Source organism: Zavarzinella sp., assembly GCA_041399155.1.
Lineage (GTDB): Bacteria > Planctomycetota > Planctomycetia > Gemmatales > Gemmataceae > JAWKTI01.
On the sequence record JAWKTI010000007.1, the window covers coordinates 1 to 115343 of the forward strand.

The following is a 115343-nucleotide window of genomic DNA, read 5'->3' on the forward strand; positions in this document are numbered from 1 at the left end:
AAATTGGGTTTAAGAATTTCTGACAGTACTATCACGCAAGCCACGAAGGAAAAAATGGGACACAACAAGCCTGTAGCGTTAGCGAAGGAATTTTCCTGTTAAACGCGGTTTGTGTTTCTGTACTTTGTGAGCCAATGGTGCAAGTTAGGCTACTTTGTCCATTGCGCTCCCGAACGAACAAACGGAGGTTACGAATAATTTTGCATGGCCAAGTCAGTCCAGAATGGAATGACCTTATAACTATCATCGAAGACTGGATAGCGATCTTCAATGGTCGGATCAGTTTGGTCGTGGTGTGACCACAAAAGATACTCAGCAAGATTCCGGCCTCGATGAATCACATCCGCCTGATGGATGGAAAAAACAGGGTTCTCTTCCGCATTTGGCTCGCTCGGTATATAGGAATGACCATAAATCGGGATCAGAGGGGGGAGTTGGCTGAGACGTGAAGATGCAAGTTCAACTGCCTCCTGAACGTTTTGTGGCCTATCCCCCCACTCTGACCACCAGAAAACTTGGTTTCTGATGTCAATATAAATTCCTTCCGCAGGCCAACGAAGTCTGTCGAAAACAAATTCGTCTGGATCTCGCCAATCGGGAAAGCGAGTCCCTATCGGAAGCCCCCACTGTAAGAAAACTCTTAAGTCTGGTGGAAATCTAAACGAGAACCGTGCCTCAACCGACTGCAATTCATTCTCCAGCATGCCAGACGCAAATACCACTCCCCGAGCCAACAGATGTGTTTTGGCCGCATGCAATTGATCCAGATAAAAACTTGTCATGTTTATTGCCATGCATTCGTTGATGCCGGTGAACTGCGTAAAACACCTATCATTGAGCAGGTCAGGCATCGACCCCTGGCGATCAGTGATGTACCAGTTCACATCATCGTTCATGCCCTTCAACTCTGCTCAGTTGGTGCGGCTGGTAACATGCACCCAAACTTTCCTTTTATTTCGCTTTTTTCTCAAATGTAACGATGTGCTGCCATGGCAGGACTTTTGATGTGCCTGCGTGCTTCATTTCCGGAAAAGCGGACATTTCCTTAATTACCTGACGTTCACTCATTTTGTGCACCAGTTTAATCGGAACTTTCTGGTCTTCGAGGCGATATTCCACAAAAACCAGCTTCCCACCTGGTTTGAGGCAGGAAACCAGTTTCGCTGCCATTTCATACGGAAACTCAAACTCGTGGTAAACATCTACCATCAGGCAGAGGTCGACCGCATTTTCCGGTAATTTGGGATCCGCGATTTCACCCATGACCGGTTCAATCTGGGTAACACCGGTTTCTTTCATCCGTTTGCGGATGATATCCAGCATCTCTTTCTGGATATCCACCGCATAGACTTTTCCTTTGGCTCCCACCGCTTCGGCCATGCGAAACGAGTGGTAACCACTGCCCGCACCAATGTCGGCGACCACCATGCCGGGCTTTAACTTCAATTCTGCGTGCAGTTTTTTAGGATTTTCTTCCTCTTCCCGCTCTGGCCGTTCCAGCCAACTGGCGGCAGCATGCCCCATCACGTGGGCAATTTCACGGTCCATATAGAACTTGCCAATACCATTGGGATCGTGAATTCGCTTAAAACTGTACCGCTTTTCGGTATCTTTGGGGCCGGGCTTAGCCTCCTGTGCGTGGGCCCTACTGGTAATACCAAGTATTACAATTGCCAGAAATTGTAGCCGCTTCATGTTAATCCTCCACAATGGTTACGGGTAATATCATTGTAGTTTTGTGAAATCCACAAACTTTGCTAAAACCAGGGCTGGGGCAAACTTTATTTATGGCCGATTCTGAGTTTGCTTCCCTAAGATACTCTTAGTTAAGCCTTTTCCGCAATTTATTCACGGGATCAAACGAAGAAATGTCTTCCGCGTCACCCACGAAACGATTAACACCAGCTAACTTCTCCCCCAGTGGCAAGGGGATCTGGGATTGGCTTCGACCATTTTTCACCAGTTCCATTGGTGCGAAAGCGACGACTGCCGTTACCGGGATGGCTTTGACTGGCTTCGTCATTGCCCACCTGGTGGGGAATCTGAAGATTTTTGCCGGTCGCGATGCACTTAATGAGTATGCCGCTTTCCTGCAAAGTTTTGGCCCACTGCTCTGGGTGGCCCGAATCGGCCTGCTGGTCGTGTTTGTGCTTCACCTGTACCTGGCACTCAGCCTGAAACGCCGATCGGTGCTGGCCCGCCCAGTCAAATATCAGTTTGAACGTACGATTCAGGCACCAGTCAGCAGCAAAATTATGCCCTGGACCGGCGCAGTGATCCTGCTGTTCGTGCTGTTCCATCTGGCCCACTTTACCTTCGGCTGGGTGTCGACCACGATGGCCACGGAAAAAACCAGCCTGAAACTGGTGGAAGCCAATTACCTGGAAATTACCGACCAGTCGGGTCTGCGTGATGTATATACGATGGTGATTCACGGTTTCAGTAATCCAGTGATCGCGATTCTCTATCTGGTGGCACAGGTTTTCCTGTTTCTGCACCTGCAGCACGGAATTGCCAGTGTATTCCAGACTCTCGGCCTGAATACCCCGCGTATTCAGCCCACCATCCGCAAAATTGCCCTCGGAATTGCTGGGTTGATTCTGTTAGGCAACTCTGCCATTGTGGTGGCTGTCTGGACAGGGCAGATGGAAGAATACGGTAAAGGCGTGTATGTGCACAAACCTGAAACCGTTCAGATGATTAGCGTGCCGTCCAAAAACTAGTGCCGCTGGTTTACCATGCTGGCGAATGATACTTTGCTTTAACTTTCGAAATAACGGGTAACGTGATGATTCAGCTCGACTCTAAGGTTCCTTCTGGTCCGATCGAGCAAAAATGGACCAATTACAAGTTTCAGTCCAAACTGGTCAACCCAGCCAATAAACGAAAGTTTTCGGTGATTGTTGTGGGTACCGGTTTGGCAGGTGCCTCCGCTGCAGCCACGCTGTCGGAATTAGGCTATCAGGTGCATGCGTTCTGCTTTCAGGATTCTGCACGCCGAGCCCACTCCATCGCCGCCCAGGGTGGGATCAACGCCGCAAAAAATTACCAGAATGACGGCGATAGTATCAAACGGTTGTTTTATGATACGATTAAAGGTGGCGATTTCCGTGCCCGCGAAGCAAACGTGTATCGCCTCGCGGAAGTATCGGTCAATATCATCGATCAGTGCGTCGCCCAGGGTGTCCCATTTGCCCGCGATTATGGTGGCCTGCTGACCAATCGCTCCTTCGGTGGGGCTCAGGTCTCCCGAACGTTCTATTGCCGTGGGCAGACTGGCCAACAGCTCTTGCTGGGTGCATACCAGGCCCTGTCCCGTCAGGTCGGTTATGGCAAAGTGAAAATGCACCCACGCACCGAAATGCTGGATCTGGTGGTGGTCGACGGCCGGGCACGCGGGATCGTCGTACGAGACCTAACTACTGGCCAGATAAGCAGTTACAGTGCAGATGCCGTAGTGTTGGCCACGGGAGGCTACAGCAACGCCTACTACCTGTCCACCAACGCAGCGGGCTGCAACGTTACCGCCACCTTCCGTGCGTACAAACGGGGTGCCACGTTTGCCAACCCCTGTTACACGCAGATTCACCCCACCTGTATTCCGGTGGCGGGCGACCATCAGTCGAAATTGACCCTGATGAGCGAATCGTTGCGGAACGATGGCCGCGTCTGGGTGCCAAAATCTCCTGGTGATGTCGGCAAGCACCCGAACGACATTCCGGAAGGCGACCGCGACTACTATCTGGAACGAATCTACCCCAGCTTCGGCAATCTTGCCCCACGCGACGTCTCCAGTCGTGCTGCAAAACGCGTCTGCGACGAGCAGCGGGGCGTTGGTCCCGGTGGACGGGGTGTTTACCTCGATTTCCGCGACGCCATCAAGCGAGATGGTGCCACCAAAGTCAAAGAGCGGTACGACAATCTGTTCGAAATGTACGAGCGGATTACTGGCGAAAATGCCTACACCCAGCCAATGCGGATTTACCCCGCACTCCACTACACAATGGGCGGGCTATGGGTCGATTATAACCTGATGTCCAATATCGAAGGACTGTTCGTGATTGGGGAAGCCAACTTCTCCGACCATGGTGCCAACCGCCTGGGGGCTTCCGCACTGATGCAGGGGCTGGCCGATGGTTACTTCATCCTTCCCTACACGATTGGCAACTACTTTGCTGGCGCGAAGAAAGAAGTGTTGCCCACCGACCATGCTGAATTCCTCAAATGTGAACAGGAACAGGCAGAACAGATCAAGAAACTGCTATCCATTGGTGGGAAGAAAACCGCCATTGAGTTCCACCGCGAAGCGGGCAAAGTTCTCTGGGACAACGTGGGCATGTCCCGCACACGGCAATCGTGTGAGTCTGCGGTCAAACGCCTGCAGGATCTGCGCGAAGAATACTGGCATTCGGTGAACGTCCCTGGCACCGATGCCAATTTGAACCAGGCACTGGAACGGGCAGGTCGGGTGGCAGATTTTCTGGAGTTTGGCGAACTGCTGGCATTGGATGCTCTGACCCGCGAAGAATCGTGTGGGGGGCACTTCCGCGAAGAATATCAGCAGGGTGATGGCGAAGCCGCCCGCGATGATGAACATTACAGCCATGTGGCTGCCTGGGAATATTCAGGCTTCAAGAAAGACCCTGTCCGCAATACAGAACCACTGAATTGGGAAGTTGTCCAGCCATCGTTGAGATCTTACAAGTAATTCACTTAACCTTTCGATAAAGAGAAGTGCATCGTCATGAACCTAACTCTACATGTCTGGCGACAACAGGATGCCAAATCTCCTGGTGCAATGGAAACCTACAAGGCGACCAACGTCAGCGAGGACATGTCATTTCTGGAAATGCTGGATGAAGTGAACGAAGAGTTGATTCGTCAGGGGAAAGAACCAATCGCCTTCGACCACGATTGTCGCGAAGGAATTTGTGGTTCTTGTGCCATGATGATCAATGGCATGGCCCACGGGCCAGAAAAAGGCACCACCGCCTGCCAGCTTCACATGCGAAAGTTTTCCGACGGTGAAGAAATCTGGATTGAACCATGGCGTGCTGCGGCATTTCCCGTGGTGCGGGATCTGGTGACCGATCGCTCATCATTCGACCGTATCATCCAGGCTGGTGGTTACGTTTCCGTAAACACCGGTGGGGCCCGAGATGCCAACAACCTGCCGATTCCCAAGGAATCTGCGGAAACCGCCATGGACGCTGCCGCCTGCATTGGTTGTGGTGCCTGTGCGGCAAGCTGCAAGAATGCTTCCGCCATGTTGTTTGTGGCTGCCAAAGTGGTGCACCTTGGCAGTGTGCCACAAGGTCAGGCAGAACGCCGCGACCGTGCATTGAAAATGCTGGCCGTACACGATGAAGAAGGCTTTGGCCACTGCACCAATCAGTATGAATGTGAAGCAGCCTGCCCGAAAGGAATTGGCGTGAAGTTTATTGCCCAACTCAACCGCGATTTCCTGAAAGCAAGTCTTTGCGTGGTGGGTCAGCGGGAAGAATCGGGCGATGGGGCCAGCTAAACAGTTTTTTCTTCTTACAACCCTTCCACTTCCCAGCCTTTACGATAATCCCGTTTTACCATGGCAGTCGCTTTTGCGTTGTTCTTGATCTGCAGTTTATCCGATACCCATTCCAGTGTTTCGCCTTTGAAGCGGGTGGACAGGCAACCCAGCAGCACCGCTTCTGTCAGTGGGCCGGAATATTCAAACGGTGCAGACGTTTTTCCATTCCCACGAACCGCTTCCACAAACTGCAGGTAATGGTTCTGGCCATCCTGGTTAGGGATCTTGTATTCTGCAAACTTCTCCGTGGGCAATAAAATCGGTGCACCGATATAAGGTGAATAAAGCACCCCTTCGGTACCAATATAGATCGAACCCTGATCGTTCAGCGTCCGTTTGCCCAGAAGCTGCACCACTTCCGCGGGTGGGCGGTTTTTGCCGTTGTACCAGTTGATCACCACGGTATCGGTGGTGTATTGGCTGCCTGCGAATGTGTATTTCACCTGCACATTCAAACCCCAGTTATATTCATTGGGGGCATCACCCGTGGAAACCACACTGGTGGGGTTGGTCACTGCCGTTGAAGCGAACACCGGATCGAGAATGTGGCAGCCCATGTCGCCAAACGTGCCCGTACCGAAGTCGAGGCGTTTCCGCCAGTTGCCTGGGTGGTAATAACTGCCACCAATGAAGGGGCGTTCTGCAGCAACACCCAGCCACAAATCCCAATTCAAGTTTGCTGGAACAGGATCTTTCTTATCTGGCTTTGGTGCGGCGTCGCCCCATTGCTTACCACTCCAACTGTGCACTTCCTTCACTTTGCCAATCGCACCCGCCTGAATGGTTGCAACCACGGTGCGGTGTACAGCGTGGGAGTGAATCTGAATCCCCATCTGGGTAACCAGTTTCTTCTCCGTTGCCACTTCCCGCAGGCGGCGTGCTTCGTAAATCGTTTGCGTCAAAGGCTTTTGGGTGTAAACATGCAGTCCCTGGTGCATGGCCCGCATCGTGATCGGTGCGTGCATATGGTCGGGCGTGGAAATGTTGCACGATGTCAGATTCTTTTCCTTATCGAGCAGTTCCCGCCAATCGGCATACACTTTCACATCGGGGAACTGCTTTTTCACTTTGGCAAGGCGGTTCGTATCGACTTCTGCCACAGCAACCAGTTTCAGATTTTTGCTGCCTGCCAGCGAGGAAAGGTCGGCGTAGGCCATCCCATCGGCACCGAAGCTGGCATGATAGACGGTATCGCTGGGAGCTGCCGTCGCATGCTGGCGAAATACCGCAGGTGCTGCAAGTGCTGTTGCAGTAAGGGTTTGCAGGACTTGTCTTCGATTCATGATTGGTTGTTCCATCTTTCTGTGACCTTTTTGTTAAGTGAACAGTTTTCGGCAGGTGGGCGAACGGTTTGCACAAAGTGCCCATAGCTGAAATGCTACCCGGAATGGACGCCAGAAACAACAATCACTTTCAAATTGAACCGCTGGAACTGGAAAATATCCGCCAACTAGAATGAACTGAGACAGAATTTTCACGAGAAAGGAACATGGCAAAGAAGATTGACTGGTTGTACGAGCGGAAAGGGTGTACTACCTGCAAAAAGGCAATGGCTTTTCTGGATGGTGCTGCGGTGAAAATTGGCGAAGTGGTGATTGCCAACAAGCAGAAGTATGGGCCGGAAGATGCCCTGGAACTGACGAAAAAAGTAAGCAAAGTCGTTGCGATGAAAGGGAAAAAGCTGGAAGTGCTGCCCCTGAAAACCACCGATGAAGAGACTCTGCTAGCTCACCTGATTGGGCCAACGGGCAATCTGCGTGCCCCCACAGCCATCGTTGGGAAAACCATGTACGTGGGCTTCAATGAAGAAGGTTACGGCGAAATCACTGGTTGAAAAAACCTGCCAGCCTGATCTCCCAGCCCCCTTCATGGCTCACAGTGCGAGTAAGGGAATTTCTTAATTATACCCATTAACGTCACTCACGTTGATATCCACAATCCACTCCAAAAGAATTAACTCGGTCTTGATGTAGAACGGACTTCGACAACTGGCGCGTACTTAGTTGACTCAGTTTATGTTTCCTGTACGATCATATCGAATCATTTGCATGAAGTAGTTGATTCATTTATTATCAGCAACGGAAATGTATGCCTTGCTAGTCGGCCGGATGGTTTTGGTGGCAAAACAGCGCATTCAAACGCTCGTTGTATTGTGATTGCCAATGGTGGCTTTTCTACTGATCTCGGTATCGATTGGGGCCATTTTAATCTCGATGGCGATCTATTGGTCGCTTCGGAAGCATTGAATTTACCATTCTCTGCAGATTATGTCTATTAAACTGTTACAATCAACGGCCATGCACTGCAGATTGTATTGCTTGCTTTTTGGCCTAATGTAGCTGGAGTAGAAATAAATGACCTGGAGAGATACGGCGACAAGATTGAATTTCCTGGCACTTAGGCTGCCAATGCAGGTAACTTTAATCGTTTTCTTACTATGTTCAACCAAACTTGCTTTCTGTCAAGCAAAAATTGTTACAGCAGATAGTAAGTTTAAAGAGTGGCAAGAGAATGTTGCTTTGTCTAAACTGTTTCCAAGCAAAGAAGCTGAAGTTACCAAGACTCTGTCAGCACATCCTGAATGGGTGCCATTGCTAAGAAAGCTGATTTACGAGTCAAACAATCATGAAATTCGATCTATTTATAAAAATCACTTCCATCATTACAATACAAACCGTAAAGATACTTTAATAAAGCTCAAGGACCAGTGGCGGCGAGAAAAACGCATTGACTTTTTTATCGAACTCGCCGACATTACAAGCAACAATGATGTGCATCAAACAATCGATTCCTCAACTAATGAAATCTGCTTGTCACTGATTACACAATTGCAAAATTACTATAATGTCAATCAGCAAAAGAAAATATTTATTAAGCAATTATCTTACCTGAATTCAGCTAAAACACTCAATCAACTAACTAAGCAAAAGTCAGTTATCGGAGATTCACTGGATGATAGCAGGTTATCTGATACGTACTTCCATACACTTGGGAGTAAATTGCCTGATTCTCGTTTAATTATCGACAGCAAAATTCTTTCTACTAAATCTCTTGTTGAAGTAGCGGATGCTGGACCGAACAATCCCTGTTCTCATCTTGTGCAGTCCGTGTTATTGTCCAATAGTGATATGGCGCTTCACGAAGTTAAAAATAGCTTACTGATCCTCGATGGTGATGCGTTGATTACCTTCAACACTTCTGCTCTCGCAGTCGGGGCCAAATTTGGACATGCTTTTAGTGGTGTTGTTATCGCCAATGGCAACTTTACATGCAATGTAGGAATTGCAGGCACGAGCCTGATTTTTTGTAGTGGCGAATGTAATTTATCATCACAAGTGTTTCCATTTATTGATCATAATGCCTTCTGCATTTACTCTGGGAAACAGACAACAGGACCTGATTCAGAGAAATTGAATAAGAACTTCATCCATCAAAACTCCAAAGTTCCTTCTCAATTAGTTAAATTCTTCTCCCTTGATGAGGTGGGGCTGAAAGTAACAGACAAAGAGGGCAAGGTGGTGATTACAGAACTAGCCAAGGATAGTTTCATGGCCAAATCTTTTCGTACCGGGGACAAGATTCGCACAATGAATGGTTTTTCGATTTCCAGCGAAGCCGATCTGCGGCGCCAGATGCGTTCCACCGTAGTGTGGGATGCGGGAATCTTGGAAGTGGAACGCCAGGGCACTACCCAGACGTATTATGTTCAACCAGGCTTCTTCATTGATAAGCCAAAGAAATAGTGTTGCCTGCGATTGACCCGACCTTCCTACCTGTTGCAGGTGCGTACGGCAATCACCTGCAAATGAAAATCAGGTGCCTCGATTTCACGTACCACGCGGTGCCTGCCGTGGGCTGCGTAGCGAACTACTGGTGCTGCATTCTGGCGGGAATTCCAGCCGTTCACCGTGCGGGAAGGTAGCACCAGTGCGGCACGGATTCGCTGGGCAAGCTGTTCCGGCAGGTGCTCCAGATAAATTACCCCATCGTGCGTCACAATCAGTCGGCCGTTCCACTGCCTGCCCTGTTCAAACACCACCAGTTCTGCAGTGTAGCCCCGCCGGTAAACAGCCCGTTCATCTGCGAAAGCCCTGACAAGTTCCGCAGTGGGATGACACCCAGTTCTGTGGGTGCTGAACATCAGCAGCAGGCATAGTTCCAGCATGGCAAAAACTCCATCATCACTGTAATACATTGTATTACTAGATATTACGAATGTTGCCACATTTTGGTTCTGATCCAGATTCTCGCCTGAATAAATGAAATTTTGCGTTAATTTTCTCATTTTTGACATTTTTTCAAACGAAATACCTGTAATTACGTTTCTACTTGTAGTGATTTTGAGAACCTTTTTGGGGATGAACGAGATCGAATTCATGTAGAATTGTGCCATAATAACGATTGACACGATTTTGCCGCACCTGATGTGGGGATTTCAGGCCCAGTGCGATCAATTCGATGCAGCATAGGAGTAGCACGATGTTCAGGAAACTTGTTTTTGCAATTGCAGTGTTGCTGACGATCGATACGGTGGCATCTGCCCAGGTATTTATTGGGCCGGGCTATAACTATCGCTTTGTGTATCGAACGTCGCCGTTTGGCTACCTGTATCGGTACGAAGCCTATCAGACGTTTGGCCCCACGTTTGTGCTGCGGCCAACCTACTTTCACTACCACTACAACTATTACAATCCATTCATTGTGCCGTGGTATGCGTTTCGACCGAATCCCTTTATTGTGGTGCCACCTGCGGCACCCCCGGTGGTATTTTTCAACCAGGCACGCCCAGCCGTACCAACCATTGAAGATGAAGCTTTTGATCGAGGCTTTCAACAGGGTTTTCAGCGTGGTTTTGAACGCGGATTTGATGGCGGGAAGGGTGGTCAGGTAGTGCCACCAGCACCACCGAAGGATGCAGCACGTCCACCCATGGCACCTGATGTGCCCGTGCTGCCTGTTCCTAAGCCACCTGTCGAAGAGCCGAAAATCCCACCGGCGAAGTAATCTCGCAGAATCTTATTGGAAGCCAGGTGAACCTGGGCCGGCACCAGGCATCCCCCCACCGAGCATACTGCCTGGTGAAGTTTTTGGCTTTGGCACCACGTATTGACCGTTTGCGGGTCGAATCGGGTCGACTGTCTTGTAATTTTCAGGCGGATTATGGAACTCTTCCACGTACGGTGGTGGCTTTGGCGTGGAGTTTGATTCAAACATACTGCAACCCAGCGTGTTTACCACCAATCCCACAACGATCAAACGCAGAAAATTCTTCATCCCAACTCTTCCTTACTGGCAACTTCGGACGGATAACATGACTGTCGCTTTTTGGCAAGTCCAGTAACCATTCGGAAAATTGGCTGAAGCACTCCAGTGATTTCAAAGGAAACTGTGAAGAAAAACTCACGAAATGTTGAGCCAAGTAATTGAGAGCTTGGGATGCGATTGATTTGCTTGGTGCAGGAACAGATACTTACTTGGTTTTGACCAGGAGTTCGACGGTATTGCTCTTCAGCAGTGGGCCTTTGCCTTCTCCTTCAGCCAGTTGAAAGGTGGCACTGAGGGTGTATTTACCCGCTTCCGTGAGATAAATCATCCTGCTGGCACCGCGGAAGCCATCGACCAGGCTGCCAATTTTCATCGTGTAACTTTCACCAGGTTTCAGCGTTTTTTCCTGCGGCAAACGAAAATCGGTAGTAAAGGCCAGTAACGGGCTGCCAGTCAGCACAGAGGGGCCTTTCACGGTGAAATTTACCTGATTGACATCCCCCATCACGCCGATCGTGACATCCTTTTTGCTGGTATTCACGACTTGCAGTTCCAACTCAACTTTTAATGGTGCTGGCAATACAACAGGATCACCCTTTTTGGCTGCATCCAGATCTTTTTGCAGTTCTTTGGTGTATTCTTCCGATGTTTTCCCACCCAGATCCACCGTAACCGTAGGGGATTTGGCCACCAGTTTCAGTTCCAGGTCGGATTTCTCTTCAGCCTGCACCACAACGACCACCAGAAATGCTGTCATACAGCCGATCAGTTTCTTCCACATGCTTAATTTCACCTTGCATTGTGGCAGCTTACACTGTGGAGCCCATTCGGAACACGGGCAGCAACAGTCCGGCCACCACCACACCCACAATCATTGCCATTACCAGCAACATGGCAGGTTCCAATAATCGCACAAATAACTCGAGGTTCCGTTGGGTTCTTTTATCCAGATTATTGGCAATATCGACAAGCACCTTCTCCAGGTTGTTACTTTCCTCTGCCACGGCAATCATTTCCACAATGTCGCGGGGGATATATTTCGATTTGCGAAACGGGCCAGCCAGTTTTTCCCCGGCGGTCACATTTTCGGCGGCTTCTTCAATGGCAGCGGCCAGCACCTTATTGCCACTGGAATCTTTTGAAATCTGCAGCGAGCGAACAATCGGAATACCATTCGCCAGCAGTGTGCCCAGAATACGGGTAAACCGACCCAGAGCCAGTGAACGCACCAGCGGTCCAGCCAGTGGGAGGGATAGCTTGATTCTGTCCCACATCATGCTGCCGGTGGGACTGGTTTTCCAGCGATAAAATCCGAAAACAGTCGCCAGACCCATCCCCAGCACAATGTACCAGTAGGAGACCATAAATCGGCTGACTCCCAGTACAAAGGTGGTAATGGTGGGCAGGCCGCCTTTCTGGCGTAGTTTTTCAAATACCTCTTCGAACCTGGGTACAAAGAACACAATCAGCACCACCAGAATGATGGAGCCAATCACCGCCAGAATAATCGGATAGGCCAGCGAGCCAGCCACTTTGGAGCGTAAATCTTCCTGATTTTCATAAAACTGCGAAATTCGCCGCAGCACATCTTCCAGGAAGCCCCCTTCCTGACCGGCACGGATCATGCTGACGGCCAGATCATCGAAGACACCCGGAAAGCCGTTCATTGCATCAGCGAGCGTGGTGCCATCGGCAACCGCTGCACGCACCTCGCGAATCGCAAAAGATAACTGCTGTTTGGTGCTCTGCCGGGTTAAAACGTCCAGCGATTTCAGCAGTGGCACGCCAGAATGGATCAGATCGGCCAGCTGGGAGTAAAACGCGGCAACGTAGCGTTTGCCCACCCGCACCGTGCTTTTGTTGGAGACCACCGATCCTTTCGAGAGGGAAACCCGAATGGGGAACAGCCCACGGGCATCCAGAATACTGGCTGCTTCGCGTTCGGTGCTGGCAGTCAGCACGCCAGTTTCCTTCAGGCCAGTGCTGGCAAGTGCTTCGAATTTAAAATCTGGCATAATGCATGCCCCCCAAAGGAATTAGCTCAAAATATCGCCAGCGGTGGTGCGAGTCACTTCATCCATGGTAGTGTTGCCCGCCTGCACCTTCATCCAGCCGTCCTGTCGCAGGGTACGCATGCCATTTCTCAATGCTGCTTTGCGAATATCCCCCGCGTTCGCCCGTTGAACAATTAAATCGCGAATTTCATCGGTATTCAACATCAGTTCATGGATGCCTGTTCGCCCACGGTAGCCGGAATTACGGCACGATCGACAGCCAGTTCCCTTCCATAACGTGGGTACTGCGGGGAGTTTCACGTCAAAGCCCGGAAAATCAGGTGGGACATCGGGATGATCAGGCTGATAGCTGACTTTGCATTCCGAACAGATCGTCCGCAGCAGCCGCTGTGCCATAATTCCTTCCACCGTACTGGCGACCAGGAACGGCTCCACACCCATGTCAATCAGACGGGTGAAGGCACTTGGGGCATCGTTGGTGTGCAGGGTACTGAACACCATGTGACCCGTCAGCGAGGATTGAATGGCCGCTTCTGCGGTTTCCAGATCCCGCATTTCACCAATCAGAATCACGTCCGGGTCATGCCGCAGAATCGAACGGAGTGCGTTGGCAAATGTCAGGCCGATTTTGGCGTGCGTCTGAATCTGGCTGATACCAGGCTGCTGGTATTCCACGGGATCTTCGACGGTGATAATCTTGGTGACTTCGTCTTTAATTTCATTCAGTGCAGAATAAAGTGTGGTGGATTTCCCCGATCCAGTGGGGCCAGTAACCAGCACAATACCGTGGGGCAGATCGATCAGTTGCTTGAATTTCTTGTAATTGTCCGGCAACATCCCCACGTTGGCCAGATTGAAGACCATCCGGCCTTTATCCAGCAACCGCATCACGATCCCTTCACCGTGGATCATCGGAATAATAGAAACGCGGACATCCACCTCGCGGCCCTGCACCCGCATCTTAATCCGCCCGTCCTGTGGGAGGCGTTTTTCGGCAATGTTCAGCCGGGCCATAATTTTGATCCGGCTGATAATGGCATTGGCAAACCGGTTGATTTCCGGTGGCAGAACCTGTGTTTGGAGCAAACCATCAATCCGATAGCGAATCCGCAGTGCATTCTCTTCCGGTTCAATATGAATATCGCTGGCACGTTCGGTGGCGGCTTCGATCAGAATTTCGTTCACCAGTTTGACGACTGAGGCTTCCTGAGCCTGTTTCGCAAGGTCGCTGTCGTCTGCTTCCAGCCCTTCCAGCAATTCAACTTCGTCTTTATCCTGCACCAGTGCGGTAACAGTTTCCCCACCCACGCCGAAATATTGTTTGATCAGGCGCGAAATTTCGCGTGGGCTGCCCAGCACTGGGCGGATTTCCAGTCCGGTGAGATTTTGCAGTTCATCAACGGCATAAACATCGTAGGGATTGGCCATTGCCACCACCAGCGAACCATTTTCGCGGGCAATGGGCACCAGTGCCTTGCGATGCACCATTTTGGTGGGCATCGCCGAAAGGGTATCCGGATCAATGCGAGTGTGGCTGAGATCGACCAATTCCATGCCCAGTTCGTAGGCGACCTCTTCCAGCACGGTCATTTCGTTGCCGATCCCACGTTCAATCATGATTTCGTGGAGGGCACGGTTCGGTTCCTGGTTGTGCAGTTCCAGTGCACGCTTGGAATCCGAATCGCTTAACTGTCCGCGGGCGACCATTCGTTCAAGAATAGACATGAAAATTTTCTCAGAAGTAAAGGTCCAACCTGGGCACTCGCACGGTCATTTTATCGTCTGGTTCCGTGGAAGGGTACCAGATTCAGCACTTGGCGAAACTTCCCCTGACTTCCCCACATGGGAATGCCGATCGTGCGACTTATTCAGTGGGACATCTTTCTTAGCGCACCTGACTATTTTCAGGAAATAAAAAACTCATTAAAGTGATGTTACAGCACCCACTGATTAGGAAATGATGAAAATTAGGCAATTTGGGCAGCTTAAACGTAATTCAATTTGCAATTTAGAGTTTTTTGCTCAATCAGCCCGTTTTTAGCGGCTCAATTTTGCTTTGAGCTCGGTGATCATACCATCCAATTCGTCGAGTGTTTTCTCCTGCAACTTTTCTACAGGTGTAATCGGCAAGCCGAGAATTTCCTCAAAAGCGTGAATTTGCCCGATTCGTTGGCCAAGAACCGTGCCCCGCTCTTCGCCGATTTTAATCCCTTTTTTCTCGGCAAGTCTTTCAAATGAGGTAACAAATGGCATTTGATTCTCCATCAATAAGTCAAATCGTACTTTGTTAAAATCTTCTTCCAGCTCATCAGGTAATTTTAGCAGCCAATCGAGCAGGCGCATGATATTCCAGACTTCATCAGCAGTTAATTTTCGCTCAATCAGTTGCCGGAGCAGGCGGCATTTATCGGCATAGCGAAGTTCTGCAACTCCGTGGGTCAGCAAACTTTGAATGCTGGCGGCCACAATCAGCCCCACCGGACTGCGGTGGGTCGTTAAGTCATCCATGCGACCAACAAAATCAAGTAGTTTCACCGAATTAAATACAAACTCATTGTGCGTTCCTTTGCAACTCAAAATATTGCGATCCACGCGCCAATTTGGGTTCTCATCGGCCAGAATTGCAAAACTGGACACGTTCAGGCCATATTTCTGGCGAATCCGCCAGTAATATTCCGCCATCCGTGCGGGAAATCGGTCATCCTGCTGTGCCTGAACCTCAAAATGGATGAAAATGGTCACGGTCTGGCCGGCGTGCTCCAAATCGTACACCTCGAACAGTGCGTCCGCACGCACCATCCCTGAGTCGGAATCGGGTAAAAGGGTACGTAATTCGGTATCCAATGAGCGAAATCCTTTCGCCCAGTCAAACGTGGGGTACCACTGTGGGAAGAGAATCTCGAAAATGTCGGGCAGATAATTTTCCAGCGTCTCTTTCCAGGGGGAATCAAATTCGCGGGTCATCAGTGGGGCCTGCAAGGAACGATATCAGCTCATTTCACCCGAAAATTCTTGATGTATCTATCGATGAGATTAAATTCATGAGCAAAATCTCATATTGTTGCCAATTACTGTGCGTGGTTCTGCTCGTTTTCCCCACCTGCAGGCTGAGTGGGGTGGGAATACCCGGTGATCTCGCCGATCCGTTCAATGACGTAATAGAAGATCGGTGTCAGGAAGATGCCGAAGATTGTTACGCCTAGCATTCCGGCGAACACCGTAACTCCCAGAATTGCACGCATTTCGGAACCGGCCCCCTCTGCCATCACCAGTGGAATCACCCCCAGGATGAATGCAAACGATGTCATCAGGATGGGGCGTAAGCGCATCCGACAGGCTTCCACCGCAGCATCGAAGGCACTCAGGCCATGCTCGCGGCGTTCCTTGGCAAACTCCACAATCAGAATCGCGTTTTTGCTGGCCAGCCCCACCAGCACCACAAATCCAATCTGCACAAAGATATTCATGTCAGATTTCACCACCACAACGCCCGTGATGGCACACAGCAGGCACATCGGCACCACCAGAATCACCGCAAATGGCAGCCGTAAACTCTCATATTGTGCGGCAAGCAGCAGATAAACCAGCACCACGGAAATGGCAAAGACAATCAGGGCGGTGTTTCCTGCCAGAATTTGCAGCAGGGTCAGCTCCGTCCACTGAATTTCCATCCCCTGTGGGAGGGTTTGTTCCGCAGCACCTTCCACGGTGGCAATCATTTCGCCGGAACTGAGGCCAGGTACGGTGGCACCATTGATGGCAGCGGCGTTCACCCCATTGTACCTTGTGACCATCACCGGCCCGCCGATCGGCTGAATATTAACCAAACTGGACAGTGGGACCATTTTGCCTTGGGAATTCCGCACCTTGAGCTGGCCCACCTGTTCCGGTCGCAGACGTTTTTCGGCATCGGCCTGCAGATTGACCTGCCAGGTGCGGCCGAACTGATTAAAATCGTTCACATAATAGCCACCCAGATACACCTGTAAGGTCATAAACACATCGGAAAGCGGCACCCCAAGCGACTTGCATTTGGTGCGGTCTACATCCACAAACAGTTGAGGAGTATTGGTCCGCAGTGGGCTGGACATTCCCAGAATCCCGGGGTCCTGCATTCCAGCGAAAGACAATGCCTCGGCAGCACCCTGCAATGCGGGCAGCCCCTGGTCGGCACGGTCACGCACCATCACTTTGAAACCACCGGCACTGCCCACCCCGTCGACTGGTGGGGCACCAAAAACGCCCACCACCGCACCTTCGATGTTGCGAAAACAAGCAACTCGCAGTTTTTGTGCGATCGCATCCGCACTCAGGTCGGGCCGATTTCGGTGGTGGAAATCATCCAGGATAACGAAAAAGGTGGCGAAATTGGAACCGTTCGCACTTTGTAATACCGAAAAACCCGGAATACTGATCGTGTGGGTGATTCCTTCAATACCCGGATATTTTTCAGGATTATTCTTGTCCCCACGGGCAATTCTGTCCACTTCGCTGGCAATCAGCTTGGTGCGTTCCAGCGAGGCAGCGTCGGGCAATTGAATATTCACCAGCAGATAGCCCTTATCCTGCACCGGAACAAAGCCAACTGGGGTGCTGGTTAAGCCTCGATAGGTCAGGAAGAGCAACGTGGTATACACCAACAGCCCGATCAGGAACAACCGCAACAACCATTTCACCACCCACGCATAGCCGTGAGTACCACGATCGAACAGGGCATTAAAAAGCTGGAAAAATTTGCCGAATACCAGCCGCACCAGCCGACTCAGGGGGTCTTTCTGTTCCGATTTGTGCTTCAAAAGCAAACTGCACAGTGCGGGACTCAGGGTCAGCGAGTTTACCGCGGAGAAAAAGGTAGAAACTGCAATCGTGGCGGCAAACTGTTGGAAAAACTGGCCCGTAATACCCGAAATGAACAAGCATGGGATAAATACCGCCATCAGAACAAGCGAAATAGCCACAATGGGGCCAGCTACCTCATCCATCGCCCGTCTGGTAGCCTCTTTCGGCGACATCCCATGTTCAATGTGGTGCTCTACCGCTTCTACCACCACAATGGCATCATCCACCACAATCCCGATGGCAAGCACCAACCCTAATAATGAGAGATTATTCAGACTGAATCCCAATCCCGCCATCACGGCGAAGGTGCCGATAATCGCCACCGGCACCGCAATCAGTGGGATCAGGGTAGCCCGCCAGGTCTGCAGGAAAACCAGCACCACAATCCCCACCAGAATAATGGCATCCCGCAGGGCGTGGACCACCTCGGCAATCGATTCTTCCACAAACGGGGTGGTGTCGTACACAATGGAATATTTCACGCCATCTGGAAAATTTTCCTGCAATTCTTCCATGCGTGCCTTCAGCAATTCGGCCGTGGTGAGTGCGTTCGAGCCAGGTTGCTGGTAGATGGCCAGCCCCACCGATGGGCTGCCATCCAGAAAACAACTGGTATCTTCGTTTTTGGCACCCAGTTCAATGAAGCCAATCGTGCGTTGATTGCCGCTGGCATCGGTAATTTCGCGTTGGGGCGAGACAACATCGCGGAGGCGGGTTACCTGCCCATCGCTGCCGGTGGCAATAATGATATTGCCGAACTGTTCCGGAGTTTGCAACCGCCCCAGAGTACTTAACGTATACTGAAATGCTTGTCCTTTCGGTACTGGTGGGCGGCCGAGTGAACCTGCAGCCACCTGCACGTTCTGTTCCTTCAGGGCATTAGAAATATCAACAACCGTCAGATTCCTGGAAGCCACTTTTTCCGGATCCAGCCAGACCCGCATCGAATAATCCTGTTGGCCGAACATCGAAACGTCGCCCACACCCGCAATCTGTTTCAGTTCATCCTGAATATTGATCGTGGCATAATTGCTTAAATAGAGCTGATCTTTCGATTGATCCGGCGAAAACAGATTCACCACCAGCAAAATACTTGGGGATCGTTTCTTGACACTGACCCCCGTCTGTTTCACCACATCTGGCAGGCTGGGCAGGGCAAGATTCACGCGATTCTGCACCTGCACCTGGGCATCATCCAGATTGGTGCCCAGATCAAAGGTGACGGTAAGCGTATAGGTGCCATCGTTGGTGCTTTGCGAAGACATGTACAGCATGTTCTCCACACCAGTAACCTGCTGCTCAATGGGGGAGGCGATGGTTTCTGCCACCACCTTCGCATTGGCACCAGGATAGATGCAGGTCACCTGCACGGTGGGTGGGGCGATTTCCGGATATTGTGCAATTGGCAGGGCGGGCAAGGCGATCCCACCAATCAGCACAATGACAATCGAAATTACCCCGGCGAAGATCGGTCGATCAATAAAAAACTTCGAAAACCCGGACATGAAGGCTCCTGATTCGCTCGAATGAGGCTTGGGAGATTAGGGTTATTTGCTGCTAGGTTCTACCACCAGACCGGGGCGAACACGTTGTAAGCCATTGATGACCACCTTGTCATTCACTGTTAATGGCCGCTTCGCCGAACCATTAACCTGGATCGATTCAATGACCCGCATGTCACCATCCTGAATCCCCAGTTGCACATTGACGCGAACGGCTTTGTTTTCGTCGCCGATCAAGTAAATGAATTTGGTGCTCTGATCCGAACCGATGGCCGATTCAGGGATGAGTACCGCCGATTGTGGGGCACCAATTGGTATCCGAACACGAGCGTACATCCCCGGCGTCAGCACTCGGCCTTTCAAACCGTCTTTCGGATTCGCAAACTCTGCTTTGAAACGGATCGTTCCCGTAGTAGGGTCGACCTGATTATCAATGAACTGTACTTTCCCGGTCATCGGATATTCATTTTCATCAATGGCCAAGCCAAGCTGCACAGTAATTTCATTATGTTCTTTTGGTGTTAATTTGCCAGAACGAATTGCCGCCTGCAGCCGCTGGAGGGTGTTTTCATCCATATCGAATGCGACATGAATGGGATCTACTGAGAGAATTGTGGTCAAGAGGGTGGTGTTACCTGCCCCACCCATGACAAGGTTCCCTTTGGTAACCAGTTTGTCGCCAATCCGCCCATTAATCGGACTGTTGATTTTGGCATATTTGATATTCAGTTTTGCATCTTCAATTTTCGCCTTGGTCACTTCCAGATTCGCCGCCGTTTCATTTTTATCGCCCAGCGATTTCTCGAATTCATTAATGGAAACAGCCCCTGTTTTGCGACCTGGCTCCATTCGGGCGACTTCATCGGTTAATCGCTTCAGGCGAGTCTGAAGCACTCCCGCTTCTGCTTCCATCTGAGACAGGGCAACATTGAATGGTTCGGGATCAATTTCAAATAACAGCTTGTTTTCCGTCACTTCGGTGCCAGCATCAAAGTAAATCTCTTTCAAATAGCCAGTAACTTTGGCACGGATTTCTACTTTCTGGATTGCTTCCGTTCTGCCAGTAAAGTATTCGTACTGGGTTACTTCTTTCAAAATCGGTGCCGCAACAGTCACAATCGGGGGTGGGAGTTCCGCTTTCGGTTTTTTCGTTTCACTGCAACTGCATATCAGCGAGATGAATGTGATGAAGGGCAACACGCCCACAATTCTGGCAGACATCATTGATCTGAACCCCCGGACATATCTGATTGGCAGAAATGATCTTACAAGTTAGTTTTTATCAACTGAAAGCGAATGTCGAGAAAAAAATCAGTACAAGTTCCAAACAATTGAAAACGGTTCAATCTGGCAGGATGGACGCAATGGGTGGTTGCGATTGCCAGGTTCCGCATCATAGGACCAGGGGTCAGAGAACTGGCACGATCAGGTACAGAAAAAATCAGGTGGTGAAAAGTTGCGAAGTGCGCGTAAAAAAAGCCCGTGGTATAAACCACGGGCTCAAATATAAAACCCGGCAATGACCTATTTTCGCGCTGAAAGCACTATCATCGGCCCCAGATGCTTAACGGCCGTGTTCGGAATGGGAACGGGTGTGACCATCAGGGTATACTCACCGGGAATACGCAAAGGCTTGGTACAATAAAGTAAGGGTTAATAGTTAAACGATTTTATGAGCCACTAAACTTTGAGAAAAAGAAAAGTGTGGCAAAGCGATCGACCGTTAGTACCGGTTAGCTAAATCCATTGCTGAACTTACACACCCGGCCTATATACCCGATGATCTGTCGGGGGTCTTCACTTTACAGAAGGAAACCTAATCTTGAGGGAAGTTTCACGCTTATATGCTTTCAGCGTTTATCCATTCCATACGTAGCTACCCAGCGATGCCACTAGCGTGACAACTGGCACACCAGAGGTATGTCCTTTCCAATCCTCTCGTACTAGGAAAGAAGCCTCTCAAGTTTCCTACGCCCGCAGCAGATAGGGACCGACCTGTCTCACGACGGTCTAAACCCAGCTCGCGTACCGCTTTCATTGGCGAACAGCCAAACCCTTGGGACCTTCTCCAGCCCCAGGATGCGATGAGCCGACATCGAGGTGCCAAACCTCCTCGCCGCTATGGACGCTCAGAGGAGATAAGCCTGTTATCCCCGGAGTACCTTTTATCTGTTGAGCGATGGCCTTTCCATTCAGAAACCACCGGATCACTAAGCCCGACTTTCGTCCCTGCTCGACCTATCGGTCTCGCAGTCAAGCATCCTTATACCTTTACGCTCTTTGCCCGATTGCCAACCGGGCTGAGGATACCTTTGGGCTCCTCCGTTACCTTTTAGGAGGAGATCGCCCCAATCAAACTGCCCAGATAGCACTGTTCACGTGGTTGTAACACATGTTAGAATTCAAACACAACAAGGCTGGTGTTTCATTGACGACTCACGAGAACCCGAAGGCTCCCGGTCACAGTCTCCCAGCTACACTACGCATGTTGGGTCTAAACCCAATACTATCCTACAGTTAAGGTTCACGGGGTCTTTCCGTCTAACTGCGGGTACGTCGCATCTTCACGACGACTACAATTTCACCGAGTAGCTCGTGGAGACAGTGGTCCAGTCGTTACGCCATTCATGCAGGTCGGAACTTACCCGACAAGGAACTTCGCTACCTTAGGACCGTCATAGTTACGGCCGCCGTTTACTGGAGCTTATGTTGTGAGCTTTGCTTACGCTAACCCCCTTCATTGACTTACCAGCACCGGGCAGGCGTCAGACTGTATACTTCCACTTACGTGTTTGCACAGTCCTGTGTTTTTAATAAACAGTCGCTAGACCCATTTCACTGCGACCCACATAGTGGGCACTCCTTTTCCCGAAGTTACGGAGTAAATTTGCAGAGTTCCTTCACGAGCTTTCTCTCGAGCGCCTTAGAATATTCATCTCGCCTACCTGTGTCGGATTATGGTACGGTTCTTACACGGTTTTCTTGGCTGACACTTCAAACAAATCGGAAACATAAACGTCCTGAGACAATCTAATAAGTCTTATGTTTTCCGCATCAGCGTCCCATAATGTGTAAGGAGCGCAGGAATATTAACCTGCTGTCCATCGTCTACGCCTTTCGGCCTTGACTTAGGCTCCGGCTAACCCTGGGCGGATTTACCTTCCCCAGGAAACCTTAGGCTTTCGGCGAACAGGATTCTCACCTGTTTTATCGTTACTCATTCCGGCATAATCACTAACCATCAGTCCACGACGCGTCATCCGTATCGCTTCATCCCAATGGCTACGCTCTCCTACCGTGCATTACTGCACCCATCGCTTCGGCATCATACTTAAGTCCCGTTCATTATCGGCGCAGGAACCCTCGACCAGTAAGCTATTACGCACTTTTTAAATGGTGGCTGCTTCTAAGCCAACATCCTGGCTGTCTTAGGATTCCAACTTCCTTTCGCACTGAGTATGATTTGGGGGCCTTAGCGGATGATCTGGGTTGTTTCCCTCTCGACGACGAAGCTTATCCCCCGCCGTCTAACTGCTCAGACTTGTACAATGGTATTCGGAGTTTGGTATCGATGGGTAGGCGGGTAGCCCCCCATTCGATTTCAGTAGCTCTACCCCCATTGCCAACTATCCGAACGCTAACCCTAAAGTTATTTCGGAGAGAACGAGCTATCTCCACGTTTGATGATACTTTCAATCCTCCACACAGCTCATCCCCTAGTTTTTCAACACTAGTGAGTTCGGTCCTCCAGAGCGTGTTACCGCTCCTTCATCCTGGCCATGCGTAGTTCACGTGGTTTCGCGTCTACCGCAGTCGACTTAACGCCCTATTCAGGCTCGCTTTCACTCTGGCTACGTGCCATAAGCACTTAACCTTGCCGATTACGGTAAGTCGCCGGATCATTATGCAAAAGGCACGCAATCAGACATTCCCTTGCGGGACTAGTCCTCTTACCGCTTGTAGGCATGTGGTTTCAGGTTCAGTGTCCTCCCCTTGTCGGGGTTCTTCCCATCTTTCGCTCGCGCTACTTGTTCACTATCGGTCACTAGAGAGTACTTAGCCTTGGGAGATGGTCCTCCCCGCTTCAGACCGGGTTTCACGTGTCCGGTCCTACTCAGGATACCCCTCGGCCCTCTACACTTTCGTCTACGGGACTATCACCCCCTATGGTCTGGTTTTCCAACCAGTTCGACTAGCATATCAGGTCCTAAATGAGGTCCTACAACCCCGGAGAGATGTCCCTCCGGTTTGGGCTATTCCGCTTTCGCTCGCCGCTACTGACGGAGTCGCTTTTGCTTTCTTTTCCTCCAGGTACTTAGATGTTTCAGTTCCCTGGGTTTGCACAGGAATCTCGGGTTCATTACTTGTTTGACAGCTTCCCCGAGCTTTTCGCAGTCTTCCACGCCTTTACGCCTTCTAGTGCCAAGACATCCCCCACACGCCCTTACTAGCTTGGCCACACTTTTCTTTTCCTCTTAGTCCACACTTTGATATTCGCATATCATCATGTTTTCCTTGATTCCAAGACTGCCAAATCTAGCCTGATGTGCATTACGCATCAGGTAAATTAACGATCTTTTCGTTCGCTCAATTCTAAAGGCTCTAAAATCTTTCAAATCTTGCTATATCCACTAACCGGTGCTTTTTATTTGCTGTTGCCAGCAAACTTTGAGCATCAGTCGTTTGGATGCAACTTATACCCTTACCTAATTGTCAAAGAACTATACTCTAACCTAACCAGTTCCACTTTCGCGAATCTATTTAAGCCAGAGCCACCCAAGCCTTATACTTCGGTGTTTTCTTCACTTTTTGAGTTTCTGATGAAGAAACTCATTCAGCGAGAGAAAATATCTTATAACCAGTTTCCTAGTTGGCCACTTTATTTTTATTATTTTTTCGTCTTTTTTTTTTTCGCGATTCATTCGGTGATGTTGCACTGCTTCCAATCTATTTATATGGTTGGAAGCTGAATGGAGATGAGGGGGATTGAACCCCTGGCCTCCTGAATGCAAATCAGGCGCTCTCCCAGCTGAGCTACATCCCCGTTGTGTCATCGCGGTACTACAGAAGCTTTCACTTCCGAAGACTTTCGCCACTCTAGGTCTGGTCAATATTTCAAAGAACTACACAACATATTGTTGTGGGTGTTTACCACCATTTTTTCCTGGGCATACCTGGATTCGAACCAGGGACCTCAGCTTTATCAGAGCTGCGCTCTAGCCAACTGAGCTATATGCCCAATTCAAACGTTAGAGAAGTTAATTATCGTCCAACGTCCGACAGTACTTTAACAATTTGGCTATTTTTTCACTACTTTTCTAGCACTCCACCTACTTTTCCGCAATTCAGTCGACAAAAAAAGCCAAACCCAGTTGGTTTGGCTCTTCGCTTAACGCGACTGTTAGGAAGAGCTATATTGGTGGGATGTTTCGAATCATCGTGTTACCAAACCATTACAATTGTTTCATACGGTGCGACAAAGTCACTTCATCGCTACCCTTGTATGACGAATGTTATCGTAAAAAGGTTCGCCTGACAAGCACTCCCGAAAATAAATTCCTAAAATTACTTCAGTTGCCTGCACGCCGTTCGTCCCTAACTATCCTTCAAATAAGCATTTAGCAGCAAAATATGAACCCTTCAGAAACTTATCTTTCCCCCGGAAAAAAACTTCGAATCTGTTGGGAACAGGCACCAGTTGTTATTCCAGGAGTCTTCAATCCCCTGGTGGCACGCATGGCAGAACAGCTCGGCTTCCGTGCCATTTATCTCTCTGGTGGGGCACTTTCTGCCGGCACCGGCGTTCCCGATGTGGGTCTGTTATCCCTTACTGATTTCGTTACAGAAGCCAGTAAAATTACCCAGATTACCCATCTTCCCTTATTATGCGATGCGGACACTGGTTTTGGCGATGTTTTGAATGTGGAACGCACAGTCCACCTGATGATCCGTGCGGGGGTTGCCGGCATTCACCTCGAAGATCAGGAGATGCCCAAACGGTGCGGCCACCTCTCCGGCAAATCGCTGGTGGCACCTCAGGCGATGGCAGCCAAAGTGAAGGCGGCAGCGCAAAGTCGCACCGACAAAGAGTTTGTGATTATTGCCCGCACCGATGCCCGTGGGGTCAATGGTTTTGACGATGCTGTCGCACGGGCAAATTTGTATCTCGAAGCCGGTGCAGATGCCATTTTTCCGGAAGCACTTGCTTCTAAAGAAGAATTTGCAGAATTTTCGCGTCGGGTGCAGGCACCCTTGTTGGCAAATATGACCGAATTCGGCAAAAGTCCGCTATTAACCCAGCAGGAACTGGCCGACCTGGGATACAAAATGGTTCTTTACCCCCTGTCTGCGTTCCGCGTCGCCATGCGTGCCGCAGAGACCGCACTGCAGGCAATTTTCCGCGATGGACACCAGAAAAATCTGCTTCCCACGATGCAGACGCGGGCAGAATTGTACGATTTGCTGCAATATTCCGACTTTGAAGCACGGGACCGCCACTATTTTGAATGAACATTCTTTCACATTTTCATTAACTTTGCATTAAGAATATTGCAATTAAGTTTGTGATTACATAAAATACTTACATGTCATCTATCTGCCGATTCCGGCTGTCTGGAATGCTTTTTCCTAGCACCATCGTGGGATATCGTGCATAATTTCGTCGAACGATTGCTTTTAAGGGATGCAGAATGAACCACAACGAAGAAAAACCTGCCTATTCGCCAGGCCTGGAAGGGATTATTGCGGGCGAAACGGCAATCAGCACGTTGGAAGGTGGCCTGCAATACCGTGGCTATCCTGTGCAGGAGCTGGCAGAACATTGCTCGTTCGATCAGGTGGCGTATCTGTTGCTGAATGGGGAATTGCCCACAGAAAAAGAGCTGGAAACCTTTCAATCGCGGGTGGCAATGGCTCGCCGATTGCCCAATCCGTTGAAAGATCTGCTGCAGGCACTACCCAACTGGACCCCACCTCTGGATGCGTTACGCACATCGGTGAGCGTGATGGCCCACTTCGACCAGGATCTGGAAGAAACCGACCACAGTGGAAACATGCGAAAGGCAGAACGGTTATATGCCCAGCTTCCAGTGGCGGTGGCCGATTATTTTCGTTTTCATCGTGGGCAGGCAGCCATTTTTGCCCTCACCGAACTGCCCCATTCGGCGAATTTCCTCTACATGCTGACGGGTGAAATGGCCCCACCGGAGCATGTGAAGGCATTTGACGTATCGATGATTTTGTATGCAGAGCACGAATTTAATGCATCTACCTTTGCCGCACGGACGATTGTCAGCACCGAATCGGATCTGCATTCCGCGGTTTGCGGGGCAATTGGTGCCCTGAAAGGCCGCCTGCACGGGGGTGCCAATGAGCACGTGATGCCGATTCTGCAGGAAATTGCCACCTTGGACAACGCCGAAAAGTGGGTCAAGGAAAAACTGGCCAAAAAAGAGCGGATCATGGGTTTTGGCCACCGCGTCTACAAACAGGGCGATGTGCGTGCGGGAATTTTGAAGAAATACGCCCACGAAGCGGCAGTGGCGACTGGCAATCTACAATGGGAAGAGATCGCCGAAGTGGTGGAACGGGTGATGGCCGAAGAAAAGAACATGTACCCCAACCTCGACTGGCCTGCGGGCCGACTGTACCACACACTGGGTCTGGATGTGTCGATTTATACCCCACTGTTTGCGTTGGCCCGCGTTGTTGGCTGGTGTGCCCACGCGATCGAGCAGTTAGAGCACAACCGCCTGATCCGCCCACGCTCGCTGTATACCGGCCCCACGACACGACAGGTCCCACTGGCGGGGGAGTAAACCCGTCTAACTCGCCTGTTGCTACACAACATTACTGCTATGATGTTAGCATGCTGTAGGCAGCCTCATACAGTGCAGGTACATTTACTTTCACTTACGATGATCCGGGACGGCTCAGTACCCAGGCTGAGCTGTTTGGCAAGCCCTTAACCTACAGCTACAGCGTGTTGGATAACACATCAGTTTTAGTGACAGCGATTGTGGACTGGGATGTGCTGGGTCAGGTGCTGACTCGCAGTCAGTAGGTGTTGTTTAATTGCAGGTGCTGCATTATGTCAACTCGTAAATTTTGTGGATGCATCATAGTCCCAATATGCTGTATACTTAGTATGTATGTTGGTTATTTCATTAGTACAGCTTTTCTTGAATATAAATACGGCTATCACGATGAGAATCTTTCATCCGGTTCTATCGATTATACAGTTGAGATTCAAAAAACCGGAAGCGAATTATATTCTGTCAAGATACACGCATCACATATCAAAAGAGGGGCTTGGACAGTGTTGTATTGTGATCGTGCTGCACCAAAAAACGTCAGACATACTGCACAGCAAATGCATCTCAGTCGAGAATATGATACAACAATTAACCAAGTGAGCAAACAAACTGTAATTTGCATTTACTTAACACAGGTTATTCCTGGCAATTCCATTGATGAGTATATTTCAAACGCTCCGCCTCAATTCATTTATGAAGAACACATTGCACACGTGCTGTTCAACTCAGGTCAACAATGGATCCACACATGTACAATTGATTTATTCGAGCACATTTAATTGATCGCCAAGTCGCCAAGACACCACGAAGATCTGTGTGAGAAAACCAATGCGAATAACCGTAGCATCCATTGCCGAGTTTGCTGCACGTCATTCTTTGGAGCTTTGTATGGGGTCTAATTAAAGAAATTCCCTCGCTGGCGGGCGATGAAGGCACATACCAATCCGTGCCTAACTCAGAAAATTCCCTCGCTAACACCTACGGCTCGTTTTGTCCTGTTGCTCCATCGTGGCTTCACGTGAGAATGCTAACGAATTAAGAAATTCCCTCGCTTGCGCTTCGGGCTATGAAGGCAAAAGCACAATCCTAACCATGATCCAGCGAACTCTTCCTTCCTTGCGAGAAAAAGGGCTGCTTTTGTCAGTAATCTGCCTTGTTCCCTTCATCTCTAACCAGGAAAGTTGGCAGGAAGACTAGGTTCTGTTGACGAATGAACGGCATTTGATGAACGTAGCAGCCAGATGAATGAAGCTCAGAAAGCAGTCTGACAATTTGTCGTATCGAGTTGCAATTCTTCGAAATTGCTTCAATTTATTAAAGAATCTTTCTATTTTGTTCCGGCTTTTGTAAGCTTCTTTGTCAATTGGCCATTCTTCCTTCGCATTTGATTTGTTTGGGATATGTACTGGAATATCCCCTTCTTCGATCACTTTTGATCGGATACTATCGCTATCATAAGCTTTATCTGCAACAACTTCCTCGATATCAGGAACTTGTATGATGCTTTCATCAAACAGATTGTCGAATTCAGGTGCATCTCCAGCTTGTCCAGGAGTTACTTCCACTGCGATTAACGTGTTTTCGTCAAGACATGCAACGTGAATCTTCGTACTCAATCCCCCTCTACTTCTCCCAAGATCCTGATCATCGTCGTCACCAGTTTTTGCCGCGCCAGCAGCATGTTGATGTGCTCGAACTACTGAGCTATCGATGAATATTCGTTTGATGTTTTCAAGTGGTGTATCTTTCGGCATGTCCTCAAAAAGTCGCTGAAAAACATTGTTTTCACGCCAACGTTTGAACCGCTGATAAACTGCATTCCAGTCGCCAAATCTTGAAGGTAAATCTCTCCAAGGAAGCCCAGTTCTGATAAGAAATAACAGTGCCTCAAGGAACATAAGATCAGTAAGTTTTGGCTTTGCCCCAGCAGCGGATCTCTTGGCTCGTTCGACCAATGGCCTAAAAATTGCCCAAATTTTGGGTGTAAGCATTGCTCTCATGATGCGCCTGCCTTGACGTTAAGTGCCTGTAATAAAAGGGTTTAGAAAGAAACTCCGATTCGTCAACACGCCCTAGTCACTTCAACAAAGGTGGATCCGTTAATGAAATGAGGCAGAAACAGCATTAGTTAATGTGGAATTTCTATAGACAGTTTATTTGCACCGGATGTAATTTCTTTAGTAATCGTGGTTGTTCCGACATCCTGATACAACTTAGGCACAACAAATTCGTTTGGCTTGCTCATCTGTCCCGGAGGGAGCTGTTCTGCAGGAGGTGGCAAAAAATAAACTTTATACGTTCCTGTTTTGAGAGGCGTGGATAAAGTGAATTCGCCATTTTTGTTCAGATCGGCCTGTGCGGCGGAACCTGTCTCAGGCATCATGAAATTTATTGAACCAGATGATACAGGGCTTCCCTTGTAGGTCACTTTGCCAGTAATTGTTCCCGTATCACCAGAGCCACAGCCAGTCAGAACGAACAGACTAATCAACAATATTGCAAATATTTGAATGCGAGTGCTCATTCAGATCCCCCAGGATTAAGTCCATTGCGGTAAAAAGAATTGGATCAATTATGGTAGTGTGTTGGCGACACCATCATCGCGAGAACATGCCCGTTGAAATGTATTGAAATCGATACTGTTGGAAACAAATCGCACTGAGCCATCGCCAAGTACCACATTGATGCCCCCGGTATGAAATGAATTCAGGATCGTATTTCCCATCCATGTCTGATTTGCCCCAGCAGGAGCCGTGTTCGAGTTGATTGCATATGCATTTGCAGTAAGACCTGTCCCCCAGAGATCGCCACAGCCTCCGATTCCACAACTGCTGACTCCTCTACTCGATCCGTTCGTACAACCTCCCCATGGAGTGTAATAGCCATTTCGAATGTCTCCATTGTGAGTTGTAGTACCCCGAATTTTTCCACTTTGTTCTGCTACCAGAATAGTGTTTGATGAACCATCAGTACATGAAGCGAACGTAGTATATTCGTTCCATAACAACATCCCATTGTTTGTCCACCATCCACCATAATTGGAAGGTGAATATCCAGAATTCGCTCCTGATGGGTTCGGGTAAGCACCCATGATTCCTTGATACGAAGATACTTGATGGTTATAATTAGTCCACCAGGTAACCCAGGACGCTGGTTGTGTATCTGGCAACGACGAAGAGGGACATTTGAATGTGGAGATGACGGTATTTCGAAGAAGTGGCTCTGCCTGAATGTTGTTTAAATTTATCTGACGGTAGAGATTATCCTGCTCGATATAAGGAAAGATTTCCACTTTCCAGTTTGCACGCGAGACAGAGTTTTGATGCCCGTAAGGAAACCTTAAATATGCATCATGGTAGTTATGTAAAGCTATTCCAATCTGTTTCAGGTTATTGGAACATTTCATGCGATTGGCCGCCTCGCGCACTTTTTGCACGGCGGGTAACAGCAGACCAATCAGAATTGCAATAATTGCAATAACAACCAATAATTCGATCAGTGTAAATGCTGACCTTCGTTGTAGAACAGGCATTAAATTCTCCAGTTTGAAGTGCTTGACATTCAATAATTTTTGGAGAGTAGACTGATATTTGCAGCTTCAGAACAAGTTGTCAAGTGTATTTTTCGAAAAACGCCTGCTACGCAATAAGTTTCACACCATCTGCAAAATTGAGCCGTTGATTGTTGATGCCTAACATGAACAAAACAAGCTTGCATTCGTAAGGAAGCACTTTCCAGGTGATGTTCGGTGGAAATCAATGCTGGATGCCATTTCCCCATGTTTGTGCACCAAATCCAATATGGAGTAAGCACCCAAGTCTGCTCAGCAACTGAAAATGAGAAAATGATGAGAGGAAATTTCGAGAATTTTCCACTTTTTGCAAAATTAGGGAACAAAATTCCATTATAATTGTCTATATTATTGTAATTCCGTACATTTACGCGCGGAATACTTGATTCATTGAAATGGGGGCAACACCCCCAGGAGAGATTACCATGAACATTCTTTGACACGGATTTCTGAGGAAATTGCAAGACGGCTACAACGGACCGAAAAAGCCCTGGTGGGGTGCATCGAAGTTTTCGCTTGCCGGGCCATTGATCGCTCGCTGATCAGTACGCGAAAGCAGATCGATTGATAACTGCCAATTACCGTTTCGGCAGTAATTCTGGTCGTTCCAGACGACTGATTTCGACCAATAATGTGCGGTTTTCTGTAAAAGGAGAGTCGCCACGGTTGGCCCATACAATGTGGCCTTTCCGGTCGATCACAAATGTGCCGTGCATCAGTTGCCCCTCTTCGCCAGCTTTTTTGCTGGGCGTGAATGTGCCGTACTGTGCCGCCACCAGGTTCGATGGGTCGGACAGCACCGGGAAAGAGAAGGCCCCATACTGCTTGAATCGTTCTCGCGTTTCTTCCGTGGGATCGGCACTGACCGCCAGTACCGTCACACCCAGTTCGCGGAACTTTTCGAAATCTTTGTTCAACGCGAATAGCTGACTGACACAGTGGTTACAGTAATACCCGTAGTAAAACACCAGCACCACCGGACCTTGCTTGAGAGTATCCGACAAGCGGATAGGTTTGTCGTTGGTATCTGAAAGCGTAAAGTCCGGTGCCTGCTGCCCGAGCAGTGGGTGCGTCTGGGTCGGGATCGATTGATAAGCAGGATCAGCAAGTATTGCGGTCAGTGGTTCCGAAAGGGGCTTAAATTTCCTCTGTTCCAGGTCGGCCAGGGCTTCCTGGGCGATGTTGGGCTGCACTGGGGCAGGGGACTGCCCATCTCGCATCAGGCTGAAGGCCAGGATGATGCCACCAATGACACAGCAGAGGCCGACTGCCAGGGCAAACCAGGGCGAACGTCGCTTCACTTCATTTGCGGTTGTGGGAGTTGATTCGATTCGGTTCATCTGGATGACTCCTTTCAGGAAGTACGACGACTTCCAAGCAGCATATACGCGCCAATGATGGTCAGTGAGATGGCACCACAGGCACGCACCCACATTGGCAATGAAAATGGGAAAAGGCTGGAATTTTCGGTGGCAGGTGCTGAAGAACGATCGCCGTCGGCAGTGCGATCTGGCACCTTACAACAGGGAGCGATGCCAAAACTCAACAAGACGCGTGCGGGAACAACATAGTCCTCAATTTTCGTTAATTGGATCGAGTCGGCGTTCCGACCATCAATCTTCAACTCCACACGAAAGTACGGCCCAGGTGGGAGTGGGAACTCTGCTCGTCCTTCTTTTCCGGTTTCACCTTCCGCAAACAGTTGAGCATTTGATGAATAGATCTGAAAGGTCGCTTCGGGTACAGGGTTGGCATCGTGGCTGATTGCCATCTCAACCCAACCATCTTTCACCGTAAATGCAACATGGGGTTCGCTGGCGCTAATGGGCATATTACCCATAAACAACATCGTGAATACGACAGCCACAGAACAACAGTTGCGATTTTTCACGGTATTATCCTACTCGATGGCACCACGGACTTCACATGTCGGTGCCGTTGTTTACCATGGGAAGCGGGCAGCGTTCAGCATCATGATCCCCATCTGGATGGGCAAGTAAATAATGCTTACTTTCAACACCTGTTTCGCCGCACTGTGGGTGCGCTCATGAGAAAACTTTAATGTCGATGACAGGAACCATAGGCCAATCACCAGTGAAATACCCAGGTAGAGCAGATCGACTGGCTGAAAAAACAGCACCAGAAGACTGCTGGCAATTAATAACACGCACCAACCGATCATGGCCCTGCTGGTGCGTTGGCCCGTGCTGTCCAGTACGGGCAGCATCCGGTAGCCCCCACGTCGATAGTCGTCGCGATACATCCACGCAATGGCCATAAAGTGGGGCAATTGCCAGCAAAACAGCACCAGGAAGATGCAAAGGGCGGCCCAATCCAGATTGCCACGGGCGGCAGTCCAGCCGATTACAGGTGGGAGAGCACCCGGAATGGCACCCACAACGGTATTCCAGGTGGAAAACTTCTTCATTGGGGTATAAATCGCCACATAAAACAGAAACGTTGCCGCAGCTACCAGGCACGGCAGCACGCTGGGGAGTGCGTAAAAGAGATAGTTCAGACCAGTGACCAGTGAAATCGTCCCCACCATCGCCACTTCGTTGGTGGAAAGTCGACCTGCGGGCAATGGGCGATCGGCCGTGCGACGCATCTGGGCATCGCTGGTGCGTTCCAGCAATTGATTCCAGATATTGGCCGAAGCAGCCACCAGACCGGTTCCCAACAGTACGTGAAGCAATGGCAACCACTGAAAATTGCCCACCGCACCCATGAAATAGCCCGCAGCTACGGTGACCAGCACCATGACGGCAATCCGTGGCTTGCAGAGTTGAACATAATCGGTCAACCGTCCCGCAAGTCGCTGGGTGATATTCGGTGCCATCGTCTGGGTGAGGGTTGCAGGGATATTCATGCGATTGTTCTATTAAACGCTGACCGTTTCCTGTGGGTTGGGTGCGACATCGTGATAAGGCAGATCACTGTAAGTTTCTTTTTTTGTATGGGCAGGTAACTGCCTGACCATCAGCCAGGTAATGACACTGATGCCAAAAATCCAGAGCCCCAGGTGGGAGTGACTGGAGCGAACGGCGGCATCTATTTCCCGTGGGATCGAAAGTTCGACGTTTGTTTGAACAAATTTGCCCAGCCAGGCTTCCACGCCCAGAACTACCTGGAATGTCATGAAGAACATCAGCAGATAGCAAGGCCAGAAAAATATTTTCTTGGTTTGTGGGTGGATGAGCATCTGTTTGATGATCAGCGTAGCAAATCCAAACACAATAAAGGCGTTCAGCAGGTGCAAACGCTGGGACAGTGGGCTGCCATAATGCCGTAACATCGCACCGAGAACGATCTGGCCGAAGGCGAACAGCACCAAAGCGACTGATTGCCAGCGTAACTTGCGGCGGTCGACAGCAGGCAGCAGGGGTGCTGGTGCCACATTTCGACTTGCCCGACGCAGCGACCAGGTCAGTGCCAGCAGCAGTGCGAAGACCAGTGAAGCGAAACTACCATGGATCAGGGCGAAATCGGTGCCAAAAAGTGCGTCAAGACGCACCCGCAGTCCACCAAGTAACCCCTGGACCATCACCGCAGCAAGCACCACCACCGAAAGCAGGCCCAGTGGCGTGCGGTTCGATTTTTGAAACGCGGCCAGCAGTCCACTTCCCAGTGCCAGCACCAACGCCAGCCCCATCGTGGCAATCATGCCCATGGGCCAGACCACGCGGGGCTCTTCCACCTGTTTCATCATCACGCGGTGAAAATTGCCAAAAATTGCCAATAGTACGAAGACACTGATCAACCCCACCCAACGCAGGCGACGATGCGGGATGCACCACCAGATTCCCAGCGTGAGCAATGAGATCAATGCCCCCACAGTAAATCCGGCGAGGCGGTGGGTATGTTCAATCAGAAACCCACGGTGGTGTTCTTTCCAATCAATGGTGGACAGATACCAGGGTTCCGTGGGCCAGATTGGATCGGACATGCCCACACGGAAGGAGGTCACCAGCGAGCCAAGTACCAGCAGCACCGTAGTGGCAACCACGCTGAGAATAGCCAGCCAGTACAACCCACGGGGCATTCTGCGTGCTGGCGATTCCGAAATTGGCAGTTGATTCGCGTCCATTGGGATAAATTGTCTCCCACTGTTGGGTGGGATTTCAGATTCAAACTACAATAAGGATATTCTAAGCGTTCTGGGTGCCCACCAAACACGATTCTTGCCCAGATCGCTGGTTTTCTGAACCTTGCGAAGAATTTTCTTATTTCTGTGAATGAAGAAAAAAGAAGATTGCAGAATCTATTGTCTGATGCTTGCCTGATTATTGTGGGAATCCTATGACAAGATTTCATGTTGAAACAGATGATTGAACGCCCATACGACCATTAGTTCTTGCCCGATGAACGGGCAACTGGGAATATACGGTACACAAGAGACTACAAAACTTATGACGAACGAGAAAGAAGCACAAGAGTGTGCGGAATTGCTGAAAGCGATTGGCGAAAAGAATCGCATTCGGATTATTGAGAGCCTTTCGGAAGGCGCAAAAAACGTGTCGGAGCTGGCATCGGCGTTAAAATTAGAAATTGTTAATGTTTCTCACCACCTGGGTGTGCTGAAATCAGTCCGCCTGGTGAAAGAAAAGAAGCTGGGCCGATTCAAGCAATATTCGCTGACGCCTGAATATTTCAACGCTGAGGGCGAAATCCCCACCTTGAATTTGGGCTGGTGCCACCTGGTGCTGGGCGAAAAATAGTCTTCAAGTTGGTATTTTTCAGCGCCACACTGTCTTCCTTGCGGCTAATTTTTCCAGCACTTCACGGAAGATTCCATCGCTCACGCTTCCGGCTCGTTTTGTCGCGTTTTTTCTTTGCGTATTCGCGACTTTGCGGTCGATTTTGAAAAAGAAATTCCCTTGCTCACGCTGGGGGCTATGAAGACAAAAACAATTATCTGAAAATATTTCCACTTTTTTCAATTTTTTTGGGAACAAAATCAATATACGTGCGTCTATATATTGTAGTTGGTAATTTCACCAGACCTTTTGTTAACGCAGGTGCCTGAGTTTAGGCAGGTTTCCTTCGTTCCAAAACGGGGTGCAGGCTTTTTCTGCGCTTTCCCTTTGAAAAATCTTTTCCCAACACGTACGATGGGGAGCACTTCAGGAGTTTCTACATGTTTCAATACCGCACACTGGTGATCGTCGGCATTCTGGTGCTGGTCGCAATCCCGTCTCTGGCACAACAACCAAAAGAGGCAACTTACCCCGGTCGCACGCTGATTGAGGAATACTTCCGCACGGAAGTGAAGAAGATTCAACAGGCAGACCTGGCTGATATCAAAACGCTGGCCGATTGGGAGAGTCGAAAGATCCTGTATCGCAGGGAACTGCTCTCAATGCTTGGACTGTTTCCGATGCCGGAACGCACTCCCCTGCAGGCAAAAGTAACAGGTAAGGTCGAAGCAGAAAAGTACACCATTGAAAAGGTGGTCTTTCAATCGATGCCGGGTCTGTATGTTACGGGCAATCTATACATTCCCAAGCCGGCCCCCAAAAATGCCCCCACTGTGCTGTATGTGTGCGGCCACGGCAACGTGGTAAAGGATGGCATCTCCTATGGCAGCAAAGTCGCTTATCAACATCATCCCCACTGGTATGCCACCAACGGCTATGTGTGCCTGATTATCGACACGCTGCAACTTTCGGAGATTCCGGGCGACCATCATGGCACGCACCGCCTGAATGAATGGTGGTGGCACTGCAGAGGCTATACACCCGCAGGTGTGGAGTGCTGGAATGCCATGCGGGCCCTGGATTATCTGGAAACCCGCCCGGAAGTGGATGCCACGCGATTTGGCGTAGCAGGCCGTTCGGGAGGCGGGGCATATTCCTGGTGGATCACTGCCACGGACGAACGAATCAAATGTGCGGTACCTGTTGCTGGAATTGCCGACCTTCAGGCCCACTTGAATGAGGGCTATCCCGGGCGAATGGCAAAAGGTGTCATTACTGGCCACTGTGACTGCATGTTTATGCACAACCTGTACCAGTTTGATTTTTCCAAGGTGGCTGCGTTGTGTGCCCCACGTCCGGTGCTGCTGAGCAACAGCGATAACGATGCCATTTTCCCCGTGCCTGGTTATCGTCGCCTGGCAACGAAGGTGCAGAAAATCTACCAGCTTTATGGCAAAGAAAACCAGTGGCAATTGTGGGAAACCAAAGGCGAGCACAAAGACACGCCAGAACTGCGTGCAGGTGAATACGGCTGGATGAATCGCTGGTTGAAGAACAGCAAAGAACCGGTGGTTGAAGTGGAATACGAACGGCACACACCGGAAGAATTGAAGGTACTTGCAGAAACGCCCAAAGATCAGCGGAATACCACCATTCAGAAAAGCTTTGTTGCATTGAAACAATGGGAAATCCCCAAAGAAAATGTTGGCCGATGGTGGGCAGGAAAAACTCAAACGATAATGTCGGAAATGCGAAATTCTGTCTTTCGGAACTGGCCGAAAGAGATGCCCGCTTTCCCAGAAAAACCGAACATGGAAGTGGTGGCAGATGGCATCAAACACCAGGTGTGGATCCTGGAAACCGAAACCGGCGTGCATGTGCCACTGTATCTGAAGGCCCCTGCAAAAGAGAGCAGCGCCGCCCCAGTGACGGTGCATCTGTGCGATGATGCTATGTGGGATCGCACCGTTACGATGGCACCGGAAAAATTGCAGAAATTACTCCCCACTTCGGGCGTGCCTCTGGTAGCACCGAAGGATGAGCCCAAAGCACCATCAGGCGGCATGCATCTCTATTTTGCCCCACGTGGGCTGGGGGGAACGCGTTGGGCGAAGCCAGGTTCACCCGATGAAATCCATTACAAACGTCGCTTTGCATTAATCGGTCAAACTCTGCACGATCGCCAGATCCTTGATACTACTTATCTGCTGGCATTCGTGGTGAACATGATACCGAAAGACACCGCTTACAAATGCGTGGCCCAGGACGAACTGGCAGGTGTGGCCTTGCATGCTGCTTATTTTGCAAAAGGTAACTTAGTACTGAATCTGACCAACCTTTCCAGCACGTATGAAAAAGGGCCGTTTTTGATGCACGTGATGCGATTCTGGGAGATGCCGCAGTTGTACGCAGCATATCGTAGTGAGTTTCCAGGCCGGGTAGTGGAATTGTCTGGGGAGAAGACGGTAACCAAGTGGAATACCCAGCTACAGGAAAAAATCAAAAAGTGATACTTGGTGCGTGAATACATCAAAAAAATAGCCAGCGAATCGTTGCGTCCCTGCAAACTTCGCTGGCTAGCCAACTTCCATGTTGGTGTATTCGATGCCCACCTCGTGGTGGTAATGATGTTGCAGAATAGGGCTACTTGCTACCCACCGGTCACGGTGCGTATTCGGTCAGTTCGCGAGTGATATTCTTCTGCAACTCGGGATCATCACCCACGTACAGGTGGAGGTGATCCTTGTCGATGTAGATCACTTCGACACGGTCTTTCTGATTGTAAATCGGGAATGGGTAATCCGATTGAATCGTTTCCGTGTAATAAATGATGCACTTCCAGTGACAGTGGTGCAACTGTGCGTAACCGATCAGAGGGAAGAACCGTGGCGGATCGATCACATCTTTGATCCGTTCGCAACGGATGCGGATGTTATCGCGGAACTCTTCACAAATCCCTGGCACTCCACGACGAACTTTCTTGAGCGTGCGGAGCACTTCTCGTTCGGTCGGAGGATCTTCACACAACGGAGGTGGGAAGCCATCGCGAATCGGAGGCATGATCACCGCACGATGATCGTTCTTGTGCAGGTTGCGTTCTTCAATTCGATTGGCTACCCACGGTTGCACTGGCCCAGGGGCAACGAATGCCAAAGGCAGAGAACCACAGCCAACCGCCCCAATAGGGACAATTGCCATTAGAGACATGATTGCCCGGCGAAACCACTTCATTTTGTTCTCCCCCTGCTGAAGCATTGTTCTTTGCGTCAGCGTTCATCAAGTGTGTGTTATCAGCCGTAAGCTGCTAACGCTTGTTTCAAAGTCCGGGACCTGCACATCATGCCCAGGTGGACTTCATACATCAATCCGTTTGTTGCAGGATGTATCGGTCAGTCTCAAGAAAAGACTTGAGAGGGATATTAGAAAAGCATGCGGTAAAGTAATTATTCCTGCAACAACGGCGAAAGACAGCGAAGCTGGATAATTTGGGCAAAATGAGAGTGCAAACCCCACACCAGGTGGTTGGGGAATTGCCTGAAATTTGGGGAAACTGTGTAAGCGTTTTCTTTCAGGCGGGGTATTTCTGCATAAGTGCGGTCTCACCTTGACATTACCACACGATTGGGGTATTCCCACCGCACCACACCATGATGGTGGCACGGCAGGACACGGATGTCCCTTTTTTTTACCCACATACGATGCACATTGGCATTGATGGTGGTAGCCTTTGCGGGTTGCCTTCCATGGGAACACACCCACGTTGAACGTGTGGGTGATGATAAACTTCTTCAGGTCCAGACTTTTCAGGACAGCAGCTTCATTGAATACATTTTCCTGGAACAGCCACTGGGCCAGGAGATCATCGACCGCAATGTCTGGCAACGGATCGACGAAACTGTGATTCCTGTGGAACTTCGGGATCACTATCGCACCAATGGTATTCGTGTAGGTGTGGTGGGTGTCAATACTTCGCCGGAAATCGCCAATCTGGTGGCACAGAATGGTAAACACAACGGGCCACGTTCCAAGCAGTTTTCGGTGTTCGAAGATACCACCTTGCCAATGAACCAGATTCATGGCGAACTGGAAGTGCCTGTATACCACATTACAGGCAATGCAACCACCTTAAAGAAAAGGCTGGTGCGGTTTTTTATCCGCGTTTCGGTGCGTCCGCAGGCAAATGGCTCAGTCATCGTCAAGTTAACGCCGGAATTCAGTGCCAGCGAACATGAATTATTTCCTGCAGGAATGCCTTCGCTGAATGATAACGCCATGCAACGCAAACCCACCGAATTGTTGAGTGCACTGGAAATGGAAATCCCACTCGGCCCACGCGAGTTTCTGGTGCTGGGTACCGATTCACTCCGGCCAGAAACATTAGGGCATAAAGTGCTGGTGGAACGTAAAGGAGACCAGCAGATCCAGAATCTACTGGTCATTCGTGCAGGCTACAACGGCGATCCGTCCAAATTCATTGGCGATGAATAACTCGTCTCACTGACTGCACTTGAAAGCAATTGAACGAAGATATTTGCCTATTTACGTCTCTCAAGTATGGACAACGGGAACTTCAGGCGTTAAAGTGTAGTTGATTGTTTGGCGGTTTCGCAAACAATCCTGATACCCCCATCAACATCGAAATGATTGTGGGGGTGTTATCCTGCCAGCGGTGCCTCCCCACCCAAACGAAATCCCACCGGACGGAGACAAGTTGATGCTGACCATTCATGACCATTTGCCCACCAGAACCTGTGCGGGTCGCACGCGTCGGGATTTCCTGCGAATTGGCAGTCTTGCACTGGGTGGGCTGACACTGACCGATCTGCTGGCAGCCAGGGCACTTGCGGGAACCGGCAGTTCGGGCAGACACAAATCGGTGGTCCTGTTGTTCCTGCAAGGCGGCCCCACCCAACTGGAAACGTGGGATCCCAAGCCAGACGCACCTGCCGAATACCGCACCATTGTGGATACGATTCCCACTGCGCACCCGGGGATACGGTTCAGCAAATTTTTCCCGAAGCTGGCCGCTGCAGCTAACGATTTTGCCTTGTTCCATTCTTTTGCATCTGGAAACGGTGGGCATTCTTACGAGGCCGTCACCACCGGTGGCAACAAAACAAAAGCATCAATGAGTGCAGCCTATGCCAATCTGGCAGGTGGGGTCAGTCCGGAAAACAGCCTGCCCACGAACCTGCTGTTACTGCCGGAAGCGGTGCAGAATGGTTTGAAGCTGAAGAGCAACTTCGAGACCCAGGCATTGCCCACGCTGACCCAGACCGGCACACTTGGCTCGCAGTACGAGGCATTCAACCCCGCAGGTGGCTCCACACTGACACAGAATATGACGCTATCGCTGCCCCGGGAACAGTTTGATAACCGTCGGAAACTCCTGGGCAGCTTTGATTCGCTCCGCCACGACCTGGATCGACGTGGGGGACTCGCCAATGCAGATAAGTTCCAGCAGCAGGCATTTGACATCATCACCCGTGGCGTGACCGATGCATTTGACCTGAGCAAGGAAGACCCACAGACACTGGCCCGCTACGATACCAGCAAACTGTTCAAGCTGGAAGAAGCTACCAAGTGGGGCGACATGCGGCGATCTTCCAATCTGCTTGGAAAGCAACTGCTGCTGGCACGCCGATTGTGCGAATCGGGTGCGGGGTTTGTTACGGTATCGGACTGTGGCTGGGATATGCACGCCAACGGCAACAGCCCGAAGCAGATGGAAGGATTGAAGTGGCTGGCCCCACAGGTAGATCACGCGGTTGCAGCATTTCTGGAAGATGTGAAACAACGCGGCCTTTCCGATGATATTCTGCTGGTGGTGACAGGTGAGATGGGACGCACGCCCAAACTGAACAAGAATGGCGGCCGCGATCACTATGGCAACATCACCCCACTGCTGATGGCTGGTGGCGGCATGAAGATGGGGCAGGTGATTGGCAAATCAGACACCACTGCTTCGAAGCCCGTATCCAAGACCTATACTCCCGCTGACCTGTTCTCAACCGTGATGCATTATCTGGTTGATGTCCCACAGTTACGGCTTCGCACGGATCTGAACCGCGACCTGATGGCCGCCCTCGACCGCCCCACAATTCCTGAACTGATGTAAATCCAACGTTTTTCCGATTTATTGCACTTGAGTGAGTGACAGAATTTGCCTGTGAACCGACGGCGTTAGTCGCGGTTTGGTTTTAGACGGTAGCATTCTATTCAAGGGCCGCAGGCTCGTAACAGACCCAGCCTGGGGCGAAGCCCCAGGAATACAATGACATAGCATTCTTCAAGGGCCGCAGGCTCGTAACAGACCCAGCCTGGGGCGAAGCCCCAGGTCACTGAGATTCCAATGTCGCAAACCTACAGTTTGGTTTACATACACGTGGTATTCAGCACAAAAGATCGATTTCCATTTTTGCATTCGGAAATTCGTGCAAGAGTTCACGCTTATCTGGCTACAATCGCCCGGCAACATGGCTGTGCCCCAGTGGAGGTGGGTGGTATGGCCGATCATGTGCACTTGGCAATCAGATTATCACGCACGATTACCATTGCGAAATTAGTAGAAGAACTGAAGACTGATTCATCAAAATGGATTAAAACTCTATCGCCCACTATGGACAAATTTTCCTGGCAACGCGGTTATGGATGTTTTTCTGTGGGACCTGCAGATATTCAAAATTTGCAAAAGTATATTCAGGAACAAGAGGTTCACCACAAAACTAAAACGTTTCAGGATGAGTTTCTCCGATTCTGTACTAAATATGGAATTGAATTGAACGAGGCATTCATTCAGGATTAATCAGTCCTGGGGCGATGCCCCAGGCTAAAATTGTTACGTGCCTGCGGCCCTTTGTGGGGATAATTCTTCAGTCCTGGGGCGATTCCCCCAGGCTAAAATTGTTACGTGCCTGCGGCCCTTCATGAAACAGGAGATTCACAACTCCGGTCCGACAAGTGGAATCGAACAGGTGATCCATTGGCGTGCTAAACCCCTCTTCTGTACACTACTTTTCACCCCAACCAACATAGGGGTGGTTGCGATTTTGGAATTTTTCGCAAAAAAGTTTTTCTCGCTGTAAGTCCTTGCCAATCAATTAGTTACGACTTTCATCTTTTCTCATTTTTGCAAATCGCATGAACAAAATTGCCGAATAATTAATGCACGTGGATATATTAATATACGTGCGTGCAAATGGCACGTCTGTATCGATGCTGAAGGCTTCTTCAAGAGTCCTCTCTTGCAGCCAGGTAGAAGGTGGCCAATTCCACCCAACCACCTTTTACCTGGTCATGTCTTCATCGTCAACTTTTACATGATATGGAGCGTTTATCCATGTGGCAGAATATTAAAAACTGGTGGTTCCAGCGGCAACAACAACCAAAGCAAAAACCTACCCTCCTGCCCGTGGGCAATATGCCCAGCTTCACCTGGGCCAGTCAGGGCGATACCACTACCCAGCTAAGAAACTATCAATCCTGGGTCTATGCTGCCGTCAATGCAATTGCTCAGGAAATTGCTAAGCAGCGGCCGTATCTTTATGTCAATCGTGGGCAGGCAGAACATCAACATACGCCCCTGGCACAAGGCCATCCCTTAGTAAAGCTACTGGAACATCCCAACCCCTGGACAACACCGTGGGAACTTTGGTACTTAACGGTGCTCTATCTGGAACTGACTGGCAATTGCTACTGGTATGTTGCCCAGGATGAACAGGGCCGCCCCAGCGAACTGTGGATTATTCCCACACCATGGATGCGGGTGATTCCCGATCGCGAGCAGTTTATCCGTGGGTATTATCTGCAGGCACCTGGCAACACGGGCGAAATCTTTGCCGCAGACGAAATCATTCATTTGAAATACCCCAACCCGCTGGATGTGCACTATGGTCTTTCGCCATTGGAAGCCAATTCGCTGACCATTGATGCCAATACAGAACTGCAGAAAAGCAGGCACCAGAGCTTTGTGGCAGGCCAGCGCCCAGGCATGGTGCTGCAGACCGATCAGGCACTGAGCGATGCGGTGGCACGTCGCCTGGAAGAACGGATTCAAAGTCGCTTTTCCGGGCGGGAAAACTGGCAACGACCACTGGTGCTTGAACAGGGCCTGCAGGCTTCGCCCTGGACACTGCGACCAGTGGAGATGGACTATCTGAATAGTGCCCGCCTGAGCCGGGATGAAATCTTTGCAATCTTTCGAGTGCCTGCACCTGTGGCAGGCATTGTGGAAAACATGGGCCTGGGGGCAGACATCTGGTTTGGTGCCCGCGTGATGTTTTGCGAAGGGACGATTCAGCCCAAACTGGAACTGATTGCCCAGGCACTGACACGCGATCTGGCCAGCCGCTATGGCTTTGATGTGGTAGTGAGTTTTCCGGAATGTTCGCCACGCAACCAGGAGCAGCGACGCAAGGATGATGAACTGGATGCAGCCACGGGTTTGCGAACGTACAACGAAATCCGCAAGGCACGTGGCCTGCCACCGTATCGCGATCGCAAGTTTGATGAACCAATTTTACCCGCGTAATGCCCAAGTATTTACACAAGGAGAAGAACGATGCAAAAGAAACAATCCCCAGGCAATCCTAATGTGCGTGCCGATCCGCTGATCTGGGCAATGGCCAATTCACCACTGGAAATCCAGCGGGATCAGGCAACCGTGCGTGCTGTTATTGCCACTTCAAAAGTGGATCGGGCTGGCGATGTGATGAACCTGAACGGCATCATCAACAGGAAAGAATTCCTGGCCAATCCCATTGTACTGTGGGCTCATCGTCGTGATCTGCCACCCGTGGGCAAGTGCATTCATCTGGAAGTAAGCTCCGGGCAGATGATTGCCACCACGAAGTTCAGCACCAGCACGCGGTTTGCCCAGGATCTGTTTGAACTGTATGCCGAAGGGATTCTGCGTGGCTGGTCGATTGGCTTTCGTGTGCACAAAGCTGTACCACTGCACGATGGCAAGTATAAGCAGACGGGCTGGTATTACGATTCGTGGGAGCTGATGGAATATTCGGCAGTGCCCATTCCGGAAAATGCAGATGCCTTAACAGTAGCGGTAACCAAAGGGATGGTACAGGATCCCGATTTGCGAAGCTGGTTGATTCGCGACCTGCTGGCGCCGCTGTATCAATAGCAGGAAATGTGCGGCCATAAATATCAACGTATGTCAATTGTTTGACGTTTTACTTGGTTGAATTTGAACAGGAGAATGAGATGAACGAAGCAGTAATGATTGCAGAAGAAAAGTTTTCTACCCGTCAGGAAGTGGTGGAATTTATCGAACAGGAAGCCAGCACTGCCGTAGAGAAGGCACTGGCAGAAACGCACCGCCAGCCACGTCGTGTGCCGTGGGCAACCAGTGGACCAGTGGGGAAGGATTCCCAGGGCTACAGTATTGAAGGCAGCAGCATTTGCATTGGGTTACATTGGCCCGGATCAGGCAAAGGAAGAGATTCACACGCACCAGCAGTTGAAGGAACTGTATCAGACGTATGGATTTATTCCCCACTGTGGGCATCAATCGTTTTTGATTCCGCTGGCCACCAAGCACCTGCCAGCGTTTGAACCGAAGGGCGAAATGCTTCGCAACGACTTGCGGCAGAAGATGCTGGCCAACTCTGCCCAGTACGATCCGGATGAAGCCGCCTGGCTGGTTCGCAAGCTGAACCTGCAGACAAAAGTGCTGGGCACGGGTGTGGCATCTGCCGGTGGCACGCTGGTTCCTGCGGCAGCCAATGGCGAAGTAATTGAACTGCAACGCAACATGGAAGCGTTTGTGCAGGCGGGGGCCCAGGAAATTGCGTTGCCACCGAACGGGCGGATTCAGTTTCCCAAGTTAACGGGTGGTTCCACTGCATATTGGGTGGGGGAAGGTTCTGCCATTACCGAAAGCACCCCAGCTACAGGCAACCTGGAATTGCAGGCCAAAAAGCTGGGCATTTTTGTGAAAGTAAACAACGAGCTGTTGCGGTTTGCATCGCCATCTGCGGAAGGCTTGATTCGTTACGACATGGCCCGCGTGGCAGCACTGAAGGCTGACCTGGCGATGCTGGAAGGTTCCGGCGGCACCCAGATTGAAGGATTACTGAATTACGATTTCACCACACACACGGCCAGTTCGCCTGGCACCAACGGCAATACGTTTGAAGTGCAGGATGTGGCATTGATGGAAAGCAAACTGCCAGACGCGGTGCGTGCACCCACGGCATGGATGATGCGAAAGACAATGTTTGCCGCGTTGATGAATCGCCGAAGCGATGCGGTCAGTGCCAGCGATGCCAAAGGGAGTTTTCTGTTTCATCCCACGCGGCATGCCAGCGACGCCCCACCAATTGAATTGTATGGCACTCCAGTAGTGCGATCTTCGCAGATTGCCAACAACCGCACCAAGGGCAGCGGAGAAGATCTGACCTACATTGTGCTTGGCTACTTCCCGGATTGGATTATTGCCCGCATGGGTGTGATGGAGTTCATGGCTTCGGGCTATGGTGATACCGCGTTACAGAACGACCAGACCTGGCTGCGGGGTATTCAGCATATTGATGCTGGCCCACGGCACGAAGCCAGTTTTGTAGTGTGCGACCAATTGCTGGAAGCGTAACGTTATTGACCTCACCCCGGCTTCGCGACCCTCACAGGAAAGTGAAAAGGCATGATGTGACTGATTGCAATCTCCCCTTCCTTGCGAGGGAAGGGGGCCGGGGGTTAGGTTCTTGGTTTGACCTCCTCGCAGGAGAGGGGAAAGGCAGGTTGTGGCTTTGATTTACTACAGACGATTGTGCCCCGCAATCGTCATTCCCGTGAAGGCGGGAATCCAGAGCCCACAAACGTGAACAAGCATCGCAAAGTAGTTTGTTGCATTGAGTCGAAAAGAATTCGTATTGGAGAGCCAACATGGCGATTGATAGTTTAGCTAATATTAAAATCCGCCTGGGCATTACGGGCACGGATGATGATACCTTGTTAACAGACCTGCAAAGTTCTGCTGATGCCTGGATCAATACATTCACGGGTCGCACGTGGAATGGGGGCACCTTTACCGAATACTTCGCGGGCAACCAAAGCCACGCGGTGGTGCAGAACTATCCCATTGCAGAAGTAAGCAGTGTGAAGGTAGATCTTGCCAGGAGCTTTGGTTCGGACAGCCTGTTGGATTCTTCGCGATATCTGGTGCATGCCAATCGTGGGGTGATCCAGGCCACTGCAGGGATGTTTGTGCCAGGCGCAGGCACGGCCCTGGTGAATAACGATCGCCGCACATGGATGGCACTGGCACGTGTTGTGCAAGTGGTTTACACTGTTGCCGATGCCCCACCAATTGATCTGAAGCAGGCCTACGCTCGGTTGATTGGTTACTGGTACCGCACCATTAAAACGGAAGTGGCCAGCAACTATCAGAATGTCAGCCAGCAGAAGTATGGCGATTCGTTCTTTATCTACCAGGTGGCCAATCGCCTGGATTTCCCAGCAGAAATCACCACGATGATCCGCCACTACCGATCACCTGCGGTGTAGGGGGAAGCAAGTACTTGCTGAACTGCAAGGCGTCTGTCATAATAAGGCAATCAGGTGCCTGCCCAATCACCATATGAGGAAGCACAGATGAGTGTCAACGAAACAAAACCTCGATCGTTTTACGATTTGAATATTCTGAAGACTGTACGCAATTTCGAAGTTGTCCAACAATGGAAGGCAAAGATTGCTCAACTTCAGAATTTCAAACAGTTAGTCGACGATTGGGATGGCGAAGGAACTGACGCTCCAGACCATGTGCTGGTAGATGCCGCAATAGCCCTGGCGAATGAACTTGAATTGAATGATGTTGTCCCACCTACGATGATTCATGTAAGTGTTAACTCAACGGTGTATTTCGAATGGCATCTTGATAATGGATACTGCGAAATTGAAATAATCTCGCCAGATCATGCGGAATGTCATTTGTTGAGAAATGGTGATGGTGAAGCTGAAGAAATGGTTATTCCATTACCAACTTAACATCATCTGGCTTAACTAATGAAGTCCGAAGCTTCTTCAATTACCAGCGATGAATGGTTGCTGCGACGAATCTGGCACGAGCGATTTTTCCCCAGGATTTCTCCTAACGCGTTTCTTCCAAGAACAAAAGGCAGGGATATTGACGAACATGGAATCAGCCTGTTTCGACTATCATGTTTGAATAGTCCCAGTGATATTCTGGTTACTATGGACTCTGAAAAGCGCCTGCTCACTGGGATTGTGCAAATCCCAGTTTCAAAATTATTTGAGTTAGGCATTCAAGTGGTATCAGATCCTATTCCAGATATCCTTGGCCACGTACTTATTCCGGAGATTAGTTCGACAACATACACGAACGACAAGCTGCAAATAATCCAATTGATGAAGCAACTTGCTGATATGGCAAACGAGGAGGGCAATCAACTCATTATCCCCAGCTCCAAAACAACATAATTTCAGCTAGATTGCTGCTAAAACAATTTTTAGTGATTGCCCGCTATACTTCTCGATCGCGGTAGAGTAGGGCCATCAGGTTTGGGTCTCGTTCGGTGAACGGGCCTGCCGAAACATCTTTCGTCAGACAGCGGCAGTACATTTCCATTTTGGCATCCAGATCATCCAGGTGGTGGATGACAAGCACTTCCGGAATGTTGGGTAGGCGGGGAGAGCCCCACTCTGGTAGTTTCAAGTAGCTGGCAATGATGTGCAAAAGCAGTCGTACTCTTTCAGGATGCAGATTCTCAATGGTACGGGCAGCATCCCGCACCAGGTCGTGGGCCAGCATTGCGTGCCCTAACAGTACTCCGTCAATCGTTTGCTCTGCAGGTGCGTCTGGGACATCGGCAGGCTTCAATTCCAGCACGCGACCAATATCGTGCAGCACTGCACCGGCGACGATCAGTTCCACATTCAGTGGGGGCTGCAATTCGTTGTAAATTTCTCGATAGCGGTGACCCAGCAGGGCAGCGTGCTGGCTGACACGCAGCGTGTGTTCCAGCCACCCACCTGGAAAGGGGTAGTAGCGGTGCCTGCTGCCCGGCAGCACCTTCAGCAGTTGTTGGTGCGTCTGCAAAATCGATAGCACCAAATGCTGAAAAGGCGGATCGGCAATTTCGGCCTGCACCAGTTCGACCAGTTGCTGATAGGCCAATTCCGGGTCGGAGCGGGCAATCAGTTGGTAGCGTTTCGGATCAAAACCTTCTGCAAAGTCTTTCTCTTCCACCAGGCGAATTTTCTGCACTTCCAGTTGGGGACCGAAACGGGGATTTTCAACATAGTCGGCAACAATTTTGAAAAACTGGCCCACCTCCCAGTCGCGTTCCACATACGGAAACAGCCGACCATCCGCCCAGAACAACGCACCGACGGTGCGTTTGGTATCGGTGAACTTGCAGACGAAATAGGCTTTTTTGTCCCGCGTCAACTGGCGATATTTTTCTGCCAGGCGGGCAAAAAAGATCCCCGTTTCACCCGATTTCAGGTCGGACAATTCCTTTAAGGTGGGTGGATTCATGATGCAGACGATGGGGTGAAGTGAAAAAATTCTGAGAACGCGGTTACTTCCCACCTACCTGTGGGACGGGAATGAGAACAATTCGGTCTTTCTTTTCAGGAATCAATGTCAATAGCTGATGCGGCACTGACAGGAAAGCTGAGACATTACTGCCGGGTGCGGAAAGATCTCCAGCAGGTGCCTCAATCGTTGCCACTGGTTTGAAGGTTTTTGAACTATAGACCGTCACGCCATTTTCTGGCTGTTCTGCATAGTATTTCTTGCCACCATCCAGGTGAAGGTGCAAGTAGAAGTCATCGCTGGAGGCGGGGAGTAGTTTCAGACTCGGTTCCCCAGCCAGTTTGCCTAACGAGAAGGAACTACCCGGGAGGGTCCGGAGCTGATCGCTAAACACACCATGTCCACTGACAAACAGTTGCTTGCCCGTGGCAGACGGGATCACGTAGTCGGTCACGGAATCTTCCGAGGCTTCCTTCCAGTCTTTCCCAGCAATACTAATGCTGGATGCGGAAAGTTTGCCACCTACGCGTAGCTGTTTACTGCCGAACACCTGACCATTCCCACTAATCCAGACATCGCTGCGTGGGAAGACGGTGGGAATCGTTGCAGAGGGTGATTTCATGATTTTCAGGCTTTCCAGGTCAACCAGGTGCGTGCCACGGTCGCCTCGCACCCACAGTGGGCCGTTGGAAGCAAAACCCATCTGCATCTGTTCCACACGGTTGAATGGTGTGGGTGCCAGTTTTTTCCGCTTTCCAGTGGCCAGATCGTAACTGGAAAACGACGACACGGTATCGCTGAAGATCACCACACTATCTGCAGATGCTGCAAACGGCGTTTTTGCGTTCGGCAGTGGGATCACTGCGACCCGTTCGCGGGTGGTCAAGTCGTAAATCGCCAATTGGGGCAGTACGGTATACCGCACCACCACGTAACGACCGTGCCCACCGTAGCAATAGTCGTCGAAGGTGGCGGGCAGTTCGATTTCCGTACGCTCCGTCAGTTTGGTGGGCTCCATATCTGGTGCCACTGCAGGTGCGGGGGAGACAAAGTCGATCACATCACCGCTGGGCACCTTGGGATCCACTTTGGGCATCGGATTCATTGGCATTGGGTCTTTTGGCTTCGGATCGACCTTAGGTGCCAGCGCCTTACAAAGCTCTGATTCTTTGAGTGGCCCTGAAATAGAAGATGGCAATGGGATCACTTTGACATTTTTATCCGTTACAAAGGCAATATAACCTTTGTTGAACGAAAAGTGGGTATTGGAAAATACCTGATAACCATCACTGAATCGGGTATCCCGTTCGATAGTAGCTAGTATGTGACGAACATTGTAATAAGTAAGAATTCGAAGCTGATCGGGCTTGACCCCATTTCCAAGTTCATATTCCAAAACATGTTCACTATCAAAAGCAGGAATCCGTACAAGATTTGGGTCGATTTTGTCACTCCAAACTTCTTGTGTTGGCAATTCCTTTGTAATTAAAGGTAGAACATGTCCAGAATCAAGAAAGGCATTATCACCCCTTCCAGACAATCTGATACGCACATTGACGTTAGGTAACTGTATATCTTTTTCTAGTTTTTTCAGAAGAATCTGACGTTGTTGAAGATTGACAACTGCAATCTTGTCAGCACGGTCAAATTGTGCCAGTAAGGCGATGTTTTTACTTGGCGAAGTCCAGGTTGTAGGATAATAGTCTTTGCTGTCAAGCACATCATGTGCAAGTCTTCCGAGGTAGTACGTCCGCAAAGTAGAGGAATCCAACAGTACACGTTGATGCTTCTTGGTAGAAAGCCATTGGTAGTTTTGCTGATAACTGCCCGCTAAGTGTATCGGTAATTGCTGGATAGTTTTTGTAATACCAGGTGTTCCTGATGTTGTGTATTGAGTGAGTTTGCCATGGTCTGGATGGCAAACAATCGGTAAAATGTGGCCAGAAAGTTCACCAGCACCTTCAGGAACTTGCAAGTTCATAAAATATTCTTTACTGCCATCCAGTTTGAAGTAACTTAATTTGCCGTCAGTAGTGATCACAGCAATTGATTCTCCATAATCCAGAATTGCATGGGAAGCAATTCCGTTTGGAAACTCTTTCATAATTGGTTGTTTCAAACGTACAGGTGTATAACCTGTGGTCTCCAAATTGGATCGGGGTAGCGGCATCCATTGAAGACCGTCTTCCGTTCGTGGTACGCTGCCAACCCCTTCAATATTAATACTGGTTGGCCCTCCATTACCAGGCATCGGTGGGATGGGTGGGATACCCGGAATCCCTGGGCGTGGGCCACCTGGGCCGCCCGGAATCCCTGGTTGTGGGCGGCGACTTCCAGGTGGGGGTGGGACCTTCGAAGGATCGGTATTTACCTTAAAGGGATCATCTTCATCATTCTTTAATTCATCCTTGGCACCGCGTAGGCGTGCCAGCAGTTCCGTCACTTTTTCGTTGGCCACGTAGTACAGGGTTCCCCACAGACCTCCTGTGATGAACAGGGCCACGATCATCCCAATAAAAAAGCCTTTCAGCATCCCGGTGCTTTGCTGTGCCATCGAATTTACCCCAAAATAATCCTACCCCACAGTATAGTGGAAAGTGGGTAAGGCCAAAAGCTGTATTTCACCTGCAATCAGATACATAACCGGTCATTTATATTTTTTGAAGGCTATCTTCTCAACAATATCATCACCGGTCGGTTATATTATGAAGATTTTCTGAACGGAAATCCGACTACCACCTTGACATTGTGTCCAAAGCTGCTGTAGAATGATACTTAGTCTCAACAAGCACGCCGCAGGAAACCTCTTACATGATTCCGTTCGCACAATTGACCGCAGGTGAGTGGGCTGAAGTCGTGGAAATCGATGGCGATGCCTGCTATGTTCAGCATCTGCGAGAGCTGGGCCTGCACCCAGGCACCGCCTTTCAATTGGTGCGGCACGGCTCCCCTGCCATGGTGCGTGTGCATGGCAGCGTTTTTGCTGTCCGATTCTGCGATGAATGCTCACTCTGGGTGCAGCCCACCCAGCCAGTTCTGATCAACAATTGAGCAAGTGGTTAACAATTGATGAGATTAAGTGACTTAGCCATTGGTCAGGTGGGGATTATCACAGGAATGGGTGCGTTTTCTGCCTCCACCCAGAGATTAATGGAACTGGGTGTGCTGGAAGGCGAGCAGATTTCCATTGTTGCCATCCCACCGTGGGGCGATCCGCTGGAAGTTGAAGTCGGTGCTACCCGCCTGAGCCTGCGAAAATCTGATGCCCAGTTAATTGAAATTGAACTTCTCCCCCCTGTGTCTTCATGAAACCCTCCCTTCGAATCGCCTTGATTGGCAATCCCAACACGGGCAAATCGACGTTGTTCAACCGCCTGACCGGTTTACGTCAGCACGTGGGCAACTATCCCGGGGTTACGGTCGACATTCATACGGGAAAGAAGGAATTTCAGGGACAACAATTCGAATTTATCGATCTGCCAGGCACTTACAGCTTGTCGGCCCGCAGCCCCGATGAGATGCTGACACTCGATCTCTGTACCGGGACTTTGCCACAGCAGCCCCCACCTGATGTGGTGGTTTCGATTGTGGATGCTGCCAATCTCGACCGCCACCTGTACCTGACAACACAACTTCTGGATATCGGTATTCCGCTGGTGCTGGTGGTCAACATGATTGATGTGGCCGAGCAGCAGCAAATCCGCATCGATTATCAGAAACTGGCGGCCCAACTGGGCATTCCGGTGGTGCCTGTGCGTGCGGATCGTGGCGAAGGGATCGACAAACTTCTGGAACAGCTTGCCCACCTGCCTCCTGCACCGACAACAAAAGTGGATTTTCCCCCACCTGTGGTGGCAGCAATTGAGAATGTGCTGCAACTGGGCTGCACCTCCCACGTCCATGCGATGCGGGTTCTGTTCGACCGTGGCGGCTATGCCGAACAGCGTTTTCTGGCAGAACAGCCACAGAAACAGCCAGAATTGGCCACTATTCGCGAAAATCTACAGACTGCGGGTTTCCCCGTGCCCATGGTGGAAGCGAAAACCCGCTACCACTGGCTGAAAGGCCAATTAGCCAGCGTCATCCAGCGACCCAGCCAACGCCCACGCACCACAACGGATCGGCTGGATGCCATTCTTACCCACAAACTGTGGGGCACGTTGATTTTTCTGCTGGTGATGGCGATCATTTTTCAACTGATTTTTGCCTGGTCCGGCTATTTCATGGCACCGATCGAGCAATCGCAGGAATGGCTGAGCAATCAGGTGGAAAAGGTGCTGTCGCCCGGTTCGTTTCGCAGCCTGATTATTGATGGAATGATCAATGGCGTGGGCAGCGTGCTGATCTTTCTGCCACAAATCTGCCTGCTGTTCGGCGTGATCGCGGTACTGGAAGATTGTGGTTACATGGCACGTGCGGCTTTTCTGATGGATAAACTGATGTCCCGCTGCGGGCTGAACGGCAAATCGTTTATCCCCATGCTTTCTTCTGTTGCCTGTGCGGTGCCGGGCATCATGGCAACGCGGGTCATTGAAAATAAACGAGATCGCTTCGCAACGATTCTTGTCGCACCACTGATGAGTTGTTCGGCCCGCCTGCCGGTGTACACGCTGGTGATCTGGACTTTCCTCCGTGACCCGATCTGGCTGCCAGGACTGGTGCTGTTTGGTGCCTACATGATTGGGTTTGTCACCGCACCGCTGGTGGCGTTGGTGTTAAAACGCACCTTGCTGAAAGGTGAAGCACCCGTTTTCATTATGGAAATGCCGCCTTATCGTCGGCCACAGATCGGCTCGATTGTGCGTCGGATGTCTCGTGCCGGTACTGCCTTTGTGGTGCGGGCAGGAACGATGATTTTTGCCGCCGTCATCCTCATCTGGGCCAGTTTGTATTACCCCACGGTGAATCAGGATGGGCAATCCTACCCAGAGCAAATTCAGGTGCTGGAAGAAAAATTGGAACTGGAACCTGAAAATGAAGAATTTCTCACTAATGAGATTAATCGGGTGAAGGCAGAATGGCGGGAAAAAAGTTATCTGGGACGCACCGGTAAGGCAATGGAACCGATTTTTGCCCCACTGGGGTGGGATTGGAAAACCAACGTGGCGGTGCTGTCCAGTTTCCCCGCACGTGAAGTGATTGTGGGCACCATGGGGATGCTCTATCAGCAGGGGGATGTCGATCCGGGCGACATTCAGGATGCGGATGACCCTGGCACCACCCCATTGAGCGAAGCGATTAAGTCGGAATGGGAAGCCGATCCGTTGCGAAGTCGTTACCGCATCCCGATTGCCCTGGGGGTGATTGTTTTCTTTGCCTTGTGCTGTCAGTGCGTCTCCACCCTGGCCGTCATCCGGCGGGAAACGAAAAGCTGGTTCTGGCCCACGTTTACCTTTGTCTACATGACCGTTCTGGCCTATGTCGCCACGCTGGTGGTGGTACAGGTAGGCAAACTGATCATTGGGGGTGGCTAAACATGTCACTCGACTGGCAATCGATTGCCACAGGCGTCCTGATCGGGATTGCTCTGGCTTATGTGCTGTTGCAGGTAATCCAGACCTGGCGTGGCAGCGGAAAAGGCTGCGGCAGTGGTTGTGGAAAATGCTCCAGCCCCACCGTTGAAGAAAACCCCACCCACAATCGCATCCCACTGAGCCAGCTCCACGATTGATGGAACAACTACATTCCGTGGGCTTGATTCCCATCCCTCACGGACGCAGATATTTGATGCCCCACATTTTCCAAGTAAGAAGTGCCGTCTAAGCGTAGCCCGGTCCGTATGCGTGCGATACCGACAATTTACAAGGCTGAATCCTGCCTCAGGCACGAAGTGCCGTCTAAGCGTAGCCCGGTCCGTAAGGGCCGGGAATTTGATGCCCACATTTTCCAAGGCCTGTAGGGCCGTCTATGGCTCACAACGCGAATTACCCACTCTAACTCGCCAGCATGCGGGTGGGGTTATTGGGGTTCAGGAGCACAAAATTGTTGCCCGGCAGTGCCTTCGACCACTGCCACAGGCCGACACCACCAAAGTCGATGTACAGGATGCCATCGTTGCCCATCACCATGCTTTCCGGGTTGTTGGTATTGATCAACTCAAAGTTGGTGCCGGGGAGCGTTTTCGACCAGCGCCAAAGACCTATTACGCCGAAGTCGATGTACAGGAAACCGTCCGTGCCATAGTACAAACTATCTGCATTATTCGTGTTCAATTGCTCAAAGTTGTTTCCCGGAAGATCTTTCGACCAGCGCCAAAGGCCCACCGCACCAAAATCGATATAGAGCATTCCTTCCGGACCAAACACCATCGTGTCGGGGTTATTGGTGTTGATCAATTCGAAGTTAGTACCTGGCAGTGATTTGGACCAGCGCCAGAGGCCCACCGCACCGAAGTCGATATAGAGCATGCCATCCGGGCCGAAAATCATATTGTCCGGACTGTTGGCATTGATGAGTTCAAAATTGTTGCCTGGCAGCGTTTTCGACCAGCGATACAGCCCGAATGAATAGGACAGGTACAGAAACCCATCCGGGCCAAACAGCATCTGCTTCGGTGGGTTGGGGTTGATGAACTCATATCCCGTGGGCTCCGACCAGCGGTAAAGGCCGTACTGGGCACCATAGTTGAGGTACAGGAAGCCATCGTCTCCCAGCATCATCTGCTGTGGGCCAAAAATGTGCAGGTGCTTGTAACCGGTATCGGGGTGCAGCGAGTACAGCCCTGCCGCACCAAAGTTGATGAAGAGCGTACCATCTTTCCCTTGCAGAAATTCCAGGGCCTGGTTGGAATTCAAGCGCGAAAACGATGTTGGGGTGCGTTGGTACAGACCGAAGCCGGGCCCGAAATCGACATAGAGATTCGATGGCTGCTGTTCAAACGCTCCAATGTCGGCTGTACCCAAGCGGTTCATGCCCCGTTGATCGCGCAGAGGAGAAACTCCGGTGGCAGCATTAATCGCGGGACTGCCAGCCAGCAGAGAATGAGTCTGGGTCGGCCCGCCGTTATCGGCCAATACCCCAAGCATCGGATCAGCGGTAATCGTGCCTGTCAGGTTGTTGGTCCCACCCGTGCCAGCAATCACTTCAATGATGTTGTTGCTGCCATTTAATGTGCCGGTGTTTCGGAAAATATCGGCACCACCTGCCCCGCCAGTGGTGTTGGCAATAATGGAATTGTTCACGGTCACCGATCCACCAAAGACCCATACCGCGGCACCGTTCGCTGTGTCGATGCTGATGGAATTGCTGATGGTGGTATGGTTTAAAGTCAACTCTCCACTAGTATCAATAGCGGCACCATCATTATTTGAACGATTGCCCGACAACGTACTGTTGCTGATCGTCAGCGTGCCGCCGTTGCGAATCCCACCACCAAAATTGGTTGTAGAATTATTGCTGACGGTACTGTTGCTGATCGTCAGCCTACCATCGTTTAAAATCCCACCGCCTGCATTGCTTCCAGAATTCCCATTCGCAATCGTCAGATTGTTGAGTGCGGCATGGACGCTGATGTTTACTGTCAGCACCCGCACGGCGTTGTTGCCACTGATGGTAACACCATTGGTGGGGCCGTTGATCGTAGTAAGATTTGCCGCACCGGTTTCGGTCAGAGTCAACTGGGAGCCCAGGGTGATGACGCCCGATTTTGCAATTTCAATCGTGTTGGCCCCTGGGTTACTGTTGGCCATGTCAACGGCTTCCCGCAGCGATAAGTTCCCTTTCGAAATATTGCCGTCCGAAATGTCGGTGAGTTCATCGACTGTGAACTTGGTCAGTTCCACCGCACCAATATCCGGCGTGCTGTCGCGTAACAGCCCCCGTTGATCGGTCAGTGGGGCAAACAGCGGATTACCAGCATTCAACGCGGGGCTGCCCGCCAGTGGAATGTGGGTCTGTGTCGGCCCACCAAAACTGCCCAGTACCGACAGATTGGGATCAGCAGTGATAGTGCCTGTCAGGTTGTTGGTCCCACCCGTACCAGCAATCGATTCAATAACATTATTGGTTCCATTCAGAGTTCCCGCACTGCGGAAAAGATCCGAAGTTGTAGAGTTGGCAATAATGGAATTGACCATTTCTACTAGATTGTCGTTGAACAACGCAATACCAGTCGATCCAGTGATAGTGCTATGATTTAATGATAGGGTACTACCACTATCATTATAAATGGCTGCTCCTGCTGTATCCGCCCGATTTGCCGAAAACGTGCTGTTACTGATCGACAATGATCCATTGACATTTCTAATCGCACCACCAGTAGTTGTAGCCCAGTTGTTTCTGAAGGTACTGTTGTTGATCAACAGCGTGCCACCGTTGTTGCGGATGGCACCACCAACTGAAGATTTACCATCGACAATCGTCAAGTTGTTTACAGCCACATGCACATCATTGTTAATATCCAGCACCCGAACAGCATTGTTGCCACTGATCGTCACACCGTTCGCAGGGCCATTGATGGTGGTGATGTTCGCAGCACCGGTTTCGGTCAATACCAGTTCGCTACCCAGAATGATCGTGCCAGTAACCGAAAAATTAATCGTATCCGCACCCGCGGTGGTATTGGCAGCAGCAATTGCTTCGCGAAGCGAGACATTCCCCACATCAATGCCGTCGTTTTCATCGACAAGCGTATTCACAGTGAATGTGGCAGGTACCGCCCGATCTTCGAGCGATTCCAGTTGCAGGCGACGAGACTGGGTGCTGTTACCAGTCGAACTTTGGAATAACTGTGCAAGTTTTGAAATCAGCAACATGAAAACTCCGATCGGGCTGCGAGGTTTGGATAATCGTAGAACCGTCCTAATTTACTAGGTTGCCGTGATGCAAACAACCCAAATTGCCAATTTGTTAAAAGTTTCCCATTTTTTGCAATCGTTATAATCGGACGTGAATACGTAGTCTTTAGGGGCACAAGATTCGTGCTTGGTTTTAAAATTTTCGTTCTGATGTTGCGACGATGCCTGGCCTGTCACGATTACAATGCAGGCCGATCGCACCGAAAATGAGATACTTTGACTAACTCGCCAGCATTCTTGTGGGGTTATTGGGGTTCAGGAACACAAAATTGTTGCCCGGCAGTGCCTTCGACCACTGCCACAGGCCGACACCACCAAAGTCGATGTAGAGCATGCCATCGTTGCCCATCACCATGCTTTCCGGGTTGTTGGTATTAATCAACTCAAAGTTGGTGCCGGGGAGCGTTTTCGACCAGCGCCAAAGACCTATTACGCCGAAGTCGATGTACAGGAAACCGTCCGTGCCATAGTACAAACTATCTGCATTATTCGTGTTCAATTGCTCAAAATTGCTTCCAGGCAGATCTTTCGACCAGCGCCACAGGCCGATCGGGCCAAAATCGATATACAACATTCCTTCCGGCCCAAACACCATCGTGTCGGGGTTATTGGTGTTGATCAATTCGAAGTTAGTACCTGGCAGTGATTTGGACCAGCGCCAGAGTCCCACCGCACCGAAGTCGATATAGAGCATGCCATCCGGGCCGAACACCATGTAATCCGGGCTGTTGGTGTTCAGCAGTTCAAAATTGTTCCCTGGAAGCGATTTCGACCAGCGATACAGCCCGAATGAATAGGACAGGTACAGAAACCCATCCGGGCCAAACAGCATCTGCTTCGGTGGGTTGGGGTTGATGAACTCATATCCCGTGGGCTCCGACCAGCGGTACAGGCCGTACTGGGCACCATAGTTGAGGTACAGGAAGCCATCGTCTCCCAGCATCATCTGCTGTGGGCCAAAAATGTGCAGGTGCTTGTAACCGGTATCGGGGTGCAGCGAGTACAGCCCTGCCGCACCAAAGTTGATGAAGAGCGTACCATCTTTCCCTTGCAGAAATTCCAGGGCCTGGTTGGAATTCAAGCGCGAAAACGATGTTGGCGTGCGTTGGTACAGCCCGAAGCCGGGGCCGAAATCGACATAGAGATTCGATGGCTGCTGTTCAAACGCACCAATGTCGGCTGTACCCAAGCGGTTCTTGCCCCGTTGATCGCGCAGAGGAGAAACTCCAGTTGCAGCATTGATCGCAGGGCTGCCTGCCAGCAGAGAATGTGTCTTCGTCGGCCCGCCGTTATCGGCCAAAATGCCCAGCATCGGATCAGCGGTAATGGTGCCTGTGAGGTTATTCGTGCCACCAGTACCGGCAATTACTTCAATAATGTTGTTGCTGCCATTTAATGTGCCGGTGTTTCGGAAAATATCGGCACCACCTGCCCCGCCAGTGGTGTTGGCAATAATGGAATTGTTCACGGTCATTGTGTTGCCGTTCCAGATTGCGGCCCCATCCGTTGCATCGTTGCTGATGGAATTGCTGATGGTGGTATGATTTAAAGTCAACGTATCACTATTATCAATGGCAGCACCATCTTCATTGGAACGATTGCCTGACAGCGTGCTGTTGCTGATCGATACAGTGCCGTTAAGGATGCGAATCCCACCACCAAACCTGGTTGCAGAATTGTTGCTGAAGGTGCTGTTGCTGATCGTCAGCGCACCGCCATCGTTGTTAATACCACCACCTTGAGAGGATGCAGAATTATTACTCAGGGTACTGTTGCTGATCGACAGTGTGCCATTGTTGTTAATACCACCGCCAAAACTTGAATTGCCATTGGCAATCGTCAAGTTGTTCAGCGCCGAGTGGACATCGATGTTGATACTAAACACCCGCACGGCGTTGTTGCCACTGATGGTAACACCATTGGTGGGGCCGTTGATCGTAGTAAGATTTGCCGCACCGGTTTCGGTGAGGGTCAACTGGGAACCCAGGGTGATGATGCCCGATTTCGCAATTTCAATGGTGTTAGCCCCTGGGTTGCTGTTGGCCATGTCAACGGCTTCCCGCAGCGATAAGTTCCCTTTCGAAATATTGCCGTCCGTTGTGTCGGTTAGTTCATCGACAACGAACGTTTGCAGCACTTCCACCGCACCAATATCCGGCGTGCTGTCGCGTAACAGCCCCCGCTGATCGGTCAGTGGGGCAAACAGGGGATTGCCAGCATTCAACGCGGGGCTGCCCGCCAGCGGAATGTGGGTCTGCGTGGGCCCACCAAAACTGCCTAGTGCCGACAGGTTGGGATCTGTTGTAATCGTGCCTGTCAGATTGTTGGTGCCACCGGTATGGTTGGTGGTTTCGATGATATTGTTACTGCCATTTGTTGTGCCACTAGAACGGGCAAAATCGTTTCCGGAACTGCTGTTGGCAATAATGGTGTTGAAAAGGTTGACAGTGCCACCAGTTTGGCGAATCCCACCACCATAAGTGCCGGCAGAATTGTTACTGAAGGTGCTGTTGCTGATCGTCAGCGTGCCACTGTTGAAAATCCCACCACCTTGAAAGTCCGTCGAATTGTTACTGAAGGTGCTGTTGCTGATCGTCAGCGTGCCACTGTTGAAAATTCCACCACCTTGAAAGACCGTCGAATTGTTACTGAAGGTGCTGTTGCTGATCGACAGCGTACCGCCATTGTTTGAAATCCCACCACCAGTAGATGTTGCAGAATTGTTGCTGAAGGTGCTGTTACTGATCAACATCGTACCAGTATTGTTGCGAATCCCACCGCCATCACCATTTGAAGAATTGTTACTGAATGTGCTGTTGCTGATCGTTAGCGTACCGTCAGTGTTGAAAATCCCACCACCTTCATCTGAAGTATTGTTACTGAAGGTGCTGTTACTGATCGTCAGCGTACCGCCACCGTTGAAAATCCCACCACCAGCGAACGCAGAATTGTTACTGAAAGTGCTGTTGTTGATCGTCAAAATACCGCCATTGTTGTTAATCCCTCCGCCAACAACGCCTGCCGCATTGTTACTGAAAGTGCTGTTGCTGATCGTCAGTGTACCGCCATTGTTGTTAATCCCACCACCAGCGCCCGCAGAATTGTTACTGAGGTTGCTGTTGCTGATCGTCAAAATACCGCCATTGTTGTTAATCCCTCCGCCATCAGTAGAACTTCCGTTAACAATCGTTAAATTGTTGAGTGCCACATGCACATTGCTTTGAACATTAAAAACAAGTACAGCGTTGTTGCCGCTGATGGTAATTCCACCTTCTGGGCCATTGATGGTGGTGATGTTTGCAGCACCGGTTTCAGTCAATTCCAGTGAGCTATCCAGAATGATCGTGCCAGTAACCGAAAAATTAATCGTATCCGCACCTGCGGTAGAATTGGCGGCGGCAATTGCCTCGCGAAGCGAGACATTCCCCACATCAATCCCGTCGTTTTCATCGACCAGCGTATTCACAGTGAATGTGGCAGGTACCGCCCGATCTTCGAGCGCTTCCAGTTGCAGGCGACAAGACTGGGTGCTGTTACCAGTCGAACTTTGGAATAACTGTGCAAGTTTTGAAATCAGCAACATGAAAACTCCGATCGGGCTGCGAGGTTTGGATAATCGTAGAACCGTCCTAATTTACTAGGTTGCCATGCTGCAAACAACCCAAATTGCCAATTGGTTAAAAGTTTCCCATTTTTTGCAATCGCTATAATCGGACGTGAATTAATTTTGAACGGAACTGCCTGCTCAGTAAATACTTGCGGTGATTTTTGCTGATATGCGGTGGTGAGAGCGGATTTCAGGCATCAAATCTCCAGCCTGGGCTAAAATTAGACGGCACTTCGTGCCTACTTCTGTAACTGTTCGCGGAGCCAGCCCGGACGATCGGTGGTGATCCCTTCCACCCCCACCGCGATCATTTTTTTCGCGAGTTCCACATCATTGACTGTCCAGACGCACAATTTTAATTTGGCATCCAGAATTGCTTTGGCGTATTCTGCATCCAGAACGCTGGCATTGGCAGATAAATCCAGCCCATCCGCACCAATTTCCTTCGCTTTTTTGATCAGCGAGGCTGCGGTGGGAGCCTTTGGCTTCACTTTCGAGGTATTCAGGCTGACAATCCAATAACTGACCAGGTCTGGTCGGCGTTTTTCCATCGCAGCAATCACATCGGAATTAAAACTGATGATGACGGTTTCTTCTTTGGGTCGTTTGTTGGCTTGCAGCACCGCATCGAGCTTTTCGGCGATTTCCGGCCCACATTTCACTTCAATAAACAACCGCTTCCCCTGTGGAATCGTTTTCAGCACCTGTTGCAGCGTGGGAATCCGTTCGTTGGCAAATTTGGGCGATTTCCAACTGCCCACATCCAGTTGTTGTAATTCGGCAACGGTCATTTCGTGCACCAGCCCCGCCTTGCCTGCGGTGCGTTTCGTGTCTTTGTCGTGCAGCACCACAATTTCGCCATCTTTGCTGAGATACACATCAATTTCGGTGCCATCTGCCTGCTGCTTCCAGGAAAGTTCTACGCTTGCCAGCGTGTTTTCGGGTGCGTCAAACGACGCACCACGGTGGCCAATGATTTCAACACCAAAAGCAGGGGAAAGCAGTGTCATCAGCGTGATTGTGAAAGCAATTCTCATGAATTTATTCTCATTAAAACATATTCATTAAAAGTGGCAGCAACGCACCCACCTGCAGGCGACGTGGATTGTTGGCCACTCGTTCTGGATTAACCGCGTCGAGTAACATTGGCAGATCGCCTGCGCTGACTCCCACCTGAGACAATCGCGTGGGGCATTGTACCCGTTGAAGCAACTGCTCCCACACGGCACATGCTTGGTCTACATCTTTTGCACCCAGGATCTGCACAATTTCTGTGATACTTTGGTGAATCTTTGCTACCCCACCTGGGTGCAGGCAATCGTGGGGCCCCACCTGGGCGTTGAAACGGAGAAAGGTGCTGAAAACCATTGCCACTGCCCAACCATGGGGCACCCCGAACTTACTGGTCAGTGCGTAACTGAATGCATGTGGGCCCGTTGTTTTGCCAATGTTGATCGCCTTGCCAGCCAGGTGGGCTGCAGAAAGCATCGCCTGACGGTCCTCCATCGTGGAGTGGCAAACGGCATTTTCGAGATGTGCCCACGCCAGATGGGCTGCTTGCCGTGCATATTCCGCCGATTCCGGTGTGCCACCGACGGCCCAGAGCGATTCCAGAGCCTGGCACAGTGCGTCCAGGCCAGAGGCACTGGTAATGCCCGGCGGTAACTGTGCAGTCAGACTGGCATCCAGCACCACCATCGTGGGGAGCAGATTCGGGTGCGCCAGCGAATATTTCGCCCCATCCAGATAGATCACGGCAAAATGGGTCGCTTCACTGCCTGTGCCCGCCGTGGTGGGAATGGCAATCAGTGGTGGGCCACTGGGTGTGAACGGGATTTCCCCACGAATGTGGGCTGCTAGCTGGTCCCCCAGTGCGGCATATCGGGCAATTACTTTCGCCACATCGATGGCAGAACCCCCACCAAACGCCAGAACCAGGTCGGGCTGAAATGCCTGAAAGCTGGCAGTCCCACGCTGGACATCCTGATATTTGGGATTCGGTTCAAAATCATGAAAATGTGCCAGGTGCGATGCCGGAAAATAGCTGCCAAACAGTTCGGCTGCACCAGTAAGGTCGTAGGCGTGTCGATCCGCAATTACCAGCACGCGAAATTGCCGTTGAGGATCAATCATCGCCGGAAGTTGTTGCAAACACCCCACTTCGTGCAGTATGGCCGGTAAATGGTTGAAAGGCATGGGGTATTTCCTGTCAGTGGCCGAAGGAAGTTGTGAAACGAACAGAACAAACCGTTATTTAACGCTACGAAGCAAAAACGCCAATAAGCGATCACTGGTTGGAAGCCGGTGCCACGATAAGCAAGGTGGCACTGGCTTCCAGCCGGTGAACAAGAAAAATCAGCGGCAGGATGCCGCTGCCACAGAAATACGCAGGCCGGTTTTATCATCGGGAACGACGATACGAGCCTGGCCAGTACAACCACGCTCCTTATCGCACTTGCCAGTGGCTGAAAACAGCTTCCCAGCGGGTAAGCCAACGATCCCCAGCGAACAGTCGTATTCGTGGCGAACCGGTTTGCCAAACGTGGCATCCGTCACCAGCAGAATCTTCGGCTCACCGTAACAGCCAAACCACCAGCGATCGTGGGCAAAAGTAGCTGTCTGGATCCCCAGGTGGGTGTGGCCACTCTTGATGATGTGCTTTTTCACAAACTTGAACTTTGAGTCATATTCATAGACGTAATTTTCCTCGACCTCGGTGGGCAAACCGCCCACCACGTAGAACTGTTTGTTGCGGATGCCAATACCACCCGCACCATGAAAAACTTCCGGCACCGCGTGGCGGGCCAATTCCTTCAACGTTGCCGCTTCATACACATACACCCACGAATCCGCGTTGCCTTTCGGATCGTTGAACTTACCCAGATTCACTGCCACATAGAGTTTGCCATCCGCCTCACAAAGATCGCCATGGTGGTTGGCCACCGCTATTTTCTTCAGCAGTTTCCCTTGCAGGTCGGTTTTCACCAGCGTGGTGGTATACGACCAGTAAATCGCCTTCTGATCGACGCAAATCCCCTGCAGGTGATGGGCGTAACTTCCTTCACAAACGACATCCCGATACTCTGCACCATAGACAAGGCTGCCAACCAGCGATAGTGCCAGCACGATATGATTTCTCATCATTTTCTCATCTCCTGGGGTGTGGATGCTTCATGATTGGTTGATGTAGTAAATTGAAGTGGTAACAGACGCACCGAGAGGCTGAGAACAGCTACAATTGACGATAATTTCACAAACCGGGTGGGGTGCATTGATGAAAAAGAAAGCCAATTCTGCTGAGGTGCAGGAGATCCTGACTCAACTGAAGGCACGCACGAATGAAAAAACGTATGCCCACAACAAAAAAGATGGTGCGGGCGAGAATCAATTTGGTGTCCCACTGGGGGAGATTCGCAAACTGGCAAAAGAGCTGAAGTTAAGCCACGAACAGGCACTGTCACTGTGGGCCACCGGAAACCTGGAGGCCCGCCTTCTGGCGATTCTGGCAATGAAGCCGAAGTCCTTATCTGCTAAGGAGTTGGATCAAATGATCCGCGAGGCCAATCAGGTTCAGGTGGCCGACTGGTTCAATGCCTACGTGGTGAAAAATCATCCCGATAAGGACACTTTTCGTGAAAGCTGGATGGACGATGCCGACCCATGGGCCGCACGTGCCGGCTGGGCGTTAACTTCTTCTCTGATTGTGAAAGATTCTTCAGAATTGGACCTTCCTGCACTGTTGGATCGGCTGGAAGCGGAAATGGCCACCGCCCCACCCATGGTGCAATGGACGATGAACTTCTGCCTGGGCCACATTGGCATTCACCACGCCCAGTACCGCACGCGGGCGTTGGCAATTGGCGAAAAACTGGGATTGTACCGGGACTATCCCGTTTCCAAAGGCTGCACCCCACCGTATGTACCGATCTGGGTGAATGAAATGGTCAAACGTGCGGAAAAGTAATGTCGCAGGATATTAATTTGGGATGTAGTATGTCCCGCCACCATCATTCGTGATGCCAAGGTTGCGTTCACCGGTGAAGGCAGAATCCTCAAAGTACAACCTATTACCTGTTACCCACTTGAAACCGTCATTCCCGCGAAGGCGGGAATCCAGGGCAGAAACTTGAATCTTGAGACGGCCTTACAGGCCTTCGGAAATTGGAAACTTCCAATCCTGGCCCTCACGGACCAGGCTAAGACTAGACGGCACTTCGTGCCTGAAGCATGGACGCTTTTTGCCTTCAGACGGTTACACCAACCATCATTCCCGCGAAGGCAGAAAACTCAACGTACAACCTAGCGCCTGTTACCCACTTGAAAACGTCATTCCCGCGAAGGCGGGAATCCAGGGACAGCTCAAGCTATCAACAATAAACTGCTTTCCACTTGAAACCGTCATTCCCGCGAAGGCGGGAATCCAGGGCAGAAACTTGAACTGGCATCGCATCATCTGCTCTGTAAGCAGATGGCGTAAGCCGCGGTGCCCATAAATTGCCATGTTGGGCAATTGTTGATAACGCATTAAACGTTTCTATCAATTCTTAGTGTCCATCAATTGCAATCTCGAACCAGGAAACCCAGCTAAATGACCGTGTGGTTCGAATCTGGATGTAGCGAGCCTTCATGCCCAACGGAAATCCAAAATGCAGTTCATCGTATTTTCTGTAGACGCCATTGAACGTGTGTACCAAGTTACCCTGTTGCCGAGTTTCACCCATTGGGTCGTCAGAAACCCATAATTCAACGGTCTGTGGGCCACCTGAAGTGTTGAGCAACAGGCGAATTTCACTAAGAGTAACGGACTTGCCCATATCAGCTTCCAGCCATGCAGGGGCACCTTTACCAGCATTCCAGCAAGTATTCAGATTTGAATCGAAAGCACTTTTTCCATCATTCTTATCCCAGATTGAGCTTGTATTCACGGCCACAACTTCTAATGTGCCCCACATAAATTGAACATCATCCGGATTGTTTCTGGCGGGAAGGTCAGTGAAGCGCATTTCTGGCCGGAAACCATTTTCTTCTACATGGTTATTCTCGGTTGTGCTTGAGAACGTCATGTAACCAGCAAAGGATGAAGCCATGGGAGCTGAGATTATGGTGAGAACGGCAGTAACAACAAGTAATAACAATTGTGGATATTGATTGAAATACTTAAAGGGAAATGAAACAAGATCGACACCGCCCAGGTAATTGGTGGGTTCTTCATTTTCAACCTTTGATGCACATTTCGTGAAAACAATAGTCGCACAGAATAGTCCCAGGCCATAAAGTATGCCTACAAGAAAGACAACACGCATAAAGGCGGCAAGCAGAACCAGGAGGATGGCGAGGCCAATCCCGGTAACGGTGGCTTTCCACAACAGTTTTTTCCAGTCGTTTATTCCTTCTTCATTGTCGTAATAGCTCACGCAGTTCTCCAGTAATCTGTGCTCAGAAATCAAACATCATACTTTGGATAGGCGACCATTTCAGCATCACCATCATCGTGTTCTTCGCCTTTATAAAATTTGCAATAAATGTAGGGCTTAGTAAGCTTCCCGTCTGGCAGGAACTTGTAATAAACGGAAATACAGACGAAGTAAGCCTTGTATTTTTTTCCAGTAATCCACTTCGGAATTCTAACGGGATATCGATTACCGTATTCAGTCCTTACAACGGTTTCGATGATTTGCTCATCAACTGCATCATTGTCTCTTGCCTTAAAATGGCGAATCGCTTCAGCCCACTCTTGTAACTTCTCTTCCAAATCAGATACGTCATCCAACGTGCAGACGAACATAGCAGGCAACGAGTCATGTTCACTGCTTTTACGGAAAAGATTTTCATTTGCGAATACGAGCCAGGCTTTGACAATCTCGCCCTCGCGCTCAAGTTTCGCTTTAAGTGCTGTTAGAAAGCCGAGTAGATTGACTAAATACACGAAGCAAAAGAGTACAAAACCGACGATTACCAGAATGGCAAAAGAGCCGAGTATTGGCCAAATTAACATAGTCACCAAGTGGGAAACTGTGGATTATTGACATGTCCTGACGCTGCAGGTTATATGGTACAGTATGAGGAACACAAATCTTGGTTCAGTATACCCAATACATCCCTGGGACACAATTGAAAAACTAACTCTGTCCGCGCACAAAGTAGGTTTGAATCCCACATTTCTCTAACGCAGTTAGGGAAGACGGCACTTCGTGCCTGAAGCATGGACGCTGTTTGCCTTCAGACGATTGTCAAAAAAACGTCATTCCCGTGAAGGCAGAAAACTCAAAGTAGATCCTAGCACCTGTTATCCAATTGAAACAGTCATTCCCGCGAAGGCGGGAATCCATGGGAGGAAATTTGAATCTTGAGACGGCCTTACAGGCCTTCGGTAATTGAAAACTTCCATCCCTGGCCCTCACGGACCAGGCTAAGACTAGACGGCACTTCGTGCCTGAAGCATTGCCGTTGTTTCCTTCGTACGGTTGCAACAACAACCGTCATTCCCCACGAAGGCAGAAAACTCAAACTACAACCTATTACCGGTTACCCTCTTGAAACCGTCATTCCCGCGAAGGCGGGAATCCAGGGCAGAAACTCGAACTGGCATGGAGAAAACCTGTTGTGGATCATGTATCTTTTCTTAACAAAATATTTGCGATCAATAAATCAAAAAACGTCTTGTAATCGTCTAATTTCATCGTTATTCTGATCTTGGCGACTTGTCGAGCGTCCATGTGTCTGAGGCCAACACGCAAAACAATCAGTCCTAGAATTAAAATTGATTATGAATTGCTATTCAGTTAGCAGTTCTAAATTGTATCTATGAATTGTAATTGCATCAGAAAAATTAGTTTGTATTACTGGGCATTTGAAATAGTGTTTTAGCGCCTGTCCATTTGTCCAAGGGACATCTCCATATCCAGTATACGCTATGCAATCAACAAGATCGAATTCAAAAAAAACGATTACTGATCGACTATGTTTGATGTAGCCAACCACCCATCTCTTGTTAATTTCTACAAATTCTGCCTCTGAGTCTACAGGTTGGACTCTCGTTGACTTCCCTATGAAAGATGTCTTTTTCTCCATGGTAGAGCGATCTAAAATGGTTAGTTTGTACGCAATTACATCAATATCTGATCGAACATTTTTAATCGTAAATCGAAATGTATTTGTTTCAAAGCGCAATTCACTTGAGCTATCGTCACATGCGGATAGCAACATACAATTGAGCATAACAATCAATTTTTTCATCGGAATTGATTGGATCATTTTTGACTCACAGTCTCGGTTAGAATGAGGACTATCCGATCTTTTTTCGTCTGTGCCATCGTCAAGTTTACAAGAAATTCCCTTGCTGGCGCTGCGGGCTATGCTCTATCGGAAAATCGAATACTTCGAACATATTTCACCCTGGACTGATGGGAATAAAGTTCTCCGAAACAGATCAGCGTTTGTTGATCAACTATTCCGGTACTGGTTCGGCCAGTTCCTGGGTGGGGGATGGTTTTGCATTCTGATCTACCAGCAATGGGATTGGCGAGCGGAATTTCGGCTGGCGGAAGAGTTTCCAAAGATCGGCGTTGACATCACCCCCCTGCCAGGCCGTCAGTGGGGCGGAAAGGTCGATTTCGTCCATTGTGCAGCCTAGAAAATTCGCTTTCGCCAGCAATTCAGCCCACAGGAACGGGCCGAATGACTGAAAACTCATTTTTTCCAGCACCGTGCGGCGAAACAGCTTCAGTGGGCTGAACGGATCGAAAAAGTGCACACTGAACATCCAGCGAATTTTGCGTTTCAACTGTTCGTATTCTGGCCCATACCATGCGGCAGGTGGGCTGGCCCAATAGCCAAACACAATCCGTAACCAGATGCTCCACAAGTACTTACGGCGTTTTTTCCATTTCGGCAGTGCGATCCCTCTACGGCGAGTGCTGACCACAGAGACCTGTTCACCCGTTATCTCGTTTAACAGCGGTAACGCACCAAACATGGAGTGCACTTCGGCCCGCGTGGGGTTGATCTGGGCATCGGCCACCAGAACCAGTGGGTACTGACTGCGCTGCACCGCCTCGGTGAGCATTTCTGCAGCACCCGTTTCTTTGGGGAAGTGCAATACGTGGATATTGTCCTGGATGCTGTCGCACCGCACCTGATTTTCATCGGCAGGCTGGCACAGAATGAATTCCCACGTGGTTTTGAAGGCATCCTGCAATTGCAGCCAGCGTTTTACCACCGGATCTGTTGCAAATGGCGTGCTCAACCCCAGAATGATGAGAGAAACACGATCTTCAGCGGTGGGAGATGCCATCAATTTCCCTTATGGTGATCAAGGCTACCGGACGGTGCTGTGGCCTGCCGTTCCAGGTAGTATTTTGTACCAGCACATGCAATTGCCTACCAAACAGCGCCTGTAAGTCCGGCAAGGCACCCAGCCGGGCAATGACGTACAAATCGCCTGGTAAGGCGGCCTGTGCTGCAATATCAGTATACGAGGTCATTGTGAGAAATGGCTGATGCAGATGGTAGGCTAATTGGTGCGATTCCACCTGAAAAAATATTACCTTGCTGTCGGTGGGCTTGTGGCGAACGATTTCTGCGGCAAACGAAGCCAGTTGGTGCTTTTCTTCCATTTTTCGCGTCACCACGTGGTCGAATACCTGCCAACCCACCGGATAGATTGCGATGATCGTCCAGAAACTGATTCTGATGAACCTTCCCCACGTGCGGTGGGCAATTTCGCTGGCAATGCCGATTCCCGACAGGATGGCCAGACCAGGAAACAGTGGCAGCAGATAATCGGCTCGTTTGAAACTGGCCAGCGACAGTAACAGAAACATTCCCCCCACCCAGCAGGCGGTGAAACGTGCTTGCGGATCGCCCCAAGTACTTTTCCGGTAACAGGTTACGAACAAGGCCGCAGTCCAGGGGAGAAAATCAATCAGTATCCGTGGCAGATAATACCACAGTGGGTAGCTGGCAAGTGCTTCCTGCTGACCAGTGGCACGCGCCAGGTGGTGGTACAGAAAGAATTCACGCGTAAATGCCCCATCGGTGCGTGTGTGGGCCAGAATGTACCAGGGTGCTGCCAGGAGAATCCCAATCAGACATGCAATTGATAGTTTGAATAACCATTGCCAACGGAATGTTCGGTATTGCAACAACCACCATGGGCCAAGGGTTGTGGCCACCAATACCAGGGCAATCGGGCCTTTCAACAACAGCCCACCTGCCAGGAAAAGGGAGGCGAGCATTAGGCGGACTGTGGAAACATTCTTTTCGTAAAATATTACCAGAAAAGAAGTTACAGCGAATGTTAATGGGAGATCAATTCGCCCCACCTGGGCCGTACCTGCGAAACGGATACTGGTAACCAGCACAAGGGGTGCGATCCAACTGGCAGCACGTTTCCCGTGTCGGAACAGGAATCGGTGGATAACGATCATGCACCCAAATGCCGCCAGCACTGCTGGTAACCTCACGCAGATGGGCGAAACGACACGCTCATTCAGAATGGCAATGCCAGCAACCATCCAGTAGTATCCGGGCGGTTTCTGCAGTTCGGGCGTGCCATCAGGTAAGTGGGGAATGACCCACTGGCTTTGTTCCAGCATACTGCGGGCATTCAGTGCGGCACGTGCTTCGTGACTGGCCCAAAGCCCACGTGAATTGAGGCTGGGCAATAAAATTAATGCCCCATAGAAAATTTGCAGCGCCAAGATGAAGGTGGAACGCTGATACCAGCGAAGTGACGTGGGATCCTGCACCATCATGATGATTGTGAGTGACGGAAGTTCCCATGGGCGTGATACAATTGTTGGAATATTGGACAGGTTTCCAACAGTTCCGCGTGGGTGCCTGCTGCCACCAACTGGTGGTTATCAATCACGATGATGCGATCGGCGATGTCCAGAGTGTGCATTTTGTGGGTAATAAAGAAAGTGGTGCGGCCTTTTTTGAATTCTGCCAGTGCTTTGTGAATCACCGCATCGGAAACCGGATCAATGGCACTGGAAAATTCATCCAGAATCAGGATGGACGGATCGCGCAGAATTGCTCGCGACAGGGCAATCCGCTGTTTCTGCCCACCGGAAAGGCTGTTACCCAGGTCGCCCGCCAGCGTGTCATAGCCCTGGGGCAGTTGTACAATAAATTCGTGGGCACCCGCCAGAATCGAAGCGGCTTCAATCGCTTCTTTTCCCTGTCGGCGACTGCCATAGCGGATGTTGTTGTAGATCGTATCGTCGAACAGAATCGGGTCCTGCGTTACCAGAGCAATTTGCCTCCGGAGGCTGCGGAGATTCGCTTTCCGAATATCGATGCCATCGATCAGAATAGAACCGTGGTCCGGATCGTAGAAGCGTGGTAACAGGTTTAATAAGGTCGATTTACCACTTCCGTTCGCACCCACGATACCAATGCATTCCCCCGCCTTCACTTCGAAGCAAATGTTCGTAAGTACTTGTTTTTCAGGCACATAGGAAAAGCAGACATTCTGAAAAACCACACTTTCGGTATGGCGGTTCAGGCGGGGCCCATCTTCATTCGCTTTCACGCTCGGTGCGATATCAATGGTGCTGTACACACGGTCGGCTGCTGCTGCCGCTGCCTGCACTTTCGTATAGACACTGGATAGTTTTCGTACCGGATCGGCCATCCCTGCCAGATAGGCATACAGCTGCAGTAAAGCACCCGTTTCCAGCAGGCTGGTGGTAAACTGCACGCCGAAGATCCGTTTCTGGCCATTCAGCACCAGATACGCACCGGCCAGCAGTGCCAGCGACATCGCCATCACGCCCACCAGTTCAATCAGTGGGCTGGTAAGGGCATCAATCGTGGTCACGCGAATTACTCGCTGGGAGTATTCGTTGGCCGCGCGGCTGAAACGCCGGCGTTCGTAAGGTTCCATGGTGAAAGCCTTTACGACACGAATGCTTTGGAATGCTTCTTTGAGCACTTTGTAGATGTTGCCCATCCGTTCCAGCACACGACGAGACGCACGTTTCATCATTTTGCTGGCGGTGGTCATCACATAAAGTGCCATGGGCACAATCACCAGGAACAGCAAGGTCAACTGCCAGGAAATATAGCAGGCCAGAATGACGCACGATAAAGCCCGCAGTGGTTCGGCCACGACCCGCCCGTAAAGCAACTTCAGGCCGTTACCCATCACTTCAATGTCGTTGGTGAAGCGGGACATCAGGTCAGCAGAGCCACCTTCCTGAAGCTGGCGTAGATCCTGGTGCAGTGCTTTGTGAAAGAAATGGTTTCGTAAATTCCGTGTGGTGCGGTGCACTACAATCCCTACCAGGGTTTCCTGGGCGAATTCAAAGACTCCTTTCAGAGCCACTGCAACGATCACCATGCCCAGGATCCAGGCTAGTGTCTTAAACCGATCCGTGGGGAGATGCCGAATTACGTGGTGCTTCAACTGTTGAAAACGCCACTGCCGGGTCTGTGCTGTTGAAAGACGGTCCTGCACACGGTTCAGATCATCGGTGAGTTCGTGTTCTGTTTGTTCGGATCGTTGTTCTGGTGGTAATCGTTCGAACGCTGCCTGACGTTCTTTGATATCGGCAAGTTCTTTTTCACGACCATCAATTTCAGCAGTGTAACTGTTGATTCGCTGGTCGACCCACGACTGCATATTGGAATCGTTGCCCAGAATTTGTAACACTGGGTAAACTGCGGAAATATTCAGACCCCAGAGGGCTCCCGCAATCAACGCGAATACCACCGACAGGATAATACGACCGCGATACAACCACGACGCCCGCATTACACGAAGAAAATTTTTCATAGCTGCAAACAATCAACGCCTGCAGGTGGGGTGAACCCACAATCAGACGTACTCCCATCGGCTTAATGGGTTTTGTTGTACCGCATTTGGAAATTCCGTACAAGGGAGACTTCTCCCACGTGGCGAAAATGGAGAATCTGGGTAATTTAATTTAACTTTTAATTAAGATTCTTTGTACAAAGAATCTTAACAGCAAAATAAATGATACGTAAGACAATTTCCCCAATCGTATTTGAAATCATTTGTTTGGTGTCTGTTTTCTGACACGGATGGGGCACTTGCACCTCACTACTTCTGGGTGGGGCTTAGATCCGCAGTTTCTGCTGCCTGCCACGCTTCGATGGTGCCAATCGGGAACCAGAATGAAGCCCGTTCCACATAAAACGGCTGCTGTGCGGCAAGTTTTGCCACCGTTTCGGTAATTTCGTATTCATTTCGCACCGACAGCGTCAGTGGGATGTCAAAAGCAGACTTCGGGAACAGGTACGCACCGATGTTTGCCAGTTGTGGGCCATTCAGGTCGGGCTTTTCCTGCATTTCCGCCAACGTGCCATCCGGGTGGCAGAATACAATACCAAATTTCCGTGGCTCCGCCACAGTTTGGGTCAGAATGGCGGCAGAATGACTGCTCATGCGGTGCAGGTCGGCAGCACTGTACAAGTCGTCGCCATTCAGCACTAACACGTGGTCGCTTTCCACCTGATCGCGACAGGACAAAAAGGCATCCCCCGTCCCACGTGGGATCGACTGATGAACTGTACACCAATTGGCAACGTGCGTTTGTTGCTGCAAATAGGCTTCAATCTGTTCCGCCAGGTAGTTGACCACCACAATCAGGCGGTTGACTGGTGGCAAACCAGCAATAGTCCAGTCCAGAATTGGCCGTCCTTGAACCGGCAACAACGGCTTTGGCACGTGCTCCGTGTGGGGGCGGAGACGAGTTCCGAACCCTGCAGCCAAAATAATCGCATCCATCCCATCACCTCTATTGTGCGACTCGCACTTAATCTACCTAAATTATCTGTTTCCACCACCGAAACGGGAATAATGGGTAAAGTCGGCGATTCAGATCAACCGAAATAAGTGGAGGAAAATAGGAAATTGGCGGAAAATGCCAACGCCGCATTTTTAATGAGTGAAAGAATTCTCATTACTAACCGGTGGTAAAACCAAGGAGGGTTTTTGATGAAACGCGTTGCATGTTTGATTGTTGCCGGTTTAATGGTGATCAGTATTGGTTGCAAACACACCGCAGGTGGCTGCGATTGCCAGCCAGTTCCCGGTGATTCAACCGGAAATGTCCCCCATCCTACTTACCCCATGAGTAGTGACGCTCCCGTGACCGTTACTCCTACTGTGGTGACTCCCGGAAAATAGTTGCCAGTTCGTTGGTATTCGCTCGGAATGACACCCCAGCACGTACCCCACTCTGACCATGCAGAGTATCCAGCTTTTCATTGCCCGCCGGCGTGAAACGATGGGATTGGGGAAGTAGCAGGGGTGTCATTTTTTTATGCGCTGAGCTGAGCCCCACATTTCAGCTCCCCACGTGCGACAATTTTCGATTTTCAGAAAAATTTCAGAAATTTGTTTCGATTGTGCAGACATTCCGCACTACACTAGCTCAGGTGAGACTTTCTGTGCGGAAGCGATTATCATAACTGCTTGTCAGATAAGCAGTTATAGTTAATCTGATATTTTAAATATTATCTGAATAATCCATATTTTCTTCACAGAATCCATACACAATCCACATAATCTCACCCACCGTCAGTGGCAGTATCATTGTGGATAACTTGTCACTAACCTGGCGCGCGGCTGTTGCTTTCAGTTACTGAAATGGCCCCACTTTTGGGGGTCGAAATTCACCGCCCAATCGCGCGCCGATCAACGACAGGAATCTGCCAGACTGGAAACAAGTTATCCACAATGCCTGTTCAAACGCTAACTGGTTACCATTTCAGTACTTGCAGCCTTCCAGACACCAGAAACAGACAATTTTGCACATCTCTTTACTACTGCTACGATAGTTTTAAATTTGTAAAGGAATTTATTAAGACAGCAAGCCAGGTCAGCAAAACAACCCACGGTGGGAAAGAGACCAGAACAAACCCTCCAATCTTACCCAAGTTCCGTATATCAAAGATACTTGAACTTCTGCAAGAGAATAGAGCACTGTGGGCACCAGAAGGTTTCCCACGGTGGCTTTCGCATGACGCACGGCAACAGAACGGATTCACAAGATCTACACCCAACGATGAAGTGAGTTTCCAGATGATTGTCGATAGCATGCGGGATGGGCTGTTAAACGCGTGCCAGGTGGTTTCGGTGGCTTTGCCAGCACGTTCACCCATGCCGATTTATTCCAAGATCAAGGCAATTGCTGCGGGCGACACCTTAACCCTGATGGCGACCGATCTGGAAGTGGGCATCCGCTACGAGCTGAAAGGTGTGCGGATTGAAGAAAATGGCCAGGCAGTGTGGCCGCCCGATCGCCTGATCAGCATTTTGAAAGAAACCAAATCCGATTCGATCCATATCGAATGCAGCGAAGATAAAGCGAAAATCCGCACCAATAACGGTCGGTATCAGATATCTCTGGAAGATCCCACCACTTATTCCGATGTGGATGAACTGGGTCAGGAAGAGAACTGGTTCGAAATGGAAGCGGCGATGGTGCAGCGAATGATTCGCTATTCCAGTTTTGCCGCCAGTAAGGAAGAAGGCAAATATGCCATGCGTGCCACCTTGTGGGAAATTACCGGCAAGCAGTTGCGGATGGTCACCACCGATGGTAAACGGATGGCTCTGGTACAGGGGGAATGTCAGCCCCACGGTGAGAATCCGGAAAATGTCAGTGCATTGCTACCCGCCAAAGCGGTGCAATTATTAGACCGCCTGTTGAGCGAAGGGGATCCGGAACAGCAGATCAAAGCCTGTTTTCGACCAAACAGTGCCTTTTTTGTCTCCGATAAAGCCACCATTTCTACCCGCCTGGCGGAAGGTCGGTTCCCACCGTACGGGAATGTGATTCCCAGAAAGTTTGAACAGCAGATCACCCTGCCCGTGGGGCTATTTCTGACATCGATTCGGCAGGCAGCCGTGATGACCGACCAGGAAAGTAAACGGGTGGAGTTACATTTTGCCGCTGGCAAAGTGAAACTGAATGCCCGTGGCACCGAAACGGGTGAATCCGATGTGGTGATGGACCTGCCAGAGTATGCAGAAGAGCCATTAAAGATTATGTTCGATTCTTCCTACCTGATGGACTTTCTGCGGGTGCTGGATCCCGCACAGGAAGTAACGCTGCAAATTGTCGATCCGAAGAAAGCGGTGCTGTTTGAAGTTTCCAGCGACTACCAGTACATGCTGGTACCACTGATTTGATGCACATGGAGAGGTTCAACGACTTCCACCCACCATTCGAATTACGCACACCAGAATAGTTTATTCTTCGGGCAATTGCCACGGGATACGGATAAGGGTGGATTGAAAATCTCTCTCATCATCTTTGCTGTCTTCTAGGGCGTGTTGACGAATCGGAATTTCTCTCTAAACCCTTTCATTACAGGCACTTAACGTCAAGGCAGGCGCATCATGAGAGCAATGCTTACACCCAAAATTTGGGCAATTTTTAGGCCATTGGTCGAACGAGCCAAGAGATCCGCTGCTGGGGCAAAGCCAAAACTTACTGATCTTATGTTCCTTGAGGCACTGTTATTTCTTATCAGAACTGGGCTTCCTTGGAGAGATTTACCTTCAAGATTTGGCGACTGGAATGCAGTTTATCAGCGGTTCAAACGTTGGCGTGAAAACAATGTTTTTCAGCGACTTTTTGAGGACATGCCGAAAGATACACCACTGGAAAACATCAAACGAATATTCATCGATAGCTCAGTAGTTCGAGCACATCAACATGCTGCTGGCGGCAAAAACTGGTGACGACGATGATCAGGATCTTGGGAGAAGTAGAGGGGGATTGAGTACGAAGATTCACGTTGCATGTCTTGACGAAAACACGTTAATCGCAGTGGAAGTAACTCCTGGACAAGCTGGAGATGCACCTGAATTCGACAATCTGTTTGATGAAAGCATCATACAAGTTCCTGATATCGAGGAAGTTGTTGCAGATAAAGCTTATGATAGCGATAGTATCCGATCAAAAGTGATCGAAGAAGGGGATATTCCAGTACATATCCCAAACAAATCAAATGCGAAGGAAGAATGGCCAATCGACAAAGAAGCTTACAAAAGCCGGAACAAAATAGAAAGATTCTTTAATAAATTGAAGCAATTTCGAAGAATTGCAACTCGATACGACAAATTGTCAGACTGCTTTCTGAGCTTCATTCATCTGGCTGCTACGTTCATCAAATGCCGTTCATTCGTCAACAGAACCTAGTCTTATACCACCAAGTCTTGCTTGTTCCAGGTGTGGTTTCCATTTTTCTTCGATTCCGAGGCTACAAAGTATATATCCCTGGTTCCAGCGCTCATAATGCAGTTGCTTGCCAGTGTAGATATCCAGTGTTACATCGACAGGCAATTTGAGATCGATCAGCTTCTCAGGATATTTTCCTTCCCTTGCTTGATATTCTGCAATAGCAAAAGCGATCTGAGTACTTTTCAGAAGATTTCTTCGTCGTGATGCGGACCTTTCAATTGAGTAGATGGTGTACAAGTGTTTTTGAAGCATCCATTGTCCAATCATTTCAGATCGTTTTGTGATCCCATGAAGCTGCATTTTCCATGGAATAAAGTGAATAGTAAAATTCTCTTTTTTAATTTTTTCCATTGCCTCAAATCTGTCGCTATTGTCTGGAATACTCATAGCAACAACGATGCGATCAATTTTTGCATTGACCCTGCGAAGCAAAGAATCAAAATCTATTGATCGCTGAACCATCCGTTCATAAAATTCCGCATCATCTACAACATGATATTTTTTAGAAGAGTATTGGAAATTTTTCGCTGCATAAACTACTTGAATCGTATCCAGAATAATCAACCGTTCGTGTTGATCCAGAACAAAGGCGGGAGATGCTGGTGTGGGGAGTTTGTTCAGAAACTCTGCTTTTACTTTGATCTGATCGACAGACCAGGTTTGCGTGCTTAGAAGAACTTCATAGCCTTTAATCGCAATGCGCTCGATCGATAACCCGATCAGATCTTCCATAAAGCCACTTGGATTACTTTGAATCAGTCTACCCATCCGATGAATGGTATAAAAGTCGTTCCAGGCGTCATCGAAGCGTTTTTCCTGGATCGCATTCATCGCCCGCATATTGAGAAAGTTTGCAGCTTCTCTCTGCCTGTTGAGAAAATCGACTATTCCAACATCGATTGAAGTATGCTTTTCTGGAACATTCGTAGTAACTACGGGATGAAAATATTTTGTGCGCTCTGCCGCTTTACTGAGAATTTGCAGTGGTTCCTGATTCGCCTGTAAGAATTCGGCTTCATCCGGAAAATCGATTTTAGCCCATGGCTGCATGCATTTTTCAGTTATTACATATATTTTAAGATCTGGATATTCAGAACCAGTAATTGCGTAACGTTGCAGGAATGGAGCGTTTTCTTTCGGTTCTTCAATCTCGAGCCAACGATAAAACTCTGGCGGCTTCCTGGTCAATTCCTGGTTCGGCGGAATCACTTGCGCCATCAGCGCCATCGCGTTTTCTTCCGGCTTGATATCCCCCTTTAACTGTTCGTTCAGTCCGGTGGCGTAGTCCACATTCCCCTGATCATCCACTTTGGTGATCCGTGTGGTCTCGTAACTGACTGTGCGGTAAAACTGGGCTGGCCAGAAAATATACAGCAGCAGGATCAACAACAGGATTCCTGCCAGCCGCCACTTCTTACGGAAAATTTTTTTCATGCAGGCAACTTCAATATTGAAACAGATTGACGACTATCCTATCAGTCACCGTGGCTAAAGCGAAATCTCAGATGTCACCCCGTCGGGCTGGGGCCGGGGGACACTTTCCCCGCTACGGTGCTTGCATTCTTGCCTGCGATATGAATAATAGAGGTGCTTCGACTTGAAACACACCTGAACTCCCACGCGGAAGCACGTGGGGGATTCCCTCGGGAGCGACAACAAATGAGATTATTTTCACTAATGGTGCTGACCGCATCAATCGTGCTGGGCATTTCCACCTCACGTGGGCTGGCACAACCCAAAGAAGGCGATGCCATTCCGCCGCTGGAAGTCCTTGCTACCAAAGCAGATAAGGCCGTCAGCACCGCCAAAGACGGCAAGTTTAATCTGAAAGACCTCAAAGGCAAAAAAGTGGTGCTGTTCTACTTCCCCAAAGCAATGACCCGTGGCTGCACCATCGAGTCGTGCGGCTTCCGCGATATGATCGAAGCCTTCGACAAAGAGAACACCGTGGTTATCGGCTTCAGTGCCGACAAACTTTCGGCACAGGAACAGTTTACCGAAAAAGAAAAGCTGAATTTCCCACTGATTGCCGATTCTGAGAAAAAATTAATGACCGCGCTGGGCGTGAAAGGACGAGCCACCTGGATTTTTGACAGTGAAGGGAAACTGGCCAAAGTGATCACCAAGGTTTCTGTTCAGGGCCACCCCAAAGAGTGCCTGGATGTGGTCAAAGGCCTGAAGTAATCCCCACGGTGGGGCCTAAAGCCTACTAAATTGATAGGTTTTGTTAGTTTCATTGCACCTCGTTTGAATGCCCGCAGCACATGTCGCGAAAATTTACGCCTGAACAACAGCAAGCAATTGACTATTCTGACACCGCACTGATCCTTTCAGCAGGTGCAGGGTGCGGCAAAACCACCGTTCTCACCGAAAGATATTTGCGTTACCTGCAGCAACCGGGAGTGCAGGTGGAAAATATTGCTGCCATCACTTTCACCGACAAGGCAGCCACGGAAATGCGGCAACGCATTCGAAGTGCGATCCGGAATCGATTGCGAACCGTTACCGATCCGGATGATGCCAGTTATTGGAAAGCCCACCTGCGGGCGATGGAATCGCCCAAGATCTTCACCATTCATGGCTTTTGCACCGAATTATTAAAAACTTATCAGGAATACACTGAACTGCAGCCGGGGTTTACGGTGCTGACCGAAATTGTCTCCCACAATATTCGCAAGTCTGCCGTGGAAGACACGCTGTTAAATCTGCTGGAAACCGATGCCACGTTCGAAAAAGATCTTTCTAAAATTGTGGTCATTTTTGGCTGGAATACCGTTGTGTCTGCCGTACAGGGCCTGGTGAAAAAGCCGAATCTAGCCAACTGGCTGGAAGCCTCTAAGGAAGACAACGCAGCGAATGCCCAGCACTGGTTGCAGATCGCCCGCACCAATTTTCCGAGGGACTGGCTGCTGCATGTTAGCCGCACCCAGTGGGAAATTCAAAACTTCTGGCGATACGCACCCACGATTGCAAAATTATGGCCCAGTTTCAAAACACAATATGAAGAAGCGGCCACCCTTTGGAAAACGATGATCAAGGAAGGGTTCAGTGCCCGTGCCATTGATCGATTACATACTCTGACGCTTGCCCCAAAAGGCAAAGATTATCAATTTTCCAACGATCTGAAGAAACGAGTCACCAGCCTTCTGGCTGAATTTCGCAAAGCAAAAAGTGACCTGCTCAATCAGATCATTCCCGACAATACGGAAGAATTAACGGAAGCGGCAGCCATTGGCCAGCACTTCATTCGCGTGGCGCTGGAATCACTGAAAACCTTTCAGACAAGGAAGTTAGAGCAAAATGCAGTAGATTTTGACGATATGCTGGTGATGGCAGTAGATCTGTTGAAGGACAAATCGCAAGTTCAACAGGAATTGCACAATAAATATCAGTTCATCATGCTCGATGAGGCACAGGATACCGATCCGAAACAGTTTGAACTGATCAAGTTGTTGTGCAATGGGACATTTAACACCCTCAAGTTGTTTGTGGTGGGAGATGTGAAGCAGTCGATCTACCGCTTCCGTGGTGCAAATGTGGACCTGTTTCAGGCATTAAAAACGGGGATTTCTGAATCGGGTCATTTACAACTAACGACTAATTTTCGCTCCCACCCGGGCATCCTGCGGTTTGTGAATTCCATTTTTCAGGATCGTCTGCCAGATTACGAACCTCTGCAGGCTGGGCGGTCAATTGAAGATAATCAGCCGGTGGTGGAGTTTCTCTGGACCACACCGAATCCGGGAGACAAAATTTTTGCAGATGGGAAACAGCGTGCTCAGGCAAAGCACATTGCCTTTCGACTGACGCAAATTCTGGATACGGATGATTTTCTGATTTTCGACCGCACCACTGGTAAGAAAAGGCGGGTGCAGGCAGCAGATGTGACGATTTTGTTTCGTGCCACTACCCACATCCAGAAATATGAAGAAGCTCTGCGAGATGTGGGGCTTGATTACTATCTGCTTGGCGGGCGATCATTTTTTGCCCAGCAGGAAATTTATGATCTGCTCAATACACTCCGCACCATTAATCAGCCGGAAGATCAATTGTCGTTGATTGGAATGTTACGTTCGCCGATGGCATGCATTAATGATGATTCGCTGGTGATACTGGCTCGCCAAAACCCAAAGCATGATGGAAATATCTGGCTGGCGATGCATGATGCAGATTGCCTGGCACCACTGGAACCGGACCAGCGTGCGGCGATCGAACGAATTCGGCAGTGCATTACCCACTGGCGGGAAATGAAAGACCATCTGCGAATTACTGAATTGATTCAGCAGGTTCTGCGCGATACCGGCTTTGATGCTTCGTTGCAATTTGAACCACTGGCCGATCGGAAGCAGGCCAATCTGTGGAAATTAATTGAGATCGGGCGCGAATTTGACCGCACCGAAGATTTTGATCTCGGCGACTTTATTGAACGTCTGGCCGATCTGGTGCGGGAGATGGCGAAAGAGGAAGAGGCAGCCAGCTCGCCGGAAAATGCGAACGTCATCACCATGATGACCATTCATAAATCGAAGGGCTTGGAATTCCCTGTGGTGGTGTTGGCAGACATCAATCAGCCCACCACCAGGCAGCAGCGTGAGCAGATTTATTGGCAGGAAAAACTGAAAACTATTGTCAAACCACCTTTGGAAGGCTCCGAAGAAATCCCATTGTTCAGTGAATATCCCAGCCGTCTGGGGTTTTCGCTTGATGTGATGCTGGATGCAGAAGAAGCCGACCGTGTCTTTTACGTGGCCTGTACGCGGGCTGAATCGTACCTGATTCTGTCTGGGTTTCTGGATGAAGAGCCGGAGCGACTGGAATATGGGATCACGCTGAATACGAAGATCGAGGCTTGGTGCATGCTGCTGGGCAAACATTATCACCTGGATAGTGGCTTGCCAATAAACCCCGCTGTGGGTGTCGTCGTGCGAACACACATGCGACGGATTGCAGAAATTCCAGACGTGGAGTATCGCCCCACGGTGACGGTGGATTACCCCGTCTACCCACGCCCACACCGACTGGATAAAGAATTGGATTCTCCCACAGCACAGTGGGGGTGGGCAATTTCGAACAGTTGGCTGGAACGCCGAATTTTAGATCCCACAACGCTGCAAAAATTAGCCAATCAAGGACTTGGAACTTCCCATCGGCAGCAACTCAGCCTGTTGTTACCTTTCCCACGGTGGCAGGAAATTGCCCCACTGATTCAGCAGATCGACTGGTTGCAACGCGATAACAAACCATTGGAAATGGAATGGCTTCCTGAACTCGAACAACTTCGAACGTGTGTCTGGTATTGCGAATGGCAGCAAGCAACCTGGCATGAAATGAATTTTCCATTTCTGGTGCCGTGGCCAGACGAACCGGAGCTGCCATCGATTTTTGCCAGTATCGATTACCTGTGGCGAGATCCCCAGGGTGGCTACCATGCTGCCGCACTGAATTGTGGGGAAAGCAGGGCACCTGCAGCATTTGCCATCTGGAAACTGGGTGTGGAAAAGATTCTTGGCGAACCGCTGAAAAGTGTACGTATCTGGGATTTGCCCACCTCCACCGTGCGTGACCTGCCCACCACATTGTGGGAATGGTCGATCGCACAACCCCTGTATCGGAAAGCACTTAGCTCCGAAGTGGTGCTGTTTGAATGAGGTCATCAGGTCGTTTGTCCGATACTGGTTTTAGACGGTTGTGCCAACAACCGTTTGAAGGGAAATCGCAGCCAACACCGTCAGCTCACAAAACAGTATTATCAAAACGGATCGCCTTGCATCATTCCGGCTTATCGGGAATCGGCTTGCCGTGGGGGTCGAGTTTAGGATGGGCCAGTTCCGAAGCAATCTGTTGATGAAGATCGGGCGAAATAAAATGCTCCATCCGGTCTGCGGGATCATGCAGATGATCGCTCGGTAAATCCAGATGAGTGCTGAGAAATGTCTCCCACAACCGGTGGGTGCGAACCAGTTGGCTCGCCTTTTCCCGACCAGCAGGGGTCAGTTGAAATTGCCCAGCCTGGTAATTCAGCAGGCCGCGATACCAGCCATAGTTACGTGCCAGACGGCGCCACCAGGCGGGTGCGGGAATTTTTCGAGTGGATCTGTTGTTTTCTTCCTTACGATAGAGTTCCCCCAATACATCCTCCAACGTAATGGTCAGCATTAACCAGTTCCGACGTAACCACTTACTGATCAAACCATGTTGAGGTGCGATAAACACAGTCAGTGCAAAAATAGCCCCACTGGTACTGGCCATCATCCCGGCGACGCTGGTGTTCCAGTACACCGCACCGATGTAACCGAGAATGGTTGAGAGTACGCTGATGAGAACAGCCACCATCATCATGCTTTTCAACCGATCGCATAACAGATGGGCTGTTGCTGGTGGCACAATGAGCATCGCAACTACCAGGATCGAGCCCACAGCTTCAAAACTGGCCACGGTGGCACTGGCAACCATTGCCATCAACAGGTAGTGAACTCGGGACGACCGAAAGCCCATCGCATCGGCAAGAGCAGAATCAAAAGCCACCAGTTTCAATTCTTTCCAGAAGAGCACCACAAATAAGATGGTGACCAGCAACAAGGGTGCTAGTGACAGGCAGGATCGTGGGACATCCCAGCCCCAGATTTCAACAGTGTCTAATGCGGTAAATTCAATCAGCCCATAGAGAACACAGCCGGGATCCAGATCGACCTGGGAAGCGTAACGGGAAATCAAAATCACACCCAATGCAAAGAGTGATGTGAATACCACCCCCATGCTGGCATCTTCCGAAACGGCTGTCCATCGATTAATTGCCTGGGTGAAATATGCAGTGAGAATACCCAGAATGCCCGCACCCATTGCCATTGCCCAGCCGGACAGTGTGCCGGTTAGCAGAAAAGCGACCACCAGCCCAGGTAAAATGGCATGGCTGATTGCATCACCCAGCAGACTCATTTTTCGTAACAGCAGGTAACAACCCAGCATCGCACAGGGAACGCTGCACAGGATTCCCACCACCACCGTCCAGATATCAAGCTCGTGCAACTGCAGCCAGTTCATCATGTCTGTTGTGGGGGCTGCGACAACTGTCTGGTTGAAGATGAGCTGGGATTCAGTTCCGATTCCCTTTCACACAATTCCAGCACTTCTTTGGGAATGACTGCTTCAATTCCGTCCGGATGATAAGGGTCAATTTGTGATGCCCACTCGGGGTAGTGCAATAACAATCCCTGCCAGCGTTGGTGCTGCACCAGCCAATAGTCGGCTTGTGCGAGTCCTTCGCTGGTGAATAGATATTCTTCATGTGTGGCAAATTGCAGGTGCTGGCGGTCAATTCCCAGTTGCAGCAGTTGCCGAAAACGGGTCGAAGACCAGCGTGACTGGGGTTGGTTAACGAGTATCGGTTGTGGCCGATTGCGAAGCCATAACAGAAAATCTACGTAATCGACATGCAGGTGATTCGCCCGCCGAACTCGCCAGTTGGCCAATATCCCCTGTTGTGGGGCAAACAATGCAGTCAACAGAAACAGCAAAGTGCCCACCAAAGTAATGGTGGGGCCTGTCGGTAATTGCGATATCGTGGCACTCAGCATGGTACCCGTACTGCCCATTACCATACCAATGAACGCAGACAAAATGGCCACGTTTGCTAATCGATTCGTCCAGAAACGTGCTATCACACCTGGGATGATCAGCAGCGAAGCAATCATGACCACCCCCACAGCGGGCAGGCCGACAACGACAATCAGGGCGATTAAACCTGTCAGCAGGAGATCCAGGAAACGCACTGGCCAACCCTGGGTAAAACCAAAATTGCGATCAAAACTGATCAGTTGAAATTCTTTGAAAAGCAGAATCAGTGCCAGTAAGGCAATTGCGGTGATTGCCATAATGCTGTAAAGATCGATGGCCGCCATCCCAGCCGTTTTGCCATAGATGTAGGAATCGAGACCAGCTTTACTTCCCGAAACCGTGGGGCTGTTCTGAATTGCTCGACTCAGCACAATACCCACGCCGAAGAGCACACTCAGGACAATACCTATCGCTGCATCTTCTTGAATTCGAGTGTGCTGCTTGATGGCATTGATCAGCCAGACACCAAGAATTCCGGCAACAAATGCCCCAGCCAGCATGCCAAATAATTGCCGTTCACCCACCACCAGAAAGCCAATGCACAACCCCGGCAGTGCAGCGTGGGCCAGAGCATCACCCACCAATGCCCGCCGACGTAATACTGCAAAACTGCCAACCGTGCCTGCGGTGGCACCCAACAGGGATACGCCCAGCAAAACGATGGCTGTGTTGTAGCGGATCATTGGCCTAATTTTCCACTGGCGACCGCATCTGCAGCATGGTCTAAAATTTCCAGTCGGCTGCCATAAGTTGCCTTGAGATTTGCAGGTGTAAATACTTCCGCAGTGGGGCCACTGGCAATCCGGCGCAGATTCAACAATACAACTTCATCAAAATATTCTGGCACGGTGCGAAGATCGTGGTGTACCACGATAACTGTTTTTTGTTGTTGGTGCAGTTGTTTCAGAATTGCGAAAATGGTTCGTTCGGTGGCTGCATCCACACCAGCCATCGGCTCATCCATGAAATAGATATCTGCCTGCTGGGCCAATGCGCGTGCCAGAAATGTTCGCTGTTGTTGTCCACCGGATAGCTGGCCGATCTGACGGTGGGCAAAATCAGTCAGCCCCACCTGTTCCAGACAATGAATTGCCAGCTCTCGCTGAGTGCGACCGGGGCGACGAAACCAGCCCAGTTGGCCGTACGTGCCCATCAGCACCACATCCAGAACTGAAACGGGGAAATTCCAATCGACGCTTTCCCGTTGTGGGACGTAACCAATCCGCTGCCGGACCTGTGCTACCGGTTTTCCAAAAATAGCGACCTGGCCAGTCGAAGGGGGAATTAAACCAAGAATTGTTTTCAGGAGGGTGCTTTTGCCGGCACCGTTCGGCCCAATGATTCCCACCAATGCGGGTTGGTGCAGGGTCCAGTCGATATCCCAAAGAACTGGTTTACGCTGGTAAGCAACGGTCAAATCGTGCACATCAACAATCAGTTCCGCACTCATGGCTTTCGAAGTGCCTTGTCGATCGTTTCCATATTATGGCGAATCATCCCGATGTAGGTGCCTTCAGGAGTACCTTCTTTCCCCATCGCATCAGAATAGAGTGTACCTCCATTATTAATCGGATGGTTCACCGCCCGGCAACCTTCGATGAGGGCATTCAGATTTTTATCAGAAACGCTCGATTCCACAAACACTGCGGAAATATTCCGCGATTTCAGAAAATCGATCAGTTCGTTGATTTCACGCACTCCTGCTTCACTTTCGGTGCTGATGCCCTGAATGCCACGCACTTCTACCTGATAGGCTCGGCCAAAATATCGAAAAGCATCGTGGGCTGTGACCAGCGCCCGTTGTGGTGCGGGAATACTGGCGAACCGCTCTCGAACTTCTGCATCAAGTGCCAGTAGTTCCTTCCGAAAATTTTCCGAATTCTGGCGATATTCCGCAGCGTGTTTTGGATCGTACTGCACCAGAATCTTTTCTACCACTGTAGCCACATCAGCCCACAAAGCCACATCAAACCACAGGTGGGGATCGTAGCCGCCATTTTCATCTTTCAGAATTCGCTCTTCTGCTAGGTATTCCCCAACAGCAAAAACAGCTTTCTTTTTGGCGAGGCGTTCAAAAATGTCGCCCATTTTCCCTTCCAGGTGCAAGCCATTGTAAAGGATAATTTGAGCCCGCGACAAGACCTGAATATCCCCTGGTGATGCTTTAAACTGGTGGGGATCGATCCCATCGCTCATCAGTTGGGTCACCTGCACGTGGGGCCCACCAATATTGCGGGCAAGATCTGCGACCATACCTGTGGTGGCCACCATCTGAATCGGGTAGTCACCGATATGACGAAACTGCACTTCGGGGTCTCGCTGCGAGGGTTTGCCAGCGCCGGTATTGACTTCGTTGCTGTCGCACCCAATGAAAAAAAACAGACCAATGATGGCAAGCAGACGACGGACCACGGAACGCACTCCTGAAAATGAACTATTGTTAGTTTAACCAAAAATGCAATTTAGACAACGCGAAATAGTGCCGGTGCAATCTGCTTGAGTAGTGGCTGTGGGGTGTTTTTGGCTGAAACAAATGAAAAGTGTTACTTATTTTATCGGCACTGGGCCGGTCAAAATTCAGATAAAAGCTGCATTGTTCTGCCATTCGACGGATGTGAAAGTTTGAAAAATTGTTTGCTACTGACATCGTACTGTGGGGAAAGCCTGCTAAAATTTTGCCAGTGTTTCCAACAAAATCAGTAAAAGGTTGAAACAATGGGGACGGCAATTCCAGAAGGTTATACCACCTTAACCATCTACCTCACCATTCGAGGTGCGGCACAGGCGATCGAATTTTATCAAAAGGCATTTGGGGCCAAAGAGCTTTTTCGGCTGACCGGACCCGATGGCAGCATCGCTCACGCTGAATTGGAGTTTGGCAATTCCAAGCTGATGCTGGCAGAAGAGAACCCGGAGTGGGGCAATCAAAGCCCCACCACCCTGAACGGAACCAGTGGCGGGGTGGCAATGTATGTGGAAAATTGCGACGAAGTTTTTAACCAGGCAGTAGCTGCTGGTGCCTCAGTTGTGATGCCCGTTGTCGATATGTTCTATGGTGATCGCACGGGAACGGTATTGGACCCGTTCGGGCACAAATGGACAATCGCCACCAACATCAAAATTATGACACCTGCGGAAATGCAGACAGCCATGGATGAGTGGATGAAATCGATGGCTTCGTGATCTTGCTCACAAATGTTTCTGAGCGGAAGGTAATAGCCTTTACTTCGAGATTTTGCCTTAATAGCCCGCAGCGTAAGCAAGGGAATTGCTTTCGTGGGACTGAGGATAAAAGTTGCGGGTTCCGCTTTCAACCTACGCTGCACGGCGATAAGAAACTGGTTGATCGATGGGGCTTTGCAACATGAACTCGAGCCCATTCACAATCCGGTCGCAGCCACGCCCATCTACCAGGTTGCGGGCACAGCGGGCCATTCCAACCCGTTCCAGTTCATCGTCCAATAGATAGTTAACGGCATCCCGAAGGTTGTTTTCACTGACCACCCGCAGGTCACCCAGATAGGTGGCGGCACCTTCATCGTGCAGTTTCTGTGCGTTGGCAATGTGGCGATCCACCTGGGTCATCACCAGTTGAGGCACACCCACACAGGTGAATTCCAGCGACAGCCCACAACCACCAGTCACCGCGAAGTGGGCACGTGGAAGGCGGGTTCCCAGTTCCGATGGTTCGGTCAGCACTTCCAGACGAGTGGAGTGCTTGCTGGCTAACGCCTTCAACTCTCCCAGTTGATGGTGGTGACTGCGCACCATCGTGGTGACTTTCTGAATGCGGGACATATTCAGCAGTTCCAGCGTCCGTGGCAGACTATGCCCACCCTGGTCATCATCGCCCAGTGCGACGATCGCACGGTATTCCGTGTTCATTGGTTCGTGGGTTCGCACTGCCCGTTGGCGACGGAAAACAGGCCGCACCATCGCATACTTTCGGCCCAGCAGCAACTGGGTGCCACTTTCACAACGATAGTTTTTTGAGGTTAAACCCATCAGTGGATTGATCACCAGACGGTTGGGAAAACAGACCTCAGCTTCCGAATCGATCACCACCACGGTGGCACCTGTGGCAGCCAGTTCCCGCAGATATTCTTCCTGCACACCAGGTGCGTTCACAATGACTGCGGAAGCACCCAGCCGACGCACTTCCCGGATTGTTTCATCACAATCTTCTGCGGTGCCGATTGCTGCACCTGCGGTGAGGTAATCACTTCCCCCACGCACCGTCTGGGAGATCAGTGGGAATGGTTCAATCTGTCCCATGAAGTATGTGGGGCGACGACGACGCTGCAACATCGCTGCGTAAGTCAGGCTTTGATAAAACGGTTCCCAGCCAGCAGCGGCAGAGGCATCAGTTCGAACCAGAATGGGTGCACGATCCATGTACGTAATCTTCCTGTCTGGAACAAGTCAATAGCTGGCCACCACAGCGACGGTGCCGCGGTGAAACGCCAGGTGGGGGGTAGCGTACAAGGAGGGTCAGATGAAAGTTGACTCGCAGAAGATACCCTGCACTCAGATCAGGTGGGTTCCGGTCCGCCTGGCCTGGTTGCAAGTGAATCCATTCACCTGTGTCTCTTCTCCTCGTCCCAGATTCGCATCCTGCGGTCTGGGGTGTTACCGGTTCCAATCGATAACGTTGGGAATGGTACAACAGGGCTGGCAGGTTTGTGAAGGGGAATATTTGCGATTTTTTTGCCACTTTTTTGCAAAAATTCGCCTTGATCATTTTGGGTGCTTTGCAGTATTGGGCGTCTGGTAAGCCAGAGAAAGATGTTCCACGTGGAACATTGCCTAACTTACCAAACACCCTTATCAGGTGGGGCAGAAAAAAATTTGGCGACAATCGCCAAACCGGGCCTGATGTCCCTGAGATACCGGTGCGGAGTGTTCCACGTGGAACACGTACACAATCGGTGTTTTCCGCACAACCGGAACATGGGCAGTTTGGCGAGCTTTGGAACACCAACAGGCCGGTTATTCCGTCCGTGCGGGTGACAACGCGTTCCGCGTGGAACACCCAACGTGGGATAAATGGCTACCGACATTGCACCCCAATGGTGAGGCACGGCATAATCGCGGATGGTAACGTATAGAAGGACGAACAAACCATGAGTGAGTTTCATTTAGCAGCAGATCACAGCGATACCCGCCACGAAAACCTGGCGTTGACAACGATTCATGTGAATCCGAATCAGCCACGGAAGCACTTCGATGATGAAGAGATTCTGCAGTTGATGGACAGCATCAAGCAGCACGGTATTCTGCAGCCACTGCTCGTGCGGCCCCAATCGGAAGGCTACCAGTTGATTGCGGGGGAACGACGCTACCGTGCGGCCCAACTGGCCGGACTGGAAGCAGTCCCGGTGACGGTGGTGAACTTCGACGACCGACAGGTTTTTGAAGCAGCCCTGGTGGAAAATATCCAGCGTGCCGACCTCAACCCGATTGAAAAGGGGCAGGGGTTCAAAGAGTATATGGACAAGTATGGTGCCTCACAGGATGAACTGGCTACCCGCCTGGGGGTGGATCGCAGCACCGTCAGTAACCTGGTGAACCTGCTGAATCTGCCCGCCGAAATCCAGAATGCAGTGCGGTTAGGTCAGATCACCCTCGGTCATGCCAAGGCGATCAAGGGGGTGGCAACCGAACAACGTCAGCTCGAATTGTGCCGCGAAGTGATTATGAAAGGGCTTTCCGTGAAGGCACTGGATATGATCATCCGGCAGGAAAAAGCGGCGGCAGAGGCCCAACAGGCAGCCGAGTTGATGAAAGAAATCCAGCCCAACGCCAAAACGGCCCACGTGCTGAGCCTGGAACTGGAACTGCAGCAACGCCTTTCCACCCGCGTCGAAATCCGTGTGCGGGACAATGAAAAAGGCAAAGTGGTGATTTCTTTCGACAACAACGAACAGTTCGAACGGATCATGGAAGCTCTGAGACAATAACCCACTGTGCGAAGAACTGAAAAAAAATGTTTTGCGGACTGAACCTTGCCCCTTGTAACCACGTCCGTGAAAATATAAGATTCTCAATCCAACGGGGTGTAGCGCAGCATGGTTAGCGCGCCTGCCTTGGGAGCAGGAGGCCGGCAGTTCGAATCTGCCCACCCCGATCACATTCTTTTTTTGCCCAGATAATCCTATACCAACTCTGTTTGGGGTGCCGATCCCGCCACCTGATTGGCGGGGCACTTTCCACGTTTCTAGACAGGTTCCTGGTGATGTTCAGTAAAGAAGATGTGGCTACTGCTCTTGAAGAAATTGGCACCCTGCTCGAACTGAAGGGGGAAAGTTCCTTCCGCACCAATGCGTACCACAATGGTGCCCGCGCCATCCGCCAGTTTGAAGGTGACTTTAAAGGTCTGGTGGAAACGGGCAAACTTTCTGAAATTCGTGGGATTGGCTCCTCGCTGCAGGAAAAAGTGCTGACCCTGGCACGCACCGGCGAGCTGGCCTATTTGAACGATCTGAGGAATGAAATCCCCACGGCACTGATTCAGATGTTGCGGATCCCGAAACTGGGCCCAAAAAAGATTAAGGTGCTGCACGATGAACTTGGCATCGAAACGCTGCAAGCTCTACAGGAAGCCTGCGAAGATGGGCGTGTGGCGAAGCTGAAAGGATTTGGAGCAAAGACTGCGGACAACATTCTGCAGGGCCTTGCCTTTCTCGATCAGGTGGGGAAACGGGTGCGGATCGATCAGGCACTCCCACTGGGACTGGCACTGCTGGAACAACTTCGCAAGCTGCCTGGTGTGCAACGTTCGGAATTGTGCGGCAGTCTGCGACGTCGACGGGAGACCGCAAAAGATATCGACATCCTGATCAGCAGTGATGATGCGGCACCCATTATGGAAGCGTTCACCCAGCTTCCCGAAGTGATGCAGGTAGTGGCCCATGGGGAAACCAAGTCGAGCATTGTGGCCAGCATGCAGATCGATGGTGAGAAAATTATCCTGAATGCTGACCTGCGCGTGGTGCCCGATGCGGCATTTCCGTTTGCACTGCACTACTTCACTGGCAGTAAAGAACACAATGTCCGGGTAAGACAACGTGCGATTGATCAGGGGTTGAGCCTGAACGAGTATGGCCTGACAGGCAAAAAGAACGTGGCCTGTGAAACGGAAGAAGATATTTTTCGGGCTTTAGGACTGGATTACATCCCACCTGAACTGCGGGAAGACACGGGCGAAATCACGGCTGCTGAAAGCCATCACCTGCCCCAACTGGTCGAACTGGCTGACCTGCGTGGGGTATTCCATAACCATTCGACATACAGCGATGGGAATGCCACGCTGGAGCAGATGGCTCTGGCAGCCAAAGAGCGTGGCTGGGAATACTTTGGCATTGCCGACCACAGCCAATCATTGAAGGTAGCACGGGGGCTTTCGCCTGAACAGGTTCGACAGCAGTGGCAGGAAATCGATGCGTTGAACAAGAAGCTACAGGGTATTCGTATCATCAAAGGAATTGAAAGTGACATTCTGGATGATGGCAGCCTGGACTACGATGATGAACTGTTGCAGGGTTTCGAATATGTGGTGGCCAGCGTCCACACCAATTTCGGCATGTCGATGGAAGAGATGACGAAGCGAATCTGCACAGCCTTACGACACCCCGCTACCACAATGCTGGGCCATGCCACCGGGCGATTGTTGTTGCGACGAGAAGGCTACAAGGTGGATCTGGATGAAGTGCTGAAGGTGGCCGCAGAACATGGCAAAATGATTGAAATCAACGCCCACCCAGTGCGGCTGGATCTCGATTGGACTTACGTGAAAAAAGCAAAATCAATGGGTATTCCACTGGTAATCTGCCCCGATGCCCACAGCACACAGGAACTGGATGTGGCCCAGTTTGGCATCCACGTTGCCCGCCGTGGCTGGCTGGAAAAGCAGCACGTATTCAACACATTGACTCTGCAGGAGATGCTGGCAGAACTGCACCGCCGAAAAGTGTCCTAGCCCGAAACGCAATTTTGTGGGAGCGGCACCCTGCCGCTGAATTACAGACAGCACCAGCTGGAATCAGGTGGATTCCCCATGGAACATCGCACGGAACTTCATTGAATTGAGCTGGTTAGACAATAAGCCGAAACAGCCCCGATCATAATTACTCGACAGGCTTTCTAATAATGGATTCCGCATTCGTCGGGATGACTTAGGTACGAAGTGCCGTGTAAGTCTCTGAAGGCAAAAGACCATTCCAGGTTGCGTTGAACAGTCTGAAGGTCCGTTTTGTGCTGTCCTACTTTATCGAAGCAGTGAACTCAGTCAGCTCTGTATGGTTTCTTTGCTCGGTACAGTTCTAATCTCTTTTCCATCGATTTGCGATCATCACCAGTACATGTTTTATCCTCCAAGGCGGTTCGCTGTGTTACGACGGCCAGTTCAAAATCAGCAATCTCGGCGTAGGCTGCAGCGAGAGCAGCATGAACCTCCCAGTTTGCATCTTTGGACAAAACCTCCAGTGCCTTCTTCGTTAGTTCGACTGCTTTTTTGCCATCTCGGTACTTTGCCTCAGGGCAACTCGCTAGGAACAGACCGTATTCGTAGGGGGGATATTCTTTGTCCTTCAGGGCAAGCGCCGCCTCGAATGCTTTCACTGCATCGGCGTATTTCTTCTGGACAGCGAACACTAAGCCGCGGTTGCCGGTCGCAAAAGCATTCTTCGGGTTAATTTTCAAAGCGGAATCAAAGTCAGCAATTGCCTTGTCGTAATCCTTCATACGATAGCGACACCAGCCACGGCTGGCAAAAGCTTCAGCGTCGTTGGAGTTGAGTCTGATCACTTCGGTAAAGTCTTTGACTGCTTTGTCATACTCCTGCTTCGCATCCCACACTAAGCCGCGAGTAAAGTAGGCGAACTCGTAGTTTGAGTCGAGTTGGATCGCTTTGTCGCAATCTGCGATAGCCTTATCGTACTCCCTCATGTTAGCAAACGCACTTGCACGGTTGTTGAGTGCAAAGACGTCCTGGGGGTTGATCCGGATGGCTTCGGACGTGTCGGCAACAGCTTTTTCATACTCCTGCTTACCATTCCAAGCGACCCCACGGAAGGAATAGGCCTGGGCATTCTTCGGATCAAGCCGAATAGCCTCGTTACAGTCCGCAATACCTTTATCGAATTCCCCTTTATCATTCCAGGCCCCACCACGTAAGGTATAAGCAGCGATATTCTTTGGATCTAGCCGGATTGCCTCTGTACAGTCCTCAATGGCCTTATCGTATTCACCCTTACTGCTCCGGGCATTCCCGCGGATCATATAGGCTAAGCTAATCTTGGAATCGACACGGATGGCCTCCGTGCAGTCTGCAATAGCCTTGTCGAACTCTCCTTTGTAGAGCCACATACTACCGCGGTTGATTAAGGCGGTTGCCATCTTGGGGTCAAGCCGGATGGCTTCAGTATAATTCTCAATTGCCTTTTCAAACTCACTCTTGTTTCCCCACGCGATGCCACGGTTGTAAAAGGCCTGGGCGTTCTTCGGGTCAAGGCTAACAACTTCCGTATAGTCGACAATTTCCTTGTCAAATTCCCCTATCCTAGAATACGCAAAGCCCCGGGTCATTAGAGCCCTTGTATTCTTGGGGTTCTGCCGGAGAACCTCGGTATAATCCTCAATCGCCTTATCGAATTGCCCTTGATTCAGGTAGGCGTTTGCCCGCATCTGCCATGCGAACTCGTCCTTCTTATTAGCCTTGATGCGGTCGGTAAAATAGTTCACAGCGTCGCGAAGAAGCAAGAAATCGTCTTTTTTAGCCCACCCATCCTTGTATTCACCGAAGAATCGTAACCAACCGTCACGATCTTCCCGCACAAGTATAGGGAATTGGCCGTCAAACTTGAAGTAGACCTCCTGACCACCAACAATATCGCCGAAGGTAATCTCCGAAGCTGGCTTTTTGCTAAAAACGACTTGTTTGAACCACTCACCCTTGGTATTGTCTGGATCAGAATCTTTTGCTTTAACTTTTGGTATCGGCGTACCATCATTTACGAGGGTCGCATCGGACTTGAAGATGAATCCACCAGCGAGTTCCAAGTAGGTGCCGTCGTCTGCCTTCACTTTGTAAGCTGTGCCAGGCTTCAGTATTGCTCCATCCTGTGCCAACCCACCTCCTAGTTTACGGCCGAGTCGGATTTCTTTTTTCACCGTGATTGTTTTCGCCGTGTAATCATCAGCGAAAATCGGCGCTGCGACAATAAGCGTGACTGTCATCAGTAGTAAGCAGCGTATCATCAATGTAGCTCCTTAAAAAGGTTCTGGGATTTGCGAAAATGGTTGCTGTTCCAAACGATATCTGAAGATGTTACCCAAATCGTGATTCGATTACAAGTTAAGCATTTCCAGGTGCTTCAATTTGCGTCTTGAGGACAATCTCGGGTAAATTGTATGTCAAGAACTTACCGACGTTCATCACGCTGAAAGGTGTTCTTCATCCGCTCGATGATTTTCTGGTCATTCTCAAGCCCACTTTTAATAGTACCGAAGCGAGTACCAGTATCCCCACACCAAGCAGCACCCTCTGCCATGGATACGCTGGCTTCGGGTGGGTGGGTAATGCTTCAAGTTCAGAATCGGAACTGGATTTTTCTGCCACCGGAACTGGATTCTCATTTGTAGGTGCGGTCACGACTTCGGATGGAGCAGAATAAGTAGTTTTGGCAGAATGGCCAAAGTGCTTTACCAGAATCTCCCAGTTGCCTGTTTCCGGCAGTTTTCCTGTCCACACTCCGCGTTCGTTCGTTTTTGCCTCAAACTGGTTTTTTTCATTTTTTGCGAAGAAAATTAAAGCGCCTTCGGCGGGTGTATCGTCTTCATAATATGCTTCCACCTGAACCTGGTTGCCCCGGGTGGTCACGCTCAGTAACATTCTGTGGGCAAGTGCGTCCGAATTCCAGATGACAAAAAGGAAAAATAATAGAATATTCTTCATAATTAATTCGCTTCAGCAACCAGAAAACAGGGAAGCGTGCGTTTCAGCCACCAGTTGAAACAATGGTAATTACCCACAAGTTTTGCATCAACAGCTATTCTATTATGGGTGGTGCAACACCAATAGCCTACCCACGGAAAGGATTTCCTGGGGTTGAACCAATCGGAACTTGATATTTTGATGAACGATCAGAACGACGATGTACGGAAAGACCTGCCCAACCCCGAGGCAGAAAAAAAGGGTGCAGATTCTTCGTTTTCAGGTTTGAACGACCAGCTGACCACCGACCTGACACTTTCACTGAAACCGCAGAAAGCCGGCGAAGATTCTGCAGACAATCAGTTGGCGAACTCCGCTTCTGATACCAGCCTGGAAGCATCCACAGAGCTTTCCAGCGATCAGATACCTGTTGGGGAGGGGAACAATCTTAGCCACACAATCGATTTTGTTCACTCCGACCAGCGGCCAAAGTCGGAGCAGAGTGAACTGACATTTGCCCAACTGAGCGAAAGCAGCGACCACTGGACCAGACGATTTCAACGTTCCGCGGCCAGCCCGTTACCCACTGCAGGGCTGGAAGGATATGAAATTCTTTCCGAACTTGGTCGCGGTGGGATGGGAATTGTCTATCTGGCACGCCAGCCAAAATTAAATCGGCTGGTCGCCTTGAAGATGATTCTTTCGGGTGAGCATGCCAGCAACACAGAGCACAGCCGATTTTTGCGGGAAGCACAGGCCATTGCTTCGCTGCACCACCCCAACATTGTGCAGGTTTTTGAAGTAGGTGAAGCCCAGGGCCGACCTTACCTGGTGCTGGAATATGTTGCTGGCGGTAGTCTGGCATCTCGACTGGATGGTCAGCCGTGGCCTTCGCGTGCTGCCGCAGAACTGATTCAGACCATCGCACGTGCGATGCATTACGCCCACCAGCGGGGAATTATCCACCGCGATTTGAAGCCAGCCAACGTGTTACTTGGGGCCGATTCTGGTTCCTATTCTGGAGACACGGGCGAATCGCTGAACCTGGACCACACCGCACCGATTATTGCTGGATTGCCTTTTCCGGATCAGGTGGTGCCAAAAATTACCGATTTCGGTTTGGCAAAACGTTACGAAGAAGTGGACGAAGACGGTACTGTGGTGGGGCAAACCCGCACCGGTGCGGTGGTGGGCACGCCCAGTTACATTGCACCGGAACAGGCGGCTGGCAAAAATCGTGGTATTGGGCCGGGTGTCGATATTTACGCATTGGGTGCGGTGCTGTACGAATTGCTGACCGGCAGACCACCATTCCGCGGGGAAACTCCGCTGGATACCGTGTTACAGGTGATGGCCGATGACCCGGTCCCACCTTCCAAATTGCGGTCCAAATTGCCGCGCGATCTGGAAACAATCTGCCTGAAGTGCCTGCAAAAATCCCCCGCCAAAAGGTATGCCACCGCTGAAGAACTGGCCGATGATCTTCAACGATTCATCCTGGGTGAGCCCGTTTCTGCCCGACCGATCAGTGTGCGGGAACGTGCCATTAAGTGGGTCAAGCGCCATACCGCAGCCACCGTATTGATTGCCACCAGTGTTGTCACTTTTCTGGTGCTGTTGATTGTCAGCATCTATTTCAATTTCCGCTTGCAGAATGCGGCGGACCAGATTTCTTTGGAAGCCGATCAGGCACGTCAGGCACAGGCTCAATTACGGCTCGAAAAAAGCCGTGCAGAAGAGAAGCAGAAAGAGGCAGAAAATCTGCGTGCAATTGCGGTTGCCGAAAGCATTGAAGCCAACAAACAGCGGGAGCTTGTTGAAAAGGAAAAACAGAATACCGAGCGTGAACGCTATGCACTGCAACTCTTTAAGGCGGCAGCACTGGCAGAACGCAATCCACAGCGTGCATTACGATTGCTTGAAGACCGCACCCGCTGTCCAGATTCTCTACGCGATTTTGCGTGGGAATTTTTGCGAAGTCGCTGCCAGGTAACTCAGGATACTATTGGCAAACACGATCAGCCAATTACCCAGGTGGCATATTCCCCTTCGGGTGAACTGATCGCTTCTGCCAGTTGGGATAATGTGGTCCGAATCTGGGATGTTAAACGGCATCAGGCGATTTTCGAACTTCGTGGCCACCGTGGCATTGTAATGGGCGTGCAATTTATTAACGAACAAGTGATGGTTACCGCCAGCAATGATAATTCGATTCGCTTGTGGAAATTACCCCAACGTGGTAACCAACTGAAGATTGTCAGTCCTTCACAAATTGTCAGCGACCACCGTGATTCGATCAAATCACTGGTGATCAGCCCGGATCGCAAACAACTGGCGAGTGGAGATGCCCAGGGAACCATTCGACTGTGGGATGTTGTTGCACCCAATATGCGACGAAATCCAAACTGGCAATTAGTTGCGAATGGGGTGTTGCAGGGCCACCGTGGCACGGTCTGGTCGCTGGCCTGGTCAATCAAAGGTTTGTTTTCTGGCGGGGAAGACCGCTCTGTTCGTAGTTGGGATTTGATATCGTTGCGTTCTGAAGAACTTTTCCGGATGGAATTTGGTATTATTTCGCTGGCAGCATCTCCTGATGGCGAACTGCTGGCAGCAGCAGATAAACATGCCGACGACCCCAGCATCCAGTTGTGGCGGCTATCTGCCCAACGCACTGAAACCAAATTACGTGGGCATACGGGGACGATTTACGGCGTGAGTTTTTCCGATGACAGCGCCCGCCTAGCCAGTGTCAGTGCGGATGGCACAACGAGGTTGTGGGATGTAGCCAACAAACAGGAACGTGCGATTTTTGAACCCGATCGCAGGCGACCCGGGAACGAAGATGAAGAACGATTTATCCGAAGTGTCAGTTTTTGTCCCGACGGCATTAACGTGGCAACGGGGGGAATCGATGGTGTCATTCGAGTATGGGGGTATATTGCCCAGCGAGATTCCCGACTGGAACTGGAAGTACCAGGCCCATTCCGAGCTGCAGAAATCAGCCAGGATGGGTCTACGATGGCTGTCATTGATAAAGCAGGGCGGGTGCATGTGTGGGTCTGGAATCGGGCAGATGATTTTGTTTCCACCACACCCACGTTCAGCCTGCGGAACTTTGCGGGTGAGTCCCAACGCCTGGCACTGAATGCTGATGGCACCAAAGTGGCAGTTTATTCCCAGGGGGAATCGGTGCGTGTTTGGGACACCCGCAGTCTGGTCAAAAAAGAACCCAGTTCCGTTTTGATCCCACGGTGCGAGGCGATTGCCATGGCCTTTCATGGAGATCAGTTTGTCGTGATCCAGCCGAACCACACGATTCGTTGCTACAATCAGAATAATCTGAAAATTCGCTACGAAGCCACCACCAACGTGGGCAAGCCTTCTGTGCTGGCCTTTTCCACTGATGGCACCAAAATGGTGACTGCGGGCACACTGGCACTGCAAATCTGGGATGCCCAGACTGGAAAAGAATTATACAGTTCTCCCACTGCTCACTTCAGCCCGATTGTGAAACTGGCAGTGGTACCGGGCAGCACCACGAAACAATGGACGATTGCTTCCGGCGACGAACGCGGGATTGTCCGCCTGTGGGACATTCAGCCCAGTGGGATTCAACCGAAAGGTTCGTTACTGGATCAGGAACTGAAAGTCACCGAACGATTCACGCTGAACGGAATTGGCGAAACCGTGCACACGATGTTCTTTACCAGCGAAGGGAAATCGCTGATCACTGCTGGCAACGACCGCCTCATCCGAGTGTGGGATCCGGAGATCGGTCAGGAACGTGCATCGCTTGCGGGGCATACCAACGCCATCTATGCAGCCACCATCCAACAATGGGAAAGCCAGCGACTGATCAGCCTGGATCAAACCGGTATGATCCGTATCTGGCAGACAGCCCGATAATTTGTTGCTTCATCTTTTCATCACATTGCAGAACCCATCCCATTGAAGATTACCGGTTAGCGAAAATATTCCCGACCACCAGACATTTTTCCCAGAAGTTTTGACCAGATCCAGCCCACCAGTTTACCTGTCTCTGGAAGTGCCCCCAAGTGGCACCATTAGTATAACCAAACCAGTTTCAATATACCTGGTTGGCGCATCCGTTATATTGTGGTGCTACAACCGATCTGGCATGCGAAACCAACGTGATCGGCAAGCCGCGTACAACATGCAAACCCTGATCCAAACCCCCTGAATTCTACAGCTTTTCTACCCTGTTTATATTTGCTCTCTTCCCCAAATAGGGCATATTGAAGTTGTATGTCGAACGTCGGCGTTTTACATTCCAGCAACAAGGTGTTGCGGAGACGACCGCGGACGACCACTTTGGAAATGGAGAGGTTCCCATGTTAAGTGTGCGTAGACTCGTTTTGACGAGCGTGCTCCTGGCAGTGGCGCCGTTCGCGGCTTATGCTCAGGATCAAGGTGGTGCTGCTAAAGAAGCACCCAAAACCATGCCAGCCACTAACCCGGCCCCGGCACCTGCAGTGGTAGCAGGCAGCACAGGCAACTGTGCCCCAGCCTACACCACCGTGAAGCGAACCGTGATGGTTCCCACGCAAGTGCAGGAAACCCGTACGGTGATGAAACCCGTACAGAAGCAAGAAACCTACACTTACTATGTCACCAAGCAAGTGCAGGAAAAACAAATGGTTGATGTCACCACTTACAAGAAAGTGACAGAAACCGTGATGGAACCCCGCACGACCTGTGTGAAAGTTCCTGTGTGGGAAGAAAAGTGCGTGATGGAAAAACGCAAACGGATCGAGTGGGTGAATGAAACCAAGGAAAAATGCAAACTTTCCTTCACGAAAGAATGCAAGACAATCGGTAACCCATGCGGTTGCTTCAGCTTGTCCGTTCCTTGCATCAAGCCACACATGGAAAAAGAATGTGTGCAGGTTTGCCGTCCTAAGTGCGTCACCGAATGTGTCCCTGTGACCAAGAAGGTGTGCACCTGGAAGACAGAAACCAAGACCGAAATGGTTCCGGTTTGCAAAACCCGCTGCGTTCCTTGTGTTGAGAAGAAAGAAGTTTGCGTGACCAAATGCGTTCAAGTGCCTTGCACCGGAACCCGTTGTGTCACCGTGTGCGAACCTTGCACCGAAACCGTTACGGTTTGCAAAATGGTTCCTCAAGAAATTGAGTGCCAGGTTCCTTGTGGTGCAGCAGGCACCGCAGCAGCCGGAAACGGTTGCGGTAACGATCCTTGCGGCAACGCAGCAGCCGGAAACGGTTGTGGCAATGCAGCGGCTGGTTGTGGCAGCAGCCCATGCGGCACTGCAGCAGCAGGTTGTGGCACCAGCGCCTGTGGCAATGGTTGCGACAGCGGCTGTGGCACCAGCAGCAAGTGCGGTCTGTTCGGTGGTTGTGGCCTGTTCAGCAAGTGCGGCTTCGGTGGTTGTGGCAAAGGCCTGTTCAGCAAGTGCTGCAAGACTGACTCTTGCTACACCCCTAGCTGCTCGGTTCCTACCTGCTCGGTTCCTTCTTGTGACACCGGTTGCAACACCGGTTGTGGCACCAGCTTCTGCGGCAAGAGCCTGTGTGGCAAAAGCTTCGGTGGCTGCGGACTGTTCGACAAATGCGGTAGCGGTCATGGCTTCAGCAAATGCGGCTTCGGTGGTTGCGGCAACGGTCTCCACCTGAACTTCTGCGGTATCTGCAAGTAAGGTTAGACAGTACTGAGAGTAATTGAGACTCTCGATGACTCGTGGTGATGAGCCACGAGTTTTTTTACGCGCATTTCGAAGGTGATCAGGTGGGTAGCTTCAAACTGATCCTCATTAAACTTCAGAACCGACATCCCCAGGCTCGCTGGCAGCAACTATTCAGAACCTCCCCCACATCAGGTGGGGTTGGGTAAGGTTGAAACATCAGGCACCATGCACCGCTCCATAGACTGTATTTTCAGTCATATATAATATACCCGCGTCCATTTATTAAAATGCCATTTTGTTTGAAAAGCGGCGGCGATTTCGGAGAATCCATCACCGCAAGTAATTAATTGATAATGATTTACGGTAGAAGAAGAAATTTTGTGAATTTTTGCAAAATTCAGATCACCACCACCCTGGGATAGTGTACAGAAACATGGTTTTCGACCTCTCACATCCGATTGAGTAGAATAACCAGTACAAATGCACATTTGCAGAAAGTAGTGGGCAAATGCCTGCGATTTGCTGCACTGTGCCAGTACCCTCCAACTTCTCCAGGTTCTGCTATGACAATTGCATCAATGATCCGCTGGTTTCGAGAATCAGGTATTGAAGAAGTTCATCTGGTTGGTGGCAAAAATGCCTCGCTGAGCGAAATGTACCGCGAACTGGTTCCCAAAGGAATTCGAATTCCCAACGGTTTTGCCGTGACAGCGGAAGCGTATCGCGTCTTTTTGCGCCAGACTGGTTTAACCGAAATTGTGACCGCCCAATTGACTGGACTGGATTCGCACCATCTCGCAGATCTTGCGAAACGGGGTGCGTCCATTCGGGAAGCGATTTTAAGCACCCCGCTACCTGCCGAAATCGAACAGCAACTTACCCAGGCATATCAGGAACTTGAACAGGAATATGGTGCAGATTGTGCCGTCGCAGTGCGTTCCAGTGCCACGGCAGAAGATTTGCCAGAAGCAAGTTTTGCCGGCCAGCAGGAATCTTATTTGAATGTGCGGGGGATTCGGCGGGTGCTGACAGCCTACCACCATTGCCTGGCATCGCTGTTTACCGATCGAGCAATCTCATACCGCATCGACAAAGGGTTCGACCATTTTGCGGTTGCCCTTTCCGTGGGTGTGCAGGTAATGGTGCGGGCCGATGTGGGTACTTCAGGTGTCATGTTCACCCTGGATACTGAAAGTGGCTTTTCTGATGTGATTATGATTAATGCCGCACTGGGTCTGGGCGAAATGATCGTGAAAGGGCGGATTAATCCTGATGAATTTCTGGTGCATAAGCCCACCTTGCGGGCGGGGAAACGCCCCATCCTGAAACGGGCCTTAGGTGCGAAACAGGAAAAAATGATCTACGCGGATCGGGGCGGGCAATCGACGCGGATTGTGCCCGTGGCACCAGAAGATCGAAATCGTCTGTGTATCTCGGATGAGGATGTTCTGCAATTGGCCCACTGGGGTCTGATGATTGAGGAGCATTACACCAATAAGAAAGGCTCGGCCTGCCCGCAGGATATTGAATGGGCGAAAGATGGAATCACCGGCGAGTTGTACATTTTGCAGGCCCGCCCGGAAACCGTGCATAGCCTGGCCCGTTCGGCGGACAATTTCGAGGTGTACCGCCTGAAAGGTACCGGCACGGTCTTGCTGCAGGGCAAAGCAGTAGGTGAAAAAATTGGTGCTGGGCCCGCCCGCGTGATTCGAGATCCGGAAGACCTTGCATCCTTCCAGCCCGGTGAAGTGCTGATTGCCGATATGACAGATCCCGACTGGGAGCCCACGATGAAAATGGCGGGGGCCATTGTGACAAATCGTGGTGGACGTACCTGCCATGCTGCCATTGTCAGCAGAGAACTGGGTGTCCCCTGCCTGGTCGGAACGGGACATGGCACCGAACTGATCCGTACCGGTCAGCAAGTCACAGTTACATGTGCTGATGGTGAAACTGGCCGTGTTCTTGAGGGTGCCATTCCTTTTGAGAAGACAAAGATCGATCTCAGCAAGTTACGCCGCCCACAAACAAAAATTATGATGAATCTGGGCAATCCCAGTCAAGCCTTTTCCCTTGCGGGAATCCCCAACGATGGTGTGGGGCTCGCACGGATGGAATTCATCATTTCCTCATTAATTCAAGTGCACCCCATGGCACTGCTGCAGCCAGAGAAAGTACTGCCAGAAGATGTGGAAAAAATAGCCCGATTAACTGTCGGCTATACCCACCAGCCGGATTACTTTGTCGATCGACTCGCGGAAGGTGTTGGGCAGATTGCTGCTGCCTACTATCCCAAAGATGTCATCGTCCGTTTGTCCGATTTCAAAACGAATGAGTACGCGGGTTTAATTGGTGGCAAGCCTTTTGAACCGGTTGAAGAGAACCCCATGATCGGGTTCCGTGGGGCATCTCGCTATTATGATGATCGCTATCGGGATGGATTTCTGCTCGAATGTGCCGCGATGAAACGCGTGCGGGAAGAGATGGGCCTGACCAATCTGAAGCTGATGATCCCCTTTTGCCGAACTGTTGAAGAAGGGAAGCGCGTGCTCAAGATTATGGCTGATGCTGGACTGTTGCAGGGTGAAAATGGCCTGGAACTCTATGTGATGTGTGAAATTCCATCGAATGTGGTATTAGCCGAAGAATTCGCCGAGATTTTCGATGGGTTTTCGATTGGCTCGAATGATCTGACCCAATTGACCCTGGGGCTTGACCGCGATTCGGAAATTGTTGCCCATTTGTTTGACGAACGAAATGCTGCGGTCAAAAAACTGGTTGCCGATGTAATCCGCCGTGTGAAAGCTTGTGGCCGGAAAGTGGGAATCTGCGGTCAGGCACCAAGCGACTATCCTGACTTCGCAGAATTTCTGGTGGAGTGTGGGATTGACAGCATCTCGCTGACACCAGATACGATCTTGAAAACAACGCAGATCATCCTGGATAAAGAACAATCGATCAATTCCAAATAAATCCAATTCCATTCGCTTTGCCCTGCGGGAGCAAGTGCCTGATACAATCGTTGTGATGGTAGTCGAAATCAGGGAATCAGCAAATGCGATACATCGAAGTACTGGCCCACGTTCGCATGGAACGACAAGCAGAAGGTTACGAAGCAGTGCTCGAACTGAATACCACTGCCGGGAAGAAGATCGCATGCTTCGATCAGGCATTTGCGTTGCGAGATTCAATTGTCGGATTATTGAAAGATGCTGGCCTGAAAATTGGCATGATTTTGGCCCTGAGTGGGAAAACAATGTTTGCATAGCAAATTGTGGTATTTAAAATGAACCGCTGGCACGCTAAGATTCAAGCAAATAAAAGCAGGTACTTATTTTGGTTGTACAGCCTTTCAATTCTGGGAGTATTTCTTAACTGGCCACGCAGAACAGGTGTCATGCTAAACCAAATCGAACTGGGTGGATTTCCATTTAAGTTCGTTGCTATTGTTGGTAACAACGTTCTTGAATTCAGTTTAGCCAACTTGCTAATTGACTTTTTAATTTGGCTGTTCATTTTGATTTTTGTGCCAATATCGTGCTTATATTTTAACAACAACAATTCAATACCATCGAACTTTGTCTCGCGTACAAAAACCATCACTGAGAAGGAACTTCCATGAAGGCAATTTCAATAAGCAAACAAACCGCGTCTTATGCTGTCGGCTGAAAAAACCTGGTGCCACCATCCTCAAACACGTAGTTTTTCTTGCTCACCGGTTGGAAGGCGGTGCCAATATGCACAAATTAGCCAAAGTGATCCATTGATTGTCGTTTGTATTGCCCACAGCGTCAGCAAAAGAATTTCTTTTCAAGTGATCGACAGCAAAGCCGCAAAGGATTCTGAGAACCGTCGTTCCCGCTGGCGTGAATCCACCTTGCTTTCCCTTCTTTGCGAGTGAATGGTTCAACTGAATGCTTGTGAAAAAGAGTTCACTGCTTTTTCGACAGCACAACAACCACGCAAATCCAGAAACTGCCTGATCAGGTGGGACAATTTACTGTTTTTTTACTGTTTGATGTATAATACACCAATCATCGATGTGGGGATACACCATTGGCCAGGAAAACCAAAGTTCAGAAAACGAAAGTTGTTGCCTTCAAAGTAGAACAGGAGTTGGCAGACTTTCTCGATAAACTGCAAAACAAGAGCGATTTTATCCGTCGGGCGATTCTGGCCCAATTTTCCATGGACTGCCCTCTGTGCCATGGTGGTGGGATCGTGCCACGTGGCATTCACAGCCATTATAAGGATGTTATTCCGGCCAATAATAAGATCCCCTGCGAAAAGTGCGCCACCAAAGTAACCGTTCCGCTGTCACTGGAAGGCTTGTCCGAAGCCGACCAGAAACGTCTGGAACAATTCTACCACGGTGGGCCGATTTATTGTTCCAAGTGCTTCCCCACGGTGCCTGCGTGCGAAGATTGTGCATGGCATGTGCCCCATGAAGAGATGGCAGACCACTTTAAGAAGGTCCATGGGCTCTAATTTCGATTGGGATGATCTGCGACAGCAGATCGCAGAACCGTTACCTCAGCCCGATCTGCAGGAAAGCATGCAGGTGATTCACCTGGTGCAGCAGTGGTTTCTCCAGAGAGAATACTCCCCCGTCCGTCGTGGCATGGGCAAACAAGCAGACCCCACGCACATTTCGAATCGACTCTGCCAGAATTTTCCCAGCCAGCCACAGCAGTTTGCACAGGTTTTTCAGCAATTTCTGACCGATATCGAGCCGTACGCTTACCGAATCGACCATCCATTGTTCGTAGGATTTGTGCCCGGTGCCCCATCCATCCCAAGTATTGTGGGTGATTGGGTCACGGCGGTCTGCAATTTTTTTGGCGGCGTCTGGGTTGAATCGTCCGCACCCACTGCGGTGGAACTACAAATATTAGAACTTTTTCATCAATGGCTGGGGATGCCACCGGAAACGTCAGGACTGCTGACTGGTGGGGGAAGTGAAGCCAACTTAATTGCTCTGATTGTTGCCCGCGACCAGCAGGAATTTGCCGATCGGCCCCGCCTGAGACTGTATGTATCGGAACAGCGGCACTGGTCACTGGACCGTGCGGCCAGAATTATCGGCCTGCACACCACGCAAATTGTGCCGATCGCCGTCGATGCCCGTTTTCGGCTGTCTGTTCCCCACCTGCAGCGGGCGATTGAAGCAGATCTGAAAGCGGGCCACTTGCCCTGGGTGGTTGCGGCCAATGCGGGTAGCACCAATACTGGTGCGGTCGACCCACTGGGTGCGATTGCGGATCTCTGTCACCACCACCAAATCTGGCTGCATGTGGATGCGGCCTATGGCTGGCTGGGAATTCTCGCCCCGACTGCCAGCCAGCATTTTGCGGGGATTGATCGCATCGATTCGATCACACTCGATCCCCACAAATGGTTTGCCCAGACTTACGATGTCGGCTGCCTGCTGGTGCGGCAAGGAATGCTGCTGGAACGCACCTTTGCCAACCACCCCGATTACATGCAGGATGTCATTCCCAAGCATGGTGAAGTGAATTTTGCCGATCGTGGCATTGCTCTGACGCGACGCTGTCGGGCACTGAAAATCTGGTTTTCCCTGATGACGCTGGGCACCGACTGGTTCCGAAGACTGGCAAACCATTGTTGCCAGCTAGCACAGTATTCGGCGGAACTCCTTTTGAGGGCAGGGTTTACGATTATTGCGCCGCCCACCTTAAGTATTGTCTGCTTCCGGTACCATCCGGAAGATCAGACTGAGGAAGTACTCGAACAGTGGAATCGAAAGCTGTGTCAGGCCATTCAGCAGTCGGAAACAGCGTTTCTTTCTTCTACCAACCTTGACAATAAGTTTACGTTGCGGGTGTGCTTCGTGAATTGGCGCACCACTGCTGCCGATGTGGAAGCACTGGTTGATTTGCTGGTTCATTTTCAAACAATTGTCAGTAAAGCTGATCGAATGGCTACTTAGCCAGCATCACTCATTAAAAAGCTCTCATCTATCTGAATCCTGCTATTGAAAAGATGGATTTCTGGTGAATCTGCCGAAATATGTTAAAAATTATTCATAATTGATGGATTTGGGGATTTTTCTCGCTATTGTGGGAAAAGGGGCGAGATGATGAACGAAGAAACACTCTTTCACATGCTTTTGCAGGCATCATTGCACGAACGAGAAGAAATTCTCCTGAGGGAATGTGCAAACCAGCCCAAATTGCGGGCACGCATGATGCAACTGCTGGCGAATCACCAATCTTCATTGGATGCCCCCACAGAAGCGCGGGAACCATCGCCCGCTGCGGAAGACCAACCTGAAAAAACCCTCACTCACCACTCAAAAGAGAATGAAGTGCTTGCTTCGCGAGTAATTGCGGGGCGGTACAAATTATTAGAAGTGATTGGCCAGGGTGGTATGGGTGTGGTCTGGATGGCCGATCAACTGGAACCAGTCAAGCGGCGGGTAGCTTTGAAACTGATCCGCACCGAACGAGTGACCTCCAGCACCATTCTGGCACGCTTTGAAGCAGAACGGCAGGCGATTGCGTTGATGGATCATCCCCACATTGCACGGCTGATGGACGCGGGCACGTGGGAAGACTCTCCTTACTTTGTCATGGAATTGGTGCGGGGTGTACCACTGAATGAATATTGCGACACCCACCGGCTGAGTATTGCGGATCGACTGGTATTATTCACCCAGATCTGTGGTGCCGTGCAGCACGCCCACCAGAAAGGGATTATCCATCGCGACCTGAAGCCCGGCAACATCCTGGTGGAGTCCCACGATGGAAAAGCAGTGCCCAAAATTATCGATTTTGGTCTGGCGAAAGCCACGACAGGCCTGAAACTGACCGAAAATACGCTTTTTACAGGCTTTGGTTCCATTCTGGGCACACCCATGTACATGGCACCAGAGCAGGCCAGCTTCAATGCGGTCGACATTGATACACGTGCGGATATTTATGCCCTGGGGGTGATCCTGTACGAACTGCTGACAGGCACCACACCGTTGACGCGGGATACCATCAAGCAGGCACAACTGGATGAAATGCTCCGACTGGTGCGGGAACTGGATGCCCCCACGCCGAGCTCGAGGCTAAGTTCTGCAGTCAATTCTCCCGTAGTGGCCGCGAATCGGCAGAGCGAACCAGCGAAACGGTAGATTTATGCGGGGTGATCTCGACTGGATTGTCCTGAAAGCGCTCAGCAAAGATCGCGATCGCCGTTATGAAACTGCCAATGGATTTGCAAAAGATATTGAACGGTTTTTGCAGCACGAACCAGTGAATGCTGGCCCACCGAGCAGGTCGTACCGCATTAGGAAATTCGTCCGCCGCAACCGTGCCTTCGTCTACGCCTCGCTGCTGGTATCGATCAGCCTTGTTCTGGGTGTCATTGCAGCCACGTGGGGATACCTGCAGGCAGAACAGAAACGCAAAGAGGCACTTTACGAGCGCGACCAGAAAGAGCAGGCACGCCAGGCGGAAACCGAAGCCAGGAACATTGCAGAGCAAAAACGGCTGGAGGCAGAACAAGCCAGTAAGGTTTCATCGGAACAACGGCAACTGGCACTCGAAACCGTCCGCACCGTGGTGCGTGAAATCGACACTCGGATGAAGAACAATTCTGCACTGGCCCCACTGCGGGGTGAACTGGTGCGACGAATGCTAACCGATCTGGATAAGATTCGGGATCATGCCCAGAAGAACCCCCTGGTGGATCTGACGGAAGGCACCTCATATTCCCGCCTGGGTGAGATTTATTATTCTTTAAATCGAATTGAAGATGCACGCACATGGCTGCTGAAAGCATTGCCCTTATTTGAAGAATTTCTCCGGCAGGCACCTGATGACCCGAACAAAATCCGCAATCTGTCCTTCATCCATAAACAGCTAGGTGAAGTAGAATGGATGTATGGTAATGGGGTAAAGTCGGTACATTACTTTCAAGAGTCCGCAAAATTGCGTCTCCAGCTCATCGAACTCCACAAAAACGCCAATCCACCTGCCGATGAACTGACGATCGAATCGAGCAGAATTGATCTGGCAGAAATCTACTTTCTCATTGCCCATAATTATTCCAGAATGGGAAGCCACGAGGCACTGCAATACTATCAGCAGTCGCAACGGACTTACTCATCCGTCAGCCCAATATTGCAGAACACAATGATGGTCCGGCGGAAACGAATTGAGATTCTCTCCCACCGTGGGGACATTTTTGCCAGACAAGGCAAACTTGCTGAAGCTGAATCGCTGTTGAAGCAATCGTTGAGTGAACGAAAGCAGCTTCTGGCTGGATTGACGGCAAATTCAACCATGACAAAAGTGATCCGTGGAGATATCGCCCTAGGGCATATTTTTCTGGGCGATTACTATCTGTTTCATCGCAAAATGCCCACGGTGGCTTTTCAGCAATACGAACAAGCAATAGAGCTGAATCTGGAATTATTACAGCATGATCCGCTGTCGTTATTTTCCGAAGCACAGGTGGCGTCCTCCTATTATCGTTTGGGGATCGCTGCACCAGACCCTGTCCTGTCGAACCACGCATTCCGGGAGTGTTTAAAAATTCGCCAGAAACTGGCAGCGATCGATGCTACTCATGTTCACGCGGGGCTGGAACTGGCTCTGGTTCAAGCCCGTCTGGGAATGTTTTACAATGCAGAATCCCGCATTAATCGTTTGCTGGAACGCTCTCCGAATGATCTGCAGGTGGTATTTCAGTCTGCCTGCACGTTCTCTATTTTGTCTGGAGTCACCTGCGATCGAACCATCAGAAAACGCAGCCAGAATCGTTCGTTTGAATTACTGGCAAAGCTGATTGAACTTGGCTGGCCAGATCAGGGGTTGATTACCGGAGATCCCGATTTTGAAGCAATCCGAAGCGAACCAAGGTTCAAACTGGTATTAGAGGCGTTTGTTAATCCTGATCTGGTAAAGGATCTGCATGCGGCGAACAGAGCAGCGACAGGTATGGAAGGACCGATTGCGAATATGACGCAGATCGCAGGGTATGAATCGGTTCATTCCGCGAAGTGGCTGAAGATTGGCTGCAACAGTTCGACAACTGTGGCATACTACTGCGAAGAAAGTGATCTGTATAGCGACAACGCAATCGTTTCGGTTCAGTTGATTCCGAAGGCAAATGCCGATGTCGAAGATTTTTATTCCAAGCAGGTAAAGTCGTTTACTCCAGGATCCGGCAAGAAATTGGTGGCGAACAGTGTATTGAGTACGCGAATCGGCAAATTGGATTTGAAAACCCAGGAATTATCTGGCAATTATGTTTATCAGCCCCACGGTGGGGTGCCACCGTCGCAGAAATTTGATTATCGTCAGATTTCAGTTTGGTACCCGCTACCTGATGGCGATGCCCTGGCCTTCCAGATCACAGGCCCACAACAACAGATTGACCAGCATCGGCAGTCATTTGAAAAATGGATCGCCGATTTCAAAGAGAAACCCGCGCCAAAGTAGCTACTCCTTTGTGACAAATCATAAAAATAAATAGAAGAATCGAATCGTCTATCGTTTGTGTTCAAAAACATTGTTGAAGAGTTGGCTCATGTGCATTCGAAGCCTGTTATTACTTTCGTTGGGACTGTTGTTGCCTGCTTCAGTACCTGCACAGACATTAAGCTGGAATGACAATCTCCATGAGTTGAAATACGCTGTGGAACCAGCTACCGCCAAACCGGGACAAACAGTTCAATTCAAGCTGACGATTACCCTGCCGGATGGTTTGTATACCTATCCGACGGTACAGCCAGACCCAATGGAAGCAACCAGCGTACTGCGGATTACCCCACCCACCAATACAAAGGATGCCGACTTTCTCTTTCCAGAGATCGTACAGGACCCACCGGGTGCCAAAGTGAAGTTTGTGCTGGGTGAATTACGCTACTACACAGGCACGGTTACCTGGACCATTCCAGTGGTGGTCAATCCCAATGCGACACCTGGCATGAAATCGATTTCACTGAAGGAATTTCGCTTTCAATACTGCGACGACAGCACCTGTCTGTCACCGAAGCGATTTACAGCAACCGCACCGATTACGATCGAAGCGGGCAGCGTGCCAGTAGAAGCCAAATACACTGAATTCGTCAATAAACTAGTCGGCAACGCACCGGTTCCTCCCAAAGAAGATCCGAAAACGAATGTTGCCAATCCTCCCGACAAGAAGGACGAGTCTGGTTTGGTCCCCGGCCATGAAATCTCATTCAAAATTCTGAATCATGCCACTTATGAAGAGGAAATGGCCCAAAGTGCTCAGCAGATCGTTCGAAAAAAAGACGACCGCGTGGGTACGCTGGTACTGATTGGTACCGCGATGTTGTGGGGCTGGATTACTTTACTGACACCGTGCGTCTTTCCGATGATTCCCATTACCGTTAGCGTGTTTCTGAAAAAATCAGAAAAGCAGGGCATCAATCTTTATGGCCACGCCGCGGTGTATACCTTAACGATCATCGCCATTCTGACGGTGGCCGCACTGACGGTGCTGACGATCTTCAGCCGCCTCTCAGTCCATCCGGTTACCAATATCCTGCTGGGTGGGCTGTTTGTGGTGCTGGCGATGAGCCTGTTTGGCATGTTCGAAATCACCCTCCCCAGCTTTCTGTCGAACTTCACCGGCCAGCGGGAAGGCAGTGGAGGCTATTTAGGTACGATCTTTATGGCGATCTCCTTCAGCATCGTCAGCTTTACCTGTGTCGCACCTTTTCTCGGCGGTTTCAGTGGGATGACTGCGAGTGGCGATTATGGCACCCTGGAATTACTGGGAGCTGCACTGGGCTTTGCCTTTGCATTCGCCTCCCCATTTATGCTGCTGGCATTGTTCCCAGGTTTGCTGAAAAAAGTGCCCAAAAGCGGCGACTGGATGAACGTACTCAAAGTAGTAATGGGTTTTCTGGAACTGGCCGCTGCGTTAAAGTTCTTCCGTACGGCAGAGTTGCGATTGCTGCCGGTGCCAGAATATTTCACCTACGATATGGTCATGGCCAGTTGGGTTGCCTTGCTGCTGGTGATGGCCTTATATCTGTTTGGCGTGTTCAAATTACCCCACGATCATGGAGATAGCCACCAGATCAGCGTTACTCGGATGATGTTTGCGTTGTTTTCCATCGGTTTTGCAATTTATTTGGCACCAGCGTTGTTTGGTAAAGATGAACAGCATAAAAACCGCCCCACTGGTAAGGCGTATGCCTGGGTGGATTCTTTCCTGCTCCCCGAACCTGGGCTGATTCAAGGCAACCTGCCATGGTCTGGCGATCTGAAACGCTCAATTGATCAGGCTAGGGCGAAGAATCAACACATTTTGATCGACTTCACCGGCGTTACCTGTGCCAACTGCAAGCTGAACGAAGCCAACGTCTTCCCACTGGGCGATGTAACTGCACTGATGAAGAAATATGTGCTGGTTCAGCTTTACACGGATACGATCCCACAGGAGTTTTATGACAAAGAAACTTCACAGGAATTGCGGGAAAAGAATGCGGAAACCAATTTAAAGTTTGCTCGCGATGTCTTCGGGTCCGAACAACTGCCGCTGTATGTCATTCTCAAGCCAAAATCCGATGACACCATTGAAGTGGTGGGCATCTACCGTGAAGGAAAAATCAATGACATCGAAGGCTTCAAGAAGTTCTTAGCCGATCCATTAGCCAAATAACAGGCATTAACATTCTGCGACCGATCAAGTTCTATCGACAATTGCATCAAGCCCGCCATCGCTGGGAAAGCGGATTCTTTCTAGCCGAAGGCCCACGTGCGGTATCGTGGGTGGTGCAGCACCACCCCGACAAGATTGATGAGATTCTGCTTAGTAATGAAGGAAATGCCCCCCGCTGGAATCATGGCAACGTGCGGGTCATTTCACCGAAGCAATTGCAGGAAATCAGCACATTAGTGACCCCACAGGAACCGATTGCGGTCTGTCGCATTCCTGAAGGTTTTCTCACAAACACCCTCCCGCCGGACGTGGGTCAGCACATCCTGCTGCTGGAGCACATTCAGGACCCAGGTAACGTGGGTACGCTGATCCGCAGTGCGGCAGCATTTGGTTTCTCGGGGATCATCTGTTCTGACCAAACAGCCGATCCATTCTCACCGAAAGTGGTTCATGCGGTCATGGGTGCTGTGTACGGTGTTTGGATACGCAGAACAGCAGAATACCTGGAGCTGGTTCAGCAGTTGCAGCAGACAGGTTATCAACTGATTGCCACCACTCTGGATGGTGCTGGTGATCTGTCACTCGATCGTGATCAGGCCGTTATACTGGCCATTGGTAATGAAGGAAATGGGTTAACAGCGGAACTGACCACACTGGCGAACCAGCGGGTGCGGTTAGCATTCGATTCGACGCAGGTGGAATCTCTTAATGCTGCAATTGCAGGGTCGATCCTGATGCACCACTGCTATCAGGCACGTCAACAAATGTGAAATCATCAAGGTGAACTTGCCCAAATTGCCAAGCATAAGGAAACATGGGCTTAGGCACAAAATTACTTATTCGTTAATCACTTCGCCGCCGTCTTTCGAACCCATGGCACGCCAGGCAGTCAGATTGATGGAATCACGAACGAAGCGAACCGAGCCATCGCCCATACAGGCATTAATCCCACCGGTGTGGAAACTGCCAAAGCTGATTTCCCTTTCTACTGTATCCACAGTTCGACGATTCGGCTGGTAGAAAGTTGATCCTAATGCTTCCGAAAAGTCGCTGCCGTTACCACTGTCGAAGTTCATGTGGTAGAACAAGTAGCGATCACAAATGGTACATCCTTTGGATGCATTCAGAAGGTATTCTGCTTCTGCCAACATCACTGTATTGCTCAAGCCATCCGTTACCGCAGCCAGATTATGTGGCTTTTGGGTGGTGTTCATACGAATGGCATTAAACATCCCGTCAGAAAACCGCATTTCATCGTTGTCACCTGTTGCATTACCAGCACTCACCAGGTAGTTGGAAGTTGCACGCAGGGTCAGACCATTCACATCAGTTGGTTCAATATCGGGTGCGGGAGATGAGGGACAGCGGAATGTCTTCACACTGGTACGTGCCAGTCGAATCAAACCCAATGAGCGGGCATCGGTGCCAGTCCAGGCGCCACTATCATTGAATGGCTGGGGGCAAACTCGATACAGGTTTTCCTGTTCGATGTATGGCAGGATATCGAGCGACCAGGAATGGCCCCAGACTGCATAGGCACCGTATGGCAGATGCCCCACGCCATCGTTGTGGGCGTGCATTGCAATCCCGAATTGCTTCAGGTTGTTGGTGCACTTGGCACGATTGGCTGCTTCCCGCACTTTTTGTACGGCTGGCAGCAGCAGTCCGATCAGAATCGCAATGATGGCAATCACCACCAGCAATTCGATCAGGGTAAACGCAGATCTCTTCTTCATTAAAATCCTCCATAAATGAGAAAAATATTAAACCAAGCCCAATCAAGGGCCTTCATTAGGAAGCTTCGGTTCCGCACCAGTGGGTGCTTCCGAAGTTGCTGTTTGAGAAGTGGTGCCGGTGATCACTTTGTTATCATCATCGCAACCGCAGATAAACAAACTGAGACAAGCAATGAAAGTCAGCAAACGAGTCATAATCTACCAATGAAATTCTTTTAACGATACTTTCACTTAGCTACCGATTAGAATGAGAATTGGTACCTTTTTGAGATGAAGATCTCATAGAGATCTAATGAGGATTCGATGAAGGCCATTCCTGGGGTGCGAAACTTCTT

General features: G+C 50.3%; 88 protein-coding genes, 3 tRNA genes and 2 rRNA genes. 46 read left to right on the forward strand and 47 right to left on the reverse strand.

Annotated features, from left to right (window positions below):
* Positions 1-188 precede the first annotated feature (188 nt).
* Together R3B84_23370 and R3B84_23375 are read right to left on the reverse strand one after the other, a co-directional pair.
* Positions 189-896 (reverse strand): hypothetical protein, encoded by a 708-nt coding sequence (locus tag R3B84_23370; GenBank protein MEZ6143519.1) that lies wholly within the window; start codon positions 894-896, stop codon positions 189-191.
* Between the two features lie 55 nt (positions 897-951).
* Positions 952-1695 carry a class I SAM-dependent methyltransferase gene (locus R3B84_23375; protein ID MEZ6143520.1) on the reverse strand — a complete coding sequence of 248 codons (744 nt, stop codon included), beginning with the start codon at positions 1693-1695 and terminating at the stop codon, positions 952-954.
* 173 nt (positions 1696-1868) lie between these two features.
* On the opposite strand from R3B84_23375, the gene R3B84_23380 reads away from it, so the two are divergent.
* From R3B84_23380 to R3B84_23390, 3 genes are all read left to right on the forward strand, one after another.
* A complete protein-coding gene (locus R3B84_23380; protein MEZ6143521.1) occupies positions 1869-2723 on the forward strand; it encodes a succinate dehydrogenase cytochrome b subunit in 855 nt (284 codons plus the stop codon).
* Between the two features lie 65 nt (positions 2724-2788).
* A complete protein-coding gene (locus R3B84_23385; protein MEZ6143522.1) occupies positions 2789-4708 on the forward strand; it encodes a fumarate reductase/succinate dehydrogenase flavoprotein subunit in 1920 nt (639 codons plus the stop codon).
* Positions 4709-4744: 36 nt separating this feature from the next.
* Positions 4745-5524, forward strand: coding sequence for a succinate dehydrogenase/fumarate reductase iron-sulfur subunit (locus tag R3B84_23390; GenBank protein ID MEZ6143523.1), 780 nt, complete (start codon positions 4745-4747; stop codon positions 5522-5524).
* 14 nt (positions 5525-5538) lie between these two features.
* Here R3B84_23390 and R3B84_23395 read toward each other — a convergent pair whose 3' ends face one another.
* Positions 5539-6849 (reverse strand): Gfo/Idh/MocA family oxidoreductase, encoded by a 1311-nt coding sequence (locus tag R3B84_23395; protein MEZ6143524.1) that lies wholly within the window; start codon positions 6847-6849, stop codon positions 5539-5541.
* Between the two features lie 206 nt (positions 6850-7055).
* On the opposite strand from R3B84_23395, the gene R3B84_23400 reads away from it, so the two are divergent.
* The 3 genes from R3B84_23400 (at position 7056) to R3B84_23410 (ending at position 9309) form a co-directional block, all read left to right on the forward strand.
* On the forward strand, positions 7056-7400 hold the full coding sequence (locus R3B84_23400; protein MEZ6143525.1) for an ArsC family (seleno)protein: 345 nt from the start codon (positions 7056-7058) through the stop codon (positions 7398-7400).
* Positions 7401-7610: 210 nt separating this feature from the next.
* A complete protein-coding gene (locus R3B84_23405) occupies positions 7611-7844 on the forward strand; it encodes a hypothetical protein (GenBank protein MEZ6143526.1) in 234 nt (77 codons plus the stop codon).
* Between the two features lie 76 nt (positions 7845-7920).
* Positions 7921-9309 (forward strand): hypothetical protein, encoded by a 1389-nt coding sequence (locus R3B84_23410; GenBank protein MEZ6143527.1) that lies wholly within the window; start codon positions 7921-7923, stop codon positions 9307-9309.
* 26 nt (positions 9310-9335) lie between these two features.
* On the opposite strand, the gene R3B84_23415 is transcribed toward R3B84_23410, so the two are convergent.
* Positions 9336-9731: a hypothetical protein gene (locus R3B84_23415; protein ID MEZ6143528.1), complete on the reverse strand. Its 396-nt coding sequence runs from the start codon at positions 9729-9731 to the stop codon at positions 9336-9338.
* 314 nt (positions 9732-10045) lie between these two features.
* Here R3B84_23415 and R3B84_23420 point away from each other — a divergent pair, with 314 nt between their 5' ends.
* Positions 10046-10570 (forward strand): hypothetical protein, encoded by a 525-nt coding sequence (locus R3B84_23420; protein MEZ6143529.1) that lies wholly within the window; start codon positions 10046-10048, stop codon positions 10568-10570.
* Between the two features lie 12 nt (positions 10571-10582).
* Here the strand turns inward: R3B84_23420 and R3B84_23425 are convergent, their stop codons facing one another.
* The 11 genes from R3B84_23425 to R3B84_23475 form a co-directional block, all read right to left on the reverse strand.
* A complete protein-coding gene (locus R3B84_23425) occupies positions 10583-10840 on the reverse strand; it encodes a hypothetical protein (GenBank protein ID MEZ6143530.1) in 258 nt (85 codons plus the stop codon).
* A gap of 196 nt (positions 10841-11036) precedes the next feature.
* Entirely contained in the window at positions 11037-11612 is a 576-nt protein-coding gene (locus R3B84_23430; GenBank protein MEZ6143531.1) for a hypothetical protein, read from the reverse strand.
* 28 nt (positions 11613-11640) lie between these two features.
* A complete protein-coding gene (locus R3B84_23435) occupies positions 11641-12846 on the reverse strand; it encodes a type II secretion system F family protein (protein ID MEZ6143532.1) in 1206 nt (401 codons plus the stop codon).
* Positions 12847-12867: 21 nt separating this feature from the next.
* Positions 12868-14571 (reverse strand): type II secretion system ATPase GspE, encoded by a 1704-nt coding sequence (gspE, locus tag R3B84_23440; GenBank protein ID MEZ6143533.1) that lies wholly within the window; start codon positions 14569-14571, stop codon positions 12868-12870.
* 312 nt (positions 14572-14883) lie between these two features.
* Entirely contained in the window at positions 14884-15810 is a 927-nt protein-coding gene (locus R3B84_23445; protein MEZ6143534.1) for a hypothetical protein, read from the reverse strand.
* Between the two features lie 104 nt (positions 15811-15914).
* Entirely contained in the window at positions 15915-19190 is a 3276-nt protein-coding gene (locus R3B84_23450) for a multidrug efflux RND transporter permease subunit (GenBank protein ID MEZ6143535.1), read from the reverse strand.
* Positions 19191-19232: 42 nt separating this feature from the next.
* Complete coding sequence (locus R3B84_23455) at positions 19233-20411, reverse strand: efflux RND transporter periplasmic adaptor subunit (protein ID MEZ6143536.1); 1179 nt, start codon at positions 20409-20411, stop codon at positions 19233-19235.
* A gap of 287 nt (positions 20412-20698) precedes the next feature.
* A 5S ribosomal RNA gene (rrf, locus tag R3B84_23460) occupies positions 20699-20807 on the reverse strand.
* A gap of 84 nt (positions 20808-20891) precedes the next feature.
* Positions 20892-23645: ribosomal RNA gene (locus tag R3B84_23465) — 23S ribosomal RNA — on the reverse strand.
* A 513-nt stretch (positions 23646-24158) separates the two neighbouring features.
* A tRNA-Ala gene (locus R3B84_23470) sits at positions 24159-24231 on the reverse strand.
* 121 nt (positions 24232-24352) lie between these two features.
* A tRNA-Ile gene (locus tag R3B84_23475) sits at positions 24353-24426 on the reverse strand.
* A gap of 392 nt (positions 24427-24818) precedes the next feature.
* Here R3B84_23475 and prpB point away from each other — a divergent pair.
* Complete coding sequence (gene prpB / locus R3B84_23480; protein MEZ6143537.1) at positions 24819-25697, forward strand: methylisocitrate lyase; 879 nt, start codon at positions 24819-24821, stop codon at positions 25695-25697.
* A 179-nt stretch (positions 25698-25876) separates the two neighbouring features.
* On the forward strand, positions 25877-27004 hold the full coding sequence (locus R3B84_23485) for a citrate/2-methylcitrate synthase (GenBank protein ID MEZ6143538.1): 1128 nt from the start codon (positions 25877-25879) through the stop codon (positions 27002-27004).
* 1190 nt (positions 27005-28194) lie between these two features.
* Here the strand turns inward: R3B84_23485 and R3B84_23490 are convergent.
* The 7 genes from R3B84_23490 to R3B84_23520 all read right to left on the reverse strand — a co-directional run bounded on the left by R3B84_23490 (position 28195) and on the right by R3B84_23520 (position 34659).
* The gene (locus R3B84_23490) at positions 28195-29001 is read right to left on the reverse strand and encodes an IS5 family transposase (GenBank protein ID MEZ6143539.1); all 807 of its coding nucleotides are present in this window, start codon (positions 28999-29001) and stop codon (positions 28195-28197) included.
* A gap of 128 nt (positions 29002-29129) precedes the next feature.
* Entirely contained in the window at positions 29130-29525 is a 396-nt protein-coding gene (locus R3B84_23495; GenBank protein MEZ6143540.1) for a hypothetical protein, read from the reverse strand.
* A 48-nt stretch (positions 29526-29573) separates the two neighbouring features.
* Positions 29574-30533 (reverse strand): DUF1559 domain-containing protein, encoded by a 960-nt coding sequence (locus R3B84_23500; GenBank protein MEZ6143541.1) that lies wholly within the window; start codon positions 30531-30533, stop codon positions 29574-29576.
* A gap of 617 nt (positions 30534-31150) precedes the next feature.
* On the reverse strand, positions 31151-31912 hold the full coding sequence (locus tag R3B84_23505) for a redoxin domain-containing protein (protein ID MEZ6143542.1): 762 nt from the start codon (positions 31910-31912) through the stop codon (positions 31151-31153).
* 14 nt (positions 31913-31926) lie between these two features.
* A complete protein-coding gene (locus tag R3B84_23510; GenBank protein ID MEZ6143543.1) occupies positions 31927-32463 on the reverse strand; it encodes a SpaA isopeptide-forming pilin-related protein in 537 nt (178 codons plus the stop codon).
* Between the two features lie 51 nt (positions 32464-32514).
* Positions 32515-33441: a heme o synthase gene (cyoE, locus tag R3B84_23515; GenBank protein ID MEZ6143544.1), complete on the reverse strand. Its 927-nt coding sequence runs from the start codon at positions 33439-33441 to the stop codon at positions 32515-32517.
* 12 nt (positions 33442-33453) lie between these two features.
* Entirely contained in the window at positions 33454-34659 is a 1206-nt protein-coding gene (locus R3B84_23520; protein ID MEZ6143545.1) for a hypothetical protein, read from the reverse strand.
* A 322-nt stretch (positions 34660-34981) separates the two neighbouring features.
* Between R3B84_23520 and R3B84_23525 the strand changes: the two genes are divergently transcribed.
* Together R3B84_23525 and R3B84_23530 are read left to right on the forward strand one after the other, a co-directional pair.
* On the forward strand, positions 34982-35290 hold the full coding sequence (locus tag R3B84_23525; protein MEZ6143546.1) for a metalloregulator ArsR/SmtB family transcription factor: 309 nt from the start codon (positions 34982-34984) through the stop codon (positions 35288-35290).
* A 419-nt stretch (positions 35291-35709) separates the two neighbouring features.
* The gene (locus R3B84_23530; protein ID MEZ6143547.1) at positions 35710-37779 is read left to right on the forward strand and encodes a prolyl oligopeptidase family serine peptidase; all 2070 of its coding nucleotides are present in this window, start codon (positions 35710-35712) and stop codon (positions 37777-37779) included.
* 151 nt (positions 37780-37930) lie between these two features.
* Here the strand turns inward: R3B84_23530 and R3B84_23535 are convergent, their stop codons facing one another.
* On the reverse strand, positions 37931-38500 hold the full coding sequence (locus tag R3B84_23535) for a hypothetical protein (GenBank protein ID MEZ6143548.1): 570 nt from the start codon (positions 38498-38500) through the stop codon (positions 37931-37933).
* 441 nt (positions 38501-38941) lie between these two features.
* Here R3B84_23535 and R3B84_23540 point away from each other — a divergent pair, with 441 nt between their 5' ends.
* The 10 genes from R3B84_23540 to R3B84_23585 all read left to right on the forward strand — a co-directional run bounded on the left by R3B84_23540 (position 38942) and on the right by R3B84_23585 (position 47722).
* A complete protein-coding gene (locus R3B84_23540) occupies positions 38942-39757 on the forward strand; it encodes a hypothetical protein (protein ID MEZ6143549.1) in 816 nt (271 codons plus the stop codon).
* A gap of 226 nt (positions 39758-39983) precedes the next feature.
* Positions 39984-41387: a DUF1501 domain-containing protein gene (locus R3B84_23545; GenBank protein ID MEZ6143550.1), complete on the forward strand. Its 1404-nt coding sequence runs from the start codon at positions 39984-39986 to the stop codon at positions 41385-41387.
* 234 nt (positions 41388-41621) lie between these two features.
* On the forward strand, positions 41622-42074 hold the full coding sequence (gene tnpA / locus R3B84_23550; GenBank protein MEZ6143551.1) for an IS200/IS605 family transposase: 453 nt from the start codon (positions 41622-41624) through the stop codon (positions 42072-42074).
* 534 nt (positions 42075-42608) lie between these two features.
* Positions 42609-43799, forward strand: a complete 1191-nt coding sequence (locus R3B84_23555; protein ID MEZ6143552.1) for a phage portal protein — start codon at positions 42609-42611, stop codon at positions 43797-43799.
* Positions 43800-43829: 30 nt separating this feature from the next.
* Positions 43830-44408, forward strand: coding sequence for an HK97 family phage prohead protease (locus tag R3B84_23560; GenBank protein ID MEZ6143553.1), 579 nt, complete (start codon positions 43830-43832; stop codon positions 44406-44408).
* 80 nt (positions 44409-44488) lie between these two features.
* Positions 44489-44839 (forward strand): hypothetical protein, encoded by a 351-nt coding sequence (locus R3B84_23565; protein ID MEZ6143554.1) that lies wholly within the window; start codon positions 44489-44491, stop codon positions 44837-44839.
* 13 nt (positions 44840-44852) lie between these two features.
* On the forward strand, positions 44853-45875 hold the full coding sequence (locus R3B84_23570) for a phage major capsid protein (protein MEZ6143555.1): 1023 nt from the start codon (positions 44853-44855) through the stop codon (positions 45873-45875).
* A 293-nt stretch (positions 45876-46168) separates the two neighbouring features.
* Positions 46169-46789 (forward strand): phage head-tail connector protein, encoded by a 621-nt coding sequence (locus R3B84_23575; GenBank protein MEZ6143556.1) that lies wholly within the window; start codon positions 46169-46171, stop codon positions 46787-46789.
* Positions 46790-46876: 87 nt separating this feature from the next.
* On the forward strand, positions 46877-47269 hold the full coding sequence (locus R3B84_23580) for a hypothetical protein (GenBank protein ID MEZ6143557.1): 393 nt from the start codon (positions 46877-46879) through the stop codon (positions 47267-47269).
* 18 nt (positions 47270-47287) lie between these two features.
* Positions 47288-47722 (forward strand): hypothetical protein, encoded by a 435-nt coding sequence (locus R3B84_23585; protein ID MEZ6143558.1) that lies wholly within the window; start codon positions 47288-47290, stop codon positions 47720-47722.
* Between the two features lie 43 nt (positions 47723-47765).
* On the opposite strand, the gene R3B84_23590 is transcribed toward R3B84_23585, so the two are convergent.
* Positions 47766-48782, reverse strand: a complete 1017-nt coding sequence (locus R3B84_23590; GenBank protein MEZ6143559.1) for an HD domain-containing protein — start codon at positions 48780-48782, stop codon at positions 47766-47768.
* 43 nt (positions 48783-48825) lie between these two features.
* Positions 48826-51336 carry a hypothetical protein gene (locus tag R3B84_23595; protein ID MEZ6143560.1) on the reverse strand — a complete coding sequence of 837 codons (2511 nt, stop codon included), beginning with the start codon at positions 51334-51336 and terminating at the stop codon, positions 48826-48828.
* Positions 51337-51593: 257 nt separating this feature from the next.
* Between R3B84_23595 and R3B84_23600 the strand changes: the two genes are divergently transcribed.
* The 4 genes from R3B84_23600 to R3B84_23615 are packed head-to-tail and all read left to right on the forward strand — an operon-like array spanning position 51594 to position 54453.
* Complete coding sequence (locus tag R3B84_23600) at positions 51594-51833, forward strand: FeoA family protein (GenBank protein MEZ6143561.1); 240 nt, start codon at positions 51594-51596, stop codon at positions 51831-51833.
* Positions 51834-51851: 18 nt separating this feature from the next.
* Positions 51852-52091: a ferrous iron transport protein A gene (locus R3B84_23605; GenBank protein MEZ6143562.1), complete on the forward strand. Its 240-nt coding sequence runs from the start codon at positions 51852-51854 to the stop codon at positions 52089-52091.
* Positions 52088-54256, forward strand: a complete 2169-nt coding sequence (gene feoB / locus R3B84_23610) for a ferrous iron transport protein B (GenBank protein ID MEZ6143563.1) — start codon at positions 52088-52090, stop codon at positions 54254-54256. The genes R3B84_23605 and feoB overlap by 4 nt, the downstream gene beginning before the upstream one ends.
* Positions 54257-54258: 2 nt before the next feature.
* Complete coding sequence (locus tag R3B84_23615) at positions 54259-54453, forward strand: hypothetical protein (protein ID MEZ6143564.1); 195 nt, start codon at positions 54259-54261, stop codon at positions 54451-54453.
* Positions 54454-54715: 262 nt separating this feature from the next.
* Here R3B84_23615 and R3B84_23620 read toward each other — a convergent pair whose 3' ends face one another.
* The 5 genes from R3B84_23620 to R3B84_23640 all read right to left on the reverse strand — a co-directional run bounded on the left by R3B84_23620 (position 54716) and on the right by R3B84_23640 (position 64328).
* A complete protein-coding gene (locus R3B84_23620; GenBank protein ID MEZ6143565.1) occupies positions 54716-57535 on the reverse strand; it encodes a choice-of-anchor Q domain-containing protein in 2820 nt (939 codons plus the stop codon).
* Between the two features lie 262 nt (positions 57536-57797).
* Positions 57798-61160, reverse strand: a complete 3363-nt coding sequence (locus R3B84_23625; GenBank protein MEZ6143566.1) for a choice-of-anchor Q domain-containing protein — start codon at positions 61158-61160, stop codon at positions 57798-57800.
* 263 nt (positions 61161-61423) lie between these two features.
* Positions 61424-62221, reverse strand: a complete 798-nt coding sequence (locus tag R3B84_23630) for a glycerophosphodiester phosphodiesterase (GenBank protein MEZ6143567.1) — start codon at positions 62219-62221, stop codon at positions 61424-61426.
* A gap of 13 nt (positions 62222-62234) precedes the next feature.
* Positions 62235-63380 carry a phosphonoacetaldehyde reductase gene (locus R3B84_23635; protein MEZ6143568.1) on the reverse strand — a complete coding sequence of 382 codons (1146 nt, stop codon included), beginning with the start codon at positions 63378-63380 and terminating at the stop codon, positions 62235-62237.
* Between the two features lie 159 nt (positions 63381-63539).
* Positions 63540-64328, reverse strand: a complete 789-nt coding sequence (locus R3B84_23640) for a hypothetical protein (protein ID MEZ6143569.1) — start codon at positions 64326-64328, stop codon at positions 63540-63542.
* 130 nt (positions 64329-64458) lie between these two features.
* On the opposite strand from R3B84_23640, the gene R3B84_23645 reads away from it, so the two are divergent.
* Complete coding sequence (locus tag R3B84_23645; protein MEZ6143570.1) at positions 64459-65148, forward strand: DNA alkylation repair protein; 690 nt, start codon at positions 64459-64461, stop codon at positions 65146-65148.
* Between the two features lie 345 nt (positions 65149-65493).
* Here the strand turns inward: R3B84_23645 and R3B84_23650 are convergent, their stop codons facing one another.
* The 7 genes from R3B84_23650 to R3B84_23680 all read right to left on the reverse strand — a co-directional run bounded on the left by R3B84_23650 (position 65494) and on the right by R3B84_23680 (position 73941).
* Positions 65494-65709: a hypothetical protein gene (locus R3B84_23650; GenBank protein MEZ6143571.1), complete on the reverse strand. Its 216-nt coding sequence runs from the start codon at positions 65707-65709 to the stop codon at positions 65494-65496.
* 19 nt (positions 65710-65728) lie between these two features.
* Positions 65729-66550 carry a discoidin domain-containing protein gene (locus R3B84_23655; protein MEZ6143572.1) on the reverse strand — a complete coding sequence of 274 codons (822 nt, stop codon included), beginning with the start codon at positions 66548-66550 and terminating at the stop codon, positions 65729-65731.
* 77 nt (positions 66551-66627) lie between these two features.
* Positions 66628-67179, reverse strand: coding sequence for a hypothetical protein (locus tag R3B84_23660; protein ID MEZ6143573.1), 552 nt, complete (start codon positions 67177-67179; stop codon positions 66628-66630).
* Positions 67180-68631: 1452 nt separating this feature from the next.
* Entirely contained in the window at positions 68632-69477 is an 846-nt protein-coding gene (locus tag R3B84_23665; protein MEZ6143574.1) for a hypothetical protein, read from the reverse strand.
* Positions 69458-70939, reverse strand: a complete 1482-nt coding sequence (locus R3B84_23670) for a glycosyltransferase family 39 protein (protein ID MEZ6143575.1) — start codon at positions 70937-70939, stop codon at positions 69458-69460. Before R3B84_23670 ends, R3B84_23665 begins: the two co-directional genes overlap by 20 nt.
* On the reverse strand, positions 70936-72966 hold the full coding sequence (locus R3B84_23675) for an ABC transporter ATP-binding protein (protein ID MEZ6143576.1): 2031 nt from the start codon (positions 72964-72966) through the stop codon (positions 70936-70938). Before R3B84_23675 ends, R3B84_23670 begins: the two co-directional genes overlap by 4 nt.
* Before the next feature lie 288 nt (positions 72967-73254).
* Positions 73255-73941 carry a nucleotidyltransferase family protein gene (locus tag R3B84_23680; protein ID MEZ6143577.1) on the reverse strand — a complete coding sequence of 229 codons (687 nt, stop codon included), beginning with the start codon at positions 73939-73941 and terminating at the stop codon, positions 73255-73257.
* Positions 73942-74151: 210 nt separating this feature from the next.
* Between R3B84_23680 and R3B84_23685 the strand changes: the two genes are divergently transcribed.
* The 4 genes from R3B84_23685 (at position 74152) to R3B84_23700 (ending at position 77368) form a co-directional block, all read left to right on the forward strand.
* Entirely contained in the window at positions 74152-74343 is a 192-nt protein-coding gene (locus tag R3B84_23685) for a hypothetical protein (protein MEZ6143578.1), read from the forward strand.
* Positions 74344-75240: 897 nt separating this feature from the next.
* Positions 75241-76353: a DNA polymerase III subunit beta gene (gene dnaN / locus R3B84_23690; GenBank protein MEZ6143579.1), complete on the forward strand. Its 1113-nt coding sequence runs from the start codon at positions 75241-75243 to the stop codon at positions 76351-76353.
* Between the two features lie 210 nt (positions 76354-76563).
* Complete coding sequence (locus tag R3B84_23695) at positions 76564-76908, forward strand: transposase (protein ID MEZ6143580.1); 345 nt, start codon at positions 76564-76566, stop codon at positions 76906-76908.
* The gene (locus tag R3B84_23700) at positions 76883-77368 is read left to right on the forward strand and encodes an IS5 family transposase (protein ID MEZ6143581.1); all 486 of its coding nucleotides are present in this window, start codon (positions 76883-76885) and stop codon (positions 77366-77368) included. Before R3B84_23695 ends, R3B84_23700 begins: the two co-directional genes overlap by 26 nt.
* On the opposite strand, the gene R3B84_23705 is transcribed toward R3B84_23700, so the two are convergent.
* Entirely contained in the window at positions 77348-78718 is a 1371-nt protein-coding gene (locus tag R3B84_23705; GenBank protein MEZ6143582.1) for a hypothetical protein, read from the reverse strand. The genes R3B84_23700 and R3B84_23705 overlap by 21 nt on opposite strands.
* 279 nt (positions 78719-78997) lie before the next feature.
* On the opposite strand from R3B84_23705, the gene R3B84_23710 reads away from it, so the two are divergent.
* Entirely contained in the window at positions 78998-79594 is a 597-nt protein-coding gene (locus tag R3B84_23710) for a peroxiredoxin (protein ID MEZ6143583.1), read from the forward strand.
* A gap of 80 nt (positions 79595-79674) precedes the next feature.
* Positions 79675-83058: a UvrD-helicase domain-containing protein gene (locus R3B84_23715; protein ID MEZ6143584.1), complete on the forward strand. Its 3384-nt coding sequence runs from the start codon at positions 79675-79677 to the stop codon at positions 83056-83058.
* 121 nt (positions 83059-83179) lie between these two features.
* Here R3B84_23715 and R3B84_23720 read toward each other — a convergent pair whose 3' ends face one another.
* Genes R3B84_23720 through R3B84_23735 form a run of 4 tightly spaced genes read right to left on the reverse strand, consistent with a single transcriptional unit; the run spans position 83180 to position 87436 of the window.
* Positions 83180-84454, reverse strand: a complete 1275-nt coding sequence (locus tag R3B84_23720; protein ID MEZ6143585.1) for a metal ABC transporter permease — start codon at positions 84452-84454, stop codon at positions 83180-83182.
* Positions 84451-85707, reverse strand: coding sequence for an iron chelate uptake ABC transporter family permease subunit (locus R3B84_23725; GenBank protein MEZ6143586.1), 1257 nt, complete (start codon positions 85705-85707; stop codon positions 84451-84453). Before R3B84_23725 ends, R3B84_23720 begins: the two co-directional genes overlap by 4 nt.
* Complete coding sequence (locus tag R3B84_23730) at positions 85704-86474, reverse strand: metal ABC transporter ATP-binding protein (protein MEZ6143587.1); 771 nt, start codon at positions 86472-86474, stop codon at positions 85704-85706. Before R3B84_23730 ends, R3B84_23725 begins: the two co-directional genes overlap by 4 nt.
* Positions 86471-87436 carry a zinc ABC transporter substrate-binding protein gene (locus tag R3B84_23735; protein MEZ6143588.1) on the reverse strand — a complete coding sequence of 322 codons (966 nt, stop codon included), beginning with the start codon at positions 87434-87436 and terminating at the stop codon, positions 86471-86473. The genes R3B84_23730 and R3B84_23735 overlap by 4 nt, the downstream gene beginning before the upstream one ends.
* A 303-nt stretch (positions 87437-87739) precedes the next feature.
* Here R3B84_23735 and R3B84_23740 point away from each other — a divergent pair, with 303 nt between their 5' ends.
* Positions 87740-88207: a VOC family protein gene (locus R3B84_23740; GenBank protein MEZ6143589.1), complete on the forward strand. Its 468-nt coding sequence runs from the start codon at positions 87740-87742 to the stop codon at positions 88205-88207.
* A 132-nt stretch (positions 88208-88339) separates the two neighbouring features.
* Here the strand turns inward: R3B84_23740 and R3B84_23745 are convergent, their stop codons facing one another.
* Positions 88340-89419, reverse strand: coding sequence for a polysaccharide biosynthesis protein (locus R3B84_23745; protein MEZ6143590.1), 1080 nt, complete (start codon positions 89417-89419; stop codon positions 88340-88342).
* 728 nt (positions 89420-90147) lie between these two features.
* Here R3B84_23745 and R3B84_23750 point away from each other — a divergent pair.
* The 3 genes from R3B84_23750 (at position 90148) to polX (ending at position 93002) form a co-directional block, all read left to right on the forward strand.
* Positions 90148-90984, forward strand: a complete 837-nt coding sequence (locus tag R3B84_23750; GenBank protein MEZ6143591.1) for a ParB/RepB/Spo0J family partition protein — start codon at positions 90148-90150, stop codon at positions 90982-90984.
* Between the two features lie 92 nt (positions 90985-91076).
* Positions 91077-91151 (forward strand) — tRNA-Pro (locus R3B84_23755).
* Positions 91152-91259: 108 nt separating this feature from the next.
* Positions 91260-93002 carry a DNA polymerase/3'-5' exonuclease PolX gene (polX, locus tag R3B84_23760; GenBank protein MEZ6143592.1) on the forward strand — a complete coding sequence of 581 codons (1743 nt, stop codon included), beginning with the start codon at positions 91260-91262 and terminating at the stop codon, positions 93000-93002.
* 305 nt (positions 93003-93307) lie between these two features.
* Here the strand turns inward: polX and R3B84_23765 are convergent, their stop codons facing one another.
* Together R3B84_23765 and R3B84_23770 are read right to left on the reverse strand one after the other, a co-directional pair.
* Positions 93308-95281, reverse strand: a complete 1974-nt coding sequence (locus tag R3B84_23765) for a tetratricopeptide repeat protein (protein ID MEZ6143593.1) — start codon at positions 95279-95281, stop codon at positions 93308-93310.
* Between the two features lie 196 nt (positions 95282-95477).
* Positions 95478-95978: a hypothetical protein gene (locus tag R3B84_23770; GenBank protein ID MEZ6143594.1), complete on the reverse strand. Its 501-nt coding sequence runs from the start codon at positions 95976-95978 to the stop codon at positions 95478-95480.
* A 180-nt stretch (positions 95979-96158) separates the two neighbouring features.
* On the opposite strand from R3B84_23770, the gene R3B84_23775 reads away from it, so the two are divergent.
* The 10 genes from R3B84_23775 (at position 96159) to R3B84_23820 (ending at position 114042) form a co-directional block, all read left to right on the forward strand.
* Positions 96159-99863 (forward strand): protein kinase, encoded by a 3705-nt coding sequence (locus R3B84_23775; GenBank protein ID MEZ6143595.1) that lies wholly within the window; start codon positions 96159-96161, stop codon positions 99861-99863.
* A gap of 446 nt (positions 99864-100309) precedes the next feature.
* A complete protein-coding gene (locus R3B84_23780) occupies positions 100310-101632 on the forward strand; it encodes a hypothetical protein (protein MEZ6143596.1) in 1323 nt (440 codons plus the stop codon).
* A gap of 551 nt (positions 101633-102183) precedes the next feature.
* The gene (gene ppsA / locus R3B84_23785) at positions 102184-104592 is read left to right on the forward strand and encodes a phosphoenolpyruvate synthase (protein MEZ6143597.1); all 2409 of its coding nucleotides are present in this window, start codon (positions 102184-102186) and stop codon (positions 104590-104592) included.
* 83 nt (positions 104593-104675) lie between these two features.
* Positions 104676-104888, forward strand: coding sequence for a hypothetical protein (locus R3B84_23790; protein ID MEZ6143598.1), 213 nt, complete (start codon positions 104676-104678; stop codon positions 104886-104888).
* Positions 104889-105676: 788 nt separating this feature from the next.
* Positions 105677-106108 carry a hypothetical protein gene (locus tag R3B84_23795; protein MEZ6143599.1) on the forward strand — a complete coding sequence of 144 codons (432 nt, stop codon included), beginning with the start codon at positions 105677-105679 and terminating at the stop codon, positions 106106-106108.
* Positions 106098-107570 (forward strand): aminotransferase class V-fold PLP-dependent enzyme, encoded by a 1473-nt coding sequence (locus tag R3B84_23800; GenBank protein ID MEZ6143600.1) that lies wholly within the window; start codon positions 106098-106100, stop codon positions 107568-107570. Before R3B84_23795 ends, R3B84_23800 begins: the two co-directional genes overlap by 11 nt.
* A gap of 147 nt (positions 107571-107717) precedes the next feature.
* Positions 107718-108761 (forward strand): serine/threonine-protein kinase, encoded by a 1044-nt coding sequence (locus R3B84_23805; protein MEZ6143601.1) that lies wholly within the window; start codon positions 107718-107720, stop codon positions 108759-108761.
* Between the two features lie 4 nt (positions 108762-108765).
* A complete protein-coding gene (locus R3B84_23810) occupies positions 108766-111075 on the forward strand; it encodes a hypothetical protein (GenBank protein MEZ6143602.1) in 2310 nt (769 codons plus the stop codon).
* A gap of 88 nt (positions 111076-111163) precedes the next feature.
* The gene (locus R3B84_23815) at positions 111164-113272 is read left to right on the forward strand and encodes a cytochrome c biogenesis protein CcdA (GenBank protein MEZ6143603.1); all 2109 of its coding nucleotides are present in this window, start codon (positions 111164-111166) and stop codon (positions 113270-113272) included.
* A 41-nt stretch (positions 113273-113313) separates the two neighbouring features.
* A complete protein-coding gene (locus R3B84_23820) occupies positions 113314-114042 on the forward strand; it encodes an RNA methyltransferase (protein ID MEZ6143604.1) in 729 nt (242 codons plus the stop codon).
* A gap of 66 nt (positions 114043-114108) precedes the next feature.
* Here the strand turns inward: R3B84_23820 and R3B84_23825 are convergent, their stop codons facing one another.
* Positions 114109-115008, reverse strand: a complete 900-nt coding sequence (locus tag R3B84_23825) for a DUF1559 domain-containing protein (protein ID MEZ6143605.1) — start codon at positions 115006-115008, stop codon at positions 114109-114111.
* Between the two features lie 42 nt (positions 115009-115050).
* A complete protein-coding gene (locus R3B84_23830; protein ID MEZ6143606.1) occupies positions 115051-115203 on the reverse strand; it encodes a hypothetical protein in 153 nt (50 codons plus the stop codon).
* Between the last annotated feature and the right edge of the window lie 140 nt (positions 115204-115343).

Coding starts and splice junctions, on each gene's coding strand:
- R3B84_23370 (MEZ6143519.1), bottom strand. CDS start 896: ATGAACGATGATGTGAACTGGTACATCACTGATCGCCAGGGGTCGATG.
- R3B84_23375 (MEZ6143520.1), bottom strand. CDS start 1,695: ATGAAGCGGCTACAATTTCTGGCAATTGTAATACTTGGTATTACCAGT.
- R3B84_23380 (MEZ6143521.1), top strand. CDS start 1,869: ATGTCTTCCGCGTCACCCACGAAACGATTAACACCAGCTAACTTCTCC.
- R3B84_23385 (MEZ6143522.1), top strand. CDS start 2,789: ATGATTCAGCTCGACTCTAAGGTTCCTTCTGGTCCGATCGAGCAAAAA.
- R3B84_23390 (MEZ6143523.1), top strand. CDS start 4,745: ATGAACCTAACTCTACATGTCTGGCGACAACAGGATGCCAAATCTCCT.
- R3B84_23395 (MEZ6143524.1), bottom strand. CDS start 6,849: ATGAATCGAAGACAAGTCCTGCAAACCCTTACTGCAACAGCACTTGCA.
- R3B84_23400 (MEZ6143525.1), top strand. CDS start 7,056: ATGGCAAAGAAGATTGACTGGTTGTACGAGCGGAAAGGGTGTACTACC.
- R3B84_23410 (MEZ6143527.1), top strand. CDS start 7,921: ATGACCTGGAGAGATACGGCGACAAGATTGAATTTCCTGGCACTTAGG.
- R3B84_23415 (MEZ6143528.1), bottom strand. CDS start 9,731: ATGCTGGAACTATGCCTGCTGCTGATGTTCAGCACCCACAGAACTGGG.
- R3B84_23420 (MEZ6143529.1), top strand. CDS start 10,046: ATGTTCAGGAAACTTGTTTTTGCAATTGCAGTGTTGCTGACGATCGAT.
- R3B84_23425 (MEZ6143530.1), bottom strand. CDS start 10,840: ATGAAGAATTTTCTGCGTTTGATCGTTGTGGGATTGGTGGTAAACACG.
- R3B84_23430 (MEZ6143531.1), bottom strand. CDS start 11,612: ATGTGGAAGAAACTGATCGGCTGTATGACAGCATTTCTGGTGGTCGTT.
- R3B84_23435 (MEZ6143532.1), bottom strand. CDS start 12,846: ATGCCAGATTTTAAATTCGAAGCACTTGCCAGCACTGGCCTGAAGGAA.
- gspE (MEZ6143533.1), bottom strand. CDS start 14,571: ATGTCTATTCTTGAACGAATGGTCGCCCGCGGACAGTTAAGCGATTCG.
- R3B84_23445 (MEZ6143534.1), bottom strand. CDS start 15,810: ATGACCCGCGAATTTGATTCCCCCTGGAAAGAGACGCTGGAAAATTAT.
- R3B84_23450 (MEZ6143535.1), bottom strand. CDS start 19,190: ATGTCCGGGTTTTCGAAGTTTTTTATTGATCGACCGATCTTCGCCGGG.
- R3B84_23455 (MEZ6143536.1), bottom strand. CDS start 20,411: ATGATGTCTGCCAGAATTGTGGGCGTGTTGCCCTTCATCACATTCATC.
- prpB (MEZ6143537.1), top strand. CDS start 24,819: ATGAACCCTTCAGAAACTTATCTTTCCCCCGGAAAAAAACTTCGAATC.
- R3B84_23485 (MEZ6143538.1), top strand. CDS start 25,877: ATGAACCACAACGAAGAAAAACCTGCCTATTCGCCAGGCCTGGAAGGG.
- R3B84_23490 (MEZ6143539.1), bottom strand. CDS start 29,001: ATGAGAGCAATGCTTACACCCAAAATTTGGGCAATTTTTAGGCCATTG.
- R3B84_23495 (MEZ6143540.1), bottom strand. CDS start 29,525: ATGAGCACTCGCATTCAAATATTTGCAATATTGTTGATTAGTCTGTTC.
- R3B84_23500 (MEZ6143541.1), bottom strand. CDS start 30,533: ATGCCTGTTCTACAACGAAGGTCAGCATTTACACTGATCGAATTATTG.
- R3B84_23505 (MEZ6143542.1), bottom strand. CDS start 31,912: ATGAACCGAATCGAATCAACTCCCACAACCGCAAATGAAGTGAAGCGA.
- cyoE (MEZ6143544.1), bottom strand. CDS start 33,441: ATGAATATCCCTGCAACCCTCACCCAGACGATGGCACCGAATATCACC.
- R3B84_23520 (MEZ6143545.1), bottom strand. CDS start 34,659: ATGGACGCGAATCAACTGCCAATTTCGGAATCGCCAGCACGCAGAATG.
- R3B84_23525 (MEZ6143546.1), top strand. CDS start 34,982: ATGACGAACGAGAAAGAAGCACAAGAGTGTGCGGAATTGCTGAAAGCG.
- R3B84_23530 (MEZ6143547.1), top strand. CDS start 35,710: ATGTTTCAATACCGCACACTGGTGATCGTCGGCATTCTGGTGCTGGTC.
- R3B84_23535 (MEZ6143548.1), bottom strand. CDS start 38,500: ATGAAGTGGTTTCGCCGGGCAATCATGTCTCTAATGGCAATTGTCCCT.
- R3B84_23540 (MEZ6143549.1), top strand. CDS start 38,942: ATGTCCCTTTTTTTTACCCACATACGATGCACATTGGCATTGATGGTG.
- R3B84_23545 (MEZ6143550.1), top strand. CDS start 39,984: ATGCTGACCATTCATGACCATTTGCCCACCAGAACCTGTGCGGGTCGC.
- tnpA (MEZ6143551.1), top strand. CDS start 41,622: ATGTCGCAAACCTACAGTTTGGTTTACATACACGTGGTATTCAGCACA.
- R3B84_23555 (MEZ6143552.1), top strand. CDS start 42,609: ATGTGGCAGAATATTAAAAACTGGTGGTTCCAGCGGCAACAACAACCA.
- R3B84_23560 (MEZ6143553.1), top strand. CDS start 43,830: ATGCAAAAGAAACAATCCCCAGGCAATCCTAATGTGCGTGCCGATCCG.
- R3B84_23565 (MEZ6143554.1), top strand. CDS start 44,489: ATGAACGAAGCAGTAATGATTGCAGAAGAAAAGTTTTCTACCCGTCAG.
- R3B84_23570 (MEZ6143555.1), top strand. CDS start 44,853: ATGCTTCGCAACGACTTGCGGCAGAAGATGCTGGCCAACTCTGCCCAG.
- R3B84_23575 (MEZ6143556.1), top strand. CDS start 46,169: ATGGCGATTGATAGTTTAGCTAATATTAAAATCCGCCTGGGCATTACG.
- R3B84_23580 (MEZ6143557.1), top strand. CDS start 46,877: ATGAGTGTCAACGAAACAAAACCTCGATCGTTTTACGATTTGAATATT.
- R3B84_23585 (MEZ6143558.1), top strand. CDS start 47,288: ATGAAGTCCGAAGCTTCTTCAATTACCAGCGATGAATGGTTGCTGCGA.
- R3B84_23590 (MEZ6143559.1), bottom strand. CDS start 48,782: ATGAATCCACCCACCTTAAAGGAATTGTCCGACCTGAAATCGGGTGAA.
- R3B84_23595 (MEZ6143560.1), bottom strand. CDS start 51,336: ATGGCACAGCAAAGCACCGGGATGCTGAAAGGCTTTTTTATTGGGATG.
- R3B84_23600 (MEZ6143561.1), top strand. CDS start 51,594: ATGATTCCGTTCGCACAATTGACCGCAGGTGAGTGGGCTGAAGTCGTG.
- R3B84_23605 (MEZ6143562.1), top strand. CDS start 51,852: ATGAGATTAAGTGACTTAGCCATTGGTCAGGTGGGGATTATCACAGGA.
- feoB (MEZ6143563.1), top strand. CDS start 52,088: ATGAAACCCTCCCTTCGAATCGCCTTGATTGGCAATCCCAACACGGGC.
- R3B84_23615 (MEZ6143564.1), top strand. CDS start 54,259: ATGTCACTCGACTGGCAATCGATTGCCACAGGCGTCCTGATCGGGATT.
- R3B84_23620 (MEZ6143565.1), bottom strand. CDS start 57,535: ATGTTGCTGATTTCAAAACTTGCACAGTTATTCCAAAGTTCGACTGGT.
- R3B84_23625 (MEZ6143566.1), bottom strand. CDS start 61,160: ATGTTGCTGATTTCAAAACTTGCACAGTTATTCCAAAGTTCGACTGGT.
- R3B84_23630 (MEZ6143567.1), bottom strand. CDS start 62,221: ATGAGAATTGCTTTCACAATCACGCTGATGACACTGCTTTCCCCTGCT.
- R3B84_23635 (MEZ6143568.1), bottom strand. CDS start 63,380: ATGCCTTTCAACCATTTACCGGCCATACTGCACGAAGTGGGGTGTTTG.
- R3B84_23640 (MEZ6143569.1), bottom strand. CDS start 64,328: ATGATGAGAAATCATATCGTGCTGGCACTATCGCTGGTTGGCAGCCTT.
- R3B84_23645 (MEZ6143570.1), top strand. CDS start 64,459: ATGAAAAAGAAAGCCAATTCTGCTGAGGTGCAGGAGATCCTGACTCAA.
- R3B84_23650 (MEZ6143571.1), bottom strand. CDS start 65,709: ATGCGTTATCAACAATTGCCCAACATGGCAATTTATGGGCACCGCGGC.
- R3B84_23660 (MEZ6143573.1), bottom strand. CDS start 67,179: ATGTTAATTTGGCCAATACTCGGCTCTTTTGCCATTCTGGTAATCGTC.
- R3B84_23665 (MEZ6143574.1), bottom strand. CDS start 69,477: ATGGCATCTCCCACCGCTGAAGATCGTGTTTCTCTCATCATTCTGGGG.
- R3B84_23670 (MEZ6143575.1), bottom strand. CDS start 70,939: ATGATGGTGCAGGATCCCACGTCACTTCGCTGGTATCAGCGTTCCACC.
- R3B84_23675 (MEZ6143576.1), bottom strand. CDS start 72,966: ATGAAAAATTTTCTTCGTGTAATGCGGGCGTCGTGGTTGTATCGCGGT.
- R3B84_23680 (MEZ6143577.1), bottom strand. CDS start 73,941: ATGGATGCGATTATTTTGGCTGCAGGGTTCGGAACTCGTCTCCGCCCC.
- R3B84_23685 (MEZ6143578.1), top strand. CDS start 74,152: ATGAAACGCGTTGCATGTTTGATTGTTGCCGGTTTAATGGTGATCAGT.
- dnaN (MEZ6143579.1), top strand. CDS start 75,241: ATGATTGTCGATAGCATGCGGGATGGGCTGTTAAACGCGTGCCAGGTG.
- R3B84_23695 (MEZ6143580.1), top strand. CDS start 76,564: ATGAGAGCAATGCTTACACCCAAAATTTGGGCAATTTTTAGGCCATTG.
- R3B84_23700 (MEZ6143581.1), top strand. CDS start 76,883: ATGCTGCTGGCGGCAAAAACTGGTGACGACGATGATCAGGATCTTGGG.
- R3B84_23715 (MEZ6143584.1), top strand. CDS start 79,675: ATGTCGCGAAAATTTACGCCTGAACAACAGCAAGCAATTGACTATTCT.
- R3B84_23720 (MEZ6143585.1), bottom strand. CDS start 84,454: ATGATGAACTGGCTGCAGTTGCACGAGCTTGATATCTGGACGGTGGTG.
- R3B84_23725 (MEZ6143586.1), bottom strand. CDS start 85,707: ATGATCCGCTACAACACAGCCATCGTTTTGCTGGGCGTATCCCTGTTG.
- R3B84_23730 (MEZ6143587.1), bottom strand. CDS start 86,474: ATGAGTGCGGAACTGATTGTTGATGTGCACGATTTGACCGTTGCTTAC.
- R3B84_23740 (MEZ6143589.1), top strand. CDS start 87,740: ATGGGGACGGCAATTCCAGAAGGTTATACCACCTTAACCATCTACCTC.
- R3B84_23745 (MEZ6143590.1), bottom strand. CDS start 89,419: ATGGATCGTGCACCCATTCTGGTTCGAACTGATGCCTCTGCCGCTGCT.
- R3B84_23750 (MEZ6143591.1), top strand. CDS start 90,148: ATGAGTGAGTTTCATTTAGCAGCAGATCACAGCGATACCCGCCACGAA.
- polX (MEZ6143592.1), top strand. CDS start 91,260: ATGTTCAGTAAAGAAGATGTGGCTACTGCTCTTGAAGAAATTGGCACC.
- R3B84_23765 (MEZ6143593.1), bottom strand. CDS start 95,281: ATGATACGCTGCTTACTACTGATGACAGTCACGCTTATTGTCGCAGCG.
- R3B84_23770 (MEZ6143594.1), bottom strand. CDS start 95,978: ATGAAGAATATTCTATTATTTTTCCTTTTTGTCATCTGGAATTCGGAC.
- R3B84_23775 (MEZ6143595.1), top strand. CDS start 96,159: ATGAACGATCAGAACGACGATGTACGGAAAGACCTGCCCAACCCCGAG.
- R3B84_23780 (MEZ6143596.1), top strand. CDS start 100,310: ATGTTAAGTGTGCGTAGACTCGTTTTGACGAGCGTGCTCCTGGCAGTG.
- ppsA (MEZ6143597.1), top strand. CDS start 102,184: ATGACAATTGCATCAATGATCCGCTGGTTTCGAGAATCAGGTATTGAA.
- R3B84_23790 (MEZ6143598.1), top strand. CDS start 104,676: ATGCGATACATCGAAGTACTGGCCCACGTTCGCATGGAACGACAAGCA.
- R3B84_23800 (MEZ6143600.1), top strand. CDS start 106,098: ATGGGCTCTAATTTCGATTGGGATGATCTGCGACAGCAGATCGCAGAA.
- R3B84_23805 (MEZ6143601.1), top strand. CDS start 107,718: ATGATGAACGAAGAAACACTCTTTCACATGCTTTTGCAGGCATCATTG.
- R3B84_23810 (MEZ6143602.1), top strand. CDS start 108,766: ATGCGGGGTGATCTCGACTGGATTGTCCTGAAAGCGCTCAGCAAAGAT.
- R3B84_23815 (MEZ6143603.1), top strand. CDS start 111,164: ATGTGCATTCGAAGCCTGTTATTACTTTCGTTGGGACTGTTGTTGCCT.
- R3B84_23825 (MEZ6143605.1), bottom strand. CDS start 115,008: ATGAAGAAGAGATCTGCGTTTACCCTGATCGAATTGCTGGTGGTGATT.
- R3B84_23830 (MEZ6143606.1), bottom strand. CDS start 115,203: ATGACTCGTTTGCTGACTTTCATTGCTTGTCTCAGTTTGTTTATCTGC.